The 115343-nt window shown below is 39.8% G+C and carries 104 protein-coding genes, 7 tRNA genes and 1 other RNA gene (1 of these 112 cut by a window edge); 40 read left to right on the top strand and 72 right to left on the bottom strand.

The window, feature by feature from the left end:
- Window positions 1-468: 468 nt before the first annotated feature.
- From IX83_RS06075 to IX83_RS06085, 3 genes are read right to left on the bottom strand one after another with little or no spacing between them, the layout of a single operon-like run.
- Window positions 469-1572, bottom strand: coding sequence for a TRAP transporter substrate-binding protein (locus IX83_RS06075; protein WP_038501690.1), 1104 nt, complete (start codon window positions 1570-1572; stop codon window positions 469-471).
- Between the two features lie 11 nt (window positions 1573-1583).
- Entirely contained in the window at window positions 1584-2687 is a 1104-nt protein-coding gene (locus IX83_RS06080) for a TRAP transporter substrate-binding protein (protein WP_038500317.1), read from the bottom strand.
- 54 nt (window positions 2688-2741) lie between these two features.
- Complete coding sequence (locus IX83_RS06085) at window positions 2742-4076, bottom strand: metallopeptidase TldD-related protein (RefSeq protein ID WP_051919411.1); 1335 nt, start codon at window positions 4074-4076, stop codon at window positions 2742-2744.
- Window positions 4077-4124: 48 nt separating this feature from the next.
- On the opposite strand from IX83_RS06085, the gene yjgA reads away from it, so the two are divergent.
- From yjgA to IX83_RS06105, 4 genes are read left to right on the top strand one after another with little or no spacing between them, the layout of a single operon-like run.
- Window positions 4125-4637 carry a ribosome biogenesis factor YjgA gene (gene yjgA, locus IX83_RS06090; protein ID WP_038500319.1) on the top strand — a complete coding sequence of 171 codons (513 nt, stop codon included), beginning with the start codon at window positions 4125-4127 and terminating at the stop codon, window positions 4635-4637.
- Between the two features lie 9 nt (window positions 4638-4646).
- Window positions 4647-5309 (top strand): alpha/beta hydrolase, encoded by a 663-nt coding sequence (locus IX83_RS06095; protein ID WP_038500322.1) that lies wholly within the window; start codon window positions 4647-4649, stop codon window positions 5307-5309.
- 9 nt (window positions 5310-5318) lie between these two features.
- Window positions 5319-6722, top strand: a complete 1404-nt coding sequence (gene gltX, locus IX83_RS06100) for a glutamate--tRNA ligase (protein ID WP_038500325.1) — start codon at window positions 5319-5321, stop codon at window positions 6720-6722.
- A 41-nt stretch (window positions 6723-6763) separates the two neighbouring features.
- Window positions 6764-7684 carry a histone gene (locus tag IX83_RS06105; RefSeq protein ID WP_174407399.1) on the top strand — a complete coding sequence of 307 codons (921 nt, stop codon included), beginning with the start codon at window positions 6764-6766 and terminating at the stop codon, window positions 7682-7684.
- Window positions 7685-7979: 295 nt separating this feature from the next.
- On the opposite strand, the gene IX83_RS06110 is transcribed toward IX83_RS06105, so the two are convergent.
- Entirely contained in the window at window positions 7980-9287 is a 1308-nt protein-coding gene (locus IX83_RS06110) for an MFS transporter (protein WP_038500328.1), read from the bottom strand.
- Window positions 9288-9583: 296 nt separating this feature from the next.
- Here IX83_RS06110 and IX83_RS06115 point away from each other — a divergent pair, with 296 nt between their 5' ends.
- Entirely contained in the window at window positions 9584-10144 is a 561-nt protein-coding gene (locus IX83_RS06115) for a hypothetical protein (RefSeq protein ID WP_038500330.1), read from the top strand.
- Between the two features lie 329 nt (window positions 10145-10473).
- Here IX83_RS06115 and fumC read toward each other — a convergent pair whose 3' ends face one another.
- Window positions 10474-11862 (bottom strand): class II fumarate hydratase, encoded by a 1389-nt coding sequence (fumC, locus tag IX83_RS06120; RefSeq protein WP_038500333.1) that lies wholly within the window; start codon window positions 11860-11862, stop codon window positions 10474-10476.
- 156 nt (window positions 11863-12018) lie between these two features.
- Between fumC and IX83_RS06125 the strand changes: the two genes are divergently transcribed.
- The 3 genes from IX83_RS06125 to IX83_RS06135 all read left to right on the top strand — a co-directional run bounded on the left by IX83_RS06125 (window position 12019) and on the right by IX83_RS06135 (window position 13955).
- Window positions 12019-12092 (top strand) — tRNA-Cys (locus IX83_RS06125).
- A gap of 256 nt (window positions 12093-12348) precedes the next feature.
- Window positions 12349-12891, top strand: a complete 543-nt coding sequence (locus IX83_RS06130; protein WP_038500336.1) for an NUDIX hydrolase — start codon at window positions 12349-12351, stop codon at window positions 12889-12891.
- Window positions 12892-12893: 2 nt separating this feature from the next.
- Complete coding sequence (locus IX83_RS06135; RefSeq protein WP_038500339.1) at window positions 12894-13955, top strand: quinone-dependent dihydroorotate dehydrogenase; 1062 nt, start codon at window positions 12894-12896, stop codon at window positions 13953-13955.
- Window positions 13956-14306: 351 nt separating this feature from the next.
- Here IX83_RS06135 and IX83_RS06140 read toward each other — a convergent pair whose 3' ends face one another.
- The 5 genes from IX83_RS06140 to IX83_RS06160 form a co-directional block, all read right to left on the bottom strand.
- Window positions 14307-15122: a peptidylprolyl isomerase gene (locus IX83_RS06140; RefSeq protein WP_158074712.1), complete on the bottom strand. Its 816-nt coding sequence runs from the start codon at window positions 15120-15122 to the stop codon at window positions 14307-14309.
- A gap of 27 nt (window positions 15123-15149) precedes the next feature.
- Window positions 15150-16016 carry a peptidylprolyl isomerase gene (locus tag IX83_RS06145; protein ID WP_038500345.1) on the bottom strand — a complete coding sequence of 289 codons (867 nt, stop codon included), beginning with the start codon at window positions 16014-16016 and terminating at the stop codon, window positions 15150-15152.
- Between the two features lie 12 nt (window positions 16017-16028).
- Entirely contained in the window at window positions 16029-16865 is an 837-nt protein-coding gene (locus IX83_RS06150) for a peptidylprolyl isomerase (protein ID WP_051919417.1), read from the bottom strand.
- Between the two features lie 23 nt (window positions 16866-16888).
- The gene (locus IX83_RS06155) at window positions 16889-17155 is read right to left on the bottom strand and encodes a BolA family protein (protein WP_038500348.1); all 267 of its coding nucleotides are present in this window, start codon (window positions 17153-17155) and stop codon (window positions 16889-16891) included.
- A gap of 91 nt (window positions 17156-17246) precedes the next feature.
- The gene (locus IX83_RS06160; protein WP_077315857.1) at window positions 17247-17633 is read right to left on the bottom strand and encodes a thioredoxin family protein; all 387 of its coding nucleotides are present in this window, start codon (window positions 17631-17633) and stop codon (window positions 17247-17249) included.
- A gap of 54 nt (window positions 17634-17687) precedes the next feature.
- On the opposite strand from IX83_RS06160, the gene IX83_RS06165 reads away from it, so the two are divergent.
- Entirely contained in the window at window positions 17688-18485 is a 798-nt protein-coding gene (locus IX83_RS06165) for a competence/damage-inducible protein A (protein ID WP_038500351.1), read from the top strand.
- Between the two features lie 333 nt (window positions 18486-18818).
- On the opposite strand, the gene ligA is transcribed toward IX83_RS06165, so the two are convergent.
- Genes ligA through smc form a run of 3 tightly spaced genes read right to left on the bottom strand, consistent with a single transcriptional unit; the run spans window position 18819 to window position 25464 of the window.
- Complete coding sequence (ligA, locus tag IX83_RS06170) at window positions 18819-20900, bottom strand: NAD-dependent DNA ligase LigA (RefSeq protein WP_038500354.1); 2082 nt, start codon at window positions 20898-20900, stop codon at window positions 18819-18821.
- Entirely contained in the window at window positions 20897-21925 is a 1029-nt protein-coding gene (locus IX83_RS06175; RefSeq protein WP_038500357.1) for a cell division protein ZipA C-terminal FtsZ-binding domain-containing protein, read from the bottom strand. Before IX83_RS06175 ends, ligA begins: the two co-directional genes overlap by 4 nt.
- A 2-nt stretch (window positions 21926-21927) precedes the next feature.
- Window positions 21928-25464 carry a chromosome segregation protein SMC gene (gene smc / locus IX83_RS06180; protein WP_038500359.1) on the bottom strand — a complete coding sequence of 1179 codons (3537 nt, stop codon included), beginning with the start codon at window positions 25462-25464 and terminating at the stop codon, window positions 21928-21930.
- Window positions 25465-25534: 70 nt separating this feature from the next.
- Here smc and lplT point away from each other — a divergent pair, with 70 nt between their 5' ends.
- Genes lplT through miaA form a run of 6 tightly spaced genes read left to right on the top strand, consistent with a single transcriptional unit; the run spans window position 25535 to window position 32350 of the window.
- Window positions 25535-26851 (top strand): lysophospholipid transporter LplT, encoded by a 1317-nt coding sequence (gene lplT, locus IX83_RS06185; protein ID WP_038500361.1) that lies wholly within the window; start codon window positions 25535-25537, stop codon window positions 26849-26851.
- On the top strand, window positions 26851-27741 hold the full coding sequence (xerD, locus tag IX83_RS06190) for a site-specific tyrosine recombinase XerD (RefSeq protein WP_038500364.1): 891 nt from the start codon (window positions 26851-26853) through the stop codon (window positions 27739-27741). The genes lplT and xerD overlap by 1 nt, the downstream gene beginning before the upstream one ends.
- A 28-nt stretch (window positions 27742-27769) precedes the next feature.
- Window positions 27770-28234: a tRNA (adenosine(37)-N6)-threonylcarbamoyltransferase complex ATPase subunit type 1 TsaE gene (tsaE, locus tag IX83_RS06195; RefSeq protein ID WP_038500369.1), complete on the top strand. Its 465-nt coding sequence runs from the start codon at window positions 27770-27772 to the stop codon at window positions 28232-28234.
- Window positions 28213-29595 (top strand): N-acetylmuramoyl-L-alanine amidase, encoded by a 1383-nt coding sequence (locus tag IX83_RS06200; RefSeq protein WP_077315856.1) that lies wholly within the window; start codon window positions 28213-28215, stop codon window positions 29593-29595. Before tsaE ends, IX83_RS06200 begins: the two co-directional genes overlap by 22 nt.
- Window positions 29596-29597: 2 nt before the next feature.
- Window positions 29598-31409 carry a DNA mismatch repair endonuclease MutL gene (gene mutL, locus IX83_RS06205; RefSeq protein WP_038500372.1) on the top strand — a complete coding sequence of 604 codons (1812 nt, stop codon included), beginning with the start codon at window positions 29598-29600 and terminating at the stop codon, window positions 31407-31409.
- A gap of 2 nt (window positions 31410-31411) precedes the next feature.
- Window positions 31412-32350 (top strand): tRNA (adenosine(37)-N6)-dimethylallyltransferase MiaA, encoded by a 939-nt coding sequence (gene miaA, locus IX83_RS06210; protein WP_038500375.1) that lies wholly within the window; start codon window positions 31412-31414, stop codon window positions 32348-32350.
- Window positions 32351-32677: 327 nt separating this feature from the next.
- On the opposite strand, the gene folK is transcribed toward miaA, so the two are convergent.
- From folK to IX83_RS06280, 14 genes are all read right to left on the bottom strand, one after another.
- Window positions 32678-33151: a 2-amino-4-hydroxy-6-hydroxymethyldihydropteridine diphosphokinase gene (gene folK, locus IX83_RS06215; protein WP_038500377.1), complete on the bottom strand. Its 474-nt coding sequence runs from the start codon at window positions 33149-33151 to the stop codon at window positions 32678-32680.
- Window positions 33152-33207: 56 nt separating this feature from the next.
- Window positions 33208-34557, bottom strand: coding sequence for a polynucleotide adenylyltransferase PcnB (gene pcnB, locus IX83_RS06220; RefSeq protein ID WP_051919422.1), 1350 nt, complete (start codon window positions 34555-34557; stop codon window positions 33208-33210).
- Between the two features lie 13 nt (window positions 34558-34570).
- On the bottom strand, window positions 34571-35251 hold the full coding sequence (locus tag IX83_RS06225; protein WP_038500380.1) for an HAD family hydrolase: 681 nt from the start codon (window positions 35249-35251) through the stop codon (window positions 34571-34573).
- A complete protein-coding gene (locus tag IX83_RS06230; protein WP_038500383.1) occupies window positions 35241-35915 on the bottom strand; it encodes an HdaA/DnaA family protein in 675 nt (224 codons plus the stop codon). The genes IX83_RS06225 and IX83_RS06230 overlap by 11 nt, the downstream gene beginning before the upstream one ends.
- Window positions 35912-36976, bottom strand: a complete 1065-nt coding sequence (locus IX83_RS06235; RefSeq protein WP_051919424.1) for an AI-2E family transporter — start codon at window positions 36974-36976, stop codon at window positions 35912-35914. Before IX83_RS06235 ends, IX83_RS06230 begins: the two co-directional genes overlap by 4 nt.
- A 352-nt stretch (window positions 36977-37328) precedes the next feature.
- Entirely contained in the window at window positions 37329-38081 is a 753-nt protein-coding gene (locus IX83_RS06240; RefSeq protein WP_038500391.1) for a M48 family metallopeptidase, read from the bottom strand.
- A complete protein-coding gene (locus IX83_RS06245; RefSeq protein ID WP_236620602.1) occupies window positions 38074-38805 on the bottom strand; it encodes a lysophospholipid acyltransferase family protein in 732 nt (243 codons plus the stop codon). Before IX83_RS06245 ends, IX83_RS06240 begins: the two co-directional genes overlap by 8 nt.
- Before the next feature lie 2 nt (window positions 38806-38807).
- On the bottom strand, window positions 38808-39350 hold the full coding sequence (gene gmhB / locus IX83_RS06250) for a D-glycero-beta-D-manno-heptose 1,7-bisphosphate 7-phosphatase (protein ID WP_038500394.1): 543 nt from the start codon (window positions 39348-39350) through the stop codon (window positions 38808-38810).
- Complete coding sequence (gene glyS / locus IX83_RS06255) at window positions 39347-41449, bottom strand: glycine--tRNA ligase subunit beta (protein ID WP_038500397.1); 2103 nt, start codon at window positions 41447-41449, stop codon at window positions 39347-39349. Before glyS ends, gmhB begins: the two co-directional genes overlap by 4 nt.
- A gap of 11 nt (window positions 41450-41460) precedes the next feature.
- Window positions 41461-42348 (bottom strand): glycine--tRNA ligase subunit alpha, encoded by an 888-nt coding sequence (gene glyQ / locus IX83_RS06260; protein WP_038501705.1) that lies wholly within the window; start codon window positions 42346-42348, stop codon window positions 41461-41463.
- Window positions 42349-42491: 143 nt separating this feature from the next.
- On the bottom strand, window positions 42492-43958 hold the full coding sequence (locus tag IX83_RS06265) for a YdgA family protein (RefSeq protein ID WP_038500400.1): 1467 nt from the start codon (window positions 43956-43958) through the stop codon (window positions 42492-42494).
- Window positions 43955-44728 (bottom strand): 16S rRNA (adenine(1518)-N(6)/adenine(1519)-N(6))-dimethyltransferase RsmA, encoded by a 774-nt coding sequence (rsmA, locus tag IX83_RS06270; RefSeq protein ID WP_038500403.1) that lies wholly within the window; start codon window positions 44726-44728, stop codon window positions 43955-43957. The genes IX83_RS06265 and rsmA overlap by 4 nt, the downstream gene beginning before the upstream one ends.
- Before the next feature lies 1 nt (window position 44729).
- A complete protein-coding gene (locus IX83_RS06275; RefSeq protein ID WP_038500405.1) occupies window positions 44730-46097 on the bottom strand; it encodes a peptidylprolyl isomerase in 1368 nt (455 codons plus the stop codon).
- Window positions 46094-48484: an LPS-assembly protein LptD gene (locus tag IX83_RS06280; protein ID WP_038500408.1), complete on the bottom strand. Its 2391-nt coding sequence runs from the start codon at window positions 48482-48484 to the stop codon at window positions 46094-46096. The genes IX83_RS06275 and IX83_RS06280 overlap by 4 nt, the downstream gene beginning before the upstream one ends.
- Window positions 48485-48589: 105 nt before the next feature.
- Here IX83_RS06280 and IX83_RS06285 point away from each other — a divergent pair, with 105 nt between their 5' ends.
- The 4 genes from IX83_RS06285 to IX83_RS06300 are packed head-to-tail and all read left to right on the top strand — an operon-like array spanning window position 48590 to window position 52507.
- A complete protein-coding gene (locus IX83_RS06285) occupies window positions 48590-49621 on the top strand; it encodes an aminoglycoside phosphotransferase family protein (protein WP_038500411.1) in 1032 nt (343 codons plus the stop codon).
- 6 nt (window positions 49622-49627) lie between these two features.
- The gene (murU, locus tag IX83_RS06290) at window positions 49628-50368 is read left to right on the top strand and encodes an N-acetylmuramate alpha-1-phosphate uridylyltransferase MurU (protein WP_051919427.1); all 741 of its coding nucleotides are present in this window, start codon (window positions 49628-49630) and stop codon (window positions 50366-50368) included.
- Window positions 50365-51456, top strand: a complete 1092-nt coding sequence (locus IX83_RS06295) for a hypothetical protein (RefSeq protein WP_038500414.1) — start codon at window positions 50365-50367, stop codon at window positions 51454-51456. The genes murU and IX83_RS06295 overlap by 4 nt, the downstream gene beginning before the upstream one ends.
- Entirely contained in the window at window positions 51416-52507 is a 1092-nt protein-coding gene (locus tag IX83_RS06300) for a cytochrome d ubiquinol oxidase subunit II (RefSeq protein WP_077315855.1), read from the top strand. Before IX83_RS06295 ends, IX83_RS06300 begins: the two co-directional genes overlap by 41 nt.
- 5 nt (window positions 52508-52512) lie before the next feature.
- On the opposite strand, the gene IX83_RS06305 is transcribed toward IX83_RS06300, so the two are convergent.
- The 7 genes from IX83_RS06305 to ppk2 all read right to left on the bottom strand — a co-directional run bounded on the left by IX83_RS06305 (window position 52513) and on the right by ppk2 (window position 59269).
- A complete protein-coding gene (locus IX83_RS06305; RefSeq protein ID WP_158332742.1) occupies window positions 52513-53871 on the bottom strand; it encodes an ATP-binding protein in 1359 nt (452 codons plus the stop codon).
- 99 nt (window positions 53872-53970) lie between these two features.
- Window positions 53971-54693, bottom strand: coding sequence for a response regulator (locus IX83_RS06310; RefSeq protein WP_038500423.1), 723 nt, complete (start codon window positions 54691-54693; stop codon window positions 53971-53973).
- A gap of 9 nt (window positions 54694-54702) precedes the next feature.
- On the bottom strand, window positions 54703-55353 hold the full coding sequence (locus tag IX83_RS08625; protein ID WP_051919429.1) for a hypothetical protein: 651 nt from the start codon (window positions 55351-55353) through the stop codon (window positions 54703-54705).
- 86 nt (window positions 55354-55439) lie between these two features.
- Window positions 55440-55709, bottom strand: a complete 270-nt coding sequence (locus tag IX83_RS06320) for a copper-binding protein (protein ID WP_038500425.1) — start codon at window positions 55707-55709, stop codon at window positions 55440-55442.
- A gap of 4 nt (window positions 55710-55713) precedes the next feature.
- Window positions 55714-56223 (bottom strand): tetratricopeptide repeat protein, encoded by a 510-nt coding sequence (locus tag IX83_RS06325; RefSeq protein ID WP_051919431.1) that lies wholly within the window; start codon window positions 56221-56223, stop codon window positions 55714-55716.
- A 91-nt stretch (window positions 56224-56314) separates the two neighbouring features.
- Complete coding sequence (gene gorA / locus IX83_RS06330; protein ID WP_038500428.1) at window positions 56315-57706, bottom strand: glutathione-disulfide reductase; 1392 nt, start codon at window positions 57704-57706, stop codon at window positions 56315-56317.
- Between the two features lie 315 nt (window positions 57707-58021).
- Window positions 58022-59269 carry a polyphosphate kinase 2 gene (gene ppk2 / locus IX83_RS06335; RefSeq protein ID WP_038500431.1) on the bottom strand — a complete coding sequence of 416 codons (1248 nt, stop codon included), beginning with the start codon at window positions 59267-59269 and terminating at the stop codon, window positions 58022-58024.
- An 87-nt stretch (window positions 59270-59356) separates the two neighbouring features.
- Between ppk2 and thiD the strand changes: the two genes are divergently transcribed.
- Window positions 59357-60199 (top strand): bifunctional hydroxymethylpyrimidine kinase/phosphomethylpyrimidine kinase, encoded by an 843-nt coding sequence (thiD, locus tag IX83_RS06340; protein WP_038500434.1) that lies wholly within the window; start codon window positions 59357-59359, stop codon window positions 60197-60199.
- A gap of 72 nt (window positions 60200-60271) precedes the next feature.
- Complete coding sequence (locus IX83_RS06345) at window positions 60272-60940, top strand: protein-L-isoaspartate O-methyltransferase family protein (RefSeq protein ID WP_236620603.1); 669 nt, start codon at window positions 60272-60274, stop codon at window positions 60938-60940.
- A 355-nt stretch (window positions 60941-61295) separates the two neighbouring features.
- On the opposite strand, the gene IX83_RS06350 is transcribed toward IX83_RS06345, so the two are convergent.
- The 8 genes from IX83_RS06350 to IX83_RS06385 all read right to left on the bottom strand — a co-directional run bounded on the left by IX83_RS06350 (window position 61296) and on the right by IX83_RS06385 (window position 72644).
- The gene (locus IX83_RS06350; protein ID WP_038500439.1) at window positions 61296-62819 is read right to left on the bottom strand and encodes an acetyl-CoA hydrolase/transferase family protein; all 1524 of its coding nucleotides are present in this window, start codon (window positions 62817-62819) and stop codon (window positions 61296-61298) included.
- Window positions 62820-63112: 293 nt separating this feature from the next.
- On the bottom strand, window positions 63113-63736 hold the full coding sequence (locus tag IX83_RS06355; RefSeq protein WP_038500444.1) for an L-threonylcarbamoyladenylate synthase: 624 nt from the start codon (window positions 63734-63736) through the stop codon (window positions 63113-63115).
- Between the two features lies 1 nt (window position 63737).
- Window positions 63738-64010 (bottom strand): class I ribonucleotide reductase maintenance protein YfaE, encoded by a 273-nt coding sequence (gene yfaE / locus IX83_RS06360; protein WP_038500448.1) that lies wholly within the window; start codon window positions 64008-64010, stop codon window positions 63738-63740.
- 2 nt (window positions 64011-64012) lie between these two features.
- Window positions 64013-65146, bottom strand: a complete 1134-nt coding sequence (gene nrdB / locus IX83_RS06365; protein WP_038500450.1) for a class Ia ribonucleoside-diphosphate reductase subunit beta — start codon at window positions 65144-65146, stop codon at window positions 64013-64015.
- 211 nt (window positions 65147-65357) lie between these two features.
- On the bottom strand, window positions 65358-67643 hold the full coding sequence (gene nrdA / locus IX83_RS06370) for a class 1a ribonucleoside-diphosphate reductase subunit alpha (RefSeq protein WP_038500452.1): 2286 nt from the start codon (window positions 67641-67643) through the stop codon (window positions 65358-65360).
- 438 nt (window positions 67644-68081) lie between these two features.
- A complete protein-coding gene (locus tag IX83_RS06375; protein ID WP_038500454.1) occupies window positions 68082-69179 on the bottom strand; it encodes a porin in 1098 nt (365 codons plus the stop codon).
- 881 nt (window positions 69180-70060) lie between these two features.
- The gene (locus tag IX83_RS06380; RefSeq protein ID WP_038500458.1) at window positions 70061-71194 is read right to left on the bottom strand and encodes a porin; all 1134 of its coding nucleotides are present in this window, start codon (window positions 71192-71194) and stop codon (window positions 70061-70063) included.
- A gap of 487 nt (window positions 71195-71681) precedes the next feature.
- Window positions 71682-72644 carry a porin gene (locus IX83_RS06385; protein ID WP_038500461.1) on the bottom strand — a complete coding sequence of 321 codons (963 nt, stop codon included), beginning with the start codon at window positions 72642-72644 and terminating at the stop codon, window positions 71682-71684.
- A 110-nt stretch (window positions 72645-72754) separates the two neighbouring features.
- On the opposite strand from IX83_RS06385, the gene IX83_RS06390 reads away from it, so the two are divergent.
- Window positions 72755-72831 (top strand) — tRNA-Arg (locus IX83_RS06390).
- 343 nt (window positions 72832-73174) lie between these two features.
- Here IX83_RS06390 and rnpB read toward each other — a convergent pair.
- An RNA gene (gene rnpB / locus IX83_RS08735) (RNase P RNA component class A) lies at window positions 73175-73553 on the bottom strand.
- A 64-nt stretch (window positions 73554-73617) separates the two neighbouring features.
- On the opposite strand from rnpB, the gene IX83_RS06395 reads away from it, so the two are divergent.
- Window positions 73618-75420: an ATP-binding cassette domain-containing protein gene (locus IX83_RS06395; RefSeq protein ID WP_038500464.1), complete on the top strand. Its 1803-nt coding sequence runs from the start codon at window positions 73618-73620 to the stop codon at window positions 75418-75420.
- 201 nt (window positions 75421-75621) lie between these two features.
- On the opposite strand, the gene IX83_RS06400 is transcribed toward IX83_RS06395, so the two are convergent.
- The 5 genes from IX83_RS06400 to IX83_RS06420 form a co-directional block, all read right to left on the bottom strand.
- Window positions 75622-76377, bottom strand: coding sequence for a cell division protein ZapD (locus tag IX83_RS06400; RefSeq protein ID WP_038500468.1), 756 nt, complete (start codon window positions 76375-76377; stop codon window positions 75622-75624).
- A gap of 2 nt (window positions 76378-76379) precedes the next feature.
- Window positions 76380-77009 (bottom strand): dephospho-CoA kinase, encoded by a 630-nt coding sequence (gene coaE, locus IX83_RS06405; protein WP_038500471.1) that lies wholly within the window; start codon window positions 77007-77009, stop codon window positions 76380-76382.
- Between the two features lie 362 nt (window positions 77010-77371).
- Window positions 77372-78049: a Bax inhibitor-1 family protein gene (locus tag IX83_RS06410; RefSeq protein WP_038500474.1), complete on the bottom strand. Its 678-nt coding sequence runs from the start codon at window positions 78047-78049 to the stop codon at window positions 77372-77374.
- A gap of 337 nt (window positions 78050-78386) precedes the next feature.
- Window positions 78387-78842, bottom strand: coding sequence for a DNA polymerase III subunit chi (locus IX83_RS08630; protein WP_051919434.1), 456 nt, complete (start codon window positions 78840-78842; stop codon window positions 78387-78389).
- Between the two features lies 1 nt (window position 78843).
- Complete coding sequence (locus IX83_RS06420; protein WP_038500477.1) at window positions 78844-80346, bottom strand: leucyl aminopeptidase; 1503 nt, start codon at window positions 80344-80346, stop codon at window positions 78844-78846.
- Between the two features lie 50 nt (window positions 80347-80396).
- On the opposite strand from IX83_RS06420, the gene lptF reads away from it, so the two are divergent.
- On the top strand, window positions 80397-81512 hold the full coding sequence (gene lptF / locus IX83_RS06425; RefSeq protein WP_038500480.1) for an LPS export ABC transporter permease LptF: 1116 nt from the start codon (window positions 80397-80399) through the stop codon (window positions 81510-81512).
- Between the two features lie 364 nt (window positions 81513-81876).
- Here lptF and IX83_RS08635 read toward each other — a convergent pair whose 3' ends face one another.
- On the bottom strand, window positions 81877-82695 hold the full coding sequence (locus tag IX83_RS08635; protein WP_051919437.1) for a C40 family peptidase: 819 nt from the start codon (window positions 82693-82695) through the stop codon (window positions 81877-81879).
- 727 nt (window positions 82696-83422) lie between these two features.
- Window positions 83423-83725, bottom strand: a complete 303-nt coding sequence (locus IX83_RS06440; protein WP_038500486.1) for a DUF2325 domain-containing protein — start codon at window positions 83723-83725, stop codon at window positions 83423-83425.
- Between the two features lie 211 nt (window positions 83726-83936).
- On the opposite strand from IX83_RS06440, the gene IX83_RS06445 reads away from it, so the two are divergent.
- Window positions 83937-85364, top strand: coding sequence for a DUF4139 domain-containing protein (locus IX83_RS06445; RefSeq protein WP_158074692.1), 1428 nt, complete (start codon window positions 83937-83939; stop codon window positions 85362-85364).
- A gap of 4 nt (window positions 85365-85368) precedes the next feature.
- On the top strand, window positions 85369-87309 hold the full coding sequence (locus IX83_RS06450) for an LTA synthase family protein (protein WP_038500491.1): 1941 nt from the start codon (window positions 85369-85371) through the stop codon (window positions 87307-87309).
- Between the two features lie 134 nt (window positions 87310-87443).
- Here the strand turns inward: IX83_RS06450 and IX83_RS06455 are convergent, their stop codons facing one another.
- The 7 genes from IX83_RS06455 to miaB all read right to left on the bottom strand — a co-directional run bounded on the left by IX83_RS06455 (window position 87444) and on the right by miaB (window position 94144).
- Window positions 87444-87917, bottom strand: coding sequence for a hemerythrin domain-containing protein (locus IX83_RS06455; protein ID WP_038500494.1), 474 nt, complete (start codon window positions 87915-87917; stop codon window positions 87444-87446).
- Between the two features lie 91 nt (window positions 87918-88008).
- Window positions 88009-88947: a protein translocase subunit SecF gene (gene secF / locus IX83_RS06460; protein WP_038500497.1), complete on the bottom strand. Its 939-nt coding sequence runs from the start codon at window positions 88945-88947 to the stop codon at window positions 88009-88011.
- Window positions 88948-88961: 14 nt separating this feature from the next.
- A complete protein-coding gene (gene secD, locus IX83_RS06465; RefSeq protein ID WP_038500500.1) occupies window positions 88962-90839 on the bottom strand; it encodes a protein translocase subunit SecD in 1878 nt (625 codons plus the stop codon).
- A 27-nt stretch (window positions 90840-90866) separates the two neighbouring features.
- Window positions 90867-91220 carry a preprotein translocase subunit YajC gene (gene yajC, locus IX83_RS06470; protein ID WP_038500503.1) on the bottom strand — a complete coding sequence of 118 codons (354 nt, stop codon included), beginning with the start codon at window positions 91218-91220 and terminating at the stop codon, window positions 90867-90869.
- A gap of 71 nt (window positions 91221-91291) precedes the next feature.
- Complete coding sequence (ybeY, locus tag IX83_RS06475; protein WP_051919440.1) at window positions 91292-91780, bottom strand: rRNA maturation RNase YbeY; 489 nt, start codon at window positions 91778-91780, stop codon at window positions 91292-91294.
- The gene (locus IX83_RS06480) at window positions 91770-92753 is read right to left on the bottom strand and encodes a PhoH family protein (RefSeq protein ID WP_038500507.1); all 984 of its coding nucleotides are present in this window, start codon (window positions 92751-92753) and stop codon (window positions 91770-91772) included. Before IX83_RS06480 ends, ybeY begins: the two co-directional genes overlap by 11 nt.
- Window positions 92750-94144, bottom strand: a complete 1395-nt coding sequence (gene miaB / locus IX83_RS06485; RefSeq protein WP_038501720.1) for a tRNA (N6-isopentenyl adenosine(37)-C2)-methylthiotransferase MiaB — start codon at window positions 94142-94144, stop codon at window positions 92750-92752. The genes IX83_RS06480 and miaB overlap by 4 nt, the downstream gene beginning before the upstream one ends.
- Window positions 94145-94346: 202 nt before the next feature.
- On the opposite strand from miaB, the gene IX83_RS06490 reads away from it, so the two are divergent.
- The 3 genes from IX83_RS06490 to IX83_RS06500 all read left to right on the top strand — a co-directional run bounded on the left by IX83_RS06490 (window position 94347) and on the right by IX83_RS06500 (window position 97186).
- The gene (locus tag IX83_RS06490) at window positions 94347-95207 is read left to right on the top strand and encodes an HlyC/CorC family transporter (RefSeq protein ID WP_077315843.1); all 861 of its coding nucleotides are present in this window, start codon (window positions 94347-94349) and stop codon (window positions 95205-95207) included.
- 37 nt (window positions 95208-95244) lie between these two features.
- A complete protein-coding gene (lnt, locus tag IX83_RS06495) occupies window positions 95245-96816 on the top strand; it encodes an apolipoprotein N-acyltransferase (RefSeq protein ID WP_051919442.1) in 1572 nt (523 codons plus the stop codon).
- Between the two features lie 97 nt (window positions 96817-96913).
- Window positions 96914-97186 carry an addiction module antidote protein gene (locus tag IX83_RS06500; RefSeq protein WP_038500510.1) on the top strand — a complete coding sequence of 91 codons (273 nt, stop codon included), beginning with the start codon at window positions 96914-96916 and terminating at the stop codon, window positions 97184-97186.
- 240 nt (window positions 97187-97426) lie between these two features.
- Here IX83_RS06500 and IX83_RS06505 read toward each other — a convergent pair.
- The 4 genes from IX83_RS06505 to IX83_RS08640 form a co-directional block, all read right to left on the bottom strand.
- Window positions 97427-97503: transfer RNA gene (locus tag IX83_RS06505), tRNA-Asp, on the bottom strand.
- An 11-nt stretch (window positions 97504-97514) separates the two neighbouring features.
- Window positions 97515-97590 (bottom strand) — tRNA-Glu (locus IX83_RS06510).
- Window positions 97591-97611: 21 nt separating this feature from the next.
- Window positions 97612-97687, bottom strand: a tRNA-Ala gene (locus IX83_RS06515).
- Window positions 97688-98377: 690 nt separating this feature from the next.
- Window positions 98378-99004, bottom strand: coding sequence for a ricin-type beta-trefoil lectin domain protein (locus tag IX83_RS08640; protein ID WP_051919445.1), 627 nt, complete (start codon window positions 99002-99004; stop codon window positions 98378-98380).
- Window positions 99005-99129: 125 nt separating this feature from the next.
- Here IX83_RS08640 and IX83_RS06525 point away from each other — a divergent pair, with 125 nt between their 5' ends.
- From IX83_RS06525 to IX83_RS06535, 3 genes are read left to right on the top strand one after another with little or no spacing between them, the layout of a single operon-like run.
- Complete coding sequence (locus IX83_RS06525; RefSeq protein WP_038500515.1) at window positions 99130-99837, top strand: fumarylacetoacetate hydrolase family protein; 708 nt, start codon at window positions 99130-99132, stop codon at window positions 99835-99837.
- A gap of 7 nt (window positions 99838-99844) precedes the next feature.
- The gene (locus tag IX83_RS06530; protein WP_038500518.1) at window positions 99845-100966 is read left to right on the top strand and encodes a succinylglutamate desuccinylase/aspartoacylase family protein; all 1122 of its coding nucleotides are present in this window, start codon (window positions 99845-99847) and stop codon (window positions 100964-100966) included.
- Window positions 100967-100980: 14 nt separating this feature from the next.
- Complete coding sequence (locus IX83_RS06535; protein WP_038500522.1) at window positions 100981-101523, top strand: NUDIX hydrolase; 543 nt, start codon at window positions 100981-100983, stop codon at window positions 101521-101523.
- Window positions 101524-101552: 29 nt separating this feature from the next.
- Here the strand turns inward: IX83_RS06535 and IX83_RS06540 are convergent, their stop codons facing one another.
- From IX83_RS06540 to gloB, 8 genes are all read right to left on the bottom strand, one after another.
- Complete coding sequence (locus IX83_RS06540; protein ID WP_038500524.1) at window positions 101553-102005, bottom strand: universal stress protein; 453 nt, start codon at window positions 102003-102005, stop codon at window positions 101553-101555.
- A 19-nt stretch (window positions 102006-102024) separates the two neighbouring features.
- Complete coding sequence (locus IX83_RS06545) at window positions 102025-102375, bottom strand: TIGR01244 family sulfur transferase (RefSeq protein ID WP_038500528.1); 351 nt, start codon at window positions 102373-102375, stop codon at window positions 102025-102027.
- A 151-nt stretch (window positions 102376-102526) separates the two neighbouring features.
- The gene (locus tag IX83_RS06550) at window positions 102527-103393 is read right to left on the bottom strand and encodes a hypothetical protein (protein ID WP_038500531.1); all 867 of its coding nucleotides are present in this window, start codon (window positions 103391-103393) and stop codon (window positions 102527-102529) included.
- Between the two features lie 461 nt (window positions 103394-103854).
- Window positions 103855-104832 carry a biotin synthase BioB gene (gene bioB / locus IX83_RS06555; protein WP_051919451.1) on the bottom strand — a complete coding sequence of 326 codons (978 nt, stop codon included), beginning with the start codon at window positions 104830-104832 and terminating at the stop codon, window positions 103855-103857.
- Between the two features lie 371 nt (window positions 104833-105203).
- Window positions 105204-105878 (bottom strand): DNA polymerase III subunit epsilon, encoded by a 675-nt coding sequence (gene dnaQ, locus IX83_RS06560; RefSeq protein ID WP_038500533.1) that lies wholly within the window; start codon window positions 105876-105878, stop codon window positions 105204-105206.
- 62 nt (window positions 105879-105940) lie between these two features.
- Window positions 105941-106735 carry an enoyl-ACP reductase FabI gene (gene fabI, locus IX83_RS06565; protein ID WP_038500536.1) on the bottom strand — a complete coding sequence of 265 codons (795 nt, stop codon included), beginning with the start codon at window positions 106733-106735 and terminating at the stop codon, window positions 105941-105943.
- 23 nt (window positions 106736-106758) lie between these two features.
- Complete coding sequence (locus IX83_RS06570) at window positions 106759-108210, bottom strand: transglycosylase SLT domain-containing protein (protein ID WP_038501730.1); 1452 nt, start codon at window positions 108208-108210, stop codon at window positions 106759-106761.
- 11 nt (window positions 108211-108221) lie between these two features.
- Complete coding sequence (gloB, locus tag IX83_RS06575; RefSeq protein WP_038500539.1) at window positions 108222-108995, bottom strand: hydroxyacylglutathione hydrolase; 774 nt, start codon at window positions 108993-108995, stop codon at window positions 108222-108224.
- Between the two features lie 12 nt (window positions 108996-109007).
- Here gloB and IX83_RS06580 point away from each other — a divergent pair, with 12 nt between their 5' ends.
- The 3 genes from IX83_RS06580 (at window position 109008) to IX83_RS06590 (ending at window position 110901) form a co-directional block, all read left to right on the top strand.
- A complete protein-coding gene (locus IX83_RS06580; protein WP_038500542.1) occupies window positions 109008-109619 on the top strand; it encodes a class I SAM-dependent methyltransferase in 612 nt (203 codons plus the stop codon).
- A gap of 37 nt (window positions 109620-109656) precedes the next feature.
- Window positions 109657-110103, top strand: a complete 447-nt coding sequence (gene rnhA, locus IX83_RS06585) for a ribonuclease HI (RefSeq protein ID WP_038500545.1) — start codon at window positions 109657-109659, stop codon at window positions 110101-110103.
- 72 nt (window positions 110104-110175) lie between these two features.
- On the top strand, window positions 110176-110901 hold the full coding sequence (locus tag IX83_RS06590; protein WP_077315844.1) for a gamma-glutamyl-gamma-aminobutyrate hydrolase family protein: 726 nt from the start codon (window positions 110176-110178) through the stop codon (window positions 110899-110901).
- A gap of 56 nt (window positions 110902-110957) precedes the next feature.
- Here IX83_RS06590 and fur read toward each other — a convergent pair whose 3' ends face one another.
- Window positions 110958-111392, bottom strand: a complete 435-nt coding sequence (gene fur, locus IX83_RS06595; RefSeq protein ID WP_038500548.1) for a ferric iron uptake transcriptional regulator — start codon at window positions 111390-111392, stop codon at window positions 110958-110960.
- 150 nt (window positions 111393-111542) lie between these two features.
- Between fur and IX83_RS06600 the strand changes: the two genes are divergently transcribed.
- Together IX83_RS06600 and dapB are read left to right on the top strand one after the other, a co-directional pair.
- Window positions 111543-111920 (top strand): outer membrane protein assembly factor BamE, encoded by a 378-nt coding sequence (locus IX83_RS06600; protein WP_077315845.1) that lies wholly within the window; start codon window positions 111543-111545, stop codon window positions 111918-111920.
- A complete protein-coding gene (dapB, locus tag IX83_RS06605) occupies window positions 111920-112726 on the top strand; it encodes a 4-hydroxy-tetrahydrodipicolinate reductase (protein WP_038500561.1) in 807 nt (268 codons plus the stop codon). Before IX83_RS06600 ends, dapB begins: the two co-directional genes overlap by 1 nt.
- A 193-nt stretch (window positions 112727-112919) precedes the next feature.
- On the opposite strand, the gene murB is transcribed toward dapB, so the two are convergent.
- Window positions 112920-113933: a UDP-N-acetylmuramate dehydrogenase gene (murB, locus tag IX83_RS06610; protein ID WP_038500564.1), complete on the bottom strand. Its 1014-nt coding sequence runs from the start codon at window positions 113931-113933 to the stop codon at window positions 112920-112922.
- 38 nt (window positions 113934-113971) lie between these two features.
- On the opposite strand from murB, the gene IX83_RS06615 reads away from it, so the two are divergent.
- Window positions 113972-114047: transfer RNA gene (locus tag IX83_RS06615), tRNA-Gly, on the top strand.
- 8 nt (window positions 114048-114055) lie between these two features.
- Window positions 114056-114131 (top strand) — tRNA-Gly (locus IX83_RS06620).
- 176 nt (window positions 114132-114307) lie between these two features.
- Here IX83_RS06620 and IX83_RS06625 read toward each other — a convergent pair.
- A complete protein-coding gene (locus IX83_RS06625) occupies window positions 114308-114913 on the bottom strand; it encodes an LbetaH domain-containing protein (protein WP_038500567.1) in 606 nt (201 codons plus the stop codon).
- 275 nt (window positions 114914-115188) lie between these two features.
- Between IX83_RS06625 and neuC the strand changes: the two genes are divergently transcribed.
- Window positions 115189-115343, top strand: partial view of a UDP-N-acetylglucosamine 2-epimerase gene (neuC, locus tag IX83_RS06630; protein WP_038500570.1) — the start only. The gene runs 958 nt beyond the window's last position; the window shows 155 of its 1113 coding nt (coding positions 1-155); the start codon lies at window positions 115189-115191; the stop codon falls past the right edge of the window.

The following is a 115343-nucleotide window of genomic DNA, read 5'->3' on the forward strand; positions in this document are numbered from 1 at the left end:
ATGAAAAAGCTGATGTGACGACATCAGCTTTTTTTATGCACGCTTATTTACGCGTCTGACTGATCTTCTGTATAAGATTATTTACGCGTCTGGCGGATCTTCTGCATAAGATTATTTCCGCGTTTGACGGATCTTCTGCATAAGATTATTTCCGCGTTTGACGGATCTTCTGTGCCAAATATCGCGTCCCTGTTGCCACAGGGTATTAAAAAGAGGTCTGCCGACCTCTTTTTAATCGTACGTGGTTTGGCTTCGCTGAACCACTTACACGCTTATTTACGCGTTTAATGGATCTTCTGTATAAGATTATTTCCGCGTCTGACGAATCTTCTGAGCCAAATATCGCGTCCCTGTTGCCACAGGGTATTAAAAAAGAGGTCTGCCGACCTCTTTTTAATCGTACGTGGTTTGGCTTCGCTGAACCACTTACACGCTTATTTACGCGTCTGACTGATCTTCTGTATAAGATTATTTACGCGTTTGGCGAATCTTCTGTGCTAGGTAACGCGTGTAAGTGGTTTCTATAATATTAAACCAGCTGATTAGGCTATCGCGATATGAGAAATAGTCATCCGCAATTTTCTTAAACATTGGATCGGCATTGGAATATTTCTCTACAATTTTCTGAGAAGCATCATATGCAGCATCCATAATTTCTGTTGAGAAATCTCTTAACACGGCTCCCTGAGCGAGTAAGCGACGCATCGCATCGGGGTTTTTGCCATCGTAAGCAGCGATAGAATTCATTGCAGAACGCCAACACGCATCTTGTAAGATGGTTTGGTAGCTTTCTGGTAATTGATGAAATGCCTCTAAATTAAAGTATGCAGAGAATTGTCCTGAACCTTCCCAGAAACCTGGATAATAGTAGTATTTGGCAACTTTATAGAAACCTTGTTTTTCATCATCATAAGGTCCAATCCATTCCACCGCATCTAAAGTGCCTTTTTCCAAAGACGGATAAATATCACCACCTGGAATTTGTTGAGGCACCACACCTAATGCAGACAACATTTCCCCTGTGAAGCCAGCCGTTCGCATTTTCAAGCCGTGTAAATCAGCAACTGTTTTGACTTCTTTGCGGAACCAGCCACCCATTTGGGCTCCAGTATTACCAATCGGTCTAGACAAAATATTCGCTTGAGCAAACAACTCATCCAATAGCTTTTGTCCATTACCCTCAATCATCCAAGAAAAGGCTTGACGTGTATTTAAACCAAACGGCAAAGCTGTATCAAAACAATAAGCTGGATTTTTGCCAAAATAATAATAACTAGCTGTCGCACCAGCTTGTACCACTCCTTTTGAAACCGCATCAAAGACCTGAAACGCAGGCACAATTTCGCCTGGTGGATAAACATCAATTTGGAATTGACCGTTTGTAGCTTGACGCACGTACTCAGCCATATTCGTGGAAGCGGCGTAAAGAATCGGAAGTGATTTGGGGAAACTAGAAGTTAATCGCCAACGCACACTAGGCTGCGTGTTGGCAACTACTGGTGCTGCGACGACCGCCGTGCCACCTGCTATTGCGGTCAATCCAGCTTTCTTCAAAAACGAACGACGTTTCATATTTTGCACCATTATTTTTTCTGATTACGAATCGCATTAGATAAGAATGCAGTATAGGTATTTTCAATCACATTGAACCATGGAATAATCTCGTCACGGAATCCAAAATAACTATCTGCAATTTTTTTGAACATCGGATCTTTAGCTGAATATTCTTCATACAGTTTCACTGACACATCAAACGCAGTTTGCATAATCTCTTCAGGGAAACGTTTCAAAATCGCACCATTAGCAATCAATCTTCTTAATGCAGCTGGGTTTTTCGCATCATAAGTAGCTAAAGCTTTCGCGTTTGCATGAGCACACGCATCTTCGATGATTTGTTTATAGTGATTAGGCAATTTCTCATACTCATTCTTATTAAAGTATGCGTTATAAACAGCCGAACCCTCCCAGAAACCTGGATAATAGTAGTATTTGGCAACCTTGTAGAAACCTTGTTTTTCATCGTCATAAGGACCTACATATTCCACCGCATCAAGCGTTCCTTTTTCCAATGACGGATAAATATCACCACCTGGAATTTGTTGAGGCACTACCCCCAATCTTGACAGAACTTCTCCAGTGAAACCAGCGGTACGCATTTTTAAACCTTTCAAATCATCTAAGGTTTTAATCTCTTTGCGATACCAACCTCCCATTTGGGCACCTGTGTTACCAACAGGTCTAGCCACGATATTCGCTTGTCCAAATAATTCATCTAATAAGGCTTGACCACCACCTAACAATAACCAAGAAGTTGTCTGACGTGCATTCATACCAAAAGGCACAATGGTCTGGAAACAATACGATGGATTTTTGCCATAGTAATAGTAACCTGCACTTGAACCCGCTTGAATCGTTCCATTTGAGACAGCATCAAATACTTGGAAAGCAGGAATAATCTCTCCAGCTGGATAAACATCGATTTGGAATTGGCCATTCGTCGCTTGGCGAACATACTCTGCCATATCCACCGCACCATTGAACAAAATTTCCAAACTGCGTGGCCAACTTGATGCTAAACGCCATTTAATACTGGGATTACTCGAAGCAACCGCTGGTGCCCCTACCACTGCAGCACCCCCTGCTAAAGCCCCTAATCCTGCTGTTTTCAAAAACGAACGACGTTTCATAACATACTCCTTGATAATTTTGATAAATCTATACCATCATACATTAAATTTCAACTATACGCCTGCAATCATCATATTTTCTATTAGGATTGACCCTGAACTGCGACTGCCGACTCTCACTTCATCCGTTCCCATCGCGACAATATTCATCATCATTTCTTTGATATTTCCAGCAATCGTAATTTCTTGAACAGGGAATTGAATCTCGCCATGTTCCACCCAAAAACCAGATGCTCCTCTAGAATAATCGCCAGTTACAGGATTAAAGCCTTGTCCCATCAAAGATGTCACGATTAAGCCTTTATTCATTTTTTTCACTAAACCATCAAAATCATTTTGAGATCGATCGGAACGAATAAACAGATTATGACTGCCTCCCGCGTGTCCTGTTGTTTGCATGCCTAATTTTCGAGCCGAATATGAACTCAAAAAATAATTTTGAAGTACGCCATTTTTAATCACTTGTCTTGCTTGAGTGGCCACTCCCTCATCATCAAATGCCGTACTAGAGAAACCGCCTTTGATAAAAGGATCTTCAAAAATTTGAATGTGTTCAGGCAATACTTGAGTGTGCAAAGAATCCAATAAAAAACTGGTTTTTCGATATTGAGCCGAACCCGTGAACGCCCCGAGAAAACTCGACCACAAACTCATGGCCACACGATTTTCAAATAACACAGGATAGTGACCCGTTGCGATTCTTTTGGCACCCAACAAGCTCATTGACTTATCTGCAGCTGTTTTGCCCACAAGTTCAGGGGACGATAAATTTTCTGGATAACGTTCCGAACTATACCAAGAACCACTTTGCTTCTCATCACCGCGACTGGCCATAAATGAAGCACTGAGACTAACAGATGAAGTGGGGAATCCCGCCATAAATCCTAATGAATTTGCCAACATAAAATAAGAAGACATGGCATGAAATTCAGCGCCCATGGAATGCAGATTTTTATCTGATGCCAAGCCACTAGACTCTGTTAATTTCACCATCTCAATCGTCTCATCAATACTTTTTGACCAAGGACGACATAACGCTAAATCTGGAAATTCCGTGGCCAATAAATCTTTTTCAGGCAAGCCAGAAAACGGATCATCAGCTGTGTATTTAGCAATATCGTAAGCTGCTTGAATCGTATTGATCAACGCTTCTTTACTAAAGTCACTGGTACTAGCATTACCCACACTTTTGCCCAAAGACAGTGAAATAGAGATAGAACGATTTTGATGATGTTCAATGTTCTCAAGCTCACTGTTTAAAACGCTTACCGTAATACCATTACCGCCACTCAATAAAGCGGAAGTTTCGTTTGCGCCTATTTTTTTTGAATGTTCCAAAATAAAATTCAATAAATCCGTTGCTTCTTCCAACTCTTTTTTGTAATACATGGCATTCCTTGTTTTATAATATAAACGTCTATTTTAATCACAAAACACATGACAGAATATACTCAAGTATCTACACAAGAAGATGAACGCCCCAGCAAGTCCCAAATTAAGCGGGAGTTGCACGCTATTTTAGATCTTGGAAAAGAACTCGTCGATTTGCCTGAGGGAAAACTAAAGCAGTTACCTCTTTCAGAAAAAACGTTAGAAAATATTTTTCTTGCCCAAAAAATTTCAGCTCATGGTGGCAAAAAAAGACAGATTCATTATGTCGGAAAGTTGCTTCGCACCGAGGATATCGATAGCATCCAACGTTTATTAGAAACATGGAAAAACGGCAGTAAAGAAGAAACAGCTCACATGCACCGTTTGGAGATGCTTAGAGATCGACTGATCGCGAGCGATGCAGAACTAACCACGTTTTTAAGCAACTATCCACAAGCTGATATCCAAAAATTACGAGCCACGATTCGTGCCGCACGTAAAGAACAAACCCAAGAAAATGCTCCCAAGAAACACTACAGAGCTTTGTTTCAGGAGTTAAAACTAATTATTAATGAGTAAGGTAATTTCATGTTAGACGTGATTGAGAAAATTCAAAATCCCCAAAAAACGGTGACTCACAGTATTATTTGGTGTCATGGACTTGGGGCCGATGCACATGATTTTTTGCCTATTGTTCCAGATTTAAAATTATCAGAACAAAATAACATTCGTTTTATTTTTCCCAATGCCCCTGTGAGACCGATTACGATTTTTGGTGGTCAATCTACCACGGCTTGGTATGATATTTTATCGCCCGAACGAATCAATGCCCAAGAAGACGAAGCAGGCTTAATCGCTTCCCAAAAAGAAATTGAAACCCTGATTGAACAAGAAATCCAGCGAGGCATCCCCTCAGAAAAAATTTTCTTAGCAGGGTTTTCACAAGGGTGTGCCATCAGTTTACTAACACTCACCAGAACTAAATACAAACTTGCAGGCATTATCGGTTTATCTGGTTATTTGCCATTACTAAATAGCACGCCAAAAGAAAGCGTTAATCTTGATACGCCTATTTTTATGGCACATGGTACCTTAGATCCAGTTGTTAATATTGAACTAGCTGATATCAGCTATCAGCATTTACAGTCTCTAGGTTACACAGTTTCATGGCATGCCTATCCCATGGTTCATTCGGTTTGTTTAGAAGAAATTGAAGATATTGGTAACTTTATCAACCAATATGCAAAATAAGGAAAAAAAATGTCACAAGAAATTCGCACTCGTTTTGCTCCCTCACCTACTGGTTATCTGCATTTAGGCGGTGCCAGAACAGCTTTATTCAGTTGGGCCTACGCTCGCCATTTTGGTGGAAAATTTGTACTACGTATCGAAGATACCGATTTAGAACGTTCTACGCCAGAGGCTGTTAAAGCCATTCTTGAGGGTATGAAATGGTTGGATCTAAAAGAAGATGAAGGTCCGTTTTACCAAATGCAACGCTATGAACGTCACAAAGAAGTTATTGCCCAGCTTCTTAAAGAAGGTAAAGCTTACTATTGTTACAGCACGCCTGAAGAAGTTGAAGCCATGCGTGAAAAGGCACGTGCTGCTGGTAAAAAACCTAAATATGACGGTACATGGAGACCAGAGGAAGGTAAAGTGTTACCTCCTATTCCACCAGGACGCAAGCCCGTTGTGCGTTTTAAAAATCCACTCACTGGTGCCGTCACTTGGGATGACATGCTAAAAGGTACCATCAGCATTGATAATAGTGAATTAGATGATTTAATTATTGCTCGACCTGATGGCACACCGACCTACAATTTTTGCGTCGTAGTGGATGATTGGGATATGGGCATCACTCATGTTATTCGTGGTGATGATCATGTTAACAACACACCTCGTCAGATCAATATTCTTCAAGCCATTGGGGCACCTATTCCTATTTATGGACATCTTCCCATGATTAATGGTCCTGATGGCAAGAAAATGTCAAAACGTCATGGTGCCGTCAGCATCATGGCTTATGAAGAAGCAGGCTACTTGCCAGAAGCGATGATTAATTATCTTGCACGTTTAGGTTGGAGTCATGGCGATGATGAAATCTTTTCTCGCGAAGAATTAGTATCATGGTTCGATGGCAACAACCTTAGCAAATCACCTGCTCAATGGGATGTCAAAAAATTAAATTGGGTCAATGCACATTACATGCGTAGTATGGATCCTGAAAAATTACTTGACTTAGTTATGCCGAGACTAAAACGTAAATGCAACATTATCTCTGGTATTGACTTATTAGCTGTATTACAATTATTCATTGATAGAGCTGAAACTTTGGAACAATTAGCCGATCAAATGTCGTTGTTAGTCAGTGAGTTCAACGGTGTCGATGCTGAATTATCGGCCCAATATTTAACCGATGAAAGTTTAAATATTCTTCGCGATTTTAAAAATCAGATTGAAACCTTGACGACATGGACACAAGAAAACATCCATGAGATCATGATGAATACGTTACAAAAACACGATATTAAAATGCCTAAATTAGGAATTCCTCTTCGTGTTGCGACGGTCAATCAGAAGCAAACACCTGCTATTGATGCCGTGTTAGCCATATTAGGCAAAGATGTAGTGATTTCTCGCTTAGCTGCAGTGTGCGACTAAGTATGATTATTTTTTTATCAAACTATCTGTAAGGAGATATTATGGCAACCAATGATAAAAAAAAGACAGCTACAAAAACCACTGTAGCTAAGAAAGCAGCTACCGCTAAGAAGGAAACTGCTACTAAGAAAGTTGAAACAACTGCGGCTAAGAAAACAACCGCTAAGAAAGCAACTGCTAAAGCGACTGTAGCGAAAAAAGCTACGACTGCTAAGAAAGCTCCAGCTAAAGCCACTACAGCGAAAAAAGCTACAACGGCTAAGAAAGCAACTGCTAAGGCGACTACTGCGAAAAAAGCTACAACCGCTAAGAAAGCACCTGCTAAAGCCACTACAGCGAAAAAAGCTACAACCGCTAAGAAAGTAACTGCTAAGGCGACTACTGCGAAAAAAGCTACAACTGCTAAGAAAGCAACTGCTAAAGCGACTACAGCGAAAAAAGCTACAACCGCTAAGAAAGCACCTGCTAAAGCGACTACAGCGAAAAAAGCTACAACCGCTAAGAAAGCACCTGCTAAAGCGACTACAGCGAAAAAAGCTACAACTGCTAAGAAAACAACTGCTAAAGCAACTACAGCGAAAAAAGCTACAACCGCTAAGAAAGCAACTGCTAAGGCGACTACAGCGAAGAAAACAACTGCTGCTAAGAAAGCTCCTGCTAAAGCGACTACTGCGAAAAAAGCTACAACCGCTAAGAAAGCTCCTGCTAAAGCGACTACAGCGAAGAAAGCTACAACCGCTAAGAAAGCTCCTGCTAAAGCGACTACTGCGAAAAAAGCCACAGCTGCTAAGAAAGCTCCTGCTAAAGCGACTACAGCGAAAAAAGCTACAACCGCTAAGAAAGCTCCTGCTAAAGCGACTACTGCGAAGAAAACAACAGCTAAAAAAGCTGCTGAACCTAAAGCAACGGCTACCGCTTCTAATACAACACCTGCAAAAAAAAAGCGCCTAGCAAGCCAGTAGGAAAAGGTCAAACCAAAAAGATATTAGAACCTATTCAAAACCCCTGGCCTTTTCCAGTCGCTAATAAGAATCTTAAATAATATCTTTCTCAAGCCTCTTAAACAAGAGGCTTATTTTTTTATTTCGACTTTCTATTCATTCTTGTATAGCTAAATCCTCTAGAACTAGGGATTAAGAGCATTTTGGACGGTATCTTACATTCTCAAACAGTCGTTAAAATGATGATCTGGTCCACATTTTTTTTCACCCCATCTTTTTATAAAAAAGACAGTGTACTGATAAATAGTGTCTCTGCTTATTCTAAGGTTTTGCCTTTTGTCTCTTCGCCCATCCACCCCACTATCCATACTAATAGTATCATCACGACTGCAAACATGACAAAAATATAATCCAAATAAACATCCACCATCATGGCCACCACTAAAGGAGCCAAAATACCCCCTATCCGTCCTATTGCACCTGCCCAGCCACTTCCCAATGCCCGAATGTCTGTGGGATACAACTCTGGTGTATAGGTATATAACACGCCCCACGCACCCAAATTAAAAAATGACATCAAACTGCCCCATGCCAAGATTTCTTCATTACTGGCACTTTGACCAAAGAAATAAGCACAGATGGCGGCACCTAAAACAAAAGTCGCTAATGTTATTTTTCTACCCCATTTTTCCACGCATAATGCAGCGGTAAAATAACCTGGCAATTGAGCTAGAATCATCATTAACACATACTCAAAACTTTTGACAATATCAAAACCTTTTTCAACCAACAAGGTCGGCAACCAAGTAAAAATGCCATAGTATGAAAACACGATGCCAAACCAAATCATCCATAACATAGCTGTTTTCTTTCGATAAGCCCCTGTCCATAAGGTTTTCCAGCTGACCGAATCTGCACTCGATGTCGTATGAGTCTGAGTATGTTCTAAGACAGCCACCTCTATACCCAATTCTTTTTCAATCTTAGATAAGTATTCACGGGCCTGTTCCCACTTTCCTTTTCTCACCAAAAACAATAATGATTCTGGCAAATATCGATACACCACCCACACATATAACACTGGCAAAGCACCTATTAAGAAAGCCATATGCCAGCCAAACAAAGGAATAAACCAGTATGAAATCAGTGCGGCCAACAACCAACCTAATGCCCAAAAACTTTCCAGCAACACAATAAAACGACCTCGTACACGTGCAGGTACATATTCACTGACTAATGTTACTGCCACTGGAAGTTGAGCTCCTAAGCCAATTCCCACGCCTACTCGACAAATAATTAAGATAAAAAAATTAGGGGCCACCGCACATAACCCTGTCATCACACTGTAAATCACTAGCGTCCATGCAAAGACTGTTTTGCGACCATATAAATCCGCTAACTTACCGCCGTAAACAGCACCCAAAGCCATACCGACAAAACCTGCACTAATAATCCATCCCAACTCATTTGAACTTAACATCCATTCTTTGCCAATACTCGATAACACGAAAGAAATTAATCCCGTATCCATCGCATCAAATAACCAACCTAAACCCACCAATCCTAGCAAACGATAATGGAACTTGCCAACAGGCAATGATTGGAGCCTTTGTTCAATAGTCACTCATCCATCCTTTATTCAAACATTAATACAAAATGCAACTATTCTATCAACAAAATCAATTTAATCAAGGCGATTTATGGATTATTTCAAAACAATTATCATCAACCCGATGCCTCATTTTCAAACCTCGACATCATTTATCTGAGCGATTTCAACAACGCGTCTGGAAACAAGCATTCATCCCGATGATCGTTAAGATAGATCTATCATCGCAACATATTGAATAACTGATTTAATCGCAAATCGCTTATAATAATCACCCTAAAATCACCCTTATTATTTTTAACAGTGTGGCTATGTCTTTACGTAAACTCATTTTGATATTAGCGGTTTTTGATGTATCTGTTTTGGTGCTTGCTCACCGCCATCTTAACCTTTTGTCTTTTGAACAAAACACATTATTACTCTTATTCATTACAACGATTATTGTTTTCTTAGATCTTCCCAAACGCTTTTATATTCGACATCTTTATTTATTAACGCTATTAAGTTTTGCAGTTTTAATCCCCATCGTCTATCTAGACACGCCAAATTACATGGATCGCATCTCTCTCGATTATCAATACATACTCATTTTCTTTTGGGGATTTATCATTTTTCTTCCTGCAAAATTTCATTACGGTATCTTTCATTTATTCAAATACGATCACTTTAGAATTGCACTAATAATGATACTTTTTGAACTCGGTTTTTCATTATATTTCATAGAAGTATTGGGCTATAGCGAGGATGAAGAAAAAGCATTTCGTTCTCAATATGCTTGGCATTGGCTATGGCTGCTCATTTTCGTCACCAATTATTATGCCATCAAACATCGCCGATATATTATTCAAAAAACTGAAATACCCACAATTTAAATTCTATCACCTCGTCTAAGCATCACTTATCGATAATATAGGCGTATCAAACAACACCATTCGATACGCAGAATGATTAGGACTCAACGAGGATTGGATACGCTTAACCTCGCAACATCTCGTTTTTTCCTAGTGTTTCAAGATCCTTAAATTTTATTTATCGAAAATCATTCAAGCTATCTCAAGCATCACTTATCGATAATATAGGCGTATCAAACAACACCATTCGATACGCAGAATAACTTTGATTCAGCAAAAATTAGATACGTTTAAATCACAATAAAAAAGCCTCCTAAAGCTAGGAGGCTGAATAATGAAGTCGTACCTAATTACTTAGGTGCCACCATTTCTGCGGGTTGAACGTATTGATCAAACTCTTCTGCTGTCAATAGGCCCAACTCTACTGCCGTTTCTTTCAAAGATTTATTATTCTTATAAGCTGTTTTTGCAACTTTAGCGGCATTTTCATAACCGATATGACGGTTCAATGCCGTTACCAACATCAATGAATGATGTAAGAAATAATCAATCTTCTCACGAACTGGCTCAATACCTACTGCACAATGCTCATTAAAGCTATTGCAAGCATCGCCTAATAAACGAATGGACTGTAACAGATTATAAGCAATCACAGGCATATAGACGTTCAATTCAAAATTACCAGAAGCACCAGCCATACCAATCGTCACATCATTACCAAATACTTGGCAGCACACCATAGTCAATGCTTCACATTGTGTCGGATTAACTTTACCTGGCATGATAGAAGAACCTGGCTCATTTTCTGGAATCGTAATTTCTCCAAAACCGCAACGAGGACCACTCGCCAACCAACGAATATCATTAGCAATCTTATTCAAGCTGGCTGCCAATGTTTTCAGTGCACCCGAAGCATAAACTGCCGCATCACGCCCTGCCAACGCTTCAAATTTATTCGGTGCCGTAACAAAAGGCAAGCCTGTTAACTGACTTAGTTCAGCAGCAGCTTTTACCGCATATTCAGGGTGACTATTCAAACCTGTACCCACAGCGGTACCACCTAGTGGCAATTCATATAAGTTTTTCAAAGCATCTTGAAGACGATCTAAACCATGATCCAACTGACTTACATAACCAGAGAACTCTTGTCCTAAAGTTAATGGTGTCGCATCTTGTAAGTGCGTACGACCAATTTTAACAATGTCTTTAAAGGCTTGAGCTTTGGCATCTAAGGTATCACGTAATGCTTTCACCGCAGGAATTAATAAACTATTAATCTGACGAGCGGCTGCCACATGAATCGATGTTGGGAATGAATCGTTAGTCGATTGTGCATGATTCACATGATCATTAGGATGAACTGGTTGGTAAGCACCACGGCCAGTACCTGCCAATTCATTCGCACGGTTAGCCAATACTTCATTCATATTCATATTAGACTGAGTACCAGAACCCGTTTGCCATACCACAAGCGGGAATTGATCGTCTAATTTACCCGCCAATACATCATCAGCGGCTTGAATAATTAGTTTGGCTTGTTCATCTTTAATACGACCTAAAGACGTATTTGTTTTCGCAGCAGCTTTCTTAACCAAAGCCATCGCTTCAATCAATGCGTGTGGCATACGTTCGCCACCAATTTTAAAGTTTTGATAACTACGCTGTGTTTGTGCTCCCCAATAGGCCTTCTCATCAACTTGGATTTCACCCATCGTATCGTGTTCTGTACGTGTACTCATTGTATTCACTCTCAAAAAATAGAAAAAATCTTTTCGATTATAGTCTAAAAGATTTGAAACTTCATAAATTCTCGATAGAATCCGTAGAAGCACTGATTCCAGTGCTTCATTCTTGACAAAGGACCAAAAACTATGGCATAATGGTCGTCTTTATTTGGCGCAGTAGCAAAGCGGTTATGCAGCGGATTGCAAATCCGTCTAGAGCGGTTCGACTCCGCTCTGCGCCTCCAAAATTTTTTAACGCTCAGCTTTTTATGTTATACTTAAATGAGTGTTAAAACTTGCTAAAAGTTGCTCTGCAAGTCAGAAATTAAACATATATGATTCTCCTTTAGTTAAATGAAAGACCCATGAGATTTTTTCTCATGGGTACTTTTTCTTTCACACCACCCCCTCACCTGAAAACAGCTGCCTGCCTCGAGAACTTGACGAGAATATCAAACATTACGCTACAATAAACAGAACGTAATACTATCGGTGACCCAAATGCTACTATACCATCCCGCTACACAAAGAAAATTTTGTACTGAATGTGGTCATCCGCTTGAATCATTCATACCGCCTTTGGAAAATAGAGTAAGAGATGTTTGTCAACATTGTGGAGCCATTCATTACAGCAATCCATTAACCGTTGTTGGCACGATCCCAATTTGGGAAAATAAAATTCTATTATGCAAACGAGCCATTGAACCACGACAAGGATTTTGGACCTTGCCTGCAGGATTTATGGAAAATGATGAAAGCACTCAAGAGGGGGCGATCCGTGAAACCATTGAAGAAGCGGGAGCAAACATCCTTTCAACCCAACTTTTTAATGTGATTAGCTGTGTCAGTAGCAACCAAATTCATTTTTTCTATCTAGCACCGTTACGTGATAATCACCTCAATCCAGGCGTTGAAACACTTGAAGCCCAATTTTTCTCCATAGACAATATTCCATGGAATCAGTTATCATTTAACACCGTTATCACCGCATTAAAGCATTACGTCAACGATAACCATCACAACGTTTATCACGATATTATTTAATTATGAGTCTCTTTAATTTATACACTGCTATTCGACCTTTAATTTTTTCATTAAACCCAGAAACCGCTCACCATCTAGCTTTGGGCTCAGCCAACTTATTAGCGAACTGTACTTATTTTAAAAATTGTATTCGACAAAATTGTCCCGACACCCCTATTTCACTCATGGGACTCACGATTAAAAATCCTATTGGTTTGGCTGCAGGGCTAGATAAAAATGGCGAATACATTAATGCACTGGCTCTTTTAGGGTTTGGGTTTATCGAGGTCGGCACGGTGACTCCTAAACCTCAAGATGGTAAGCCACAACCTCGTTTATTCAGAATTCCCCAAGCTCATGCCTTAATCAATCGTATGGGATTTAATAATCAAGGTTTAGAAAAATTTATACAGAACGTCAAGCAATCTTCTTTTCAAAAAGACGGCGGTATCTTAGGGCTGAACATAGGCAAAAATGCTAGCACCCCTATTGAACAAGCCATCGATGATTATCTCATTGGATTAGAGGGCGTTTACCCTTATGCCGACTATATTACCATTAATATTTCATCACCTAACACCGCCAATTTACGCAGTTTGCAAACGGGGCACGAACTTGTTTCCTTATTAACCGCCCTAACTCAAAAGCGTGAAGAACTATGCGATAAACTAGGTTATTACAAACCTATTGTTGTGAAAATTGCACCTGATTTAGATAATGAAGCGATTAAATCTATCGCCGAACTTTTACAGATTCATCACATTGACGGCGTGATTGCCACCAACACAACATTGGACAAAAGCCGTGTAGCCCAATTTACACATGGTCACGAAGACGGCGGTTTATCTGGCCAACCTGTTTTTGAAAAATCAAATGAAGTGATTCGTTCGCTCAGAGAAACACTTGGCAAAGACTACCCTATCATTGGTGTAGGCGGTATTATGAACGCTCAGCAAGCCGTTGCTAAGCTACAAGCAGGGGCGAATGCCATTCAACTTTACACAGGGCTTATTTATCAAGGTCCTACTTTAATCAAAGAGTGTGCATTAGCCATTCAAAAATACCTTGCTCAACAAACCAACTAGTATTTTTTAAAGGCCTTGTGAATACGGCTTACACCAAGCTTTTCATAAGGCCCTTTTATTACACTCAGTCAAGCACCCCAAACAAAAATGGCCCAACACGCGATTCTTCACACCACTAACTAACACCCATCTCATCACCCATCTCATCACACATCTCACCACACGTCTCGCCATCACTAACTAACACCACCCATCTCACCACACGTCCCGCCATCACTAATCAACACCCTCACACTCATCATATCTACCTTTGTTCCCTTTTAGTTAGATTTTTCGCGTATCTTAAAGCAAAAAAAACGACACTGATTGTGTATCTCAGTGTCGTCTCATTTTTAATGTATGGCGTGATGATTATTTGCCCAATGCCTCATTTACTTTGATGTTAGCTTCCTTACGCAAGCTATCAATGTAAGCATTTAGCTTATCACGCGTTAATGTCGTGCGAATTTCACCTTGAAGCTGTTCATATGATGGCATTGGGAATGGACGAATATTATCCACTTGGATCACATGATAACCAGATGGTGTTTCAACTGGCGTAGCAATCAATTCACCTTTTTTAGCTGCAGTCACTACTTTCGCCACATTTGGTGCAAAGTCAGTCGGTACATGCCAACCGATATTACCGCCATTATTCTGATTAGCCGTATCTAACGATTTCTTCGCTGCTTTATCAAAGTTAGTACGTTTACGTTTTAAATCTTTAATTAATTGATTCGCTTCTTTCTCAGTTTTTAACAATACATGACGAACAGAATACTGTTTTACATCTTTGTATTGTTGTGCTAGCTGATCGTATGCCTTTTTCACTTCTTCATCTGTAACAGGATTTTTCGTGATGTAATCATTCAAAACCGCTCTCATCAAGATTTGGGTTTGGGCATTTTCTAGCTGAGTAGCCACATCAGGGCGTGTCGCTAAATTCTCTTTCTTAGCCAAACTTAGTAAGAGTTGCTGAGAAATTAAATCATTTAATACCGCTGACTGAGTAGCCGCGTCGTTTTTCGCACCTGCCTTGATGTTATCATCTAAAGCTTTTTGGAACTGAGCAACGGTAATATTTACCTTATCTACCGTTACAATCGTATCAGTGGGTTTAATATCAGCAGCTTGAGCTGTAGCGATAACGGCTAGTAACCCCATTGAACATAATATTTTTTTCATCATAACCATCCTTGCTGTGTTATCAAAACATTACTTTCTTTCTAATGCTTTTTGTCGCTCTTCATAAACGGGGAAGCTGATTTTTTGGGCCTGACGAAGACTTGATAAATAAGCATCCCATTTTTTCGCTAAAATTTTCGCTGTTAAGCTAGGTTTTGCCTGATTAAAATCCAAAATAGAAACAGGACGAATACCGTCTATACGGACAACGTGCCAACCTAAATCTGTTTTAATCGGATGTAGAATTAATTCTCCTGCTTTTGCTTTTTCGATTGCTTCTCGAATAACAGGAATATACTGGTCAGCAGGTCGCCATGTTACCAAGCCACCATCAGCCGCAGCACTTCTATCCAAAGAACTTAACGCTTCTTTTTCAAACGTTGTACGTTTACGTCTTAGTAAATTAATCGCTTTCTTGGCACTTGCTTCATCTGCATAAACAATATTACGAAGCTGATATTCATTCATTTTTTTCAAAATAGCAACTTCATTATTGTACTCATTTCTTAATTCACTATCAGTCGGTGTATTACGCTGCACCCAATCATTGTAAAAAATAGTGATTAAGACGTTTTGTTTTGCCTGTTCTTGTGCTTGAGCAATCGCTTCACGATTAGAAGAGATTTTATCTAAGCCTTGTTTTAATGCAGCTTGGTACAAAACATCATTATTAACGAAGCCATTCACTAAAGAATACTCTAGTTCTGGCGAATAAGTCGCACCTCTTGAGACGACGTTTTGGATCATCGTTCTCAAATCTGCCACAGACAAAACATTTTTACCGTTTATCGTAACAATAGAATCACTCGGCTTAGGTTCTGGAATTTGTACAGAATCAGCAGCAGTGGCTACTGGAGCCACCGCCGCTATCATTAGTCCCAATAATAGCTTTTTCATCGTTCTTCCAAATTATTTTTTCGGCTGAGTGACATCAACTTTTGCTTTTTGACGCAACTCTTCTAAATACTCTCTCATCTTCTGTTGAACCAATACTTGTTCAATTCTAGATTTCACGCTGTCTAAAGCTGGTACTTGGAAATCACGCACACCTTCAACTTCAACCACATGATAACCAAACTGAGTTTTCACTGGTTTAGGATTGATTTTACCTACTGGCGAATTTTTCACAGCTTCAGCAAATTCAGGAACAAACGTGCCATCAGGATTATTCCAACCTAATTCACCACCTGTTTTTGCGGTACCTTGATCGATACTTTGTTTCGCTGCATTAGCAAAAGTAATACGTTTTTTCTGTAAATCAGCGATTAATTTTTTCGCAGTCGCTTCATCTTTTACCAAAATGTGGCGAACTTGGTACTCTTTCTGGCCTTTAGTCGGTGTTACTATTTCTTTTTCGTAGAACGCTTTAATTTCAGCTTCTGTCGGTTTAATTTGAGACGCATATTCCTGTGTCCATGCATTTGCTACTGCAGCATGAATTAATGATGGATACATAGGATTTTGGTCAAACTTCGCCGCCATCGCAGCTTGGTAAAATAATTCTGTGTCAACAATCTGATTCACCAACTCTTCTGAAATCGCATCAGCTCTAGCAGGTGCACCACCTGAAGCATTTTCTAATACTTCTCTGTAAGCACCAACAGTGATAGCTGGTTTACCGTTTACCGTGATATATGGTTCGTTATCTTTCAGACCTTTAAGAACATCGGGATTAAACTCTGGCGTTGCTGCGTGAGCAGTGCTAAGAATAAGACCTGATAAAACAACTGTTAATATCTTTTTCATATCTATGATTACCTTTTTAAAAATTATATTGGTTTCGCACTAATCGATAAAGCATGTATCGGATAAGGAATAAGATCTTCTAAAAGACGATAGACAGTTCTTTGTCGCTCTAATACCGTCATGTTATTTAGCTTTTTAGAAGCGACAATCACTCGATAATGACCTGCTCCATTCTTCGCTCCAGCGTGCCCTCTGTGTAAATGAGAATCGTCAATGATTTCTAACACTTGAGGTTCCAATGGCTGTAAACGTTCTTGGATGAGTTTTATTCGGGTTTCGCTCTCTATCATCAAAAATTATTCCTAATACTTTAAATGCTTATTTTAACATATTCAGACACAATAGACAGACGAAAGTTCAACCAATATTACACAAATTGCTTCAACTTTGTAACAATTTCACCAGATCAGCGGGCCCCTCTTTGGGGTGGGTAACAGGTAATGTGGTGCTTTGAATTAAACGAGATAGCTGGGAAATCATGGGGAGCATCGTACCAAAAAAAGCATTTTTGCCTTGATGTTGAAGCAAAATAGTGGGGAAGTTTTCTATCTCTTCATCGCCTAAAATCTCATCGCCAAACACCTCTATGTCTATCCAAGCAAAAATCACGTCTTTGAATTCTTGACTCAATGCAGAAAAATCTTCTTCGTATTTGGCACAAGTACGACACCAAGCCGCACAAAAACACACCACGACCAACTTATCTTCATGAGCTTTAATATCGTCAACAAAAGACTGAAAACTTTTTTCTGAATCGATGATATACATCTTGTCTCCCAAAGTTTTACAATGTACATAACCAGACACTATATTATATGAGATATGAATACGAATCAAAAAATCGGTCTATACATTATTGGTGATGAAATTTTAAACGGACATCGCCAAGATAAACATTTAAGCAAAGTCATTGAAATTCTTGCACAACACCAACTCAAATTATCATGGGCCTACTATTTGCCAGATGATATGGAAACTTTGGTATCGCACTTTAAACGCAGTTTTGCAAGTCAAGACATCGTTTTTTCATGTGGCGGTATCGGTTCTACGCCCGACGACAAAACTCGACAAGCAGCGGCACAGGCTTTGAATCTTCCACTGGAGGGACATCCAGAAGCCATCCAGCTTATCACTGAACGTATTGAATACATGGCAAAACAAGGAAAAGCCAGTCCCAACCTTGATGCCCAAGACAATTACCATCGTTTACAAATGGGATATTTTCCAAAAGGATCTGACATTATTCCCAATGCATTTAATCGCATTCCAGGCTTTTATATTCGTCATCACAGCTTTGTACCTGGTTTTCCTGAAATGGCTTGGGATATGATCCAATGGACTTTAACGCATCGTTACCCTCACCTTGCCCGTTCTACCAGCTGCACTTTCCGTTTGGATTGCTATGAAATTCCTGAATCAAATCTCACCACCATGTTAATGGATATTGAACAGAAATGGCCTAGTATCCGCACTTCAAGCTTACCCAGCGAAGTCAAAAAAGATCAACCCTATCATACAGAATTAAGCGTCACGGGACCTCAAGATGTTGCACTGGAAGCCTTTACCTTTATGAAAGACACACTTGAGAAAATGGGTGCTCGATTCATTGTGTTGACCTAAGCACATCAAAGTCGCACAAAAGTTATTTTTTATCATGAATACTCATGCACGTTAATTATCTCGATGATCAACATATTCCTGCGAATCACGCAGCCGCATGATATAAGGTTCAATGAGTATTCATGCACGTTTACCACGTTATGAACAGATGATGAATCAAACATCTCAACCCAACTTCATATTAACCAACACACTCACACAAGCGTAAAACCTGCACGATCGTACATGCTGTTTATTCAGCGTCTGGTTGAAAATCACCCACCATCTTAACCCAACTTCATATTGATCAACACACTCACACAAGCGTAAAACCTACACGATCGTACATAGCGTTTATTCAGCGTTTGGTTGGATCATGGATAATAGGTCTGCTTCTGAGATGATTTTCACGCCCAATTTCTCTGCTTTTTCCAGTTTGGATCCTGCTTTTTCTCCCGCTAACAAATAGTCTGTTTTGGAAGATACCGCACTCATCACTTGCCCACCATGTTCACGAATCAAGTCTGCCGCTTCATCCCTTGAATAGCTTGGTAATGTGCCTGTTATCACAAAACTTAATTGTTCTAATTTTAACGATCCCGAATCAGCCGTCACTTGGTTTTCTTGGGGATTGAGACCTGCTTTTATCAGCTGTTGAATAACCGCTTGATTATGAGCTTCTGCAAAAAAATGAACAATAGAAGTCGCAACCACTTGGCCAATATCATTGACTTTTAGCAAATCCTCAATCGTCGCCGCCATCAGCTTTTCTAAGCTACCAAACGTACGAGCCAAGTCTCTTGCTGTGCTTTCGCCCACATGACGAATACCCAAAGCAAATATCAAGTTTTCTAACTTAACATGCTTGCTTTTTTCAATCGCATTCATCAAATTATCAATACTTTTTTGTCCAAAATGATCCAAGCGAGCTAAATCCAATTTACTTAGATAAAAAATATCCGCCAGATTTTTGATTAAGCCTTTATCGACCATCTGAATCACGACTTTTTCGCCCAAACCATCAATATCCAGTGCTTTTCGAGATACCGCATGAATGATACTTTGCTTTCTTTGAGCAGGGCAAAATAAACCGCCTGTGCATCGCCAAACCGCCTCACCTGGCAAACGTTCAATAGCAGACTGACATTCTGGACACACACTAACCATCACAAAAGGTCGTGTTTCCAACGTTTCTCTCCAAACCGTCAATGGACGCACCACTTCTGGAATCACATCCCCTGCACGACGCACCACTACTTTATCGCCGATACGAATATCTTTACGTCTAATTTCATCTTCATTATGCAAAGTGGCATTCGTGACCGTCACCCCGCCTACATTCACAGGTTCTAATCGTGCAACTGGCGTTAAAGCCCCTGTACGCCCTACTTGAATATCAATATCTAATAAAGTGGTACTCACTTCTTGAGCGGGAAATTTATGAGCAATCGCAAATCTAGGGGATTTAGAAATAAAACCTAAACGCTGTTGATACTCGATTTTATTGACTTTATACACTACCCCATCAATATCAAAAGGAAGTTCATCTCGAATGCGTTCAATATGTTCAAAAAACGCCGTTAAGGTGTCCACCCCTTTGCCCGTTTTTCTTTCTTGAGCAACAGGCAAGCCCATTTCATGAAACCACTCAATCATAGCCGATTGGGTAAGTGGCAAAGGATCATCAAACCCTTGAATCTCACCCCATCCGTATGTATAAAAGCTCAATGAACGTTTAGCGGTAATTTTAGAATCTAATTGTCTTAAACTTCCCGCCGCCGCATTTCTCGGATTAGCAAATGGTTTTTGCCCCATGGCTAATTGTTTAGCATTGAGTTTTTGGAACTCGGCATGACTCATTAACACTTCGCCTCTAACCTCTAATACACGAGGAAAACGAGTCGCTTTCAATCGCAACGGAATACTTCTTATGGTTCGAATGTTTGCGGTAACATCTTCACCCACCTGTCCATCGCCACGAGTACTGGCCTGTACCAATACACCATTTTCATATCGCAAATTAACGGCCAAACCATCAAACTTCAATGAGCAGTCATATTCAACTTCTTCATGCAAAGGCAAATACCCTTCTTCCTGCAATCCTTCTACGACACGTCGATTAAACGATACGACATCGGCATACTCAAAGGCATTTGACAAAGACAACATCGGTACACGATGCGAAACAGATGAAAAGGCTGATAATGGCGTACCACCTACTCTTTGTGTTGGTGAGTCGATGGTTAATAAATCTGGATATTGGCGTTCTAATGCTTGCAATTCACGCATGACTTGATCATAATCAGCATCCGTGACAATGGGATCATCATAAACATAATAAGCTTCATCATAACGATGAATCAACGCTTTTAACTCTTTTACACGTTCCTCTGGTGTTGGCGAAACATGTTCATCAAATAGATTTAAATTTTTCATAGTTTATTGGAAAAAACTCTTAATGTACGTGGACTACCTGGGGCAAAACCTGCTTTCTCAAGCACAAGGTAATGTTGACGAAGCTGTTCATCAATATCCCCCACATTATCACTATTTACCAAACAACCATTATCATCTTGAATACTCGCATTCAACTTTGTAGATAAGGTTTGTGCCACACCTAACATTCGATCAAACGCATATTCATCAGGCGTACATCTTGGCACATCTAACTGAAGTCTTAATAAAGAAATCTCATCCTCTTCACTTACAGGTCCGTAACGTAAGTAAAACCGTGTTTTTCCCGCTTGATTTTGCCATTCCATACCATAGCGACTTTCCACAAAACCGTTATTTAAAACGATCTGCACCACATCACTTTTTGGTTTAGGCGTAAACATCAAATTTAACGTCACTACCGCATCTAACGAAGCACACACTTCATCTAATTTATGAGACTGTTCAATACATTTGGCTTTCACGGGGAACTCGATTTTTCCATCACCGAGCTGTGCGATCACATCGGCAATACGACATACATGAGACCATTCAATTTCTGTAAAAGGCCCCTCGCGATTGACCATCGTCATAGCAATCTGTACAGATTTATAAATTTCATTATCTTTAATTAAATGAACCTGCGAAACCGTTGATTCATCAAGCTGTTCATTTTCTTGATACCCAAAATAGCGGGCAGGTTTACTACCGAAATGCGTTTTGGCAACCGCACGAATATCCGACCCTTTCACAGGTTTTTCAAAATTAATATCGATAATGAGCTCGGTAAACTCATCGATATCTGAATTATCATCTAACTGGCCATCTTCGCCATTTGTTTCGTGAATCAGCCTGTCTTGAGCTTGTTCTTCCACTAATTCCTTAATAATCAAATTATGTTCTAATTTTGTTTTCTGACGTTCTTGCGTTTTTTTGCTGCGATAAAATTGCCACCAATTAATCATAAAAATAAGCAATATAAAGACAGCTCCTAATAAAGCCAAGGCTATATACAATTCTATTTCCATATTTACGCCTCATTTGCCAGTTGAATCGCCGCCTCAATATCCACCGCTACAATACGCGAAACACCTTGTTCTTGCATGGTGACCCCCACTAATTGTTTTGCCATTTGCATCGCAATTTTATTGTGTGAAATAAATAAAAACTGGGTGTGGTCACTCATACTGGATACCAAATTCGCATATCGTTCAGTATTCGCATCATCTAAAGGAGCATCCACTTCGTCAAGTAAACAGAATGGAGCTGGATTTAGCTTAAATAAAGAGAACACCAAGGCAATAGCTGTTAAAGCTTTCTCACCACCAGATAATAAGTAAATCGTACTGTTTCGTTTTCCAGGTGGTTGGGCCATGATCTGAACCCCTGAATTTAGAATCTCATCACCTGTCATGATTAATTTAGCTTGACCACCCCCAAATAATTTAGGGAACATCTCCGCTAAGTTACCATTTACCTCGTCAAAGGTTGATTGTAGTAACTGTCTTGTCTCACGATCGATTTCACGAATCGCATTTTCTAAGGTTTGAATCGATTTTGTTAAATCGTCATTTTGGGCAGTTAAGTAATTTTGACGTTCTTGAGCCGCTTGCAATTCCTCTAAAGCCGCTAAATTCACGGCTCCCAACGCTTCAATTTGGCGTGAGATTTGTTGAACTTCTTGTTGTAACCAAGTGACTTTCTTCCAACTATCAGGCAATTCCGATAATTTTGCTCTGAGTGCAGCCCGATCAATTTCTTTTGCATCGATTTGTTCTGCAAACTGTGCCACCGATAATTCCGCTGCTTGCACTTTTAATTGGATCTCTGTAATCGATTCTCTTAACGGCTCCAATTGTTGTTCCAAACGCATTCTTTGTTCTTCTTTTTCTTTTAATGCTTGCTCTTTTTCTTGTACGGATAATCGTAATGTTTCTAAAGCCTGCTCTCTAATCGCTCGTTCTTCCATGGCTTGTTGTAAACCAACTTCTGAGGCTTGTTCATCAAAAACAAACAAATCCCCCTCAATTCCTTCCATTTCATTTTGAGCTTTGCTGACTTCATATTCAGCCGTCTGTTTATTGCGTCCCAATTCTTGAATACGAGCATGAACGGCACGCAAATTAAATTCCATTTCACGCACTCGTTGTTCTTGAATATATTGGCGTTGACGATAATCATCTGCTTCTTTTTGAGCCTGTTCCAAAGCGATCAAGGCTTCTTCATGTTTTTCAGACTGTTCGGCAACCATCAAATCAAGTTCTTCAAACCTTATTTCGGATGATTCAATTTGGGCTTTTAACTCCTGTTCTTGATGGTGATTATCTTCTAAATCCTGCTTCAATCGAGAAACTTGTTCATCTGCCTGTTCAATACGTTGTTTAAGAGTGGTTAATTCCAACTCCAATTTATGTTCATGTTGGTTAATATCCGCCAAACGATGGCGACTTGGCCCTAATGCCTGCACCACTGACTGATAAGATTGTTCCGCTTGAGCTTGTTTTGATAAGGCCGTATCAGCCAATAACTGCGTTGCCTTTACATCTCTTTGCAAGTTTTCAATCTCTAACTGTCTGGCCAACATGCCCGACTGTTCTGAATCAGGAGCATAAAAACTAATGTTATAGCGACTTAATAAATGTCCAGCAGGCAAGACCAGCAAGGCTTCATCTGGTAAAGACGCACGTAATGCCATCGCCTTTGACATATCTTCAACAACGTAAATGTTCGCGAGCCATTTTTTCAATAAAGACTGTAACGCCTGATCCTGCGTACTCACATACTTAATCAAAGGATCCAATGACAAGACACTTCCTGAAACCGTTGCATCAACGTTCATCTGGCTGGTTTCATAAAAACTTAATCGTGCTGGCGGTGCATCTTTTTCAAATGCTTTCGCCATATCAAGCTGTCTTAATTCCAACCCATTCATTCGTTCACGTAGCACCGATTCTAAAGCCGTTGCCCAAGTGGACTGAACCTGCAGTTTTTGCCATAAGCGAGTAAAACCTGATAACTCATGTTTCTTTAACCACTGTTCTAACGCCCCTTGATTTTGTACATCTTCTTGTAATTTCATCAAAGCAGTCAAACGTGCTTCTCGTTTCGTGACTTGAGCTTGTTGTTGCTGGGCTTCTTGTTGAGCTTGTTGGCGTGCCGATTCAGCTTCTGGCAAAGCATATTCAAGTTCTTGAACTTTTGCTAAAGCTTCTTCTTTCTGTTGCCTTAACTGTGATAATGCTCCCTCTAGCCTTGCCAGTTCTGTTAAATCAGGAGCACCGATTTCTGCCAACTGTGCTTCAATCCGTTGATTTCTAACTTCCAGTGCTTGTAAATGTCGATTTAAATCACTTTGTTTTTGTCCTAACAAAGCCAGTTCTTGTTCACTTTTTGCTAAGGACTCTCTTAAAGATTCTCTATTTTTCTCAAGTTCACGGCGTTTTGCATCAAAATCAGGCAACCCTGTTTTCATCTCTTCAAGATTCGCCTTTTCCGCCTCCAATTCTTCTTGAGTTTGAAGCACCTCTTCATCCAACTTAGCCGTTTGTTCAATCGCATAGTTTAGCTGTTCTTGCCAATCCTGCATTTGTTGTTGCAACTGTTGTTTTCTTTGTTGAAGTCGTTGTCTAGAATCCACCACATGTTTTATTTGGGCCTCAATCGTTGCCACTTCTGTATTCGCTTGGTATAAACGAGTCTGGGCCTCATGTAAACTTTCTCTCCAGCCATAAGAAGCTTGACGACTTTCTTCTAAAGTATGTTCAAACGCACGTAAATCGGCAATTGATTTTTCTAAATCATTACGACGTTCAGCCAGTTCAATACGACTTTTTTCTAAATCATGCTGAGCGTTTTCTTCTTTTAAAAACCAAAGGGCTTGTTGTTTTTCTTCTCCCTCGTTTTGTAATGAACGATATTTTTGGGCTACTGTAGCTTGTTTTTCTAACTTTTCAAGTTGCGTTTCCAACTCAGCCATAATATCGCCCACACGCAGTAGTTTGTCACGTGTGTCTGCCAAACGATTTTCCGTTTCGCGACGACGTTCCTTATAACGAGAAACGCCTGCCGCTTCTTCAAGATAAATTCTTAACTCTTCAGGTTTTGCTTCGATCAAACGGTTAATCATGCCTTGCCCGATAATGGCATAACCTTTTGCTCCCAAGCCTGTTCCAAGAAAGATATCATTAATATCTCTACGTCTAACCTGCTGATTATTAATATAATAACTACTATTCCCTTCTTTTGTTAAGACGCGACGAACCGCTATTTCGGCATAGGTACTCCACTGCCCAGCTGCTCGGCCCTCACTATTGTCAAATACTAGTTCAACGGAAGCACGTGCAGCAGGCTTTCGATTACCACTACCATTAAAAATCACATCTTGCATAGACTCGCCACGCAATTCAGATGCTTTTGTTTCGCCCAACACCCAACGTACGGCATCAATAATATTCGACTTACCACAGCCATTTGGGCCTACAACACCGACCAACTGACTCGGCACTGGAATCGTGGTAGGGTCAACAAAGGATTTAAAACCAGATAATTTTATTTGTGTTAATCGCACTGTCTTATATCTAAAAAAAATGTAAAATAAAAAGATTGTCCTTATTATAAAACTTAGTGAGTGTTTTGTTTTGAAAAAAGGTTTCTACGCTGTCATGTTGGCACAAGCATTATCGTCGTTAGCTGATAATGCTTTATTTATTGCCGCTATCTCTTTAATCAACAATGATTTACACGGTCCAGAGTGGATGCAAGGTGCCATGAAATGGTTCTTTGCCTTTGCATATGTTATTCTTGCGGCTTTTGTGGGGGCCATTGCCGACTCATTCCCTAAAGGCAAGGTAATGTTTGCCACCAATACACTAAAATTTTTCGGCTGCATCATGATGTTTGCTTATTTACTCATTCCTAGCGAGAGTAATACCTTACAAGCCTATCTGGTATGTTTGTGTTATGGTATCGTCGGCATTGGGGCGGCAGCCTATTCACCTGCCAAATATGGCATTGTCACTGAGATGTTACCACCTGAAGATTTGGTAAAGGGTAATAGTTGGATTGAAGGGCTAACCGTATTATCGATTATCTTAGGTTTTGTAACAGGTGGCGTACTCATTGAACCCAAAACAGCAGAAATCATTCGTTCCATTCCTTTTGTTTCACATTTAGTCACCACACCAGGCGAGTGTGCGGTTTTTGTGATTGCATTCATTTATGTAGCAGCGGCGTTGTGTAACCTCATGATTCCCAATACTCACTATGTATATCCTAAACAATCACGCAACCCGATTACACTTACTAAGAAGTTCTCAAAATTCGTGGTAGCACTATGGAAAGATCCAGTCGGTCAGCTAAGTTTGGCCGTTACCACCCTATTCTGGGGGGCGGGTGCTTGCTTACAACTTATTGTGATCAAATGGGGAAGTGATTACCTAAACTACAGCACATCTGACTCTTCTTATCTCATGGGTATCTCGGCCATTGGTATTGCGATAGGTGCGGTGTTAGCCAGTCTAGTTCCTCTTAAAAAAGGCTTTATGGTGATGCCATGCGGTGTTTTAATGGGATTAATTACCCCGCTTATGATTCATATCACCCCTGACCACGCTTGGGAAGTCTATGCCCTTTTATTAAGTGTGGGGATTTTATCAGGATTCTTTGTGGTACCCATGAACGCATTACTTCAGCATCGTGGCCATGTCTTATTATCTGCGGGTCATTCTATCGCTGTCCAAAACTTTAATGAACAGCTTAATATTCTTCTGATGGTAGGTATCTACACATGGATGTTGCATGCCGAACTATCGATCTCGACCATTATTTACGCGTTTTCAAGTTGTGTCGCTTTGATTATGTTGCTATGTATGATTTGGTATTGGCACAATAAACGCAAATATCCTGTTGCATTTAATGAGATTGGCGATACGGCCCATGGGAAAGCCCAAATCTGATGAAAAATACATTTGAGTTATTTATCGATCATCTATGGTTGGAGGAAGGTTTATCCGATAACACCCTCCAATCCTATCGACGCGACCTCAAAATGTATGCCCAATGGTTAAACAATCAGAAACCACCTTTGGACCCCAATCACGTAAATAAAGCACATTTACACGCTTACGTACAAAGTTGCTTTGAACAGTGTAAAACCAGCACTTTAAATCGCCGTATCTCGACCCTTAAACGTTATTACACTTGGGCATTACGCGAGAAGCTCATATCCAACGATCCCTGCATCGACTTATCTTCTGCGAAACCCGCTGCTCGTTTTCCGAAAACCTTATCAGAACAACAGGTAGAATCTTTAATACAAGCACCTGATACAGCAACCAGCTTTGGATTAAGAGATAGAGCGATGCTGGAAGTATTGTATGCAACGGGATTGCGGGTATCGGAACTGGTATCTTTAAAATTATTCCAGCTTAATTTACATGATGGCGTGATTCGTGTCATCATGGGCAAAGGTGGCAAAGATCGTCTAGTACCATTAGGTCAAGAAGCCATCTACTGGTTAACACAGTATTTACAAGACAGTCGGCCTGTTTTATTGAATCAACAAGTTAATGATGATTTATTTATTGGTTCTCGAAATCATGCGATGACGCGACAGGGGTTTTGGCATATCATCAAAAAATACGCTGTCATGGCGGGGATTCACGCCCCTATCTCACCTCATGTATTAAGACATGCTTTTGCCACACATTTACTGAATCACGGTGCCGATTTAAGAGTGGTTCAAATGTTATTAGGTCATTCGAGTATTTCAACGACTCAGATCTATACCCATATTGCTCGTGAACGACTAAAAAGCTTACATCAACAACATCATCCACGAGCATAACATTCATCTTAGACAGTGAGCATACCGCATGAAAGTGATATTAGAAAATGAATTAGCCAGCCAACAGTTTGCGACAAAACTCGCTCGTGTTCTCTTACCTGACTTACCTAATACGCATGCCGTCATTTTTTTAAAAGGTGATTTAGGTGCGGGAAAAACTTTTTTTACACGTGCTTTTTTACAGGCTTGTGGTATAAAAGGTCGGATCAAAAGTCCAACATATGCTTTATCTGAGCCTTATTACATCGATGATCTAACCTTATCTCACTTTGACTTTTATCGTTTCGATTCAGAAGATGAGTGGTTAGAAGCAGGTTTTCAAGACGATATCGCTGCCTCTAATCTATCATTAATCGAATGGCCAGAAAAAGCAGGTCATCGCTTACCCAAACCTGATTTAGAAATACACTTTGAATATTTAAACCAAGGGCGTTTGCTCACTTTATCCACCCAAACTCAACAAGGAGCAACATGGCTCAAAGCGATGATTTAGGTTTTTCAGAACCCAACAAAACAAGACGATTATTTTGTCAACAAATCTTTTTTGGTGCATTAAGCCTCACCGCACAGACAGGTTTTGCCAAAACACAGAAAAAAACCTTTATTGATGTGCGTATTTGGCCCGCTTCTGAATACACTCGATTAACGCTAGAATTAAATGAAAAACTGAATGCAAAAGTTTTACTCCTGAGTCACCCCAATCGTTTAGTTATCGATTTACCTAACACTAAAATTGATGCAACGTTAAACTCAATCGTCTCTAAACTCAAACCCAACGACCCTTATATCAAAGGGGTAAGAGTCGGACAATACAATCCCACCACAGTCAGATTGGTACTCGATCTAAAACAAGAAATCGTATTACCACAAGTCATTTATACAGAACCGAATGCAAAATATAAATACCGTACGATTATCGATCTGTATCCAATCAATGCCGTTGACCCGATTGCTGATTTTGCCGAACAATTAGCTGCTTTTGATAGTCCAAATACGATCGAAGATCATGATTACATCGCCGATCTTATCGCAGAAAGTGCTAAAGATATAAAGCCCGATTCCAATGTTCCTATGGTAAAAGGACAGTACGCACCTAAACCAATCGTCCAATCTAAAACGGCTACGTCTGCTTCCAAAAGCACCTCTAAAACCTCGACATTGACGATTGCTATCGATCCAGGACATGGTGGCGAAGACCCAGGTGCGATTGGAAAACGTGGTACAAAAGAAAAAGACATCGTGCTGAATATCGCACAATACCTGCGTCAGCTCATGAATAAAGAAAAAAATTTACGTCCCTATTTAACACGAGAAAAAGACTATTTTGTACCCTTACATATTCGTGTCCAAAAAGCTCAACGCGTGAAAGCAGACTTATTTATTTCCATTCATGCGGATGCCTTTATCAACCGAACCGCTAGAGGAACTTCTGTATTCACCCTATCGACTAAAGGAGCGTCTAGCACATCAGCAAGATGGTTAGCAAAAAAAGAAAATGGTGCTGATGTTATTGGGGGAATTAGTGTGGGTAATGTGGATAAAAGCACCAAAGCGAACTTATTAGATCTGGCTACCTCTTTGCAAGTAGCCGATTCAAAAGTACTTGGAAAAAAAGTATTGTCTTCATTAGGTAAATTAAATGGTATTCAAAGTCGCCGTGTAGAACAAGCTAATTTCGCGGTTCTTAAATCCCCCCAAACGCCATCAATACTCGTTGAAACAGCTTTCTTATCCAATCCAAAAGAAGAGTTATTTTTAAGAAATACCAAAAATCAAAAACTCATTGCATCGGCGATATTAAAAGGTATTAAAGATTATCTAGCGACCAATCCTGCTATTATGAAAAGAGGTTAATCATGACAGCCATCAAAGCATTACCCGATAAACTTATTAGTCAAATCGCCGCAGGAGAAGTGATTGAACGTCCCGCCTCCATTCTAAAAGAATTATTAGAAAATTCGATTGATGCAGGGGCAACACATATTGAAATACGTCTTGATGGAGGCGGTATTCGTCGCATACTCGTTAAGGATAATGGTTCAGGCATTCCCAAGAACGAGCTTCATCTTGCCCTTCAACGGCATGCGACCAGTAAAATTAGCAGTCTCGAAGAACTGGAAAAAGTAAGTTCAATGGGATTTCGAGGTGAAGCACTTGCTTCTATTCATGCAGTTGCTAACATGACCTTAATATCCAAAACAGCCACTGATGAACACGGTTGGCAAATACACGATGCACAGATCTTGCCCGCTGCTCACCAAACAGGCACCTCCATTGATGTCAAACAATTATTTGATTGCATTCCAGCCAGAAGAAAGTTTTTAAAATCGGAACAAACTGAATTTGGACATTGTGTAGCGACCCTCGAACGCATTGCTTTGGCCTACCCTCACATTAGCTTTTCTTTGTTTCATAACGATAAAATTTATCGTCAATGGATGGCCGCTGATATCACCAAACGAATTGAGGATGTACTCGGCAAAGCCTTTATCGATGCGTGCGTATCGTTTTCACAAACACACCCTAAAATTTCTTTAGAGGGAATGATTACGTTACCTGCCGCCGCTAAAAGTCGAAGTGACAAACAGTTTCTTTACATTAATGGTCGATATGTTAAAGATAGAACCATCAGCCATGCCATTAAAACAGCGTATGCAGATGTATTACATGGCGATAGACAACCTTCTTATGTGTTGTATCTAACTATTGACCCCACTCAGGTAGATGTGAATGTTCATCCTGCTAAGCATGAAGTCAGATTCAGAGATACGGGTATTGTTCATCAATTCGTGGCAAAAGCTTTAACGCAGGTTTTAGCACAGAAAAAAGAAAGTATTCATGCTCCTCATATCGCAACAGTGGCACAGGATACAGCTTCTCACCGCGAACACAGCACCATGCGTCTGCAATCATCTGTCGCTCAAACCAACTATCCATCTACTACCCAGACAGAATATAAGCCAATGTCTTCAAACAACTTAGATTTCAAAGAACTTTGGCAAAAGGCTTATGCACCGATAACACCGTCCTCGCCTCCTCCCTCTCACCCTGCCAATCATGAACAGCAGACTTTTCAAGAGGATGGATTTTCATTGGGAATGGCCATTGGACAGTTACATGGCATTTATATTCTTGCCCAAAATAAAGAGGGTTTAATTGTGGTGGATATGCACGCAGCCCACGAAAGAATCAATTATGAACGTCTGAAAAAACAAAGTGAACAACAAGCGTTTGCTGTACAACATTTATTAGTTCCTATCGCGATTGATTGTAGTGAGAAAGACGTTGCCTTAATTGATAGTTATCAAGAAACCTTGAATAAGCTGGGACTTGATTTAAGTGTGACAGGACCTAAATCAATTGCCGTTCGTGCTGTACCAAGCGTGTTAGCTGATGGCGACATCGTTTCCATGGTCAAAGATGTTTTACAAGATCTGGAACACTATGAACACAGTTCTTTGATCACCGAAAAAAGAAATGAACTACTTGCTACGATGGCTTGCCACGGTTCTTTCCGAGCTAACCATCATATTTCTTTAAATGAAATGAATGCCATACTTCGTCAGATGGAAGAAACAGAACGTGCTGATCAATGTAATCACGGCCGTCCTACTTGGTTCTCATTAAGCATGAAAGAACTGGACAAATTATTTATGCGAGGACAATAATTATGTCTTCGATTATTTGCATTACTGGGCCCACGGCTGCTGGCAAAAGTGCCAGTGTTTTAGCACTCAAAGACTATTATCCCATTGAGATTATCAATGTAGATTCTGCAACCATTTATCGTCAAATGGATATTGGGACGGCCAAACCCAGTCAAGATGAGCAAAGACAATGTCCCCAACATTTGCTGGATATTAAAGATCCAAGTGAAAGTTATAGTGTCGCAGCATTCGTACAAGACTGTGAGACATTAATCACTGAAATCCAGAACCGTGGCCATATTCCCATCTTAGTGGGTGGGACAATGATGTATTACAAAGCACTCAAAGATGGTATTGATGATTTACCTGAAGCCAATCAAGCGATCAGAAAAACCATTACCGATACAGCCTTAGAGCAAGGATGGGCCTATGTTCATAAACAGCTTGAATCCTTGGATCCGATTACTGCTGCACGTTTATCTCCTAATGATAGCCAAAGAATCCAACGAGCAATAGAAGTCTGTCTGTTGACGGGTAAACCCATGTCTTCTTTATTAGGAAAAGAAAAAAAATCAACGCATCAATATCAACTTATCAGTCTAGAACCTAGTGATAGAGGCCTTCTTCATCAACGCATTGAAAAACGATTTGATCAAATGCTTGAAATGGGCTTTTTAGATGAAGTACAAGCATTATGGCAAAGAGGAGATTTAAATGCCGATCTCCCCTCGATCCGTTGCGTGGGTTATCGACAAATATGGGGTTATCTCAATCAAGAGTATTCACTTGAATATGCTCGAGAATTAGGAATTATCGCCACTCGACATTTAGCAAAAAGACAAATGACTTGGTTACGTTCTTATAAAGATCGACATATTATCGATTGTTTATCGCCAGATGTGGTGTCATCCGTTGTTCAGCAAGTTCATCACCTTTTAAATTCGGATAACAAAGAATTTTAGACACTAGATATACCGCTGTCATACAGGTTTTCAGACATACAGGTATATGGTAATGGGTGGTTATTTAGATTAATGTTCTTGAATAATCATTGCTCTAAGCACTATTAGTTTGGTGAGATTTAACCTTAGATATACCGCTATCATGCATGTTTTCAGACATACAGGTATATTCGTGATGGGTGCTTATTTAGACCAATGTTCTTGAATAATCATTGCTCTAAGCACTATTAGTTTGGTGAGATTTAACCTTAGGTATGCCCGCTGTCATGCAGGTTTTCAGACATACAGGTATATAGTGGACGTGTTTGAGATGTCTTTTCGGTTAACTCACGATTCTGAAAGACGAAAAATGCTTTGTTCTGAAACCGCCGATAACATTTCATCACTGACTTCTTGAGTAGCGATTTCTTTTAGTGGCACTAATACAAACGCTCGTTCATACATTCGGGGATGCGGGATGGTTAATATCGCATCCTGAGACTGATAGCCCTCATACAATAAAACATCCAGATCCAATGTTCGAGGTGCATTTTTATACGGTCGTTCGCGTCCAAAATCCAATTCAATTTTTTGTAATGTCTGTAATAAATCCATTGGACTTAGCGTAGTATATATTTCAACCACCGCATTAATATAATCATCACCCTTTGAATCGATTGGAGCAGTTTGATAAAAACTTGATATTTTATTCACCACAATACCCGGTGTTTGACTCATCACATGAATGGCTTGATGTAATGTTTGCTCAGGATTACCTAAATTTGCCCCTAAAGCGATATACGATTTTTTTCTGTCTTTCATTTTAGTCACTCACACTCAACTTCCAATCACCTAAAACGCAGGTTTCAAGCGGTTTTCTAGGCATTCGTTAAATTATCTTGTTTTTGTTCTGAACGTTTTTTGGGTTTTCTTTTTCGTTTACGTTTTTTATTCGCTTGTTGACGATTAATAATGATGGCATTTTGAACCATTTCTGCTACCACAGCACGAGGGCTATTGGCCAAGGTATGCCACCATTGGGCAATCTTCGCATCGATCTCATGATTCATCGCTCTAATTTCCATAAAATCAACAGCGGCTCTAAATCGATGCGATTCAGAAATCGTCCATATTTGTTTTTGGGAACGAACGTTTTCCATTCTGATTTGCAAGATCCACATCTCGCGTATCTCAGCCGTTTGTCGTCTTTGTAGAGGAACTTTCAGATATTGCAAAATGTCGGTTACTGCAGATTCAATGGCTACCATCGCAGGCATATGATGGTTTAAATTTTCTTGGTAACGTTTATAAACCAAAGGCCATAACAAACTTCCAAATAGAAAGCTAGGACTGACTGTTTTACCAAGTTTTAGACGTTCGTCCGTCCTTTGTAATATCATCTCTACCAAATTTTTGGCATGTTCAATTTTCAACACCTCTTCCAAGAAAGGAAATAAGGCTTTTTGCAAATTAAGTTTACGTAATAAAGCAATACAGCGAGTAGCACTTCCACAAACCAAGACCTTGATACTTTCATCGTACAAACGAGAAACTGGAATCTCGTCTAGCAGACTCGTCATTTTAGAAATAGGATCTAAGGTTTTCGGGGCAATTTTAAAATCCAGTTTACTGGCAAATCTGGCGACTCTTAACATTCGCACAGGATCTTCACGATAACGTTTTTCAGCATCTCCAATCATTCTAATAGTTTTGGATTTAATATCATCAAAACCATCGTGATAGTCAATGATTTGTTCGTTAATCGGGTCGTAATACAAGGCATTGATGGTTAAATCGCGACGTGCCGCATCCTCTTCTATCGTACCAAATACATTATCGTTTAGAATTCTGCCTTGAGCATTGGTCGCGCCATCATCGGGTTTCGCTCTAAATGTCGTCGTCTCAATAATCTCTTTGGAAAACACCACGTGAGCCAATTTAAAACGACGACCCACGATATACACTCTTTTAAAAAGTTGTTTAATCTTATTCGGTGTCGCATCCGTTGCTACATCAAAATCTTTCGGCACACGACCTAAAATCAAATCCCTTACTGCACCACCTACAATGTACGCTTGATAACCGTTCTTTTGTAAAACACGACACACCTCGATCGCATTTTTAGACACCGCATCTTTATCAATTTGATATTTGCCTTTAGGGTAACAAACTGCTTTCTCAGGCAAAAAACATCTTAATGCTTTCTTCAATATCTTTTTTGGAATCATGATGTTCTATACTTTATTCTTTTTCAAATAAATCCAAAATATGCCAATGACGTTCTTGTGCGACTTTCCTTAACTGATCATCAGGATTGGTACAAACAGGATAAGTCACCTGCTCCAACAAGAAAATATCATTGATAGAATCACTATAAAACCAACTTTCTTCAAAGTCCTCTATTTTCTTATTCATGGATGCTAGCCATTCATGCACGCGTACGATTTTACCTTCTCGATAACTAGGCGTACCCACTGCTTTTCCAGTATAACGTCCATTAATAATTTCAGGATCGGTACCAATAATATGTTGAAATCCAAACGCTCGAGCGATGGGCGAAATCACAAAAGTATTCGTCGCACTGACTAAACAACATAAATCACCCAGTTCTAAATGTCGATTTACTAGGTCTAAAGCGGGCTGGGTAATCTTGGGGCGAATCACTTCAGCCATATATTGTTCGTGAAACTCTGCTAAACGTGCTAAACGATGATCCTTTAAAACACTTAACATCACCGCAATAGAATCTTCAACCTTTAAAACACCCGCTTTATAGCGTCTAAACATTTCATCGGCAGCTTCCCTTAATGCTTTGGGATCAGACACACATCCTTTATGAATCAAAAATTCTATCCACTCATGATCGGAATCTATCGGTAATAAAGTGTGGTCCAGATCAAATAAAGCTAATCTACGCATCATCTTTATGCTCCAAAAACTCTTTTATTAAAGGAATTGATAACTGTCTATGTTTCGATAAGGTGTAATTATCTAATGCGGCCAACAAATCCATCATACTACTGGCATTGCTAGCATAATTCTTAAACAACCAAAGCACGGTTTGGGGTGAGCATGACATCCCTTTATTAGACGCACGCTCGATAAATAAGTTCATTAAATCATGTTCACTCAAATGCTCTAATTTCCATATTTGATCCCACGACAATCGATTACGCAAATCTTCTCGTAAATGACTCAGACCAAAAGGAGAATGATCGCCCGTCATCAGCAAACAAAAAGCATTAGATTGTATTTGACTTTCTCGCCATTCATTGATCAAATAAAACAGATGTTCTTGACTTTCGCGATCCAAGCTTTGGATATTGTCAATACCCACCAAATGAGGGTGTTCGCCTTGAAAATTCGGTACTTGCTCTTTCTGTGCATCGATATATCGACCATCAAATGAATGAATAATCGCTTTAAGTAAATGTGTTTTACCTGATCCTTTTTCACCCCAGATATAAACCATTTGACCCAATTTCAACTGCTGAATCTGGTAGATGAGATCAACATTTTTGCCCACCACAAAATTATCAAAGCTAGGTTCAATATTGGACTGAATATCTAAAATGCCTTGAATCATTGCTCATCCGTATAAAAAGTACTACTGCGGTAAGAGGCATAAACTCTTCTTACTAAAACCGACGCAGTGGCACACAATGGTAAGGCTAACAAGACACCGAAAAAACCAAATAACTTACCAAAAATAAACACTGAAAAAATAATAAATAACGGGTGCAGACCAATACGATTACCCATGATATTTGGCGTTAACACCATACCCTCTAGCACCTGTCCGACACCGTAAATAATCGCGACTGCCAGTAATCCATAATAGTCACCGAACTGAAGCAATGCCGTTAAAATCGCTAACGTTAAACCAATCCCAATCCCCACATAAGGAATAAAGACCAGCATACCTGTCAAAATACCAATCGGTATCGCACTATCAAATCCTGCAATCGTCAAACCAATACTGTAATAAAAAGCCAAAATCACCATGACGAGTAACTGCCCACGCAAATAGCTAGATAGCAAGCTATCAATATCACTTAATAGACTTTGGGCAGAATTTAAAAAACGTCTGGGGATCAAATCTCTTGTTCTTGCAATAAATCCCTGCCAATCTAAAAGAAGGTAAATAGCGACAATTGGCGATAATAAAATAGTAATCACAACGGTAATCACCACCGTACTGCTATCCAATACATATTCAAACACCGAGTTAGTCATATTATTCGTTCCCATCACGGCATCTTGTACAAAGGAACGAATCGCAGATAATTCAATGCTCGCATCAACCCCCATAAAGGATCCAACCTGTGCAGCAAAATTCGTATTATATAGTTGGACCCAATAAGGAATTCGCGTGATCACCAACAATAACTCTCTTCGCAAGAGAGGGAATACCACGAGGATAATGCCCAGTATGATCAAAATGAGCAATAACACCGAAAACCCCACGGCCACAGGACGGGGAATTTTCATCATGACCAAATACTGCACCACTGGAGCTAATACATAAGCGATAGCCACCCCTAACATAAAAGGTGCCAAAACGGGAGACAGAATGTAAAACAAAAAGGCACATACCATGCCCACTGCCACCCAAATAATTGTTTGGTTACGTTTTGATTTGTCCAATGTTATTCTCACTGAAAATAAAACTTTCTTATTTTACCTTTTTTACCGCTTTAAACATATAAATTCATCATTTCCGCTACAGATTGACAGGCTTTCAACCCTCAATAATTTCACTGTAATCGGCTATTTCTTTACTACCTCCCTCTTACTGTTCACAAAGTTTTCTTAGCCTGTTATTCAACCGCCCTAAAAACAAGCACGTTTTATTTCAGTTAAATAGCTTAGAGAAAAAGACAGAAACGTTTCACAACGATTTAGGTTAAAGAATATTAGCACGCACGCTAGATAGACAAAAAAATCACTTAGGAACGACACCAAAAACGCATCATGACGAACGACTATTAAGCGTCCATCACATCTCCAAAATCGACAGCTTTTTTAAGGTCTCATGTGCTTTCTCGTAGTTTGGCATTAAGGTTTTGACACGTTTCCAAAAAGCAGGACTATGATTCATTTCTTGTAAATGTGCAACTTCATGGGCCACGACATATTGAATCAAAAATACATCATAAAAAATCAACTGCCAATGCAATCGGATCACCCCGCGACTACTACAAGATCCCCATCGACTCTTGGCTTGCGTTAAAACAAACTTAGTAAAATAAATATCATGTTGACGACAAAAATCATGTAAAAAAGCATTTAAAAAAGAAGCCGCCATGCCTTTATACCATTGTTCACACAAGTATCCAATTTCTTTAGAAGATGCGTGAACAGGGGCTTTAATACGTAATGTATCCCCCTCTTGAGGAGAAAATTTATCAAGTTTTGTTTGACCATTGGCATCCACATATTCATAAGGCCAAGCAAAATCGGGGCTTACATGAAGTCGCAACTGTTTTCCAAGATAAGGAATATTCGCTTGATCTTGCCAAACCAACTTCATCAAAGGTGAAGCACGTTGTGAGAATTCGTAAAACTGTGTGGCGATCCAATCTGATTTTTGTTTGATAAATTGTTCGATATATTCTCGTGACAGGGACAATGGTGCTTTCACGATTAATTGTCCCTGATGGATATGTAATGCTAAGGTCTTTCGACGAGAACGAATTAAATGATACGCAAAAATGCCATGTCGCGTTTGAACTTGATATGACTTATTCATATAATTCTGGATTAAGAACCTTTTGTTCCTGTTCTATCCAATCTTCGACTTCTTTCATAATCTCTTGATGATTTCTGCCTGCCGTTTGAATAACTGGGCCAAAAGAAATCGTAATCGTGCCAGGTTTAAGAATGACCGCTTTTTTCTTCCAGCACAAACCTGCATTCAACGCAACGGGTAGAATATTCGCACCACTGGCTAAGGCCATTCTTGCCGCACCTTGTTGATAACGACCTTTTTCGCCAGGAGCGACACGCGTTCCCTCAGGAAAAATAACGGGATCACGATGTTCTTTAACACGCTCAGCACCGATTTCAACCAGCTGACGAATCGCTTCTGTGGGTTTTGAACGATCGATAGGAATATGTTTTAGACGCGAAAACGCCCAACCAAAAATAGGAATTTGGTTCAATACTTTTTTATGAACATAACAAACTGGATTGGGCATAAACCAAGGAAAAAACAAGGTTTCATACATAGATTGATGTTTACTACATACAATAACCGGTTCATCAGGAATATGCTCCCTACCTTTGATGACATAGTTAATGCCCACGATCCATTTGGCTCCCCAAATCATCATTCTGGGCCATACCACCATAAAGCGATAGCGTCTTTTAAAGCCAATGGGAATTAAACATGATAATAGGCATAAAATACCGTAAATGACCATGCTCAACAGGCCAAAAATCGCATATAAAATAGAACGAATATAAATCAACACCCTTACGCCTCATTTGCCAATAATGTTTTTGCAATACTTGCCAAGTCGTCAAATACTTTCGTTTCCTTAGGTAAATCGGGATCATTCATCGTTTTAAGCCCATTTCCTGTTTTCACCAAATAAGGAACAAATCCCCCCGCAACCGCAGCCTGTAAATCCCTCAAAGAGTCTCCCACCATAGGAACATTTGAGGGATCGATCTCATATCGTTTAATAATATCTAACAGCATGCCAGGAAGCGGTTTTCGACACGCACAATGATCTTCAGGAACATGGGGACAAAAGAAAATACTATCTACCTTACCACCTAATGGAGTCAGTAGTTGATTCATTTTTTCATTCATCGCCAGAAAATCTTCTAAGCCATAATAACCTCTACCAATGCCCGATTGGTTAGTGGCAATACTGATTTTCCAATCATGACGAGACAGTGCAGCAATGGCTTCTAAGCTACCTAGCAAAGGCTCCCATTCATCCACTGTTTTCACATAATCTAGACGATCAACATTAATCACACCATCTCTATCCAAAACGATTAATTTCATTTTGCTAACCTAGAAATATCGGCTACTAAATTCATCAACTGATGTAATGATTGCAATAAAGACAAACGATTGAGTCTGACTTTCTCATCATCAGCCATCACCATTACCTTATCAAAGAATTCATCCACCGCAGCCTTGCTATTGGCCAATGTCTTCAACGCTGTTTCATAATCTTGCTTGTTCACCGCGTCTTGAGCTATCGGTGTTAACTTCACTACCCATTCAAACAAATTCTTTTCAGCCTCTTGTTCAAATAAGTGAGGGTCAACGGTTGGTAATGTATCCTCAACCTTTTTGAGCAAATTCGTCATGCGTTTATTCGCCGCAATCAAACTCTCTGCTTCTGGCAATTTAACAAACGTTGCAATGGCCTTAACCCTAGATTCCACTTCCAAAATCGGTGGGTTCACCGTTAAGACAGCATCCACATCTAGTCGATCGTAGCTTTGATTTAACTGGTTTCTGTAACGTTCTAAAATAAAGGCATTTACGTCATCGACCACTGATTCCAATAACGATTGAGTAAACGTATCGCGTGCGATCTGTAGCATCTTTCTCAAGTCCACACGGTCTTTTAAGAAAGACAATTTTTCAATCACGCTAATCAAGCCTAATGCAGCTCTTCTTAAACCAAATGGATCTCTTTCACCTGTCGGTGCTAAGCCAATTCCCCAGATACCGATTAAGGTTTCCAAACGTTCAGCCATAAATAAAATAGCAGATGTTAAATCATTAGGTTCGACTTCCACATCATAACGTACCGCGTATTGTTGAGCTAAGGCTTTCACAACAGATTCAGATTCTCCATCATATTTGGCGTAATAAGCACCTATCACGCCTTGCAACTCTGGAAATTCGCCCACCATATTAGACGTTAAATCTGATTTAGACAGTAAGGCGGCACGTTTGGCCAAAGATTCATCCGCACCGAACAACTTAGCCAATCCTAGCGATATCGCTTCTAAACGCTGAACACGTTCAAACTGTGTTCCTAATTGGTTATGATAGACAATGGACTTTAATGAATCCAAACGATCGATTAACTTAATCTTACGATCGGTAGTAAAGAAAAACTCTGCATCGGCTAAACGAGGACGTACCACACGTTCATTACCCTCGATAATATGATGCGGATCAGAAATCGGCATATTACTGACGATTAAAAACTGATGACTTAATGCGCCATCTTGTTTAAACAAAGGAAAATATTTCTGATTCAAACGCATCGTTAAAATCAAGCATTCAGCAGGCACTTGCAAAAATCTTTCATCAAATTTGCCTACATAAACTGCTGGATACTCCACCAAAGCCGTCACTTCATCCAATAAAGCTTGAACCTCAGGACCCTCACCAATCGTTAAATTCAAACGTTTTGCTTGTTCATTTAGTTGCTTGAGAATCATCGCCTGACGCTCATCAAAAGAGGCGATAACATAAGTTCGTTCTAAAGCATTCGCATAATCATTCGCATGATCCAGACTAATCGGTTCTTGAGATAGGAAACGATGACCGTGTACGGTTCGGCTAGATTGGATACCTAACAAAGTTAAAGGCAACACGGCCAAACCATATAAAGCCACCACACCATGAACAGGGCGTACAAACTTAACACTTGTTTTACCATCGGCTAACTGGTAACGCATCACTTTCGGAATCGGTAACTTAGCAATCGCTTGTTCAACAACCTCTTGCAATACGTTTTCTAGTTTTGCTCCCGTTGCGATGCCTGCTGCCATCAAATAATCTTGTTTTCCATCGGATTCAACGATCAAATCTTTCACGTTCAAATGCGATAAATTTTTTGCGGCTAATTTTTTCAATAAGGCTTCACTTGCCGTACCATCAGCATTTAAGCCCACTTTAGCAGGCATTAATTTTTCTTTAAACGGCTTATCTTCTGCTTGGGCCATCACGGATGTAAGGCTAACTGCCAAACGTCTAGGCGTTGCGTACTCTGTCACTTTAGAAGAGCTTGATAACAATCCTAAACCAGTCAAACTTTCTTTTATTTGTGTTGCAAAAGATGTGCCTAATTTTTTCAATGCTTTGGGAGGCAACTCTTCTGTAAACAACTCTACTAATAATGTTTCTTCTTTCATTACCTACTCCATTAGTCTTTTAACATGGGGAACCCAAGTGCTTCTCTCGACTCATAATAGCATTGGGCAACAGCACGCGATAATTGGCGGATTCGCCCAATATAGGCCGCACGTTCCGTCACACTAATCGCACCACGAGCATCTAATAAGTTAAAGGTATGAGCGGCTTTTAATACCAATTCATAAGCAGGCAAAGCCAAAGGAACTTCCATCATCTTTTTCGCTTCTTGTTCATAATCTGCAAAATGTTGGAACAACACCTCTGTATTCGCGTATTCAAAATTATAGGTAGATTGTTCTACTTCATTTTGGTGATAAACATCACGATAATAAATTTTTTCACCATTTGGTCTTACCGTCCAAACAATATCATAGACACTTTCGACATTCTGTAAGTACATCGCCAAACGTTCTAAACCATAGGTAATCTCGCCAGTGGTAATGGAACAATCCAAACCACCCACTTGCTGGAAATAAGTAAATTGGGTCACTTCCATACCGTTTAACCACACTTCCCAACCTAGCCCCCAAGCACCCAAAGTCGGGTTCTCCCAGTCATCTTCCACAAAGCGAATATCATGTTCTTGCGGATTGATACCAATAGCCTGCAAGGATCCAATATACAAATCGATAATGTTTTCTGGTGCTGGTTTTAATACCACTTGGAACTGATAATAATGTTGCAAACGGTTCGGATTTTCGCCATAACGCCCGTCTTTAGGTCGTCTAGAAGGCTGTACATACGCTACATGCCAAGGCTCAGGTCCAATCGCACGTAAAAAAGTAGCGGTATGAGAAGTACCCGCTCCCACTTCCATATCATAAGGTTGTAATAAGGCACAACCTTGTTCACTCCAATAATTCTGTAGTTTTAAAATCAATTGTTGGAAAGTAAGCATCGTCATCCTATTTATGCTATTTAAATCAAAGTATCCATTTTATACGAGATAGATTTCAAAAGGATACTCACGCAAAGCCATATGAAAAAAACCGATCTCAACCCAACAAGCCAAGATCGGTATCTTTTCAATCAAAAAATGTATTAATGAGTATCGTGTCCTGATAACTCATCTGGAGAGTCAGGAAAATCGCCACGTTCAGGCAAATCATCAGATTCTGGGATATAGTCGCCACGTTCAGATGAATTGTCTAGAACAGGACCTGGGGCCCCACCCATCATCGCACCAACTGCTTGGTTTAATTCAGGGTAAGTATATTCTTTACCATTAGTGAACTTGATTTTCTGACTATCGCCTGATACATCAATCTTCAAATTCAATGGTTCATTCTCATCCTGAGGTTCTACCACGCCGAATGAACTTAACAATCCTGCATACACTGGTAATGTAAATTTAACCTCTGCAAAATCATTCTGATGAAGGGCTTTGTCAATGTTTTCAGCCACTGAAATCCATGATCTCAAATCCACATCCCCTTTCACAGAGAAGCTATCTACCGTATCCTCTATATCAGCACGAGGATTATCATTGTATTTGAAACTCGCGTGACCGCTTAGATTCGTTTTAAATCCATCCGCCGATTCCAATTCAAGCTTCTTAAATTCCATTTGCATAGGTTGGTCTGGCTGGATATAAGCGAAAATCTTGTCACCCTCATCTAGCACGGGTACATTTTTGGAGTCATATTGAGCATAAAGTTTTTTGCCGATATTCACGCCATTAATATTCAAATCATCAATTAATGCATCCCCTGATACCGTCGCTCTACCCAATAACTCACCTTGTCCCGTTACTGGTTTTATATCCATTTTCTGTGAGAAGTTCCATTCTTTGGCTTTCAAAGAGAATTGAAACATTTTGGAATCAACATTCACATCTTTAAATGTCATCTGGTACTTTAATGATTGAAGAATCGTGTTAACCACCTCTTTCTCATTATCCAAGTTCTTAGGCAAATACAAATCATTCAAACCAAAATGCGAAGCACCAATAGAAAGTAGCGTACCTGTCGTATTATCAACGAATTTTGTACCGTCCATCACATAAGAAAGATGATGCACTTTTTCTTTATCAAACGTCAGGTCTAAATTACCTTTATCGATATTTACCTGATACTTACCATCCACACTCATGCGGATATTTTTTGCAAAACCTTTTAGATCAGTTACCCCTGAATAATAGGTCCAAAATTCACTATTCTGTTCATCAACTGAAAGTTGAACAGATGAATCTCTAGAAGCCTCTTCTTTAAACTCACCATAAGCCACAACAGGCACCAACCCTGTTTTGTGGAGTTTTAAATAAGGATAAGGGCCTGGATAGACATTAAAAGCACTTTTGCTACCATCCTGAACATTCGATAATTCTACTACCTTCTTAAAGAAACCGTTTTCACTTACACGTAGGCTAAAAGGAAATCCCTTTTCCTTAAACAGTTCATCTAAGTGAGTGACTTGTTCATTAATCTTCTGTCCATTTACATAGATTAACCCCGTGTTGACCGCCAAAGCCAACACCACCACACCTGTTCCGTATTTTAAAAGTTTCATTTACTTTCCCTATCAAAACAATAATCAGATAATTTAATAAAATCCGTCACTGACAACTCTTCCGGACGAGCCGTTTCCGAAATACCTACTACATCCCAATCGATCTGATACGCTTGTAAACTACGTCTTAACATCTTGCGTTTTTGGCTAAACGCTTCTAATACCATTCGCGAAAATGTTTCATAAGATCGAGCTTGGGGTCTATCATTAGGTAATGGAATCATCCGAACGATTGATGACATCACCTTAGGAGGAGGATTAAACGCCTCGGGTGGCACATCAAACAAAGAAAACATCTTATACCGTTCCTGTAGCATCACAGACAAACGTCCATATGCACTCGAACCAGGCTGAGCCACCATTCTATCTATCACTTCTTTCTGTAGCATAAAATGCTGGTCAACGACCAAATGAGCCACATTCATTAAATGAAATAACAAAGGCGTTGAAATATTATACGGTAAATTTCCAACAATTCTTAATGGATGCCCGCATAAAGAAAAATCAAATTCTAAGGCATCGATTTCATGCACAGTTAATTTTTCTGGAGGATACGTATTTCTAAGTCGTTTAGCCAAATCTCTGTCAATTTCTACTACTTGTAAATGATTTAAGCGATGAAGCAAAGGAGCGGTCAAAGCGGAAAGACCTGGACCAATTTCCACCATACGATCAGTAGAAAGGGGGGCAATCACCCCCACAATTTCATCGATTACGCTTTGGTCAGATAAGAAATGTTGGCCAAAGCGTTTTCTTGCCTGATGAGCCATTTTATTTACTCAACTTGTTGTCAATATAAGCACCGGCACGAATCTGTGCATAAAAGTTTTCCAATGCCGCTTGAGCTCTTTCCTCGTAAATATTGTTACGTGCGAGGTTACGACGGACAATATTCGTAATATCTTGAGCATCTTTTGCATTGACTTTAACAATGTACAAAGCATTATTGGCAATAAAAGGCTTGCTATAAGTGCCTATCGCTGTTTCATGTAACGCTTTTAACATCACAGGCGAGGTATCCGTTTCCGTCAACCAACCCACATCACCCCCTAAAGGTGCTGAATTATCATCCGAGTATTTTCTAGCGACGGTATTAAAATCAGCACCTGATTGCAATTCCTTATAAGCCTCTTGAATCTTAGCTTTCGCTAAATCTGGTGTGAGTACAGGCGTTGCCACCACGCGAATAAGCTGCGTTTCAAAGCGTTGCATCATAATGGGTTTACCTGATTTCAGCTGTTTAGCCAGTTCAGATTCTTGCGTACTAATCGATTGTTTTCTGTGTTTCACCACCCCACGTCTTTCAACAACACGTAGAATATGAATACCATTAGGAGCTTCAATCGGTCTTGATACACCACCGTCAGGGACGTTCTGAGTAGCATCAATAAAAAGCTGAGGCCAATCTTCTAACAATCTCAACCCTAGGTCTCCACCCGCTGAGGCATTCTGAGCAGCCGAGTATCGAAGTGCCAATGAGGCAAAATCTACGCCTTGAGATAAACTTTTGTAGATTTGTTGAATCGTATCACTGATTTTTTTAATCTGTTCAGGGCTAGGATGCTCTGGTAACGGTAAAAAAATCTGTTGCAAATGAATCGCCTTTGGCACAAAATAAGGCTGTGTCACATCTATTGGTTTAATCTGATGATCAAGTAATCCCAAAGGATGTTCTTTTAAGAATCCATCAACATCTACTTCATCGACCACAACTTCATTTTGGACGATCGCTTGGCGTAACATCTGCATACGAAGTTCTGTTCTGAAATTCTCAATATAATCATCCCATCTTAGCCCTTCTCTTTGGACCGCCACTCTTAACTGATCCAAATTCATATTGTTACGCATAGCCGTATCGGTCAACGCGGCAGATAACTGTTGAGGGGTAACTTCGATACCGTATTGGTCAGCACGCTGCGTCAATAACTGTTCATTAATCAAAGCGTTTAACACATCTTCTTTTTGTCGTAGGTTCGAATGATTAATACGCAAAGTTGCTAAACGTTGGTTTAACTGTGTTTCGGTAATAATTTGGCTGTTAACAACGGCGACCACGCGATCGATAGGCGTCGCCGAAAAAGCCATTGTCGGCAATAAAGCAGACACTAATAAAATTTTTTTAATATGAGAACGCATCATTCATACCTTTCATACTTTGAGTTAAGTTCATTTTCTGGATTAACCGCTTCGTATCCTGGAATACTCTTACGTAAAACCTCAACAGGATTAGTACCTAATGAACCTAACCCTTGAAGTTCTAATTGCAGGTAAATCGCAGAGTTTTGGGCATTTTTCCCTACCGCATAACGCTGCAACACAATTCTACCTGCCCAACAACAATTACCCTTATATTCTATCCCTAGAATAGACTGTGATAATCGTTTTTCACGAATCGCATAATCCAAACGTCCGACTGCATAAAGATTTTTAGTAAATGGCCACTGAAACGCCATCCCCACGGTTTCTTTACCTGTCGAATCAGAATAATTAGGATTAGGCATATAACTTAATGGATCGCGTTTATAACGATAACTGAGTGAAAATGATGTTAATCGTTTAGGCATCCATCGAATACTCGCCATTGTAGCAATATTTTGGTATTGTTTTGAGCTGACCTGACCGCCCAGTTCAAGATCTAATGTATTGGTCAACGCAACCTCAGCATTCACCAACATATCAGAACGTCCATAATTATCAGGGTCTTCTCCTGGCAACCACACACGTTTTTCATTCAAATAATAACGCTGTGCTAATTGTAGTGCCAATCGCTGTTTGCCCGAATCTTCATCGTACCAGCGAGAACTCAAGCCCACGGTGACGATATTACCTGTGTTAATGCGATCCCATCCTGTATAGCGATTAGGCTTAAACACAGATCCCATACTAAACTCAGATAAACTGGTATCGTACACGGGAATATCCGATTGATCGCGATAAGGAATACTCACCAAATAAACCCTTGGTTCTAATGTTTGGATACTAGGCTGACCAAATAAACTGGTTTTTCTTCTAAAAATCATCCCACTGTCCAAACTAAAGATGGGTAATACACGATTAACGGTGGCACGATTTCGACCTGATTGGCTAGAAATCGGGTAATTCACATTCGGGTAAACTTGTCGCCATGTATTAAGGTACTGCTGATACCAATTCGTTTCATAACGTGTCGCATGTAACCCCACTTCTGGAATGATGTACCAGCCTGCCTTTCTAATCGGATAAGACACGCGAGTATAACTCATGTAGCGAGTGCCGTCTGGAGCACGGTGTCCGCCTGTGTATTGGGTCCATGGTAGCTTATCGCCAAAATATTTTGGAAACTCAAACCGCGTGATGCTATTTTCTGTGGATACATCAAATCCATACCAGTCATAACGTTTACCTTTTAGGGTAAATTCAGGCAAGCGTTCATATTGTCCATAAACCGTATCAGATGTCTGATCTTGCAACACTTGGTATTTTTGGAGGGTAAGCTTTGCTGTCCAATAATTTCCATCATCGGCATTCAAAGAGATGGAACGATTTAAGTAGATCGTATCGCCTAAATCAATGACACCTCGTCTGAAATCACGGTAGTAATCATCATCCGACACGGCGTTCCAATCCACATCCATGCTAATTTTGAAGTCATCGATCTGGCCTAATCGTTGGTGATGACGATAATTCCAAGACCAGCGAGATTGGTGCAACTGCGTATCGCGAGGCATATAACTCCATCCAATCTGACCATTTCCCGTCGTCGTCAAATAACGTGCTTCGGTTTCCAATAAGGCACCGTGTTTCGTTAAGATTCTCGGCGTTAAAGTTAGATCATAGTTCGGTGCCAAATTAATAAAATAAGGCACGCTCAAATCCAAACCACTACGTGACGTAATGCTGATCATGGGGGCTAGAAAACCCGTTGTTTTTTCTTTTCTTAATACATAAGACAAATAAGGGAACCAAAACACGGGGGTTCCTTTGATGTAAAGTGTGGCATCTCGAGCTTGAACACTATTTTTGGCATCATTTACTTTCAACACTTTAGAACGTACCTGCCACACCTGATCTTCGCATGGGCAGGCTGAATACACGGCATCATCAAAGACGATGATGTTATTGTCTTTTAGAACAGCGGATTTTGCATAACCTACGCCATTATTTAGCAAGTGATATTTGATATTCGTAATCTGACCTGATTCTTCATCAAAATGATAGTCAGCCGTATCGCCTGTGATCAATGTTCCGTCTTTTAAGACACGGATATTCCCAACCAAGGTGGCCGTATTTTTATTCTGGTCATATACGATTTTATCGCCTTTTAGAATAATATCGGCACGTCTGACCTGAGCGTTTTGGCCCAATGTCAACGTATTATCGGCATAGAACACATCTCGGCTTTTTGTATAGCTCGCCAACTGATTATCTTTAGGAGACTGTTCTGATAATAAATTGATACTCTCAAGTGGCTCACTGGCCATCGCATATAAGCTACAAAATGGTAATCCAATAGCCAAAGAAATAAGACGAATATATATTTTATCCATGTAAATATCGTAAAATCAAAGAATACAGCCTTAAAAAAATTTAAAATTAAGGCGATAAAGTTTTATTTTACCTCATAACCGTAAATTCGCATAAAGTCTGTTGCTATGAGTCAAGAACAAAGATTTTTAGATTTAACCCATTGGATCCAAAAACTAGGCTATTGTGCCGATAGTATATCACCCGCTTCGTCTGACGCTAGTTTTAGACGCTATTATCGGATTGAAGATGAAAAAAATCATCGCTCCCTAATTGTGATGGATGCACCCAGTCAACACGAAAAAATCGAGCCTTTTATCGATATCACACATCGTCTAGAAAAAACTGGCGTGAATGTCCCTAAAATCATCGCTCAAGACCTTGAACAAGGTTTTTTATTGTTAACCGATTTAGGGATCCCTACTTACTACGATGTCGTGACTAATGGAGCAGATGATCGTCTTATCCAAACGATTTATCGACAGGCTGTTGAAGCGATGGCAGAGATGCAAAAAGCCGACACAAAAGGACTCCCCGTTTATGATAAAACGCATCTTATGCAAGAACTCGATTTGTTTAACGAGTGGTATTTAGATAAATATTGTCAAATCACACTGAGTCCTAAAGAGAAAGAAGCTTTGTTCTATGCTTTTGACTATTTGACGAATTATAACGATAAAGAACCCAAGGTATTTATACATAGAGACTTCCATTCTCCTAATCTTATTTTCTGTGAAGACGAGGACCGCTATGGCCCTAACCCTGGCATTATCGACTATCAAGACGGTGCATTAGGGCCTGTTAGCTATGATCTTGCCTCTACTGTGATGGATGCGAGAACCACTTGGGATGAGGAATGCCAAATCGATTGGGCGATTCGTTATTGGAAAAAAGCCGAGTATATTGGTTTGCCAGTTCCTGATAATTTTGCTGACTTTCACCAAAATTACGAATACATGTCTTTACAACGAAACCTAAGAATTTTAGGCGTTTTTGCACGACTTTCTTTAAGAGATCAAAAACACCAATATCTTAACCATATGCCTCGTGTGATCAAATATGTTCGTCAAGTCGGCTCACGTTATCATCCATTTAAGCCAATTGTTAACATTCTTGATCGTATTGAGAACATCAAACAAGAAGTGAAATACACGTTTTAAACGCCTATGAAAGCGATGATTCTTGCTGCCGGTAGAGGCGAACGAATGAAACCTCTTACGGACAGCTGTCCTAAACCATTACTGAACGTCCATGATAAACCGCTTATTGTTTGGCATATCGAACGATTAAAGGCTCATGGCATTCAAGATATTGTGATTAACACAGCTTGGTTAGGGGAGCAAATTACCCATGCCTTGGGAAAGGGAGAACAATGGGGAGTGACGATTGAATACAGTCATGAACACTATCCAGGTTTAGAAACAGCAGGCGGCATTGCCCAAGCACTTCCTTTATTAGGTCAAGAACCTTTTTTAGTGATAAATGGCGATATATGGACGGATTGGCCTATTCAAGAGGCATTTAAAATGCGTGATGATTTAAAACGTCATGAATGCTTAGCCTCGCTCATCTTCGTTAACAATCCTGCCCATCACCCTTCAGGCGATTATGGGATACAAGACCATCGACTCTGTTCTAAGACACCTGAAAATGCATATACATTCAGTGGTATCGGTGTTTATCAACCCGAGTTCTTCAAAAAAATTGCCCATTACCAACCCATGATTCCTTATAAATTAAAACCATTATTTGACCAAGCACTCGCTAATCATCAAGTGATGGCTCATTTGTACCAAGGATTATGGTTTGATATTGGGACTCCTGAACGTTTGGCAACACTTGATCATCTACTTCGTTCATCCCATCTATCTATCGACCCGTCTCATCATTGCATCGATCCATCATGAACACACTTCAATTTCTTGCTCATTTAGGCGTTATCTTTAGCATCGGTTTTATGGCGAGTTTTCTCAGTATTAGCTTGTTATTACTCGTTTTCCTATGCACGTTAAAATTTACCCGTTTCATCCAAGAAAAGCCTTATATTGCAAGTTATCAGATATGGAATCGCTGTTTAAGCATTTCTTTACTCATGACCACTGCTATGGCGGTTCCAGTAGTGCTTCAAATCAGTTCGGTTTGGCCAAATATTTGGAGTTATATGCCTTCACAAGTAAGCGTATTACTTTGTTTATCAACCTGCATTATTATCTTTTGTCAGCTAGGATTGATGCGTTCTTCCTTATACGAAAAATACAATCTCCAACATCAACTTTTAAAATATCAATCCTTAGGGGCCACTATCTTATTTTTTATTCTCGTTTACTTTACACTACTTTCCACCTACTGGATTATTCACCCTCAAGAAGCTGATTTTTCCCAGTCGTTCAATATCCATATATTTTTCAGTTGCATTTTATTAGCGATATTAGGGGCGTTACCATTGGGACTGTTGATGTTAACGACCGTTACTTGGCGTTCATCCTTTTTTCCATTACACGAGGGTAATCGCTTGGTTCAAAAAAACGCATTAATTTTTGCTTGGATTGGTTGGTGTACCTTTGCTTTATTATCGTTACTTTTGCATTACAACGTCCCAAATTACTGGCAATGGGGCTATCAAAACCACCCTTTTTTCACCCTGCTTTTTATATTAGGGCTTTTATATACGATTGCCATTATTATTTGGCTCACGTTACATTGGCCAAAGTACAAAGACAATCAATCTCCTGTCTTAAACCAACTACTTCCCTACACGTCATTAGTGGGACTTATTATTTCGCTAACGTTTTATGCGGTAGCGATTGACTATGCCTTATCCAACCAACTTAATGTATTACTATTGTACGAGGGCGATAATGTCTTCATTTTAAGTTTGGGACTGGTTATTTGGTTTAGTATTTATGCACTGCTTACCTTTGCCTTTGGACGCATGATGTATAGCAGTGCTAAAAATGGCATTGAACTATTACATTCATCTCATCATCATGAATAATATTCTGCAACACTTATCCGCTTCACTCGATTTGTCCATTAGCGACCCTGCGTTCTGGCTTCCTTTGGCATGCTATGGCATTTTATTTTTAACGATTTTGACGAGCATGATTTTAGAGGGGTTCGACATTGCACTTGGTTTTTTAGCCCCATTTATTGGACAAAAACGCGTCATGAAAATGCTCAGTCGTTGGAGAGAGATCAATCAGTTTTGGTTATTGTTCACCATTATCTTTTTTATCTGTGCCTTTCCAAAAGCTTGGTCTTACCTAGCAAGCATGATTTTCTATCCACTTATTTTAGTGGCGATTGGATCCATTACCCGCACGTTAGGATATGAATTTTGGCTAAGAAGTGTGGACTCTAAAAAGCTTTATAGCACCTTATTTAGCATCGGTTCGATATGTACGATTTTTGCCTACGGTTGGTTATTAGGGCTTTTTGTAGTGAATTTCCAAGATGACTTTAACGACCAACTCATCGCATTTTTAATTGCTTTATTAAGTTTCGCTATATACGGTTTGCTAGGAATTTGTTGGATACTTTTGAAATCAAACCGACATATTCTGCAACTACAAGCCATTATTTGGGCAAAACGATTATCTCGAATTTCCGCGATATTTGTCATCCTAACTTTAACAACATTAGTGTTTGCGAATACGGGGATTTTAAACAAATGGATCGCTTATGCTCGTTTAAAAAATTTCGTTATTTACTGGTTTATCATTCTTTTTATCTTCGTCTTGTTTGAGGTGAGTATCCGAAAATGTGAAGAGAAAATCCGTCAGCACATCACGCAGCACATTCTTTATAAAACCCCATTTTTTATCTTACAGCTACTGACTGTCGTGACCCTACCAGGTATCGCTTACTGTTATTTTCCATTCTTTGTCTATGGTGAATTAAGCATTTGGGAAAGTATCAATTCCATTCAATCACTAAAAACACTCTTTACCTTAGCAATTTGCACCTTTCCCGTTATTGCGATTTTTATTATTTATATGTATTACGATATGTTTATTCAATCAGATCAAAAGACTGAAAAATCGTAAATTTCCTATACAAAACAATCAGTTAATCGGTCAAAGAATTTTTTATGGGGGGGGGGGATTTGTAATTTAAATGTTTCGGCAAAAGGCAGTGTTATACTCACCATCAAAGCACCAGAATCCGTACTGCCTAACTCTAAGCTACCTTGATGTGATTCAATAATTAATTTTGCTAACGTTAAGCCCAAACCTGAACTTCCTGTTAATGTCCGTGCAGAATCTAATCTAGAGAATGCACGCAAAGCCTCTTCCCTTCTTTCTTCTGGAATACCTTGACCATGATCTGAAAACACGATAGACCAAGAAGATTGCTCTGGCAAGGATGTCAATTTAATTTCCACAGGAGGTAGGGCATACTTAATCGAATTAGAGATCAAATTATCAATCACACGACTTATCGCCAGAATATCGACATAAGCCAGTGCCTCATCGATATCACTGTCAAACTTAACTTCAATACCCACATTATTCCAGTGATCCTGACGTTCTAAGATCAACTCAACCAAATTTTGTTTTTCAAAATGATAATTTGAAATATCCGATCCCTGAACATAATTAATAAACTGTTCAATGATCGCTTTCATCTCTGAAATATCATTCTTCATACCATTTCGAATAAACTCATCTTCGCACATTTCCACTCTTAGCAACATTCTTGCCAAGGGACTTTTTAAATCATGCGGTAAGCCTGATAACATGGTTCTTTTGACATTTTCAGATTCATTTAACGCTTTGACCATGCGATTAAAACTCATCCCCAAGTCATAAATTTCAGCAGGTCCATTCGGATCAACTTTTGCTAATTTACCCTCAGCAAAGGCTTCCGAAGCGATTTTTAACTGAAGAAGTGGACGTGAAATTCGTACCGCATACCATAATGAGAAGATTAAAAAGAATAAGGTACTAATGGCCCATACCAGCACAATCGATTGTAAATTAGGAGGTCTGATATTACCAACGGGAATAGAAATCCAACTTTTTACTGGCTGATTTTCATCGACGATAAGTGGCACAAAAATACGAGGAACACGTTTATTCAACAAGCCAATTGTGTGAGCAGGCAAATGTAGTGCATCTTCGATAATAAAAGCGATCTTAATAAAATTATCTGGATCTTCTTTGTTTAAACCATAATCCAGTTCATCGTCAAAATTTCTTAACTGTCCATCAACCAAATAAAAAGGCAAGGCTTCATCATCTGATGAACGCGTATAGACATACCACTGCTGCCCTGTCAACTCCCGAATCGAACTATCACGCTCTTCTTCAGGCACAGACAAAGCAACTTTACGAATAACATTAATACTCGTGACCAAATAACTGTTAACAACGTTATCAATATAGCGATTTTTAATGTATCCAGTCATGAAAATCGTCATTAACTGAACTAAAAAAATCATCCCCAACATCAAAAACACTAGCTGGACACGAAGAGAAAACGGCGGCAATGATCGGATTTTCATTAATTATTCAAATTCTTCAGGATCAGGCGTGAAACAGTAGCCCTCACCCCAAACAGTTCTGATCCATCGAGGTTTTTTAGGATCATCCTCAATAACTCTTCTTAAACGCAACACAGTAATATCAATGGCGCGATTGTTTCGCTCCTCCCCATCATCATGGCAATAATCTAATAATTCTTCACGACTTAATGCACGTCCAGAATGATTGATCAACGCTTCTAAAATCGACAATTCTCCAGATGTCAAACGAATAATTTTGTCATCTCTTTTTAGAGTCCGAGTAGAATAACTATACGTAAACGGACCAAAATCTAATGTATCTAAACTTTTTAATGTTTTGTGCGTGACAATGTGTCGTCTCAATAAACTTTCGATACGAGCCACCAATTCTCTTGGATCAAAGGGTTTACCTAAATAATCATCCGCCCCCATTTCCAAACCATGAATACGGTCATTAATCGTATCTTTTGCAGTCAACATAATCACGGGAATATTTATACCCGCTTCTCTTAATTTTATGCAAGCATCCAAGCCATCACCACTTGGTAACATGCGATCTAAGATCAACACATCTGGTGAATATTTCTCAATCTTAGCTTCTAGGCCATTCGCATCGACCGCAATCAAAGTATCATAGCCTTGTCTATTTAAGTATTCTGATAATAATTGACGCAAGGTGTTGTCATCATCTACCAACAGCAGTTTGATATGTTTCTTTTCGCTCATTGCCACACCTCAATTTACTGGAAAGTTACGCCTACCCAAAGATCGACCTGTTTTCGTATCTTTAAGTCTAATAGTGATACTCTTTGCTTGGAGTTTATTTGGCAAATCAATCTCCCCCTCACTTCGTGTAATCGAACTGACTAGCACGCTTCTGGATTCTGGCTTGGCATAACCAGCTTTGCCATTTTCATAAACACCGCTAATATCAAACTCTAACGTCACATCGACACTTTCATTCGTTTTCATATTACCCAAAAAATACAAGGTATAGTTTAACTTTCCTGGTATAGACGTGACTTTCGCTGTTCGCAAACTTAATTCCGAAATCTGAGTACCCGATGCCAATGCTTCTCTTAACAACGTCACTTCATCTTGAAGCTGTGAGACGCGGTCCTGAATCGCTTTTAGGCTTTTGTTCTGTGACTCGGTTTCATTCGTCACGATACCCAAACGATTTTTTAACTGCGCAATCTCTGATTCTTGTTGCATCGATAAGGTTTCAAAATGACGTTTCTCATCATTTGCCTTTTTGACATCATCAATAAATGCTTGCGATTCCTCCACCGTGAATCGTTTAGGGCCATAATTCGTTTGTAGAAACCAAAAGCCTCCTGCCCCCACAACAATACCTGTCAGCAACACCACGACCCAACGAGGCATCCGTTTACGTCTCTTGGAATAACTGCTGCTGTATATTGCACCATTGAATGAGTTTTTACTTCTAAAAAACGCCATACGTGTTCCGCTTATTTGTTAATTTGAGTAATGTAGTACTCGTTATTTTTCACTTCTACCGTAAAGTTTACCTCGTCACCTGCAGCCACCTTTGAGGCCAAAGAGGGGGTAATATGATAAGCAAAACTACCTGCGGGGATATTCAAACTCGTAATGGCAGATTGTTTGATAATAATCTTTCCATTATCCACACGGCGTACCTGACCACTACCTGTTGCAGTCGCCGCCATCACTGATGTACTCAATACTAAGGCACTCAATGTTAATAAAAATTTTTTCATGTTCTTACCTCTTTACTTTCGGCGTTTCAAGTGTACATTTGTTCAAAGCATACTCATCACAAGCATTTGAAATGTCGTGATTACAAGCCTTTGCTAAATATTTGCATGATCTGACCCCGTCTTTAAAGACACCAAAATCACCATTTTTATATAACAAACCTAAGGTGTAATTTGCCTGAGGAAAATCTTGTTTAGCCGCATCAGACAATAATTCCAAAGCTCTGACACTACTTTGTGGCACTGTATTACCAAACAAATACATCATGCCAAGATTCCACTGAGCTCGTGCATCACCTGATTTTGCTGCAGCTGAAAATAACTTGGCAGCGGCTTGTGCGTCTTGAGAGCGGATATGCCCACTCATATAAGCCAATGCCAAATCTGTCTGACATTCGGTCACTCCTTGGTTCGCACAATCCACTAAATGGGTTAGATGCGTGTCTGCTTTTGTCATCGTCATACTCACAAAACCTACTAAAACTACCGCACTTAACTTCTTAATGAATGTTGTCATGTAATAACCTAAAACGTATTATCCTACCTATTATAAAGTATTATCAAACTTTTCCAAAAAATCATGAACACTTATACCATAATCATGCCATTTACGCACTAGGTGTTCGCATCGTCACTAATTCTTCGGCCGCACTAGGATGAATGCCAATCGTTGCATCAAAATCAGCTTTCGTTAAGCCTGCTTTCATGGCCACTGCAAATCCTTGAGCTATTTCAGCGGCACCTTCACAAACGATATGTAAGCCAATTACTTTTTGATCCGCAGAATTCACCATTAATTTCATCAAAGCACGAGTATTGGCCCCACTCAATGTATGTTTTAACGGTCTAAAATCGCTTTTGAAAATTTGAACATCGCCATACCGTTGTCTTGCCTGTTCTTCCGTCAATCCAATCGTAGCAATTTCTGGATGCGTGAATACCGCCGTTGGCACATTCATCATGTCCAAAATTAAATTTGATTTTCGACCAAAATGATTATCCACCCAAACCATAGCTTGAGCCAATGCAACGGGCGTTAATTGGATGCCTCCGATGACATCACCTATCGCATCAATCCCCTCAATAGACGTGGCGAAATATTCATTTACTTGAATCTCACCTTTTGGACCTATCTCCCCACCTAACTCTTTAAAGCCCAAGCCCTCTAAATTAGGTTCTCGACCAATCGCATATAAGACCTGATCAACCTCAATAATATCGCCTGTGCTGAGTAACACTTGTTTTTGGCCATCATCAAGCAAATTCACGCGTTCTACTTCTGTGCCTGTACGCACATCAACACCTGCATTCATCATCTCTTTGGTAATGAATTGACGAACGTCTTGATCAAAGCCTCTTAACAACTGATCACCACGATAAGTCTGAATCACTTTTGCCCCTAATCCTTGAAAAATGCTTGCAAACTCACTGGCGATGTAACCACCACCTACAATTAAGAGTTTTTTAGGAAATTCTGGTAAATCAAAAATCTCATTAGACGTTAATACATATTCTTTTCCTGGGATATCAGGCTGTACAGGACGGCCACCTGTCGCGATCAAAATACGATCCGTGTTTAATATTTTTTTCTCATTTTCTGTTTCGACCACCACTGTATTGGGGCCGTCTATCCTGCCTTTGCCATGAATGATATCCACTCCAGCTTTTTCTAACAACCCTTGATAGACGGTGTTCAAACGTGTTATCTCTTTGGTTTTCTGTGCTTTCAACACGTCCCAATTTAATGTAGGGTTAAATTCTTTTTTTCTGTCAGCCTCTTCCCAAGACCAACCAAACCCGCGAGATTCCTGAAAATCATGGGCATAATGAGCGGCATAACTGTACAGTTTTTTAGGAATACAACCTACGTTTACACAAGTCCCTCCTAAAGCCGAGCATTCCACTACTGCCACGTTTTTACCTAATTGAGCTGCCATACGAGCTGCTCTCACACCGCCACTACCTGCACCTAAGACCACCACATCATATCTATTATTCATGTTCTTTCCTATTGATATATTCATTTTCAAAGCAAGAGATTGGCTACATTTTACGATATTTTTGTGTCAATCAAAAATCATCTCAATGCCTATCCATCAACACATCAATCGTTCAACAACCGCCCAATATCAGCGTTTCAAAGTGATGAGATAAATGCTACTGTTTATGAGAGGGAATGAATCGGCGGCGATGCGATCCTTTTCCAATGGTCAGGTGCGGGAGGCAAACACCGCTTTTTATGAGAGATTAAAAAAATAAAAACCCTTTTGGTAAGATCCATCTTTACACAAAAGGGTTTTACACCGTAACGATAATTACGCTTTTACGTTATTTTTTAGTAATTTCTTTTCGCTTTCCTCAAAAACAACGCTAGAACGGCCCACAATCAGCGGATCGATCTTGCCAATTTTTTCTGGATTTTTGTTCGCGTAATCGAACTTATGCAATACATAACGCATCGCATTTAAACGTGCACGCTTCTTACAATCAGACTTAACCACTGTCCATGGTGCATCGCTAGTATCTGTGTGATAGAACATCGCTTCCTTAGCTTTCGTGTAATCATCCCATTTATTCAAAGAAGCCGTATCAACGGGCGATAATTTCCACTGTTTCAAAGGATGTGTCTTACGTTTTTGGAAACGACGGCGCTGTTCTTCACGTCCTACAGAGAACCAGAATTTAATCAATGTAATGCCACTAGAAACCAGATTACGCTCGAATTCAGGGGCTTGACGCATAAATTCTAAATACTCATTTTCAGTACAGAAGCCCATCACACGTTCGACACCTGCACGGTTATACCAAGAGCGGTCAAACAACACAATTTCACCTTTTGTGGGAAGGTGCTGGACATAACGTTGGAAGTACCATTGGCCTTTTTCAACTTCAGTTGGTTTGTTCAAAGCAACGACACGTGCATAACGTGGATTTAAGTGCTCTTGGAAACGTTTAATCGTACCGCCCTTACCTGCCGCATCACGTCCTTCAAAAATAATCACCAAGCGTTTACCTGTATCCTGAACCCACGCCTGTAGTTTCAATAACTCAACTTGTAGATTATATTTTTCAAATTCATAATTACGACGAGACATCAAGTTTTTATAAGGATATACGCCTTCTTCTTGCCAGTTCTCTACTAATTCATTATCCGAATCAACCTTAGTTTTGCGTTTTGCTAACTTTTCTTCTTTTAGTAGTTTATAAATGGCACGACGATCATCGTTCGATAAATCAGCAACCAATGTACGCAACGTCTCTTCACGTAGTTTAGGCTGCTGCTCACGAATAATATTAATGATGGCACTAGCTTCAGCATTAATGTGTTTATCAATACTATTTTCAATCTCTAACGCACGTGTTTCCTTGTTATTACGACCTGTGCGAGTATCTCCTTGGGAGACTAATCTAGGAGCAGAAGTTCGTTTAGAAGCAGTCGTTTTCGCTGTGCTACGAACTGGTTTTTGCGTTTTTACTGTGGCTCTCGTTTTTCTGACTGTGCTGGCTGCAACAGTTTTCGTTTTCCCCGCTGTACTTTGTGCTGTAGAGGATTTTCTAGGCATAAAATTCTCCATTTAGTATAATTAAACCTTAACCTTAATATTATCTCACTTATTACTGGTAAATTCAAAAAAAACAAGGGAATAAAAATGAATTCTTCAACTATAAAAAATGTCCTCAGTATCGCTGGCCTAGATCCCTCAGGAGGGGCTGGAATACTAGCTGACGTTAAAACTATAAGTGCATTGGGTAGCTACGCTTGTGCGGTGATTACAGCATTAACCGCCCAAAACACCCAAGCCGTCACAGCAGTCGAAAATGTTTCTCCTCGTTTTGTTGCTCAAGAAATTGATACCTTGTTTGCGGATGTCACGATCCATGCGACTAAAATTGGGATGTTAAGTGAGATTCCTTTAATTGAAACCGTGGCTGATAGACTCATTCACTGGAAAGCCGAAAAAATTGTTTTGGACCCCGTCATGGTGGCAAAAAGTGGCGATCATCTATTAGCAAGAAATGCAATTGGGGCTTTAAAAGAGATGCTTCTTCCCCAAAGCTTAATCATCACGCCGAATTTACCTGAAGCAGCGGTACTGTTAAATATCAGCGTTGCAGAAAATCGCAAAGAAATGTGGCGTACGGCGGAACAGTTACACCGCTTATTAAACGACAGTCGCCCCTCATGGGTATTATTAAAAGGGGGACACGCCGTGGGCAATGAAATGGTTGATATGCTTTACAACGGTGATAAGCTTTACGAATACGAAACACAACGTATTAACACGAAGAACACGCATGGCACGGGATGTACCTATTCGTCTGCTATCGCCACGCTACTGGCCCAAGAATACGATGTTCCTGATGCAGTCGAACATGCTCATCGATGGTTACACCAAGCCATTATCGAAGCAGATAAACTATCTGTTGGTCACGGACATGGTTCCACCCATCACTTTCATGCATGGTGGCAGACAGGGCGAAAAAATATTTAAAATTTGATACGAATTAAGCAGAAAGGCTGTGGCTTTGAGTAAAATAAAGCGAATATTTTTTAGGTGATGGTTATGATGGATATTGAAAAAGCACGTTTTAACATGGTAGAACAACAAATTCGCCCTTGGGAAGTGGTGGATAAACGCGTGATTGAAGCATTGTTTAATGTAAAACGTGAACAGTTTGTACCCAAGCAGTATATTAATTCTGCATTTACTGATATGAAAATTCCACTCAAGATCGAGGGCATCAAGTATTCCTGTGCAACGATGTTAGAACCTAAGATCGAAGCCAGACTGGCTCAAGAATTAACATTAAAAGAATCTGATTCTGTCCTTGAAATCGGCACAGGTTCTGGATATCAGGCAGCACTACTATCAAAATTATGCGGTAATGTCGTATCAGTTGAAATCGATCAAAGTCTTGTTGATTTTGCCAAAGCGAATTTAAAACAAGCGAATATTTCAAACGTCGTCGTGGAACATGGCGATGGTCACAAAGGTTGGACAAGCTCTATTTTTGATGCCATTTTAGTAACAGGTTCCATGCCCGATATTCCTGACTCGCTAAAATACCAATTAGCCGAAGGAGGCCGTTTAGTGGCCATTATCGGCGAAGCACCTGCGATGTCCGTGGTTCGCATTACGCGTGTGGGTGCCGCTGAGTTTAAAGAAGAATCTCTATTTGAGACCTATGTACCTAAACTTAAAGGCATTAGCACCACAAAATTCCATTTCTAATTCATCTCCTTATTTTTCTCCTCCAAAACCTCATCAATGCATTCATTCATGAGGTTTTTTTTCGTTCAAAATTTATCGTATCTCAACCATCACAACTGATGTATCCTATTCCAGTTGTGTTTTTGTATCTTATCCCTGTTACGTTCTTGCTTTTGTATCCACTGTTTTCTTCATGCACTTTCCCCCTTTTAATAGAGGCCATTATCTATTCCTATTACAAACAAAGTCGTTCTTTACGATACAGGCATGAATCCTATTCTTTGTGACACGAACATAAACTTTATTCTTTACGATACAAACTAAAAAACCCCGCTATAAAAACGGGGTTCGGTTCTCTCTCTACCTTATTTAAACTTTATTTCAGCCTCATATCACCTGTTTCTACAAAACGTTGGTGCCATGACAAGGCTTCATTCAATAAATGCGGTGTATGCAGCCCACCACCCGATTTCTCGGCACGATCAAAGTAATCTTTCAACATATCACGATAATCAGGATGTGAGCAGTTATTAATGATTAAGCGTGCACGATCACGAGGGCATTTACCACGTAAATCTGCCATACCCTGTTCCGTTACGACAAACATTACATCGTGTTCTGTGTGATCATGATGTGAAACCATTGGAACAATACATGAAATCGCACCGTCTTTAGCCACCGATGGACTCACAAAGAATGAGAAGAACGCATTACGTGTAAAATCACCTGAACCGCCAATACCGTTCATCATTCGCGTTCCCATCACGTGAGTAGAGTTCACATTACCATAGATATCTGCTTCAATCATCGCATTCATGCCAATCACGCCTAAACGACGAATTAACTCAGGGTGGTTCGTGGTCTCTTGTGGACGCAAAATAATCTTGTGACGAAGTTCATCGATATGGTCATAGAAACGTTGTAACGCATCAGGACTGAATGATAAGGCCGTTGCGGAAGCAGAAGTCATCTTACCGCTGATAATCAAGTCCAACATACCATCTTGCAGTACTTCGGTATAACCCAATAAATTTTCAAATGGACTATCCTGTAACCCCATCAATACGGCATTTGCCACATTACCGACACCTGATTGAAGTGGTAATAGATTTTTAGGCAAACGACCAGCTTTTACTTCATGAGCTAAGAAATCAATAATCTGTTCAGCAATACGTTTAGAATTAGCGTCTGGATCAGCAAATTTACTGTTTCTATCGCCAGAATTCGTCATGACAATACCCACAATCTTATTTAGATCACACTCTAAATAAGGGCTACCAATACGTTCATTCGCACGTGTCATCGGAAGTGGCACACGATTAGGAGGCGAGCCAATATCAAAGAAAATATCATGCATGCCCTCTAGTTTTTCGTGCTGTGCCAAGTTCACCTCAAGAATCACTTTCTTCGCTGCTTTCAACCATTCATTATTCGTACCAATCGCTAATGAAGGGATCAATTTGCCATCTTCTGTAATCCCCGTCACCTCTAGAATCGCCAAATCCATCTCACCATAAAAACCAAAACGGACCTGTTGTTCTAAGTGCGAAAGATGCATATCCGCATAGTTCGTGTGACCAGCATTAATGCTATTTCTCATCGCAGGATCTGATTGGAATGGCGAACGAAAACTCACACAGTCTGCAGCCGCTAACACGCCATCACATTCTGGAGCAGTAGAAGCACCTGTTAACATGCTAATTTTAAATGCTTGCCCATTTGCATGGAATTTCTTTGCCCTTTCAGCAATCGCTGTTGGCAATGCTTTAGGATAACCTGCCCCCGTAAAGCCACTTATTCCAACCACCATACCGTTTTGAACAAACTCCGCTGCTTGTTCAGCGGTCATCACTTTATTACGCAACTCGCTGTGTTTAATACGTTGTGCAACTGCTTCCATAATTATCCTCCTACTGAATCATCAGTATCGTTATTTTTTTCAACCAATAATTTCTTTTGAAATTGAACTAAGTTTCATTTAATATAGCGTAAAGCCATCGCACTTAGCAAGCATTTTCTTGCACAAAATAATAGGGATTTACCCTAGTTGCGTTCATTTATTTTTAACATTATCTTTTAATATTAACCATCATTGATAACGATCAGACCGTGACTCGATACATTCAAGCATGAGGTTATATCAATGACGAGCATTCAAGCACCCTGTAAAGATCAGCTCCTTAACAATATTCCTTACAAACCAATCTGACTCGGATCACCACTTCCCCACCGCAAAATTTCATAAGGATCCGTGGTTAAGTCGATGACAGTAGTAGCCAGTCGGGCATGAATATCCGTATCGATAATGGCGGCGATCGAACCTTTATAGTAGGATTGGATCTCATCCACTTCATTTAGTGGTTCGGTTTCGCCCTCAGGAATTAAAGTCGTCGATAACAAAGGAGAACCCACCGCTTCAATTAGGCCTAAAATCACTGGATTGTTAGGTACGCGAATACCAATCGTTTTGCGAGAACGATGAGATACACGTTTGGGAATATCTTTGGTCGCCTCTAGAATAAATGTCCATGGCCCTGGACAAGCTAATTTCAGTAAACGATATTGGCGATTATCTACTTTAGCAAAAGTCGAAATTTCAGATAGATCACGACAAAGCAACGTCAAATGATGGCGGTCGTCCAAGCCTCTTAAACGTCGTAACTGTGTTGCCGCCTCTTTATCATCTAAATGTGCCAATAGGGCATAACTTGAATCAGTAGGACAAGCAACCACCTTACCATCATGCAAATATCGAGCCACTTGCGATAAAACTCTGGTATGGGGATTATTTGAATGTACCTGAAAAACTTCTGCCATCTTACTTCCCTGCCTCATACTCATCTTCGCCCAAATCCAACAGCAACTTATCTTTGGCTTGACAGCAGCAAGGTAACACCTCACCTGTACCAATATAAGCAATCGGATCACGCAAATAAACGACTTCACCACTGATTACTTTGGTGCGACATGAACCACAAAACCCTTCTCGGCATTGAAATTCAATATCATATCCCACACGTTCTAGCGTCTCTAGTAGCGTTTCACCGTCAATAACATCAATACTATGTAAACGTGTTTGTACCAGAGCCATGTTTATAGCTCAAAATCACTTAAATCGTCACTATTGACTTCCGAATCAATCTGACCCACTAAGTATGAGCTAATTTCAACTTCTTGAGGTGCCACCTGAACATTATCAGAAGACAACCATGCATTAATCCAAGGAATAGGATTTTGTAAAGCCTGTGGGAAAGCGGGTTTTAGCCCTACCGCCTGCATACGAAGATTCGTGATATATTCAACATATTGGCAAAGAATATCTTTATTTAAACCAATCATCGAACCTTGATGGAACAAGTATTCAGCCCATTCTTTTTCTTGTTCAGCGGCTTCCTTAAATAAATCAAAACAATCCTGCTCAAGTTCTTTGGCGACCTCTGCCATCTCGGGATCGTCTTCACCGTTACGCATAATATTTAAAATATGCTGTGTACCAGTCAAATGCAAGGCTTCGTCACGTGCGATAAGTTTGATAATCTTGGCATTGCCCTCCATCAACTCACGTTCAGCAAAGGCAAACGAACAGGCAAAACTCACATAAAAACGAATCGCTTCAAGCACATTGACCGCCATAATACACAAGTACAGACGACGTTTTAACTCACGTAAAGATACCTCGACTTTTTCGCCATCAATTTCATGCGTGCCGACACCATAACGTTGGTATAAAAGACTCAGCTCGATAAGACTGTCATAATACTGAGCAATCCCTGTCGCACGTTTCAAAATAAATTTATTTACCACAATATCATCAAACACAATCGACGGATCATTCACGATATTGCGAATAATATGGGTGTAAGAACGAGAATGGATCGTTTCAGAAAAAGACCACGTCTCAATCCAAGTTTCCAATTCTGGAATCGATACCAAAGGCAAAAAGGCCACGTTTGGGCTGCGTCCTTGAATAGAGTCCAATAAGGTTTGGTACTTGAGATTAGAAATAAAAATATGTTTTTCGTGTTCAGGCAAACCTTGATAATCAATACGATCTTGAGACACATCCACTTCTTCTGGTCGCCAGAAAAAAGAAAGCTGTTTTTCAATAAGACGTTCAAAAATCTCATGTTTTTGCTGATCATATCGTGCCACATTCACGGGCTGACCAAAAAACATCGGTTCTGTTAATGGATTATTTGGAGTCTGACAAAAAATACTATATTTCATTTCACTTCTACTTAAATTTTACAAGTCCCACCGACACCGTCAGCTTAAAACTTAAATCTTACAAATCCCACCGACACCGTCAGCTTAAAACCTAAATCTTACAAGTCCCACCGACACCGTCAGCTTAAAACTTAAATCTTACCAGTCCCACCGACAACATCAGCTTAAAACCTAAATCTTACAAGTCCCACCGACACCGTCAGCTGAAAACTTAAATCTTACAAGCACCGCCTGCACAATCATCTTCTGCTTCAGGTTTAATCATATCAGTTTGGGTATCATTTGCCCCATCACGAGTATTTTGGTAGTACAACGTTTTTACACCCAACTTATACGCTAACAATAAGTCTTTCAATAATTCTTTCATCGGTACTTTGCCAGTCGGATAACGTGCTGGATCGTAATTCGTATTCGCAGAAATCGACTGATCGACAAACTTCTGCATAATACCGACCAGCTCCAAATACCCCTTGTTAGATGGCATATCCCACAACAACTCATACTTATCTTTCAATAGCTCATAGTCTGGTACGACTTGTTTCAAAATACCATCCTTAGAGGCTTTCACACTCACTAAACCACGAGGAGGCTCAATACCATTTGTTGCATTAGAAATCTGACTAGAGGTTTCAGATGGCATCAAAGCAGTCAAGGTAGAATTACGTAAGCCATGTGTTTGGATCTCGACTCGCAACGTTTCCCAATCCAAATGCAACGGTTCTTGGCAGATATTATCCACGTCTTTCTTGTAGTTATCGATCGGCAAAATACCTTGAGCGTAACGTGTTTCGTGGAATGCTTTACATGGACCAAATTCTTTTGATAAATTCATCGATGCTTTCAATAAATAATACTGAATCGCTTCAAATGTACGATGAGTTAACGCATTACCGCTACCATCCGAGTATTTATACCCATGCTTAGCCAAATAATAAGCAAAGTTAATCACACCAATACCTAAAGAACGACGTTTCTCAGTGGCAATGCGAGCCGCTTTGATCGGATAATCTTGGTAGTCTAATAAAGCATCCAATGCACGTACCATCAAATCCGCCAACTCTTCCATCTCAGATAAATCCTGAATCGAACCCAAGTTAAACGCCGATAAGGTGCACAAAGCAATCTCACCTTTTTCGTCATTAATATCGTCTAAAGGTTTCGTTGGCAAAGCAATTTCTAAACACAAGTTACTTTGGCGAATAGGAGCAAATTCAGGGTTAAACGGACTGTGCGTATTGCAATGATCAACGTTTTGAATATAAATACGTCCCGTACTTGAACGTTCCTGCATCATCAAAGAAAACAATTCTACCGCTCTTACCGTGCGTTTTTGGATCGAATCATCTTGTTCATACTGTTTGTACAATGTTTCAAAACGATTTTGGTCCTCAAAGAACGCATCATATAAACCTGGTACATCAGAGGGAGAGAATAAGGTAATGTTCTCGTCTTTAATCAAACGTTGGTAAAGCAAACGATTAATCTGCACACCGTAATCCAAATGACGAACACGGTTTTCTTCCACGCCACGGTTATTCTTCAATACCAGCAAAGATTCTACTTCCAAGTGCCACAAAGGATAGAACAAAGTAGCTGCCCCACCTCTAACCCCGCCTTGGGAGCAACATTTCACCGCTGCTTGGAATAGTTTATAAAAAGGAATACATCCTGTATGACGGGCTTCACCCCCGCGAATCGCACTACCTACCGCACGGATACGACCCGCATTCACGCCAATTCCCGCACGCTGTGAAACATAACGTACAATCGATGAAGTGGTGGCATTTATCGAATTTAAACTATCATCACACTCAATCAACACACAAGAACTAAACTGACGAGTCGGTGTTCTCACCCCCGCCATAATCGGGGTCGGTAATGAAATCTTAAACGTTGAAATGGCATCATAAAAGCCTTTCACATAGTGCATACGCTTATCTTTCGGATAACGCGAGAATAAGCACAAAGCCACTAAAATATATAAAAACTGTGGGCTTTCGTAAATATCGCCATTTACTCGGTTTTGGACCAAATACTTACCCTCTAACTGCTTCACCGCTGCGTAAGAGAAGTTCATGTCACGATCATGAACGATATAACTATCGGCCTCATCTAATTCTTCACGCGTGTAATCTTGCAAAATGTGAGCATCATACTTACCCAAACCCACCATACGCTCAACATGGTCAACAAGTTTAGGCGGTTCATACTGACCAAATGCAATCTTTCTCAAATGAAAAATCGCTAAACGAGCCGCCAAATACTGATAATCTGGTGAATCTGTGGAAATCAAATCAGCCGCTGCTTTAATCAAGGTTTCGTGAATATCATCTGTACGAATACCGTTATAGAACTGAATATGAGACTTTAATTCTACCTGTGAAACTGAAACATTCTGCAGGCCATCTGCTGCCCACGTCACCACTCGATGTATCTTATCTAAATTCAGCGGTTCTTGCCGTCCATCACGTTTCGTTACCAGTAAATTTTGATTCATTTTTTGCCTTAAATTCAAACTATTACAGAGATTTCAACCAAACATTCAGCTACGTTTTTTAGATTTTTTCAGGATCCGTATGCTGTTTAAATAAGTTTTCATTTTACCTTAAACGCCCTCAAAAATCTTTCAAAAATTTAATTCCGAGAATATCCCGAATCGATCAAAAAATGATAAAAATTGAAATCAGTGAATCAAATTTATTTAAATTCCATTTATTTGAATCCTATTTGCACCAACCCACTTTATTCAATACCACCAAAAAAGTTATGACTATTTGTGGCTCATTTTTAACATTTTTTCCTATCGCCCATCCTGTTTTTACCTATCCTCTCAAGCCCTTTTGCTCCCATACAACCCATTGATATAAAAAACAAAAACCAGCCCTTAAAAACAAGGACTGGTCAACCTATGGATACATCAATAATACTCAGATCATTAGAAACGGTGTCTTAAACCAATATTTCCTTCAAGACCTTTGTATTTTCTAGTTGCATTACCACCTACATACTCTTTACCCACTGCATAGTAAGCTCCTGCATAGGCCGTTGTACGCTTAGATAAAGCTTCTGTGTACGCTAACTTCAAGTTCCAACCTTTCAACTTACCGTTACCTGCTGATTGCTTCTCTGTACCATGCTCAAACGCAAACATCAGTTTTCCGCTGTCTGATACTGGAGCACTCAAGCCCAAAGACCAAGCAAAGAGTTTGTCGAATGCTGCTCTATTCTTTTTCATGGTATCATCAGTTCCTGCATAGAACGCATTTCCTAATAAACCATTCACACCACCAGCCAATTTACCACCCGCCACACGTGTGTACAGTGCAACTGGACCAAAGTCATAATTCACAGCACCAATGGCTGCGAAGTGATTCGTTTTAGCCGTATTGTCTTTTGTGTAAATCAAACCTGCTGCGACTTTTAAAGCATCCAATTTAAAATCTACAGCAGCTTGAACATGGTCTTTGTGAGTGCTTTTCGTGCCTTCTGTCTTATGCGTACCGCTCCAAGACAACTGTAATGTTGCCCCACCTAAATCAGGGGATTTATATCGAACATTAGAATCTTGACGCGTACCCGTTGCATTACCAAACAGACCTGTACCTCTGTGATAGAACGTATCGCCAAAACCCTCATCAAATGTCGTATGACCCACAGCCCCGTGCTGACGGCCGGCATAAATTGCCCCCAGATCCGCGTCCACAATACCTACTGTCGCTTTACGACCAAATAGACGTGTTCCTTGACCTGATTTGCCGTCAGCTAAGGTAAAGCCCCCCTCCAAATCAAATGCTACCTTAGTGCCGTTACCTAAATCCTCAACACCTTTAAAACCAAAACGATTACCTGACATATGTCCATCGGTCACGCCGAATTCTTTTGTTTTTACTTTTGCACCAGTTGATAGTGTTTTAAGGCTATATTCTTTAAAGCCTAATCCACCATCTAACAAACCATACACGGTAACCGAATCTGCCGATGCAACACCTGCCAAACTCGTTGCCACTGCAACCGCAATAAGCGTTTTCTTCATTTCTGTCTCCTCAATGACATTCATCAAAAATTATCTTTAGGTACCACTCCCAAAGAACATGTTATATAGTTAAACAAATTTTATATGAAATGAAAACACCTCAAGAATACAGCGTTTATCTAGCATCCGTTTGATAACATTAAATTTTCTGAATAAAAATAATTCTCAATATTAGTAAAAACCCTAATAAAAAATTCAATTAATCTGTAGAGAAATTGCTACAAATACTGATTTTGTCAATAATTTTTATAAAAATTATTAGCGACTAAGAACTGCAGATACAGGGATGTATAAAAGCTCATTAACAGTGTTCAACACCACTAAAAACAAGCGATAAAGAAGTCAAGCGATTCAAACAGGTAAGTTAAAAATATAAATGACAAGTTATTCTCAAGAAATCAACATGTCACAAAAGTGAACAATGAGCGGATTGATAACAAAACAGCTTGATTGTGCGATATGCATGTGAAGTAAAAACGTATTCTGAGATAGGTAAATGAGTCAGCAGAGAACTTAACAGATTGAGCAATGATCGGGTTGATGCTTAGACAGCTTGATTGAGGGATATGCAGGGGAAGTAAAGTCATATTCTGAGACAGCTAAATGAGTCAGTAGAGAACTTAACAATGATTAATAAACGAGTTGATGGTTAGGCAGCTTGATTGTGCGATATGCAAGGGAAGAAATCAAACATCGCAGAATAGATAAATGGTGACTATAGGCAGATAGAGAAGATGGGAGATAGATAAACGAGCTGAGAGATGAATGAGCCAATAAAACCCGAAACAAAACACAAGGTAGCAAAAAAGAAGAAATAAAAAAGCCACCTCTTTCGAGATGGCTTGGGTTCGTATCAAACATGGACTAAGCCATGTGGATGATTAGAACTTGTGGTTCAAACCGATAGATACAGTACCTAGTTTAGGAGTATGACCTAAACCATTTTGTTTAGCATAACCGTAACCACCGTAAACGTAAGCAGTTGTACGTTTAGACAAGCTTTCAGCATAGCCTACACGGAACAAGTTGTAACGAACTGCGTCGTCATTACCATTATACTTACCAGTTGTGTACTGCCAGCCAGCTAACACAGTACCAGATTCAGATACTGGAAGAGCTACACCTAAAGCATAGTTGTAAGATTTAAATTCTGAAGCACCTAACACATCACCAAACAAGAAGCCACCAGAAACAACTTTTCCTAACACAACTTTTAAGTCAGCTTTTTCAACTTTCTGACGTTCAAAACGTGCAAACACTTTCAATACTTCGAAGTCATACTCTAGACCCAAAGAGTATTGTTTGTTTACAGCACGATCAGAACCATCGTTAGTACGTTGATAGATGTAACCAGCACTTAAACCTAAACCGTCAACATCAAATGTTGCGATAGCAGCTAATTTATCAGCTTTAGTTTTATCCACATCACCAGCTGCATCAGTTACTTTCTTGTGATCACCAGACCAAGACAAACCTAGTTTCAAACCAGCTAAGTCTGGAGAGATGTAACGTACGACGCTGTTAGAACGACCTTGTAATGCACCGAATGCAGAGTAGTCGTCACCGAAGTTACCACCGAATACATCACCTTTCGCTAATTCATCAACTACATCGTTCTGACGACCAGCTGTCAAAGTACCGAAGCCTTCACCAGAAAGACCGATGATCGCTTTACGAGCAAACAAAGGACCATTTTTTGTAAGGTCTTCACCGCTAGCACTTGCACCAGTTGCTAGGTTAAAACCACCTTCTAATTGGAAGATAGCGTTTAGACCGTTACCCAAGTCTTCCTGACCTTTCAAACCGAAACGGCTAGCTGCAGCACCGTCTTGTGATACAGCAAAAGATTTAACTTTAGCACCTTTGCCAGCATAGCTATTATCAGCCTTCAAACCTTTAGAATAGGTATAAGCTAAACCGCCGTCAACGATACCATATAGAGTCACTGAAGACTCTGCTTGAGCTACGCCAGCTAAGCCAGCTACTACTGCTGCAGCAATCAATGTTTTTTTCATTTGTACAAATCTCCATAGATTAGTTAAAAAGAGCGTGAAACACCATGCTTCACTACTCTGAAGATACTTCACTATCGAAGTTAGTTATCATTAAACACCAAAATTCATTCCATGCCTATAGTTTCGGATGTTTTTTTAATAAGAAATGCTTTTTTTGTTGTTCAACTACAACAAAACACCCTTATTTTTACCTTTTTAACCACTTCTCTCCCTTCAAATATATTTAACAACAAGAAGTTAAATAAATATATTCATCTACTTTTATATCTTAGCATGTGGCGAGGATGACTTTTGTCCATTCTAACAACAACCCAAACCATATCATTTAGGTCATCATAAAAAACACCCTATATAGATCACAAAGACTCTCTTATTGGCTAGCTTAGACTGACAAATCCAGTGTCTTGTCCCAGCCGAAAAGAAAACCTGCACACAGAGTGCTACTTGAGAGCGTACTTACACCCTCAGTTCTCATCAAATCACAGAACTAAAATCGATACTTCATCCCCACACCCAATCCCGTTGAGTGACGGTGAGGGGTATTCATTCGTCGATAATCCCCATCTACATAGACACTGATATGTTTAGATAATGACTGTTGATACGATACTTGATATTGTTGAATACGATATTGTGTTTTTAAGGTATCAGCATAGGCAAATTTCAGCGATTGACGTTCATCTAAACGCCATTCTAAACCGACTAACCAAGTTTTACCTGATTGCCAATCGTCCACCGCATCCAATAATGAAGTGCGAGGCGTTCTTCCTTTACTATAAAGGGCAGTCAGTTTTACCACATCAAAATCATACCCCAAACCCAAATACCAAGCATGCATAAAACCGCTTAAATCCTCTTGGTAAGCCAAAGACGCCAACCACCCACTTTGCTCATAATGAATACCAATACTGCGTGAACCGCGTGTTGTTACCCCATTTTCTTTTTCACGTCCTGACCAAGACCAAGCCATTTGAAAGCCATTCACATCAGGTGTCATGTATTTAAATGTTGCATCTGAAGCATAAGCAACACTCGGATCCAGCGTCTCACCTAGCGATAAACGTGTTTGATAAAAGGGATCAAAAGAAGCAAATAAATCATCTAACACTGTGTATTGACGACCTACCGACATACTTCCCCAAGCATAATTTTTCAGGCCCAACACAGCTTTACGCTCAAACAAAGCCCCTTTTGACCGCCCTGATGTCACATCAAACGGCATTTGCAAATCAAAAAAAGCCGTTAATCCTTTGGCCAAGTCTTCCTCACCTTTAAGACCCAAGTAGCTATTTGTAGAGAACATAGATGCAGAACGTTGACCACTTCCCCAACGAGTCGCATAACCCGTATCCAATACCCCATACACATTAACCGAGTCTTGTGCCTGTACAGGAATAGAGACAAGCACCAAACATCCCGTCAATACTGAAAAAACCTTGCTAACCGCCATTTATCAAACCTTTATCTTTCATCAATAAGCCTAATATTTTACATGAAAGACCTATTTAAGATTGTCAAAGCTTTTAAAATTCGTTAGAATAGCATCTTATTCAAAAATTCGTCCCCATAGCTCAACTGGATAGAGCACTCGCCTTCTAAGCGAGGGGTTGTGAGTTCGAGTCTCGCTGGGGGCGCCACTGACTATCTATACCTAATTGTTTTTAATAAATATTTTTAAAATCAAAAAGGCCCACCCTTTATTTTAGTCGTATTCTCGTTTTTATATCTATAAAAATAATACCTTAACCACCCACTTCCGTTTACCAAACATTCTTCACACATCAAAAACAGCAAATCTATCCGCGACAATCCACGATGGATCAGGAGTATCAACAAATACAGATATTCTCATCCCACTACCCTTGCTTGGGATAAATCATCACTCGATGAGGGTATAAATGAGGGTTACTCTACTACCGTGCTTGGGGAAAAGATGCGTCGTTAAGTGATTGACCGTTGAATAAAACCTTTGAAGTCAAGGTGTGGAGAAAGTCTATACGCCGGATTCTGTAAGCCCTAAGGCTGGCAATCATTCATCTAGGCTTATTATTACTAACAAGCTCAGAGCCATCTACCCGCATAGATAGAGCGGACCACTCTTGCCAAAGGCTCTATGCCTACTTGATGTTGCTCCAGATAGAGGTTACCGCGTTTCACCCTAATATAACGCCCAGGTAGTTATTCGCCATACGGAGTCGCCGTATGGGAGCCAGTATATACCAGCCCTTATATCAGTCTCGTCTCTGTGGCCCTATTCCTAAGTCATTTTCATGACCTGACGGCTGTTAGCCGCTATCCCGTCCTTTGGAGTCCGGACGTTCCTCGAAATTTAACATCTCGCGATTGCCCAACTTCCTCCACATCTTCATTGTACACCGCTAATCTATTAAAATATACTTTATAGTTTGCTTTTTCAATTTATTATGTCCACACTCATTACTTTAAATAATGTTTCATTAGCCTTTGGCCACCATCCCCTCTTAGATCACGCCAATCTTTCCATCTCTAGCATGGAACGAATCGGATTAATTGGCCGAAATGGTGCAGGCAAATCCTCCCTACTCAAGATTCTTGACAAAAGAATTCAAGTAGATGATGGCGAAGTCATTTTTAGTGCAGGGTTACACACCTTGACCGTTGAACAAGAACCCGTACTGCCTGAAAACCAAACTATTTATGAAGTATTGAGTGAGGGAATGCAAGAACAAGAAGATTGGTCAAAAGGGGCTCGAGCGAAAACCCTTATTGATCAGCTTCGTCTTGATGAAAACGCTTTGATTTCGGGATTATCTGGCGGCACCAAAAAACGAATTGCATTAGCCAAAGCCTTTATCAACCAACCTGAATTATTACTATTAGACGAACCAACCAATCACCTAGATTTAGAGGGAATTCTTTGGTTAGAACAGATGATACAAACCTTTTCTGGGGCGGTAATGGTCATTACTCACGATCGTCGATTCTTAGATGCCATCACTGATCGCATTATCGAATTAGATAGAGGTACACTACATAGTTTTCCTGGTAACTATACCCAGTGGCAAGAACGCAAAATGGCTTGGTTAGAAGCCGAAGCACAACAAAACGCGAAGTTTGATAAATTTCTTGCCCAAGAAGAAGTATGGATTCGAAAAGGCATTGAAGCGCGTCGTACGCGTAATGAGGGGCGTGTGCGACGATTAGAAGCGTTACGTTTAGAACGTTCCCAAAGACGCGAACGTATCGGCAATGTCAGCTTTATGATCGACAGTGGTGAACGTAGCGGAAAATTAGTAGCCGAATTACAACACATTTTTAAATCTTATGGGTCAAAAACCATTATTCAGGATTACAGCACCACGATTATGCGAGGAGATCGTATTGGGATCATCGGCCCTAATGGCGTAGGCAAAACCACGTTAATCCATATCATTTTAGGCAAGATCCCACCCGACCAAGGCAAAATCAGGTTAGGCACGAATTTAAATATTGCTTACTTTGATCAAATGCGCGATCAATTAGACGAACATGCCACACTTTGCGAGGTAATTAATCCTGGAAGCGAATGGGTGGAGATTGGGAATGAACGCAAACATATCATGAGTTATTTAGGAGATTTTTTATTCTCTCCTGCTCGTGCGAATTCCCCTGTTTCCAGCTTATCGGGTGGTGAAAGAGCTAGATTACTGATGGCAAGACTATTTGCTCGCCCCGCTAATGTCCTCGTGATGGACGAACCCACGAACGATCTGGATATTGAGACATTAGAGTTATTAGAAACGCTTATTCAAGAATATCAAGGTACCGTTATTATCGTCAGCCACGATAGAACATTCCTTGAAAACGTGGTTACTCAGTCTATTGTGTACCAAGGACAAGGCGTTTGGAAAGATTTTGTCGGCGTGGATTGGGATAATGTCATGGCGCATTTAAGCGAACCGACCTCCTCGCCAACACCTGCTAAACCTCAGACTTCTACCACTCACGATAGAATCTCCCGCCCTAAAACCAAAAAATTAGGTCAATACGAAGAAAAGGAATTAGCTCAAATTCCTGAGAAAATCACTGAATTAGAAAACCAACAAATGGCTTTAAGTGAAGAATTATCGAATCCTGAACTTTATGAAACCCCAGAAGGAATGGAAACCGTCACTCGCATTCAACACCAAATCGCTGAGATTGAACACAACATTCTAAAACTCATGCAACGATGGGAAGTGCTAGAAGCTCGCCAACAAGCGGATTAATAAAGATCAGAGGGACACTTATCAGCAATCTTTTTATAAATGACATAAGGTCATTTGGAATGGAAACCGTCACTCGCATTCAACACCAAATCACTGAGATTGAACACAACATTTTAAAACTCATGCAACGATGGGAAGTGCTAGAAGCTCGCCAACAAGCGGATTAACAAAGATCAGAGGGACACTTATAGGCAATCTGTTTTATAAATGACATAAGGCCATTTGGAATGGTATTTTTTGTCGTGCAAAATCACTTTCCAAACGTTCATCTAGGCATTTAAAAGAAACAGACATCATATGTCTATTGGCGGTCAACTCAGGATAAATTCTCAATGAGCCAGAAATCTGGATCCTTGCTAATTGGTAAGATTTACCTTTTAAAACCTCACAATAAGTGCCATCTGCTTTAGATACCATCTCAACCATTGGTGCGGAATTTCTCAAATTTTCTAATAATAATTTGATGGCATTATATAGCGGTAATAAAGGAACAATCCATGTATTGAGCATATCCATGCGTTCTTGAACTGGTGTGGTTTGCCAAAGATAATAAACAGGCACTTCAGCGGGTGTTGCAAATCCAAAACTTGAGAATCGATTACGCACTTGAATCAGCCATTTATTATCTCGAACCGACTGCCCTAATCGTTCACATTCTGTTAATTTATCTGCAACAGTTTGTAATCGATGAATCGCCTTATCAATCGCGGTATCATTGACCCCCTCACATCCTCGATACGCCTCGATACTTTGTTTTTGTTTATCTATTTCTTGCATTAAACCAGAACGTATCTCTGCTCGTTCACACGCATCAACCAGTTCAAACAGAACTTTAATGGCGACTTGTTGCATTAAAGGGTCTTGTTGTTTTGAAAGTTCCAAAAGTCGTTCAAATAACGCTTCTAATCGAATTAATGAACGTACACGCTCTATCAAAGAAAATTCAAATAATACCAAAATTATCCCTCTTTTTTAGATGATTCATGCAACCAACGTTCATGCAAGGCATTCACTTGTTCTTCAAGTTGCAAAAGGGTTACTTCCTGATCATTATGAATTACCGCATCCGCATACTCAAGTCTTTTTGTCCTTGGTGCCTGTAAAGCAATAATTTTCATGACCTGATCACGGCTGTAATGACTTCTTGCCATCACTCTGTTTATCTGAGTTTCCGGATCACAATCAACCACACAGATATGATCAAAAAAATCTTTGTACCGATCTATGGATTCAATCAGTAAAGGAATATCAAACACCACATATGCCGTATCAGCATGTTCATAGCATTCTTGCATCTCTTTACGAATCATCGGATGCAATATCTGTTCCAGTCGCCATTTCTGAGTATTATCTGAAAGAATCAATCCTCTCATATAATCTCGATTCATGCCCGTTTCAACAACAGATTTTTCTCCAAACGTCGCTTTAATTTGTGCCAATGCTCGACCATTTTTCCCCGTTAGCTCACGTGAAATCCGATCCGCATCAATGATCAATATTCCTTTTTTTTGCAAACTATCAGCCACTGTGGATTTTCCTGATCCAATACCACCTGTTAAACCGATTTTTAGCAAAGGTTTACGCACCATAGTCGCTTCCTTGAATCATTCTATTGTAAAACAAAATAAACCCTTGTTACGTGGAATATACGGATAAATAAAAAAAGCCGTTGATTAAATCGATTCTAAACAGCTTTTGGGGTTCATCATCTCGAGAAACATCTCCTGCGTCTAGGTTCATCATCTCAAGAATCAAGAAACATCTCTCGCCCTCAACCTCTCATCATTTTTGAACTCTTTATTTGAACGTGCTTGAGGTATCCAGCCACTTTTGAAAGGCTTATTTAAATAAATGGAATGTTGAATTTTCTTTTTAGACAAACAAAAAATCTGAACTCCTTTTCAATGATAAACACCATCAAATAAGGAGTTCAGACTTTGAAGTATATTAATTAACGACGATTTAAAGCAGATAAAATATTTAACAATGCAAGGAAAATATTTATCAAATCTAGGTAAATAGACAATGTTGCCATGACGTAGTTTGTCTCACCACCACGAATCACTCTTTGCATATCAATCAAAAGAAATGCAGAGAATACCAACAATGCTATCGCAGAAATCGCTAAACTCAAGGCACTCATGTGCAAGAACATATTCGCAATCGCCATTACAATCAGTAACACCACACCGATCGTTAAAAACGATGTCCATGATGAAAGATCTTTCTTAGTAACCGTAGCGATCAAAGACATCACTATAAAAATGGCAAACGTACCTGACGAGGCCAACAAAATAATCTCACCGCCATTTGGAAGTGTCTGCACCGATGCTAACGCACCCGATAACATCACCCCCTCAATAAACGTGAACAGCAATAAAAATACCACGCCTAACGCATTATCTTTATTCGCATTGATCAAATAAAAAAGACCAAACATTGAAGCAAAAAAGACGATGACAAACATAATGCCCGTCATGTAGTAATACAACTGAAAATGAATGGCTACTGCTGCTCCCACAACCGTTGGAAGAAGCGACAAAGCAAGCATCCATAATGTATTACGTAATACCTTGTTCATCGATCCCGCAGACACCGTCGGCGAGTAATTAGGTTCAAATGCAGACATATTGACCTCCTTATAAAAAAATATTATTCAGCACATCAAAAAAAGTTTATGCCAAAAAACTAAACCCACTCCAACACATTCATCGCAAGTTCACACCTGCTTTGTTTCGCGTTGGAATCTAAACCAACACATTCATCGCAAGTTCTCACCTGCTTTGTCTCGCGTTGAAATCTAAACCAACACATTCATCACAAGTTCACACCCGCTTTGTCTCGCGTTGGAATCTAAACCAACACATTCATCACAAGTTTACACCCGCTTTGTTTCGCGTTGGAATCTAAACCAACACATTCATCACAAGTTCACACCTGTTTTGTCTCGCGTTGGAAATTAACCATTAATTACCCGCTGCCAGTTCATCATATTTCATGGATTTCATCTGGTGTTGGGCTTGTTTATAGTTTCGCCATCGATTTCTTGCATTCTCTATGTCTTGTTCCACAGTTGAGACAATCTCCATGACTTTTGAAAATTTCTCAAAACAAGGTGGTATTTCATTCGATAGATTCAACAACCAATCCTCTGGTCGAATATCTATATTTTCAAACTGATGACACAGTAATAATTTAGCATGTTTTTTCACGTTTGGTGCGGGTTCTGGCTCATTGACATCAATCAAAGGTAAAAATAAATCTCCCTCCATATTCCACAAAATACGTTGGAGTTTATCTTCACGAGCTTTGCCAGGACAATAAACAATGACCCTTTCTCCCTCACTAACACGTTTTGCGATCGTTTTACTCGCTTGAACAAAACGATCGGGAACGCCAAACAAAAAATACACTCGAGACATACTATTCAGATTTCAACTGATTTTCCAAGAACTGCACTAATAAAGGCACTGGACGACCTGTCGCACCTTTTTGGGATCCTTTTGTCCAAGCCGTACCCGCAATATCCAAATGAGCCCATGTATAATCCGTTGCAAACTTAGATAGGAAACAAGCTGCCGTAATGGAACCGCCTGCTGGACCGCCAATGTTCTGAAGATCTGCAAAATTACTTTTCAGTAATTCGTGATAGCTTTCTTCCAAAGGCATATGCCAAGCTCGATCACTTGTTGCTTTACCTGCCGCTAACAATTCCTGAGCCAAGGCATCGTCATTCGCATACAAACCGCTTAATTCATTACCCAAGGCAATCACGCAAGCCCCCGTTAAAGTCGCCACATCGATAACTAACTTGGGTTTAAACTGTTTAGCATAAGTTAATGCATCACACAAAATCAAACGTCCTTCCGCATCAGTATTCAATACTTCAATCGTCAAGCCAGACATACTGGTCACCACATCACCCGGTTTCGTTGCACGACCACTTGGCATATTTTCTGTGGCAGGCACCAATACCACCAGATCAATAGGAAGTTTCATTTCTGCTACCGCTTTAATCGTGCCTAATACAGAAGCTGCACCACCCATATCAAACTTCATCTCATCCATTCCCAAACCAGGTTTCAACGAGATACCGCCCGAATCAAATGTCACCCCTTTGCCCACCAAGACGTAAGGATGTTTTAGCTTATTCGCTTTAGCCCCACTTTTACCAAAATACTTCAACACGAGAAAACGTGGTTCTTGTTCACTACCTGCTGCAACCGACAAAAACGCCCCCATGTTCAAGGCTTCGATTTGTTTACGTTTTAGCACCTCAACTTTAATGGATTTATATGTTTTACCCAAAGCTAATGCCTGTTGGGCCAAATAACTCGGCGTTGCATAATTACCTGGTAGATTGGCTAATTGTTTTGCAAAATTCTGTCCTAACGCCACCGCTTGTCCCATCTGAGCGGCTTGTTGCACGGTTTCAGCCTCATCTCTAGGAACCATAAACGTTACCTGAGACAAAGTGGGTGCTGATGGTTTATGTGCTTTACTAAAGCTTGTATCATAACGATAATTACCCAACTCTAAATAACGAGCAGCTAATTTTGCTCGTTCCGCCATGCTGACTCCCTCAATGCTTTCCTGAATAATCGTATCAGCAATCTTTTCCAAAGAAGCAGCATTCGCATAACGGCTCACACTTTCATATGCTTTCTGCAATGAATTAATGTTGTAATTTGCCTGATCGCCCAATCCTACCAAAACCACACGTTTTGCTTTAATACCAGAGAGATTTCTCAATACCAATGTTTCGCCAATATTTGCCTTAAACTCCCCTTTCAAGGCTATAATATGCTCACCAATCGCTTCAATTCCTTGGGCATTGGTATTCAAAGCATCTTTATACACGCCAACGAATAAAGCATGAGTGTTAAATTCTAAAGGTTTTGTACTAAGTTTTGTGTTGAATTGCATGATGTTTATCCTTTTATAAACCGATTTTATTGTATCAATTTAGAACCATTATGTCCTTATTTAAACGTTCTGTCTCAAATGAAATTATCAGTCATACGAGCATGGTATTTTGTACGTTAACCATTATTTGGATTAGTGTACTGTTAGTACGTTTACTAGGTCAAGCAACACAAGGGGCAATTGGTGCAGATTTAGTATTTGCCTTATCCTCATTGGCCGTCATTGCGGCGGTTCCCACCCTATTGACTTTATCTTTATTTCTAGGCGTGATCATGACCATTTCTCGCAATTATCGCGATCACGAAATGATGGTGTGGTTTTCCAGTGGTGTCTCCACGATTGATTTTATTAAACCCACATTAAGAGTCACGCTACCTCTTTTTATTTTGATTACCCTACTAACGCTTTTTGCTACCCCTTGGTCTCAACAACAAATCAGTGAGTACCGTGTTCGTTTCCAAAATCGTTCTGAAATTTCTAAAGTCGCTTTGGGACAGTTTATTGAAGTAAGCGGGGGAGACAAAGTCGTGTTCATCGAACCCCCCAAAAATAGTACAGATGATATGGGACAGGTATTTGCTCGCATTCATTCACCTGGTTGGTACTCTATCATTCTATCCAAAAATGCTCGTATTTTGACTAATGATGCAGGCGAAAGATTGGTCCAATTAGGTGAGGGTACCCGTTATGATACGCAAGCTGATACCGCCGAATTTAGGACGATTGCGTTTGATCAATACACGATTCGTGTTTCTAATCCAGACGCGGCAGAACAGCAAAATCAAGTCAATAACGTTATTCAAAACCAAATTAAAGCACGCCCTAGTCTGCTACTTTTTAACGATCATCATGCTCGTTCGGATGCCGAACTTTTTTATCGTCTTAGCATCCCTATCGCCGCCATTATTCTATCGTTTTTAGCGATTCCATTAGGAGCGGTTAATCCCAGAATAGGTAAATCTGGGGCATTGATCATTGCTGGCTTACTCGCTTTGATTTACATGAATGTGATTAACTTGGCTCGCAGTTGGATTTCCTCTGGTAGTCTAAGTTACGTGCTTGCTTTGGTCTTAGTGCATGGTGCCATCGCACTGTGTACCATTTATTTTTTCTGGTTAAGAATCCGTGTCAAAGCACCCAAACCACCTGTTAACATCGAAGCTTGATGATCTGAATTTTCCTCTGGTCATCTGTGAGGTTGATCGATGTTGTCCTTTGTTAGCTTCATTACACGGTTGTTTTGATCTTCGTGCATGGTGCCATCACGCTGTGTACTATTTATTTTTTCTGGAGAATCGGACCGTTCGTTAGCATCCTTATACCCTCTCTCTTTATATGGCACATCGTCATATTGACGGCTTGTATCTAGGCGCGAAACATCCTTATATCCTCTCTCTTTATATGGCAAATCGTCATAACAAGGATGGGAGCAGATAAGAGATGAATTATGATCGCTTATAAAAGAAATAAGCATAAAAAAAACCGTTTACATCAAGCATAAACGGTTTCCTAGTGAGATTAGATGAAAGTTTAGCGAGCAGCTAACTCTTTTGTGATACGTCTTGCACCATTGTAATGCTTAATCCAATACGAAGAATTTAAGCTTTCAATGCTGACATTTCTACCTGTACGAGGTGCGTGAATGAACTGGTTATCGCCAAGGTAAATACCCACATGCGAATTACGGTGTCCACGTGTATTAAAGAATACCAAATCGCCAGGTTGTAGGTCTTCACGAGAAACTTTCTCTCCAATCGTTGCCATCACTCTTGCTGTTCTTGGAAGTTTCACACCTAAAGACTTATTCACTGTGTAATAAATCAAACCACTGCAATCAAACCCACCTGCAGGACTGGTACCACCAAAACGATAACGGATACCTAAATGGTCCAATGCAGCATAAGCTAGAGTCTGTCCTAATTCTGACTCTCTCTGACGCTCTGATTCAGCTGTTAAATCAAGCTTTTTAGCCATGGCAAAATCTTTTAGCGGATCTGGCTCAGTCAAAGTCGCTGGTACAGGCATATTCATCGTTAGTTTCAACGGTTCAATATGCTTCATTTTCTCGTCAATCGACTCTTTTTTCGATGCGACATCATTCATGACCACGACTTTTTTCTTCGTAGTCGATTTCTTCGATACACTTGCCGTCTTGTGCTTAGATACCTTAGTCGTAACAGAATGCTTCGATACTTTCAACGCTTTCGTTTTCTTAGATGATGCTTTCTTCGTTACTGTTTTTTTCGTGGCGGGTGCAGACGTAGTAGCAGGTGCTGCATAAGCATTTACCGCTGTCACCATAGCAAATACAGAAGCAAATAGCATTCTGCTCAATAATGTTTTTTTCATCTTTCTTCTTAACATAATTCTCGTACAACTCGTCAACAATCTTCATTTCAGCGTTTATTTTATACAGCTTTGTTCACAAAAACAAGGAAAAATAAGTCCTTAACACCAATAATATTTCAGCATTTGAAATATTTTCCTAAGCAAAATGCCTGAATCTGGGCCATTTCATTCCAAAACACGCATACAACCCACTGATAAAAAAGACATTTCTAGACTCTGTTTTTCTTACCTGAAAGTATTGCCTTTTATTATTCTCTTTCAAACGATGAAATTACCGCCTCCTAACTCACTCCCATCGCGGACCATGCATGAATAAACAAGGTGCCACCGTTCCACCTCCGTTCATCCTCCTGTGACACACCATCAACAGCTCCTGACTCACTCCCATCGCAGACCATGCATGAATAAACAAGTGCCACAGCTCCACCTCCGTTCATCCTCCTGTGACACGCCATCACCAGCTCCAGACTCACTCTCTATCTCAGACCACGCACGAATAAACAAGATGCCACCGTTCCACCTCCGTTCATCCTCACGTGGCACGCCATCACTTGCTCTTGACTCACTCCCATCGCAAACCATGCACGAATAAACAAGGTGTCACCGCTCCACCTCCGTTCATCCTCCTGTGACACGCCATCACCAGCTCCAGACTCACTCCCCGTCTCTGGCCATCACCCACATCTCTTACGCTTCTGTCTTTGAGCACCAGACTTCTTTTACTTCATCAAGCAAATCCATTCTGAGTCAAAGCTTGGTGAACACTGCTGACCGATCGTTTACAAACCAATACAGGAACCCCTGCTTTCTGAGCAGCATTTCTAAACGATTTCATCACGTTATGCCCTAAAAAGTCCGTCAGCAAAATCACTAAGTGCGTACCACTAGGCAAATTCAGTGTTTTTTTCTGATGAGCTGGGTCACGACCACTAATATGCTGGCGTATGGCAATCTGATGACTTTTCAGCAAATCAGGAATATTCCCTAACCTATCCGCTCCTACCACCAATGCGTTTTTTGCATCATTCATTTTTCAACTCCCAATCAATGTGTGAATATTTACATTATAATGAGAATCATTATCATTTGCAATACCAAAAAATTATTTTTGATTTTATTTTTTAACCTTTAAAACACAAAGACTTATATAATAGGCAATCAATTTAACTTTTACCGTCTATCCTATGAAAAAGTTTTTCCCCCTTAGTCTTACATTATCACTATTCATCTCAACTCAAACGATGGCAAAAGACGTGTTCATCGACAATCATCATGCTCAAATCACGATCTTTTCTCAAAATGCTCAGATCAATCTCGAAAAAAGCATCAGTTTGGAGAAAGGTGTTCACACCATTCGATTAACCAATATCCCCAGTACTATCAAACCCACCAATCTTTACATCCAACCCATCGATGGGGTAAAAATCCTAAAAAAAGAAGTACTCGAACAAAACAAGGATGGGGAATTAGATAAAGAAATTAAAGCGGTGAATCAACGCATTAAAAATTTAGATAATCAACGTGCATTAATTTTGACATCCCCTATTGATCAAAAAGATTTCACCAACATTTTTAAGGATCGCCAAAAACTGTTAAATGAGATTGAAGACTCATTAGAAAAAGAGTATGAAACGTATAATGAACTGCAAAAACGCCTGCTTGCTAAACAAATTCTAATCACGTTGCAAACGGATAAGGCATTAAACGAACGTCATTTTTTGTTTTCATACATCGATGATAAAATTTCTTGGCAACCGCATTATTTAGCCTCTTTTTCCCAAGATCATTTGAACTTTTATTCATACGCTTTGATCAATAATGAAAGCATCGATTATCCAGATGCGTCGATCAACTTTTCTACCGCTACATTAGCGAGTTATATTCCCCAAAACTATCGTTGGGAACTACGCGAAGCAAACAATAACAACCTCATTCAAGCTACTCGCATGGTAAAGATGGCAAAATTCAGTGCGGACTCTTCTGATAATGCTCCTGAATCACATGCATACGAGGTCAAAACCAAGGAAACATGGGTATCATCTGATATTCAGATCGATGGGCCACAAAGCATTAACACGGGTTTGACACAATTATTATTGAAAGACGACATCAATACTCAAGCCAAGATTTCGTATCAAGCATGGCCGATGCAAAACCAAAATGTATTTCTCATTGCCCGCAAACCCCTTGAACAGCCTATTTATGCGGGGATGTTAGATACGTATATCAATCACCAATACCTATCTTCCTCTTATATTGAAAACACAGCAAAAGGCGGTGAACTGAGTATTTTATTAGGTATTGATAATCGCATTTCACTCAAAACGCAGAAAAACGTACAAACCAAGAAAACAGGTAAACAATACACCGTTACTTATGAATACCGATACCAATTACAGAACACGTTGTCTAAAGAAGTAAACTTAACCTTAAACTTGGTGTTACCTATTTCTTCGGATGAACGAATTAAAGTCACGCCCATTATCCCCAAAAACATTAAGTTGGGACACGTTGAACAAAAAGAATCGGCTGATACATCAGAAGTCAACTGGATAAATGAGTATCAAGAAACGGTGACATTGCCTGCTGGATCCCAAAAGGAAGTGATACAAAAATTTACAGTTACCTATCCTGATAACATGACGGTGTCTGGATTACGAGGTTATTAATCCCATGATAAAAAAATCAAAATCTGTTTTATTCCCCATTTTTGTTTTTATTTTGATAAACCTAATCGTTTTGACCGCATTCAGACTAGGTTTATCTATTTGGCAAGCCGAACGCGTCAATCAAGTGCAAGGCTGGACAAACCTCATTATTCAAGGGTGGCGAATCGACATCGTATCAATGTGCTATCTATATGGTGTTCCTGCCTTATTAAGCGTATTGTTGTTTTATCCAAACCGTCTTATTGGTAAAGTCTGGCGCTACATCTTGTCTCTTTGGTTAACGATTAGCAGTGTTTTTATCCTTTTCATGGAAGTCAGCACACCTGCTTTTATCGAAACCTATGATTTTAGACCTAATCGTCTATTTGTCGAGTATCTTTTGTACCCCAAAGAAGTCTTTACTATGCTTACTCACGGACACTTAACCGCTGTTATATTAAGCAGCCTTTCTTTGCTGTTGAGTATTTATGTGTATTGGAAAATCGCGAAATGGGCTTGTAAAGAGGTACATCCCATCTCATGGAAATGGCAACCTATTGTCAGTGTGCTGATTATTGTCATTGCTTTTTTAGGGGCCAGATCCAGTCTAGGACACCGAGGCATCAATCCCGCCATGGTCGCCTTTTCACCTGATCCATTAGTCAATTCTTTGGTACTTAATTCTGGTTATTCCGTGTTATATGCTGTTCAACAGCTCAAAGATGAAGAACATTCATCTACCCAATACGGAAAAATGTCTGCCCAAGAAATGTTCCAGATATTGAAAAAACACAATTATCGTTCCAATGAAGATTATATCGATCCTAACTTACCGACATTGAGCGTCAATCCTGCTAGCTATCAGGGCAAACCTAGAAACATTGTGATACTTCTACAAGAAAGTCTAGGGGCCCAGTTTATCGGTGCCTTAGGAGGTTTACCTTTATCCCCTAACTTTGATGAACTGTCTCAACAAGGTTGGTTATTTGAAAATATTTATGCAACGGGAACGCGATCTGTTCGTGGGATTGAAGCGGTCATGACAGGTTTTACGCCAACACCCGCTCGTGCAGTGGTAAAACTAGAAAAGAGCCAACGCAATTTTTTTACCATCGCCGAGTTACTTAAAAATCAAGGTTATCAAACAACCTTTATTTATGGTGGCGAGAAACACTTTGATAATATGGCCAGTTTCTTTTATGGCAATGGATTTCAAACCGTCATTGATGAAAACGACTACCCCAACCCTAAGTTTAAAGCCACTTGGGGCGTAAGCGATGAAGATTTATTTGACAAAGCTCATGATTACTTTACGGAGCAAGCTGCAAAAAACCAACCTTTTTTTGCCTTAGTGTTTAGTTCAAGTAACCATGACCCATTTGAGTTTCCTGATGGAAAAATCGAGCTTTACGAACAACCTAAACAAACCCGTCGCAACGCGGCGAAATATGCTGATTATGCCATAGGACATTTTTTCAAATTAGCCAAATCATCGAATTATTGGGATAACACCATCTTTATTATTATTGCGGATCATGATTCTCGAGTGGCTGGTGAAACGCTTGTTCCTATCAAGCATTTTCATATTCCCGCTTTGATTCTTGGCAAGGATGTTCCTGTCAAACGCGATCCACGATTAGTCAGTCAAATTGATATACCCCCTACTTTACTATCTCTAGCGGGTATTAACGCGACTTATCCTATGATTGGTTTTGATCTTACCAAAGACGTGGATCCTAACCGTGCCATTATGCAGTACGACCAAACACAAGCATTCATGTCTGGAAAGGATGTGGTGATCATGAAACCCAAAGTCCCTGCCCAAGGTTTTGTGTATGATAAAAGTCGTGAAACCCTTACTCCGACTAGCTTATCATCCGATCTGCAAAACGAAGCACTTGCTTATGCTTTATTTGGTAGCTATATGTACAAAAACCAACTTTATCGACTCCCTGAACAAAAGTAATCAGACTTTTTGAAGTGAGTATGAATTTTATACGAGACGAAAAAAGGCCCATCGATGCATGATGGGCTTTTTTATGATAACCGCTTAAACACTCGCTCTACGAGCATATCGGCGATTGTTGTGCGATGTTCTTTTTAATGCTTATTTAACGTACGTTCAAATAAAACATTATTCTCTAAATCAATATGTTGTTTTAAATCTTGTGAGAATGTTGCTAACAACTGATATAAATTTTTCAACTCAGTACAGGACGAGTCCGAAACGGTAAAATGATGCGTCAGTTCGTCTAATTGGGTCAGTGCTGATTCATGATCAGCATGTTCATGTTTCATCACCGTAATGGGCATACTAGCTCTGGCCCCTGCACCCGCTAAAATCATAGGAAATAGCACTTGCTCTTCTTTCATCATATGATTTAATAAATCCATATGAATGTGCTGTAATAAAGGAATCAAGCCGTTTGGTAATTTATCCACCACAGCATCAGACTGTGCTAACGCCATGATCTCATCTAACTGTTGACGATGGACATCATGAAAACGACTCAAAATATGCTCAATCGTTGCTTGATCACTTTCAGTTACCCATTTTTGATTATCTTGATTCATATATTACCTCTATCATATATTTTTAATAAAAAAGCGACCCAATACACGAGTCGCTTGATCTCATCAATGAAGGAAAAAAACCATGCGACGATTACATCGCCTCGGCCGTTTGATCATCTTTTGGTTTTGGCTTTTTAATTAAATCTTCACGTTTAACGCCAAACCACATTGCTAAGGCAGCAGCTACAAACACAGATGAATAGATACCAAACCAAATACCAATGGTTAACGCTAATGCGAAATTATGTAATGTCGGACCACCGAAAAATAACATCGATAACACCATCATCTGCGTAGAAGCGTGTGTAATCACTGTACGAGAAATGGTTTGCGTAATCGAAGAATCGATGGTGTCTTTTACAGACATTTTTCTTTGTTTGCGGAAATTCTCACGGATACGGTCCATGATCACCACTGATTCGTTCACAGAGTAACCCAGTACCGCTAATACACCTGCCAAAACAGATAAAGAAAATTCCCACTGAAAAAATGCAAAGAACCCAAGAATAATGACCACGTCGTGCAAGTTAGCAATTACGCCAGCTACCGCGAACTTCCATTCAAATCGAATCGCCAAGTAAAGAATAATGCCAATCGCCACAAAAGCAAACGCTTTCAGACCATTGATCAACAACTCATTCCCAAACTGAGGACCCACAAACTCCACACGCGTCATCTGGACAGAGGGATCTACTGTTTTTAGAGCCTCCAATACTCTGTCACCCTGTTCAGCGGTTGTTTCTGTCTTAGGCACAGGCAAACGGATCATCACGTCTTTTGAGGTACCAAAGTTTTGTACTTGATAATCGCTGTATCCTAACTTGCCAATTTCAGCACGAATTTTTTCTAGATCAGCTGTTTGTGCGTATTGCACTTCCATGACCGTTCCACCCGTAAACTCAATAGACAAATGAAAACCACGAGTGGCAATAAAAAACACCGCTAATATGAATGTGATCACGCTAATGATATTCAACACCAAAGCGTGCTTCATAAACGGAATGGTTTTACGAATACGGAATAATTCCATAATATTTTACCTACCTATTTCTTTTCTGCATCAGGGTTCCAAACCGTACCAATAGACAAATTCTTCAATTTTCTACGGCTACCATACCATAAATTTACTAATGCTCTAACACCGACGACAGCTGAGAACATAGAAGTTAAAATACCCAAGACATGCACTACCGCAAAGCCTCGAATAGGGCCAGTACCAAAAGCAAGTAACGCAACCCCCACGATCAATGATGTTAAGTTAGAATCCAAGATGGTTCCCCAAGCACGGTCAAAACCGATATTAATAGCTTGTTGAGGACTCAAACCTGCTCTTAATTCTTCACGAATCCTTTCATTAATTAACACGTTCGCATCAATGGCCATCCCTAGTGTTAAAGCAATGGCCGCGATACCTGGAAGCGTTAATGTTGCTTGCAATAAAGATAACGCAGCTAACAATAATAGGACGTTTAAGGCCAAGCCAACCGATGAAAATACACCAAACAAATGGTAGTAAATCAACATAAAGATCACGATAGCAATAAAGCCGTACAAGGTAGAATCAAAGCCTTTTTTGATGTTCTCTGCACCTAATTGAGGACCGATTGTTCTTTCTTCAATAATATGCATCGGTGCGGCCAACGAACCTGCTCGTAACAATAAGGCCGTATCAGCCGCTTGTTGGGCCGTCATACTACCAGAGATCTCAACCTGACCATTAGGAATTTCGCTTCTAATCACGGGTGCTGTTACGACCTGTCCTACGCCGTTTTCAAACAAGATAATCGCCAAACGTTTATTAATATTATCGCGTGTGACATCTCTGAAAATACGTGCCCCTTTGGAATCTAAAGTAAGATTTACCGTTGGTTCTCCAGTTTGAGCATTGCGACCTGATTGTGCATTTTCTAGGTTTTCACCTGTTAACAACACTTGACGACGAACCAACACCGTTGTGCCATTCGTATCTTTAAAGGCTTGTAAACCAAAAGGCACGGTGCCATTCAATAAAGCCGAACGAGCCGTCACGGAATCATCGACCAAACGAAGTTCTAATGTGGCCGTACGTCCAAGAATATCTTTTGCTTTAGCAACATCCTGAATACCTGGCAATTCCACGACAATTCGGTCAGATCCTTGTTGTTGGATAATAGGTTCAGCGACCCCCAATTCGTTAATTCTATTGTGTAATGTCTGAATATTTTGTTTTAACGCATTTTCACGAATATGCTGACTTTGCGAAGGGGTCATTTCCGCCGTCAATAAAGCTCTACCATCTGCATCAGAGGGCATGAAAGTCAACTCTGTCGCTCTGTTTCGCAACACAGCTAATGCCTTATCACGATCAGAAGCATTTGAGAAACTTAACACTAATGATGAACCGTTTTTGGAAATATTATTCACGGGAATTTTTTGGTTATTGAGCGTTGTTCTTAACTCAATCAACAAAGAATTGTACGCCGCATCCAAAGCACCTTGCATATCCACTTGCAATAAGAAATGCACCCCGCCACGAAGGTCCAAACCGAGATACATAGGATGGGCCCCCAAGCTTGTTAACCAATCAGGCGTGGCTGTTAATAAATTCAAAGCGACCGTATAGTCTGGTGTTTCTGAATTAGCATTTAAAGTGCTTTGAAGCAAATCTCTGGCACGTATTTGCGTATCCGTATCTGAAAAACGCACATGTATCGTACCCACGTTGTTATTACTTTGATAATAAATACCCAAAGGTTCAATATGGTTATTCGCCAAAATCGTTTCAATTTGTTTCTGGGTATTTAAATCGACTTTCTTAGTAATGTTCGCACTCGACACCTGAACGGCTGGCGAATCACCAAAGAAGTTGGGGACTGTATAAATAATGCCAATCACTAGCACTACCAATACTAGTATATATTTCCATAAAGGATAACGGTTCATCAGTTACCTATCTCGTTATTTAAAAAATTATAAAAGATCTTTAATCGTACCTTTTGCTAATACGGCACTCACAGAGGCTTTCTGTACCAAAATTTCTGCAGGTTTGTCTGAATCAAGATTTGAAACAGCCAACACAAGATAATCGCCCTCAATTTTAGTGATACGACCAATCAAACCTGCCGCAGCGATGACTTCATCACCTTTTGACAAATTAGAAATCAACTCACGTAATTCTTTTTGACGTTTCATTTGAGGACGAATCATCAAAAACCACATCAACACAAAAATCACAATTAAAGGCAAATAGCCTAAAAGTCCTGCTTCTGCCCCCGCTGGCGGTGTCGTTGCATCAGCTAAAACCAAAGATAATACGTCTTGCATACTTTTCTCCAAATAATCGTTTTATATCAGATGATGATTGTACATAATCGGGAAATATTTTACCCAAAAATCTACTCGTAAGGATTAGGATATCCCATACTGTTTAAAATCTCAACCTCAAGAGACTCCATTTCTTGGGCCTGTTCCTCGTCTAGATGATCAAAGCCCAAAGCGTGCAATAAGCCATGCAATAACAAATGTACGGTATGTTGTTCAAACGTTTTATGTTGTTCTTTGGCTTCTTTTCTCAAAACAGGCATACATAGAATCATGTCTGTTTGAATCACTTGATGCTCATCTTTTCCATATTCAAAGGTCAGAATATTCGTTGCATAATTTTTTTGGCGATAAGACTGGTTGTACGCCTGTCCCTCTTTCTCATCCACCAAACACAAGCCAATACGAATACCTTGGCAATCCAAATCCAATATCTGATGTATTTGCTTCCATAATTGACCAAAATAAGCCCTTAGCTTTTGACGCGAAAACGCTTGGTCACTTGATGAATTCACTACCTTTAACTGTAAAAAAGGCTTGTCATATTCACGATTATTTTTCATAAGCATCAATAATTCTTGCTACCAAAGGATGGCGAACCACATCACGGCTGGTAAATTTTGTTACGGCAATACCTTGGACATTATGCAAAATACTCACCGCATGCGACAGGCCGCTTTGTTGGCCTTTTTGCAAATCCACCTGAGAGGGGTCACCAGTAATGACAGCCTTACTTCCAAAACCAATACGCGTTAAAAACATTTTCATCTGTTCTGGAGTAGTGTTTTGGGCCTCATCTAATATCACAAACGCACTATTTAAGGTGCGTCCACGCATATAGGCGAGCGGTGCCAATTCAATCGTTTGTTTTTCCAATAAACGTTGCACCTTATCAAATCCCATTAAATCATACAAAGCGTCATATAAAGGACGTAAGTAAGGATCTACTTTTTGGGCCAAATCACCTGGCAAAAAACCCAATCGTTCACCCGCTTCTACCGCAGGACGAGCCAATACAATTCTTTGCACGTTATCTCGTTCTAATGCATCGATCGCACAAGCAACTGCCAACCAAGTTTTTCCTGTACCAGCAGGTCCCACACCAAAGGTAATATCGTGTTTTAGGATTTTTTGGATGTATTCTCTTTGACCCTCAGTACGTGGACGTAAATCATGACGACGTGTACGCAACGAAAACGCATCATTGACTTCCACACTTTCCACTCGGTTCAAAGATGGCTCGGCTTTATGCGTTTTCCCTTCTTTTTGGGTCAAAGAAGCTTTCATCTCCACCAATCCGAGCTGAATATCGTTCAAACTTAACTCTTGATGTAAGGAGCGACGATGAAACACCTCTACACAATGACGGGCTTGTTGGGCATGTTCTCCCCTTATCACCAGACGAGAACCACTTCGCCCAATCTTGACATTCCATGCCTGTGCAATCTGACGCAGATTGTCATCCATAGGACCGCAAAAATTGGCAAGCTGGATATTATCACCCTGCAAATTGATTTCAAGCACGTTATCTTTCATGCCAATACCTTCTCAGTTAAGGCAACTTCACCTCGTAAAGAGTTAGTATAAACTTGGGTAATTTTCACTGGAATAATCTGTCCAATCATTCTGCTATCGCCTTTGAAATTCACGATACGATTATTTTCTGTGCGACCTGTCAATTCGTTCATATCACGTCTGGACGGGCCTTCCACCAATACACCTTGGATCGTTCCCAACATCTTTTGGCTAATAGCTTGTGCTTGTTCGTTAATCAAGGCTTGTAAGCGTTGCAGACGTTTTAGTTTTACGTCATAAGGCGTATGATCCTCTAAATCCGCTGCAGGCGTACCGGGACGACGCGAATAAATAAACGAGAACGATACATCAAAATTCACATCACGAATCAATTTCATCGTTTGTTCAAAGTCTTCATCTGTTTCACCAGGGAAGCCCACGATAAAATCTGATGAAATCGTCATCTCTGGACGAGCTGCATACAATTTTCTTACAATCGATTTAAATTCAAGACTCGTATAACCTCGTTTCATCGCTGCCAATACACGGTCGCTACCAGCCTGAACAGGCAGATGCAAGAAAGGAACGAGCTTTGGCAACTTACCATGAGCCTCAATCAATCTACTCGTCATTTCTCTAGGATGAGACGTTGTATAACGAATACGCTCAATACCTGGAATCTCATGCACAAACTCTAACAAAGTCGCAAAGTCGGCCATATCGCCACCCTCAGTAATAGGGGCTTTCCAAGCATTGACGTTTTGGCCCAATAAATTAACTTCTTTGACTCCCTGATCTGCCAAATCAGCGATCTCAACCAGAATATCTTCCAAAGGGCGAGAAATCTCTTCACCACGTGTATAAGGCACCACGCAGTATGAGCAATATTTACTGCACCCCTCCATAATCGAAACAAAGGCAGATGGCCCATTCACACTAGGAGCAGGCATCGCATCAAATTTTTCGATTTCGGGAAAACTAATATCTACCTGTGATTGCCCACTTTCTTTTTTGCGAGCTATCAATTCAGGCAAACGATGTAACGTCTGAGGTCCAAACACCACATCCACATATGGAGCACGTTTGATAATCGCTTCACCCTCTTGTGAAGCCACACAACCACCCACGCCAATAATCAAATCAGGCTTATCAAGTTTTAATAAATTCGCACGCCCTAAATCTGAAAACACTTTTTCTTGGGCTTTTTCACGAATAGAACAGGTGTTAAATATAATAATGTCCGCTTCTTCTGCTACTTGAGTCAATTCCAAATCATCTGATGCTTTCATCACATCGGCCATTTTCTCTGAATCGTACTCATTCATCTGACAACCAAATGTTTTGATAAATAACTTTTTCTTGCCGTCAGAAACTTGGGACGCTGAGCCTAAATTTCCGGCACGATTTATCATCGGTGTAGATTTCGCAGATAAAGTAGTTTGGGGAGTTTTCCCATGATGGGGTCTTTTTAAAGTCGTTTCTTGCATGATTCCTACCGTTACGGGTTTTTGTCCCGCGGGTCATTAAAATTATTAATAAAAACTTTTATTTTAACGCACTTATTACTATTTTTCATGTATCCTTATATATTCCATTAACTCAGACTTCTTAAAGATGTCATCAGATTCAACCGAACCGAATAAATCTAACTTTTTTAAAAGTTTTCCGAGTATTTTTAAAGGCAAACATATAGAAAACATTCAGGATCTCATGAATGCCTTATCAAAAGCCCATGAAGATGGCATTATTGCAGATGATGCTTATCATATGATGGCAGGTTCTATTTCTTTTGCCAAAACCACTGTTAGCGATATTATGACACCGCGTTCTCAGATGTGTATGATTGATGTAAATAAACCACTTGCTGAGTCCTTGCACTACATTATCGAAACAGGCCATTCAAGATTTCCCGTTTATGATAAAGAAAGAGATAATATCATTGGGTTATTATTGGTAAAAGATTTATTACCTTATATTTTGAACCCCCAAATTAATCTCAAAGAGTTGATTCGTCCTGCTTATTTTGTGCCTGAGTCCAAACATTTAAATCAATTACTGACAGAATTTCGCACAAAAAGAAATCATATCGCCATTGCTGTAGATGAATACGGCGGATTTACGGGTTTATTAACTTTAGAAGATGTATTGGAACAAATCGTCGGTGATATTGAAGATGAAACGGACGAAGAGGAAGAAGAAACCATCTTCCAAGAATCTGAAAATACCTGGCGTGTAGTAGGTTCTACCAAAATCGAAGATATTAATGAAACACTCGGTACAGATTTTTCTTTGGAAGAAAATATCACATTAGGTGGCTGGATTATTGATAAACTGGATCATATTCCTATTCGAGGCGAAACTTATACAGAACAAGGATATAAGTTTAGAGTGTTAAAAAGTGATGGTAAAAAAGTGTTATGGCTACACATTACCAAGCTACCTCTTGAAAACGAGGACCCATCGCCTAAGGAATAATCGCATCACCCTGATTTTACGAATTGATAGAAACTGAATGTTTGCTTATTTTATTTTACTGATTGCTGGTGCAATCAATGCGTTTTGTTACTCCAACGATCCCATATCTGGTTCACTTAATGCACCACTTCAAATCCTGACATTAAGTGTTCTAGCCGTGTGCACTTTGCTTGCCAAAAACAAAAAAATGGCATTAACTTACGGTCTTACCTTTGGTTTCATCAGCTTTGTTGCGGGCATTTATTGGATTTATATCAGTGTCCATTCTTACGGCAATTTAAACATCTTTCTATCGACATTAACCCTATTTCTTTTTGCATTTTATTTGGCGATCTATTACGGATTGGCTTGTTTACTCATTCGCTGGCTCAACAAAGAACCCACTTTATGGAGCATTTTTAACTTTGCCGCCGTGTGGACGATCTTTGAATGGCTTAGAGGTACTCTATTTACTGGGTTTCCGTGGAACAATATTGCCTATGCTCACGTTGAGAGTATCCTATCTGGATGGGCACCGTTACTAGGTAGCTATGGTGTGACGTTTGTGGCGGCTTTTATCTCGGCTTGTGTGGCCATTTGTTTTATCGCGTTTCTTGCTCGACACATACCTAATATCATTCTTTCTTTATTATTGATTTTGGGCATAGCAATCGGTTCCACTTTTTTATGTCAAACATCTTGGGTAACACCTCGTCAAGACAGCATCACCGTCCGATTAATTCAACCCAATTCCAGCATCGAAAACAAATTCTCGCCTTTGACACAAATGCAAGAGTTAATTGAAACGTTAAATCTTGCTTCGCGATACAGTGCCGTCAATAAAGCACAGGTCATTATTTTCCCAGAAACCACTATCCCTATTTTCCAACACAACGTTCCCGCCATTTTTTGGCGACAAATGATAGATATAGCTGATTACGCCAACACAACATTATTAATTGGGGCCCCTATCCTTACTCAACATCAGTCCGCTCATGAGTATGCCAATGGGATTATCTTAATTGACAAAAACACTTCTATTGACGATATTTACCAATTACACATTCCTCACTATAACAAGCGTCATTTAGTGCCATTTGGGGAATACATACCTACTGGATTTAGATGGTTTACGGATATATTACAAATTCCGCTTGGAGATTTTACTGCGGGTGCCATCCAACAAAAACCTTTTAATATCCAAGGAACATTAATCGGGGCCAATATTTGTTATGAAAATTTATTTGGTCATGAATTAATCGAAGACATCAAATCAGGAGCTACCGTTCTGGTCAACATCAGTAACCTTGCTTGGTTTGGCGATAGCACGGCTTTGGGACAACACCTAAACATTTCTAGAATGCGTAGTTTGGAATTAGGCAGACCCATGTTATTGGCTACCAATACAGGGCGAACTGCTTACATCGATCCCAAAGGAAAAGTTATCGCAGCATTACCCACTGCCACCAAATATACTTTAGAAGTCAACGTGACTCCTTACACGGGAGAAACTCCTTTCATTCACTGGGGAGATCATCTCATTATCACTCTTTCCAGCCTAATCACCCTTTTCTTTATTGCATTGAACCTCATCTGCTGGCATCGTCGTGTAAAGGCGGAAGTTCGGTGAAGTGACGTATTTTTTTCTTGCAGGTAGTAATAAAACTACGCAAGACAAAGATATTAAACAAGCGTTAAAAATTTGGAGAACGCTAAAGGATTGACAAATGACAACACTACATGTTTACGATTCATCGGTGTATTTAACTGACCCAGAAGTCGCCTCAGCCTATCTCTCAAATATGCTTAAAGAGGGTTCTGCACAAGAGTTTATGTATGCTTTAGGTCAAATAGCTAAAGCGTATGGTATTGCAAAATTGGCACAAGAGACTGGCCTTAAACGCGAAAGCTTATATAAGACACTTTCAGGTGCCACTAAACCGAGATTTGAGACAATTTTGAGTATTACGCGTGCGTTAAATATGCCATTAAAGATTTAAAAAGCTACTCAGATGCTTGCATAATCTCGTCCATTTTGGCAATGGATTCATGTTACTTGCGATTTTCAATTTTTTAAAGTTTTTTTGTGACAGCGAAGCTTCGATAAAACGCAGTTTTGTTAAAGTGCAATTTCGTTAAAGCGTGGAATACAGCCAATCAAGGTTTGAGGAGAAAATAAAAAACCCTGTATTCTCAATCACTTATCTTCTATTGAAAATTACAGGGTATTGTATGTAAGGTGGCGGAGCGGACGGGGCTCGAACCCGCGACCCCCGGCGTGACAGGCCGGTATTCTAACCAACTGAACTACCGCTCCGCAGCGATAACTGGCGTCCCCTAGGGGATTCGAACCCCTGTACCCACCGTGAAAGGGTGGTGTCCTAGGCCTCTAGACGAAGGGGACAGAAATCTGTCCTAGCTTTTTTGGTGGAGATAAGCGGGATCGAACCGCTGACCTCTTGCATGCCATGCAAGCGCTCTCCCAGCTGAGCTATACCCCCACTGGATACAAGCTCTAAAAGCTAACTAGCCGATTTACTGTTTGTTGGTCAAAATCAGTAAAGATGTCATTATGACGAATTTCGGATCGCTTTGCAAGCACTTTTTACTTTTATGTTGTTTTTTATTTGTGTTTGTAGTTTTTTGTATACATTTTTATTTGTCGTTGACATTACCGACAAGTAAACCCTTAACCTTTTCAACACAAAATTATTAATATTTATTAATAACCTAGCCTTATATCACCTATTCAAACATCAAAAAAATATACGATGAATTATTTTTTTGCTTAATTTAAAAAATTTTGCTTGTAAATTCTTTCCTACCTTATCTTGAAACTCCCCCGCTCCCCTGTCTTGCAACACCCCAACCATTCTACGGCCTAATCAATACAATTTGCGAAACATAGTTTTTCTGAGCTTTAAGCCACAACCCTAGTACGCCAAACACAAGCTCTTGTTATGACGTAGGCTTTTAGCCCTTAACCCCCCCCCAGTACTTCAACCACCCCGAGACGTTTATTAATCTCCCACCTGAACCACCTTCAAGTCATTGGTACGCTGACTGAGAGGTTCAAGCTCTTGTCAAGCACGTTACTTAAAACTCCCCCTTCAACCACTCATAACACTGACTGACAATTGTTTCTCTGCCCTCCCACAGAAACCCTAATAACCTCAATAACACAAACACCGTCAATAAAACCGTTGCGTGTAAGAATTAGTACAAGTTCGCATACTCACTTTTCTTGCACGCGTATCTAAACATTTACCATTTAAAACACTACGGATTTGCCGCCCATCTTTGTACCATTGTTGATTTTTCCGCCCTGTACAAGCATACATTATCACCACAGCACTTTCAGCAGGATTCTCCCCTGCAATATCCAAGCATTGACCGCCTTGTCTTATCGTCCCATCTGAATAAAACTGAAAACGTTGATTTTCCCCATCATGACAAATAAAAGTAATCACATCCTTTTGATTTTCTGCACTCACGTCAAGACAGTTATTATCTTGTTTTAAAGTCCTTGTATTAAGCAAAATTGTTTTGTGCCTCTGAATACCTGTATGACGATGGCGATTTTGTTTATTTGTCTTTTTAAGCACACGTTTCTGAACCTCTTGATGTATCGTTATTTCCGTTTCAACACGTGTTTTAACTGTGGTTTCAACGTGTTTTTGATTCGTTTCTTGCATCACACGATGTTCTGTTTGTATCGCATCATATTGTGTTATTTGATTCACCCTATGTGCATCATTTATCTGGCAGGCTGTCATCAAGATAGACAGGCTTAAAATCATTGCTTTTTGCGGAACCATCACATTATTTCCTTGAATACACCTTATTTACTTTAACCATTCTCTTTGCACAAAAATATCAAAATACCTGCAGTTTATAATGGCATTGAATACAATATTAACAAAGATTTATTATGGAGCATATCATGTCAAATTTTGTTTTTCCCCCTAAAGAAACAGTCGGCTTGCCCATTCACCGCGATTCTACTTTATTTCCAGTCAGACGCGTGTATTGTGTTGGACAAAATTATGCTGATCATGCCAGAGAAATGGGCTCAGATCCTAATCGTAGCGAACCATTCTTTTTTTGCAAACAAGCGGATAAGCAAGGAATTGCTTTTGCACGAGGTAACGACACACTCACCCTCCCATTCCCTACGGCTACAGAATTACTTTCCTACGAATTAGAAATTGCGATTGCCATTGGTCAGCAAGGTAAGAACATCACACCTGATCAGGCAGAAAAAATGATTTTTGGTTATGCGATTTGCTTTGACATGACAAGAAGAGATCTTCAAAAAGGGTTCAAAGAAAGAAAACAGCCTTGGGAGATGGCCAAAGCATTTGATCAAGCACTACCGATTTCTGCGGTTTACCAAAAATCTGATTTACCTAATATTCACGAAACGCAAATTAAATGCTTAAAAAATGGTGAAGTCGTTCAGCTAGGTAATTCCAATATGATGATTTGGAGTATTGAGGAAATCATTAGCAAATTATCGCAGTATGTTGAGTTATATCCAGGCGATTTGATTTTGACTGGAACCCCTGCAGGCGTTGGCCCTGTGTGCAAACACGATATTTTGGAAGCGGTTGTAGATGGGTTCGAACCGTTCAAAGTAAATTATATTTAATCGATATATGCTGACACAACATTTCAAACTTTCTCACACGACTCCCGGCATGGATCTGAATGTAACGAGTTTTCAGTTCGGTCCTGCCGGCACGCGAAAAGTCTATATTCAAGCCAGTCTTCATGCGGATGAAATACCTGGTTCTTTAGTGATTTTTTTCCTCAAAAAACACTTAAAAAAACTAGAAGCTGAACAGAAATTACATTGCCAAGTGGTATTAGTGCCTTATTGCAACCCCATCGGTATGTCGCAACAAATCTTACAAAAAAGTATCGGTCGGCATTCTTTTGAATCAGGGCAAAACTTCAATCGTTTAGGCAAGTTCTACTTTTTAGACCATTTGATCAAAAAAATTTCTGCCGCTGATTTATCTCCAACCGACGCATCGTCCAATACCGCTTGGATACGTCGTATGATAAAAGAAATTTTGGATCAGCATATTCCAGAAAGTAGTATCGATGAGCTTCACCACCATCTTTTATCACTTTCTTATGATGCGGATATCGTCTTAGATTTACATTGCGATGAACAGTCGATTATGCATTTGTACACCTTACCTCAGCTTTGGCAAAAAGGAAGCAAATTAGCACGTTTCATCAATAGTCAATGTCATTTATTATCTCAAGACAGTGGTAGTCATTCCTTTGATGAAATATTATCTATACCTTGGTTAAAGCTACAAGAAGCCTTTCCAAAAGCCGCTATCACTCTGGCTTGTTTTAGTGCCACGATTGAGCTTAGAGGGCAACAAGATTTATGTCTGGAAACCGCTGAAAATGACGCTTTGGCCATTCTTAGCTTTTTACACGAGGAAAATTTTATTCATTTAGACAACCCTAAAACACCGTCCAATCACATTCCTGAGCCACATCCTCTTTCGGGATTAAGTTATGTAAAAGCTCCTCAATCAGGTATTTTTGTTCCTACTAAAAAAGCAGGCGATTGGGTCGATGAACACACCATCATCGGACATATTGTCGATCCACTCAATGACACGATTACACCGATACATAGCCCCATTCAAGGGATTATTTTTAGTGTTGCATTAAAACCAATGGCCAAACTTCATCAAGTTATTTTTAGCATTTCGGGTGCCAAAGACATCGGACATACTGGACTTACCTTGTAAAACACGAGACACATATGACACAACATCTTATTGAGAAAAAATTAAGTAGCGATATTCAATTCACTGGAAATATCATTGAAGTTTCGTTGGATCATATCCAATTACCCAACGGTAAAACCGCCACCAGAGAGGTTGTCAGACACTGTCCTGCCGTTTGTGTTCTAGCTGTTACCGATGATGAAAAAGTCATTTTGGTTCGACAATTTCGTTATCCTTGCAACGAAGTGCTTTTAGAAGTACCCGCAGGGAAAATGGATTTAGATGGTGAATCTGCATTAGACTGTGCTTTCAGAGAACTGGCAGAGGAAACCCCTTATACCGCCACATCAATGACCTTACGTCACACTTTCTACACGGCACCAGGCTTTTGTGACGAACTCATGTATCTTTATGAAGCCAAAGGCGTGAAGAAAAATAGTGCTTTAACACCTGACGAAGATGAGTTTGTGGAAACCGTGTTACTTAGCAAAGAGGAAACATTACAGGCCATGAGATCTGGTCAAATCAAGGATGCGAAAACGTTAATCGCTTTGCAGTTTTGGTTGTTGGGGATATAAAAAAGCTCCGATAAAACGGAGCTTCTTTTTTATGATTTACGATAAACCAGAATACTGGTTTCTGCTAAACCTAACACTTTCGCTGTGACACTACCTAATAAAAGTTTACTAATGCCACTACGTCCGTGACTAGCAATATGAATCAAATCACAGTTTTCTTGTTTAGCGACTTCAACCAAACATTCAGCCACACTGCTATTTGAGCTAATCACTTTTTTAGAAGCCACGCCTTGTTCTTTGGCATAGGCTTCAATATCAGCAAAAAACGACTGAGCTTCTTTTTTAGCCGAACTCTCATAATCTTCATTACTAAAAGCATATGCAGCAGAAATTCCGTCAAATCCTACCAAGCTAGAAAATGGCTGAGTTACATTTAGAAGCACGACTTCTGCCCCAAGATACTTAGCAAAATCAATACCTGCTTTAGCGGCATCATGAGAAATATCAGAACCATCGATAGGTAATAAAATACGCTTGTACATAAAATCCCCCTTATGTGTACTAACGGTTTATTGCTGCCTGATATAAAAGAGTGCTTCTAGCTCCTGAGAAACAATATGCTAATATCGGACCTTCTAGTTGTTCCAACCAATCAGCCAAAGCTTGAATCTTATCCGGTGTTATCATACCCTTTTCAACTGGCAAATACACTGCATTCATGCCTAATGATTTCGCCTTTGCAATGATATCTGCCGATAATGGCTGAGCATCACCACCTTCTTTATCAGGTCTATTAATAATGATACTATTAAAACCTAATTTTGCAAGTGTTTCTAACTGCTCTACATAAATTTGTCCTGAAACAGCATAATTTTCCGAAATAAACTGATAATGTACTTTCTCTTGATCCATATTTTTTCCTTTTTTAATCAAATAAACACTCAGCAAAGGGGATTAATTTATCAAGCAAATTGACATCACATCATTACAATGCGTATCAATCTTTCAACTCACCCAAACAAGCTCAGAACGACCCCTATTATCACTTAAATTAAGTTGGCATTTAAGCAAACTGAAACAACATCACTACGGCAAGTATTGACAAAGCAATTCCTAATAAATTAATGCGATTTAATGTCTCTTTAAACCCATACATTCCCACCAAACTTCCTACCGCAATCACACCAATATTCATGATGGTAAACACAATAGTAGGATTGTTTTTGTATGCTTGATGAGCATAAATATAAAACAAAATATTAAAGAAATTAAAAAGCCCCAATACCAGACCTAAAGCCAAACTTTTAATATCCCATCTTACCTTTTGCATCAAAAGATACCCCCACAGAACGATACCTCCTAAAACAAAGCTAATAAACAAGCCAGACAATAAGTCTCCACCCAACTTACTACTTTCTTTTAATAAAATATCAATCGTGGCGTAGCCAATCCAAACCAAGAACAAATAATACGCTTGTGAGTCAAAAAATCGGCTTTTTGAGGCTATCTCTTTTTCAGATCCTTTGTAAAGCAAGCATAGTAAGGCACTCAACCCCACCATCACACTAATAATTTTCAAGGTACTGACGGCCTCATTAAATATCCAAAATGAAGCGATTAAGGTTAGAAACAGCGACAAACGTTGAGCAACATCCGAACGTGCAATCCCCACACAACTAACTGCTTTACTCATGACGATGAATACACTCGGCAACAAAAGTCCCAACAAAATATACAACCACCATGGTAGCTGAGTCAGCGTCTCACTTTGTAAAAGACGTTCTGGTTTCAATAAAAACCATGATAATAAAGTTGCAATGACATAATTAATCAAAATAGATTGTCGAATATCACCACCTGTGATGCGAGAATACTTCAAAATCACTGACACCACAACACTACACATCACCGCCAAAATAAGATAAATCATGACTTACCTTTTCCTTGTTTGACACATTATATTTATTAATTTCGATTAAAAAGCATATTGTACAAGGCAATAAAACACTTAATAGACTTATTCATGATTGCATGCAAAATCTAATTAACACTCAGATAAAACTCACACCCCAACCTCTTATACTTTTACACCATCGAGACAGACACCACTCCAATCATCACCCAAAACCCGCCTAAACACTGGCTTTCAGATAATGCTCGACAAAATCTTTCACACACAAACCTTTTATACTTTTACACCATCGAAACAGACACTATTCTAACCATCATCCAAAACCACCGTAAACACTGGCTTTCAGACAATGTTCGACAAAAACTTTCACACACAACCCCCCCCAAATACTTACAAAAACCAAACAGATCTTATTTAACGATTCTGCCCAAAGCCGATGAATAGTGCGTTTCAACAAGATCTGTATATTTATTTGTGATCTACTTTTGTAATGCGTATAAACCTAGTTTGTCCATTAATTTTTTATCAGCTTGTTCTTGTGGATTGGCACTGGTTAATAATTTTTCGCCGTAAAAAATAGAATTCGCTCCTGCAAAGAAACACAATGCCTGCGTGCTTTCAGACATTTTTTCTCGTCCTGCCGATAGTCTCACCATTGTTTTTGGCATCGTTATGCGTGCTACAGCAATCGTACGGATAAATTCAAACTCATCCAAATCTTCCGCATCAGCCAATGGCGTTCCTTCCACACGAATCAACTGATTAATCGGCACTGATTCAGGATAAGGGTCCATATTGGCAAGCTGTGCCACTAGACCCGCACGTTCTCTTCGTGACTCGCCCATCCCCACAATACCACCACAACAGATATTAATACCATTTTTGCGGACTCTTTCTAATGTATCCAAGCGATCTTGATATGTCCTAGTCGTGATAATATTGCCGTAAAATTCAGGCGAGGTATCCAAATTATGGTTGTAGTAATCCAAGCCCGCTTCTTTTAAACGCTCCGCCTGCCCCTCTTTCAACATCCCCAAGGTCACACAAGTTTCCATACCCAATGCTTTAACGGCTTTAATCATTTCGATCACTTCATCCAAATGATGATCTTTAGGACATCGCCAAGCAGCCCCCATACAGAAACGCCCTGCTCCATTTGCTTTGGCTTCTTTTGCAGCCTGAACCACTTTTTCAATTTCCATTAATTTCTCTTTCTCCACCCCTGTCTGATAGCGACTGGACTGCGGACAATAAGAACAGTCTTCAGGGCAACCACCTGTTTTAATGGACAACAACGTAGATAATTGAATGGCGTTTGGATCATGATGTTGTCGATGAACTTCGTGAGCTTGATGCAATAAATCCATCAAAGGCAAATTGTATAACTCAACGATTTGGTTCACCGTCCATCTTTCTGTTAATTTCGGACCATGACGTGAAATACTATATGTTTGCATAAGTGATTCCTTTCTTTAGAAAATCACATCATAGGGAAGATTATGGACAAAAACAAGTGTAGGAAAGAAATTAAAATAAAAGCAATTTAACCGATTTTAACGAAAGATGCGATCATATAAATAAAAAAAGAAAATATCTTTGACAAGCCACCCCCTCCTTACCGCCTCACCAACCAAAAAGACCTATTCAAGCACACACCGTCTCCTCACTCGCCAGCATTCTACGGCACTCGATCTTCTCAATCACTCTCACCCTCTCGCACGTATCACGACCATCCTACAATCATCCACGCACAGCCATACTGGGCCACAATCGCTTCAATACGATGTCACCCATTGATTGATAAAAACTTAGCTAAAAGAATGATTGATTACTTTTTCCACCAATCCATTTTGGCGTTCATGGCTTCTAGATATTGCAAATGTTCTTGTGTCTCAGCTTCGCTAGCTTTTTTTACGTTTAGATGCCATTGTTTTCGGTGAGTTTCTTGTTCTTTTTCCGATGTTGTGTAAGACATATCCAAAGAGAACTGTCCTTTGGTCATGGCCAGCCATACTTCTGCCAATAATTCAGCATCCAGTAAGGCACCATGCAGTACACGGTGTTGATTCGATACGCCTAAACGCTCACAAAGATTATCAAGAGAGTTACGTTTACCTGGATATTTTTCTCTTGCTAACGCCAAGGAATCGGTGATTTTTCCTGCAATTTCCTCAATTTTAGGCTTATTCAATCTGGCAAGTTCTGCATTCAAAAATCCGACATCAAAAGACGCATTGTGAATAATTAATTCGGCCCCTTTTAGATAGTCGATAATTTCATCTACTTTTTCTTCAAACTTGGGTTTGTCAGATAAGAATTCTTTTGTGATACCGTGAACTTTTAAGGCATCGGGATTACTCTCACGATCCACATTAAAATACATATGTAGATTATGCCCCGTCAACTCTCTATCTTGCATTTCGACGCAACCAAGCTCGATCAAACGATCACCCTCTTTATGTTCAAAGCCTGTTGTCTCTGTATCTAAAAATATCCGACGCATAAACCGACACCTTATTCATTCAATAAGGCCTAGCAAAGACTAAGCCTTATGCCGAGATTTTATTAATCTCTGTACTCTTCCATACCTGGCACCACAGACACAAAACCAGAGTCCACATAAATCGTTTGTCCTGTAATACCTGAAGCAAGATCTGATAATAAAAATGCAGCTGCGTTACCCACTTGCTCAATGGTAACATTACGACGCAACGGTGCATTTTTTTCAACATAATTAAAGATGGCTGAGAAGTCTTTGATCCCGCTTGCTGCCAACGTTTTAATCGGGCCTGCTGAAATCGCATTCGCTCTCATACCTTTTGGACCAATTGTTGCAGCGATATAACGCATTGAAGCTTCCAATGATGCTTTTGCCAAGCCCATGGTATTGTAATGAGGGATGACTTTCTCAGCCCCTAAATAACTCAATGTCAAAGCAGATCCTTTGCGTGGCTCTAACAATGGCAAAGCCGCTTTAGTTAACGCCCCAAAACTATATGCCGATATATCATGAGCGACACGGAAATTTTCACGTGATAAACCATCAAAGAAAGTACCTGCAATCGCTTCTCTTGGTGCAAAACCGATAGAATGAACTAAACCATCCATACTATCCCAATGTTTAGAAAGTTCTTGAATACAAGATTCAATCTGTTCATCAGATGCCACATCACAAGGAATGACAATCTGACTACCAAACGTTTCAGCAAATTCTCTGACTCGTTCTTCAAATCTTTCCCCTACATAGGTAAAAGCCAATTCTGCACCTTGCTCATGACAAGCTTTGGCAATTCCATAGGCAATGGATCGATTAGAAATCACACCAGTAATCAATATACGTTTATTTTGTAAAAAACCCATAGTTTCCTATTCCTTATTAAAAATCATCGTGTAGGGACAAGTATCTGTTGACCATGTCGTATCGCAACACCACGCAATTTATTTAAGTTTTGTAGATTAGATACTGTCGTATTATAACGTTTTGCAATCGAAAATAATGTATCTCCTCTTGCAACCACATACTTTGCTGTCTTAGACTGTGACTTTGAGGCAACAGTTTTTTTCTTTGATTTTGTGGGTTTATTTGCCTTTTGTCTCGCTACTGCCGTTTTTACTGATGTTTTCTTCTTAGACGAAACCTTAACAGAAGATTTTGCAAAAGACGGTTGGCTAACGACCTGCACATCTCTTAACATATCCTCAGTTATTTTCAAGCCTTTTGCACCTTTAGTAGGCACCAACAATTCACGCCCTGCCGATGCCACTTTTTGTCTTGCACTGATTCCATTTAATGCTTTTAATTGTCTCAATCCAATCCCATGTCTTTTGGCAATCGCATCATAAGATTCCTTTTTCTTTGGGGTATATAACTGCCATTTGGCCCAATTTCCTTTATAGTTATCAAGATTAGTTTGGTAAATCCCCACTTTATCAATTGGCAATAAAAAAGTATCGCTATGGCTGGTCAATAAAACGGGCGCGTCAAACGCTGGATTTAATTCTTTAAACTCTTCCTCATCCATTTCCGCCAATTGGGCCGCTACCGTCACATCCATATCACGTTCTTGCGTAACTTGCGTGAAATAAGGCTTATCAGGGATATTGGGCAACTGAATATGGTATCTTTTAGCGTTCAAAATAATATGTTTCAATGCCAATAATTTTGGTACATAATTTCTCGTTTCAGCGGGAATATTTAAATCTTCATATCCCGTAGGCAAGCCTTTATCTTTATTTAAAGCGATTGCTCGTTTTACCGACCCCTGTCCCCAGTTATAAGAGGCCAAAGCAAGATGCCAATCCTTATCCTGAAACTCATATAAATACTCAAGATAGTTCAACGCCGCCGTGGTGGATTCTATTGGATCACGTCTTTTATCCAACAACCATTTTTGTTTTAAATTGTAATCACGCCCTGTACTAGGAATAAACTGCCACAGCCCTACCGCTTTTGCTTTCGAGCGTGCTCTCACATTATATGCACTCTCCACAAACGGCAATAACGCCAATTCTGTTGGCATATTTCGACGTTCTACTTCAATCGTGACATAATGTAAAAACTTGGCCGAACGATTCAGCATTCGATGCATTAACTCAGGACGTTCTGTGTAATACTTCACCCAATGTTTAATCAACGCATCTTCATTCAAAGAATCGATTCCAAAGCCATCGATGATACGTTCCCAAACATTGTTATAAATCTTATCGACTTTCTGGCTGTTCAATGTCCCATGCGGTCTAACCAAACCATCCTGATAAGCCGATTTTTTCATGCTTGTACAAGCAGTCAACAAACATACCGACCCAATCACCAACCATCTAACTATTTTTCTCATCGCTAACGTCATTATCCTTTATTTTTCCATTCTCTTAGATAAGCAAATAGCGTTACCACATCACTGACTTGGACATCTGCATAGGCCTGAATAGCTTGTTGTACCGTCGTATCCGTTAATCTTAAAAAAGGATTAATCAATCGTTCCAAAGCAATCGTAGTCGGTAACGTCGCCTCACCTTTTTTAATCAACATAGTGGCTTCTTTTTCCCACATTTGCAAGGCTCGATTATTAGGTTCTACTTTTTTTGCCCATGCGATATTAGATAAGGTGTACTCATGTGCCGCACACACTCTGGTATTGCCAGGTAAATTCGATAACTTATCTAAACTTTCCACCATTTGTTCTGGGGTACCTTCAAACAATCGTCCACAGCCCGCAGAAAACAATGTATCACCACAAAACAGATAAGGTGCGTCATTATGACATTCCACAAAATAAGCAATATGCCCTAATGTATGTCCTGGAACGTCCATTATTTTAATGACAACATTATCCATACTTAACACATCACCCTCTTTTAAAGGATGCGTCACATATTCTTGAGCTTCAATACTAGGGCCGTAAACTGGCACCGAATACTCATCTAACAAAGCTTTTACGCCACCAACATGATCCTCATGATGATGGGTAATCAAAATACCTTTTAATTCCAGCTGATTTTTCTTTAAGAAATCAATCACTGGCTTAGCTTGTCCAGGGTCCACCACATATACATAACAGTTATTGTGTAGAATCCAGATATAATTATCTTTTAGGGCATTTAAATACACCACACTTAACATTCTATTTTCCTAATGATGAAACAATGGGCAAACAGCCACTTTGGCCAATATATATTAAGTATTGAACAAAAAAAAATTCTTGAGTTTATCTCTAACAAGCACCATATAAAAGCCATTCAATTTGGGATGAACGGCTTAAACTTTTTGGAAAATGACTTGATAGACACTACTGTAATTGTATCAGAGGAAACCGATGCTTGTTCAAAAAACAGGCTTTTTATGCCCAGCTTCACTCATTTACCCCTCGAAGATAACAGCGTTGACTTGGTATTATTACCCCACACCCTTAATTTTTACCCACAAGCTCAAAAAATATTACACGAAGCGATACGAATTCTTAAAAAACAAGGTACCCTCATCCTAACCGCCTTTAATCCCGATAGCCTAGCTTTGAGCAAACGATTTTATCGCCACCATCCCATCGAATCGTTCATTCACATACGCGATCTTTATCACACTAGCTATTCATCTGGCATTTCATGGCAATTTGGAGATTTTCTTTCCTATATTCCATATACTCAAAACCCCTATTGGATAAAAAAATTAAATTTTTTAGAAAAAGCTGGAAATCGCTGGTGGCCCACACAAAGCAATATCTTTATTCTTTGTGGAAAAAAAGAATAAAATATACCTCTTAACCAACTTATGAATCACCCATAATATGACAACAGTAGAAATGTGGACAGATGGTGCTTGCAAAGGAAATCCCGGCCCTGGCGGTTGGGGTGTTTTGCTTAAAAGTGGCACGCACTGCAAGGAACTTTGCGGTGGTGAATCAAACACCACTAACAATCGAATGGAATTACAAGCCGTTATTGAAGGACTAAACGCTTTAAAACGTCCTTGTTCAGTCACCATTTACACCGATTCACAATACGTCAAAAATGGCATTACGTCTTGGCTACAAAACTGGAAAAACAACAATTGGAAAACCAGTACCAAAAAAGCCGTTAAAAACCAGGATCTATGGGAAGCATTAGACCAATCCTGCCAACGACATAAGATTCAATGGGTATGGGTAAAAGGACACGCCGATAACGAGGGTAATATCATTGCCGATAGATTAGCTAATGAGGGAACGCCCTCTTTGGAAACCGCTCCCTCTTAATCAATCTTTACACATTTTTTTGCGAAATATTAATCAGCTTATAGTAAAATAACGGATTATTTTTTTTGCGTCATGATGAACAGGCGACCTATTATTGGCATCACCATGTATGCCCCTAACCAAGAGACTAAGATTGGTTTTACGACCAGTGAAGCTTACATTGAAGCTGTGCACCGCAGTGGAGGTATCTCCATGCTTATGCCTCCTATTTGTGAAAGTTATGTCCCTGATTGGTTAGATATTGTAGATGGTGTCATTATGACAGGGGGCGGTGATATTAATCCTTGTCTTTATGAACAAAATACCTCTTCGCCTTGCTATTCATATGGCATTAATGATTGTCGAGATAAAGTAGAATTCCGACTTGCTAAAGAAATCTTGAAACAAAATAAACCTTGTTTGTGCATTTGTCGTGGCATGCAGGTTATGAATGTGGTGTGTGGTGGCACCTTATATCAAGATGTCAGCCGTGAATATAAAAATGTGTTAAATCATTTAGATACCCAAACCAACTCTAACACCTATCACAAAGTAAGTCTTGACCCTAACTCTCAAATCATGAAAATTATGGGGCCCAATCCCACAACTGTGTCTTATCATCATCAAGCAGTTAAAAATTTAGGCAAAGGGTTAAAAGCCGTTGCATGGGCAGATGATGGACTTATCGAAGCAATCGAACATAGTGAGCACCCTAATTTAATTGCGGTACAGTGGCATCCCGAACGATCTGCCGCCACGGATCCTCAACAACAAAAACTATTTGATTATTTAATCTCACTTTGTCAGCATCAAGCATAAAAAAAGTCGAGTGCTTTTAAACACACGACTTTTATCATTATCCAAGTCTAATTCGTTTATTTAGAACCTTGACACTTGGGACAAATACCGTACAACACTAAGTCATGATCCGCTAACTTAAAGCCCTTTTCTTCAGCGATTCGGCGTTGGATATCTTCAATACCTGGATCATTAAATTCAACCACCACACCACAACTTGAGCAAACCATATGATCATGATGATCACCGCTATTTAGCTCATACACGGATTTACCATTATCAAACTGACTACGAGATAAGATACCAGCTGTCTCAAACTGAGCCAATACACGATACACGGTTGCCAAGCCAATCTCAGAGTTTTCGCCTACCAACATACGATAAACATCTTCTGCACTTAAATGACGTTGGTTTGTTTTGCGAAAAATATCAAGAATTTTAAGGCGAGGAAACGTCGCTTTCAGGCCCACACTTCTTAAATCGACTTCTTCTGGTAACGCGTTATCAGACATCAGTTTTATCCCATAATATAAAATCCCGCTCATTTTAACACAAAGCACAAGAGATATGTTTAAATGTATCTTTTGAAATTCATGACCGATTCCGTTTAACAGATAGGTTACAATCTCTCATACGATAACAAAAGATTATTTGGACAAAATATGAAGATGAAACGCACACTCTTATTATCTTTAAGTGCTCTATTACTCAGTGCTTGTTCCAGCCAAAGTGGCAACTGGGGTTTTCCTTACATTCCCAGCATTCAACAAGGTAATTGGATTACTGAAAATCAGTTAAATCAGTTACGCAAAGGTATGACTAAAGAACAAGTCGAATACCTAATGGGTTCGCCTTTGGTGGTGGATGTTTTTAATGCCAACAACTGGAGTTACTCATACTATTACAAACGTCCGTTCCATCAACCCATCATCAGAAATCTAACGATTAAGTTCCAAAACAATCGCGTTATCCAGTGGGAAAGCGACAAGTTACCTGACTTTCAGCCTTACCCAAATGGTGCAGGCATTGAGGTGAAATAATGCGTATTGCCATTTCAGGATCAAGTGGTCGTATGGGCAAAATGTTAATCAAAGCGGTTAACGAACATCCCGATTTAACACTTACCGTTGCATTAGACTCTCCTCAATCGCCCTTAATGGGTCAAGATGCGGGTGCATTATTAGGCATCGAAACTGGCGTACAGATTAGCCATGACCCAAGCTTGCTAAAAAACGCTGATTGTCTCATTGATTTCACTCGCCCCGAAGCGACACTGAACTATTTAGAACATTGTCTTAAATACCAAACCAAGATGGTTATTGGCACGACAGGATTAACTTCTGAACAACGCCAAACACTAGAAAAGGCCAGCCACCAACTAGCCATCGTGTTTTCGCCAAACATGAGCATTGGTGTCAACAGCACTTTTTTACTTCTTGAAAAAGCCGCTCAGTTGCTGAATGACGAATACGATATAGAAATTTTTGAAGCCCATCACAAACATAAAGTCGATGCACCATCAGGCACGGCTTTAGAAATGGGCAAAGTCGTCGCTCAAGCTAGAGGGGTCGATCTGAACGAGGTAGCGGATTGGGCCAGACATGGACATACAGGCCCTCGAGAAAAAGGACATATCGGTTTTTCTGTTGTGCGTGGCGGTGATATTGTAGGCGATCATCGTGTTATGTTCTGTGGACCTGGCGAAATCATCGAGATTGCCCATCGTTCTAATAGCCGTGATGCTTATGCTAGTGGTAGTTTACTTGCCGCGTGTTTCCTTAAATCCCAATCATCAGGTTTATTCAATATGCTTGATGTTATTAAGGCTCATACGTCCAAACACTAAAAAGTGATTGAGAATAGTCTTCTTTGTACCTCATGAAGACTATTCTATTTTCTTGCGTTTAATGCGACTTTTGCCTCACTATCCTTTATCCACCAACACTACCGTCATGCCACTTCTAATCGTGAAAAACCGTCTAATCATCCCCTATTCACGAATATAGCGAAAGGTTAATTTAACACGACTAGATAACGATTTACTCATACCAGAAGCTTGGTTCCACTTCTATTGTGAGTCCAAATTTTTCTGCCACGCTATGTTGAATCATTTCCGCCAATTTTTTGACATCAGAAAAACAAGCCCCACCCTTATTAATCAATACCAAAGCCTGTTTATCATGCACGCCTACACGCCCATTGGAAAAGCCTTTCCATCCTGCTTGTTCAATCAACCATGCGGTAGGCAAACGATATGAGCCATCTTCTTGTATAAACACAGGAACATGCTGATATGTTTCAAGTAAGGCCTGATACGTTTTTGGCTGAATCGTACAGTTTTTAAAGAACGACCCTACATTTCCTACTTTTTGAGGATCAGGTAATTTTTCCCGACGAATGCGACAAACCGCCTCAAAAATCGCTTTGGGGTGTGCGGATAAACCCACCGCCTCTTTTAAAACAGGGTACGATAAATTAGGTTCATCCTGCTTAGGAAGTTTAAACACAACGCTGGTAATACACCACCAAGGCTCTTCTTTAAATAAAGAATGGCGATAGGAAAAGCGACAATCTTGGGCAGATAATTCATAAAATTGTTGAGTTTTTCGATTCCACGCTTTGACTTTATATACAAATCTAGCCAACTCTGAGCCATATGCACCAATATTTTGAACGGGTGCCGCACCAACGGTTCCAGGAATCAAAGCTAAGTTTTCCAAACCAAAACAAGCCTGTTCCATGGTCAACGAGACAAAATCATGCCACCCAACCCCTGCACCCACCTCGAAGTAATAGTACTGTCCATCATCGGGTAATCTATCTATTCCCATTATTCGCATACGATATACTGGCGTTTGAATAACATCATTTAAAATAACATTACTACCCCCACCTAAAATATAGATATTTTCAGCAGGATAAGCAGGCAATTCACGAACCGCCTCAATCGTCTTTATTTCATGATAATTCAATGCCTTAGCATGAATACCAAAAGTGTTGGCGTGGTACAAATCAAACATTTTCATCGAAAAACAAGTGCAAAGTATTGACATTATAAACCAAGTCGGTTTATATTTATGGTTTATGTTTTGCGGGAATAGCTCAGTTGGTAGAGCGCAACCTTGCCAAGGTTGAGGTCGCGAGTTCGAGACTCGTTTCCCGCTCCAGAATTCTTGCGGGAATAGCTCAGTTGGTAGAGCGCAACCTTGCCAAGGTTGAGGTCGCGAGTTCGAGACTCGTTTCCCGCTCCAGTTTACTAAACCTTCTCATGTAGAAGGTTTTTTTATTTTTCACACTTATTTCTTTTAATCTCATCCATCCCGTTTTTTAGCCCATTGTGACGGCTCCTCATCGACAGCCATCATCCCAAAAGACACCTTACTCATCATCGCATGCTTAAAAAAACTATCGCACCTCTTACACCCTATTAATAACAACATGAACAATAGCCCGTCATACCATAAGATCCCTCTCCCTCAACTTCTCCGTCATCTGGAACATCTTCCATCACAAAAGCCCCCGATCCAATCGAAGCATAATTTCCCACTTTACGTTTTGCCATGACTAATGAACCCTTGCCCATCCAACACATATCACCCACCGTCACCTGTTGAGCCAGTCCAGAATGTGCTCCGAGATACACGCCATTACCCACTACACAATCTTGTTCTATCACTACCGATGCATTCACCACACTACACACGCCGATTTGACAACGTTCTTGGATTTGCACACTGATACCAATCACGCATGCTTCGCCTATTTTTGCATCTTGGGCAATATAGCTAGTTGGATGGATAAGTGGGTGCAATGGTGCATTTAACGCTTTTAGTTCTCGATAAAAACTCAAGTTTAATCTCGCATCTTGACTACCCAAGACGACCTGATCGTATTGTGATAATTTGATAATCAAATCAGCCAAGCCATTTTCTGGATAAGTATCGATTTGAGCATAGCCATTCAAACGAGCAATCTGCTCCAACTCATTGACGAATGCACTATCTCCAACAATGGCACAACGTTCTTTTTTCATCAGCAACCTTTACAACTTTCTTAGAAATTTTGACAGTTTATTGTATCAGCAATACCGCATTAAAAAACATCAAGTACTAACAAGGTTTTCCAAGAGTGTTTAAATCAAAGTCTCTTTTCATGAGTATCAAAATTTCATGCTCCCCGATCGATTGTGATTGCCTTTTGATCCCCTATACTTTTTGACAACAAAAAGCCCTATTTTCATATCTGAAACGGTATTTGCTTATTAAAAATAAGATAAAATAATTCAGTTAATCATCGCTCGTTGAATGAATGAAAAAAATTTTATGTATTACGGGTACCAGAGCTGACTTTGGCAAACTCAAACCACTTTTATCTTTTCTTGAGAGTCATTTTGAATTACACGTTGTTGTGACAGGTATGCACATGCTGTCACGCTATGGTAGCACTTTTCTCGAAGTCCAGAG

Origin of the sequence: Basilea psittacipulmonis DSM 24701 (assembly GCF_000743945.1) — a bacterium.
GTDB lineage: Bacteria > Pseudomonadota > Gammaproteobacteria > Burkholderiales > Burkholderiaceae_B > Basilea > Basilea psittacipulmonis.

Excerpts from the sequence above, each read along its gene's own strand:
- IX83_RS06075 (WP_038501690.1), bottom strand. The coding sequence starts at position 1,572 with ATGAAACGTCGTTCGTTTTTGAAGAAAGCTGGATTGACCGCAATAGCA.
- IX83_RS06080 (WP_038500317.1), bottom strand. The coding sequence starts at position 2,687 with ATGAAACGTCGTTCGTTTTTGAAAACAGCAGGATTAGGGGCTTTAGCA.
- IX83_RS06085 (WP_051919411.1), bottom strand. The coding sequence starts at position 4,076 with ATGTATTACAAAAAAGAGTTGGAAGAAGCAACGGATTTATTGAATTTT.
- yjgA (WP_038500319.1), top strand. The coding sequence starts at position 4,125 with ATGACAGAATATACTCAAGTATCTACACAAGAAGATGAACGCCCCAGC.
- IX83_RS06095 (WP_038500322.1), top strand. The coding sequence starts at position 4,647 with ATGTTAGACGTGATTGAGAAAATTCAAAATCCCCAAAAAACGGTGACT.
- gltX (WP_038500325.1), top strand. The coding sequence starts at position 5,319 with ATGTCACAAGAAATTCGCACTCGTTTTGCTCCCTCACCTACTGGTTAT.
- IX83_RS06105 (WP_174407399.1), top strand. The coding sequence starts at position 6,764 with ATGGCAACCAATGATAAAAAAAAGACAGCTACAAAAACCACTGTAGCT.
- IX83_RS06115 (WP_038500330.1), top strand. The coding sequence starts at position 9,584 with ATGTCTTTACGTAAACTCATTTTGATATTAGCGGTTTTTGATGTATCT.
- fumC (WP_038500333.1), bottom strand. The coding sequence starts at position 11,862 with ATGAGTACACGTACAGAACACGATACGATGGGTGAAATCCAAGTTGAT.
- IX83_RS06130 (WP_038500336.1), top strand. The coding sequence starts at position 12,349 with ATGCTACTATACCATCCCGCTACACAAAGAAAATTTTGTACTGAATGT.
- IX83_RS06135 (WP_038500339.1), top strand. The coding sequence starts at position 12,894 with ATGAGTCTCTTTAATTTATACACTGCTATTCGACCTTTAATTTTTTCA.
- IX83_RS06140 (WP_158074712.1), bottom strand. The coding sequence starts at position 15,122 with ATGATGAAAAAAATATTATGTTCAATGGGGTTACTAGCCGTTATCGCT.
- IX83_RS06145 (WP_038500345.1), bottom strand. The coding sequence starts at position 16,016 with ATGAAAAAGCTATTATTGGGACTAATGATAGCGGCGGTGGCTCCAGTA.
- IX83_RS06150 (WP_051919417.1), bottom strand. The coding sequence starts at position 16,865 with ATGAAAAAGATATTAACAGTTGTTTTATCAGGTCTTATTCTTAGCACT.
- IX83_RS06155 (WP_038500348.1), bottom strand. The coding sequence starts at position 17,155 with ATGATAGAGAGCGAAACCCGAATAAAACTCATCCAAGAACGTTTACAG.
- IX83_RS06160 (WP_077315857.1), bottom strand. The coding sequence starts at position 17,633 with ATGTATATCATCGATTCAGAAAAAAGTTTTCAGTCTTTTGTTGACGAT.
- IX83_RS06165 (WP_038500351.1), top strand. The coding sequence starts at position 17,688 with ATGAATACGAATCAAAAAATCGGTCTATACATTATTGGTGATGAAATT.
- ligA (WP_038500354.1), bottom strand. The coding sequence starts at position 20,900 with ATGAAAAATTTAAATCTATTTGATGAACATGTTTCGCCAACACCAGAG.
- IX83_RS06175 (WP_038500357.1), bottom strand. The coding sequence starts at position 21,925 with ATGGAAATAGAATTGTATATAGCCTTGGCTTTATTAGGAGCTGTCTTT.
- xerD (WP_038500364.1), top strand. The coding sequence starts at position 26,851 with ATGAAAAATACATTTGAGTTATTTATCGATCATCTATGGTTGGAGGAA.
- tsaE (WP_038500369.1), top strand. The coding sequence starts at position 27,770 with ATGAAAGTGATATTAGAAAATGAATTAGCCAGCCAACAGTTTGCGACA.
- IX83_RS06200 (WP_077315856.1), top strand. The coding sequence starts at position 28,213 with ATGGCTCAAAGCGATGATTTAGGTTTTTCAGAACCCAACAAAACAAGA.
- mutL (WP_038500372.1), top strand. The coding sequence starts at position 29,598 with ATGACAGCCATCAAAGCATTACCCGATAAACTTATTAGTCAAATCGCC.
- miaA (WP_038500375.1), top strand. The coding sequence starts at position 31,412 with ATGTCTTCGATTATTTGCATTACTGGGCCCACGGCTGCTGGCAAAAGT.
- folK (WP_038500377.1), bottom strand. The coding sequence starts at position 33,151 with ATGAAAGACAGAAAAAAATCGTATATCGCTTTAGGGGCAAATTTAGGT.
- pcnB (WP_051919422.1), bottom strand. The coding sequence starts at position 34,557 with ATGATTCCAAAAAAGATATTGAAGAAAGCATTAAGATGTTTTTTGCCT.
- IX83_RS06225 (WP_038500380.1), bottom strand. The coding sequence starts at position 35,251 with ATGATGCGTAGATTAGCTTTATTTGATCTGGACCACACTTTATTACCG.
- IX83_RS06230 (WP_038500383.1), bottom strand. The coding sequence starts at position 35,915 with ATGATTCAAGGCATTTTAGATATTCAGTCCAATATTGAACCTAGCTTT.
- IX83_RS06240 (WP_038500391.1), bottom strand. The coding sequence starts at position 38,081 with ATGAATAAGTCATATCAAGTTCAAACGCGACATGGCATTTTTGCGTAT.
- gmhB (WP_038500394.1), bottom strand. The coding sequence starts at position 39,350 with ATGAAATTAATCGTTTTGGATAGAGATGGTGTGATTAATGTTGATCGT.
- glyS (WP_038500397.1), bottom strand. The coding sequence starts at position 41,449 with ATGAAAGAAGAAACATTATTAGTAGAGTTGTTTACAGAAGAGTTGCCT.
- glyQ (WP_038501705.1), bottom strand. The coding sequence starts at position 42,348 with ATGCTTACTTTCCAACAATTGATTTTAAAACTACAGAATTATTGGAGT.
- IX83_RS06265 (WP_038500400.1), bottom strand. The coding sequence starts at position 43,958 with ATGAAACTTTTAAAATACGGAACAGGTGTGGTGGTGTTGGCTTTGGCG.
- rsmA (WP_038500403.1), bottom strand. The coding sequence starts at position 44,728 with ATGGCTCATCAGGCAAGAAAACGCTTTGGCCAACATTTCTTATCTGAC.
- IX83_RS06275 (WP_038500405.1), bottom strand. The coding sequence starts at position 46,097 with ATGATGCGTTCTCATATTAAAAAAATTTTATTAGTGTCTGCTTTATTG.
- IX83_RS06280 (WP_038500408.1), bottom strand. The coding sequence starts at position 48,484 with ATGGATAAAATATATATTCGTCTTATTTCTTTGGCTATTGGATTACCA.
- IX83_RS06285 (WP_038500411.1), top strand. The coding sequence starts at position 48,590 with ATGAGTCAAGAACAAAGATTTTTAGATTTAACCCATTGGATCCAAAAA.
- murU (WP_051919427.1), top strand. The coding sequence starts at position 49,628 with ATGAAAGCGATGATTCTTGCTGCCGGTAGAGGCGAACGAATGAAACCT.
- IX83_RS06295 (WP_038500414.1), top strand. The coding sequence starts at position 50,365 with ATGAACACACTTCAATTTCTTGCTCATTTAGGCGTTATCTTTAGCATC.
- IX83_RS06300 (WP_077315855.1), top strand. The coding sequence starts at position 51,416 with ATGGCATTGAACTATTACATTCATCTCATCATCATGAATAATATTCTG.
- IX83_RS06305 (WP_158332742.1), bottom strand. The coding sequence starts at position 53,871 with ATGACTGGATACATTAAAAATCGCTATATTGATAACGTTGTTAACAGT.
- IX83_RS06310 (WP_038500423.1), bottom strand. The coding sequence starts at position 54,693 with ATGAGCGAAAAGAAACATATCAAACTGCTGTTGGTAGATGATGACAAC.
- IX83_RS08625 (WP_051919429.1), bottom strand. The coding sequence starts at position 55,353 with ATGCCTCGTTGGGTCGTGGTGTTGCTGACAGGTATTGTTGTGGGGGCA.
- IX83_RS06320 (WP_038500425.1), bottom strand. The coding sequence starts at position 55,709 with ATGAAAAAATTTTTATTAACATTGAGTGCCTTAGTATTGAGTACATCA.
- IX83_RS06325 (WP_051919431.1), bottom strand. The coding sequence starts at position 56,223 with ATGACAACATTCATTAAGAAGTTAAGTGCGGTAGTTTTAGTAGGTTTT.
- gorA (WP_038500428.1), bottom strand. The coding sequence starts at position 57,706 with ATGAATAATAGATATGATGTGGTGGTCTTAGGTGCAGGTAGTGGCGGT.
- ppk2 (WP_038500431.1), bottom strand. The coding sequence starts at position 59,269 with ATGCCTAGAAAATCCTCTACAGCACAAAGTACAGCGGGGAAAACGAAA.
- thiD (WP_038500434.1), top strand. The coding sequence starts at position 59,357 with ATGAATTCTTCAACTATAAAAAATGTCCTCAGTATCGCTGGCCTAGAT.
- IX83_RS06345 (WP_236620603.1), top strand. The coding sequence starts at position 60,272 with ATGATGGATATTGAAAAAGCACGTTTTAACATGGTAGAACAACAAATT.
- IX83_RS06350 (WP_038500439.1), bottom strand. The coding sequence starts at position 62,819 with ATGGAAGCAGTTGCACAACGTATTAAACACAGCGAGTTGCGTAATAAA.
- IX83_RS06355 (WP_038500444.1), bottom strand. The coding sequence starts at position 63,736 with ATGGCAGAAGTTTTTCAGGTACATTCAAATAATCCCCATACCAGAGTT.
- yfaE (WP_038500448.1), bottom strand. The coding sequence starts at position 64,010 with ATGGCTCTGGTACAAACACGTTTACATAGTATTGATGTTATTGACGGT.
- nrdB (WP_038500450.1), bottom strand. The coding sequence starts at position 65,146 with ATGAAATATAGTATTTTTTGTCAGACTCCAAATAATCCATTAACAGAA.
- nrdA (WP_038500452.1), bottom strand. The coding sequence starts at position 67,643 with ATGAATCAAAATTTACTGGTAACGAAACGTGATGGACGGCAAGAACCG.
- IX83_RS06375 (WP_038500454.1), bottom strand. The coding sequence starts at position 69,179 with ATGAAGAAAACGCTTATTGCGGTTGCAGTGGCAACGAGTTTGGCAGGT.
- IX83_RS06380 (WP_038500458.1), bottom strand. The coding sequence starts at position 71,194 with ATGAAAAAAACATTGATTGCTGCAGCAGTAGTAGCTGGCTTAGCTGGC.
- IX83_RS06385 (WP_038500461.1), bottom strand. The coding sequence starts at position 72,644 with ATGGCGGTTAGCAAGGTTTTTTCAGTATTGACGGGATGTTTGGTGCTT.
- IX83_RS06395 (WP_038500464.1), top strand. The coding sequence starts at position 73,618 with ATGTCCACACTCATTACTTTAAATAATGTTTCATTAGCCTTTGGCCAC.
- coaE (WP_038500471.1), bottom strand. The coding sequence starts at position 77,009 with ATGGTGCGTAAACCTTTGCTAAAAATCGGTTTAACAGGTGGTATTGGA.
- IX83_RS06410 (WP_038500474.1), bottom strand. The coding sequence starts at position 78,049 with ATGTCTGCATTTGAACCTAATTACTCGCCGACGGTGTCTGCGGGATCG.
- IX83_RS08630 (WP_051919434.1), bottom strand. The coding sequence starts at position 78,842 with ATGTCTCGAGTGTATTTTTTGTTTGGCGTTCCCGATCGTTTTGTTCAA.
- IX83_RS06420 (WP_038500477.1), bottom strand. The coding sequence starts at position 80,346 with ATGCAATTCAACACAAAACTTAGTACAAAACCTTTAGAATTTAACACT.
- lptF (WP_038500480.1), top strand. The coding sequence starts at position 80,397 with ATGTCCTTATTTAAACGTTCTGTCTCAAATGAAATTATCAGTCATACG.
- IX83_RS08635 (WP_051919437.1), bottom strand. The coding sequence starts at position 82,695 with ATGAAAAAAACATTATTGAGCAGAATGCTATTTGCTTCTGTATTTGCT.
- IX83_RS06440 (WP_038500486.1), bottom strand. The coding sequence starts at position 83,725 with ATGAATGATGCAAAAAACGCATTGGTGGTAGGAGCGGATAGGTTAGGG.
- IX83_RS06445 (WP_158074692.1), top strand. The coding sequence starts at position 83,937 with ATGGCAAAAGACGTGTTCATCGACAATCATCATGCTCAAATCACGATC.
- IX83_RS06450 (WP_038500491.1), top strand. The coding sequence starts at position 85,369 with ATGATAAAAAAATCAAAATCTGTTTTATTCCCCATTTTTGTTTTTATT.
- IX83_RS06455 (WP_038500494.1), bottom strand. The coding sequence starts at position 87,917 with ATGAATCAAGATAATCAAAAATGGGTAACTGAAAGTGATCAAGCAACG.
- secF (WP_038500497.1), bottom strand. The coding sequence starts at position 88,947 with ATGGAATTATTCCGTATTCGTAAAACCATTCCGTTTATGAAGCACGCT.
- secD (WP_038500500.1), bottom strand. The coding sequence starts at position 90,839 with ATGAACCGTTATCCTTTATGGAAATATATACTAGTATTGGTAGTGCTA.
- yajC (WP_038500503.1), bottom strand. The coding sequence starts at position 91,220 with ATGCAAGACGTATTATCTTTGGTTTTAGCTGATGCAACGACACCGCCA.
- ybeY (WP_051919440.1), bottom strand. The coding sequence starts at position 91,780 with ATGAAAAATAATCGTGAATATGACAAGCCTTTTTTACAGTTAAAGGTA.
- IX83_RS06480 (WP_038500507.1), bottom strand. The coding sequence starts at position 92,753 with ATGAAAGATAACGTGCTTGAAATCAATTTGCAGGGTGATAATATCCAG.
- miaB (WP_038501720.1), bottom strand. The coding sequence starts at position 94,144 with ATGATAAATCGTGCCGGAAATTTAGGCTCAGCGTCCCAAGTTTCTGAC.
- IX83_RS06490 (WP_077315843.1), top strand. The coding sequence starts at position 94,347 with ATGTCATCAGATTCAACCGAACCGAATAAATCTAACTTTTTTAAAAGT.
- lnt (WP_051919442.1), top strand. The coding sequence starts at position 95,245 with ATGTTTGCTTATTTTATTTTACTGATTGCTGGTGCAATCAATGCGTTT.
- IX83_RS06500 (WP_038500510.1), top strand. The coding sequence starts at position 96,914 with ATGACAACACTACATGTTTACGATTCATCGGTGTATTTAACTGACCCA.
- IX83_RS08640 (WP_051919445.1), bottom strand. The coding sequence starts at position 99,004 with ATGGTTCCGCAAAAAGCAATGATTTTAAGCCTGTCTATCTTGATGACA.
- IX83_RS06525 (WP_038500515.1), top strand. The coding sequence starts at position 99,130 with ATGTCAAATTTTGTTTTTCCCCCTAAAGAAACAGTCGGCTTGCCCATT.
- IX83_RS06530 (WP_038500518.1), top strand. The coding sequence starts at position 99,845 with ATGCTGACACAACATTTCAAACTTTCTCACACGACTCCCGGCATGGAT.
- IX83_RS06535 (WP_038500522.1), top strand. The coding sequence starts at position 100,981 with ATGACACAACATCTTATTGAGAAAAAATTAAGTAGCGATATTCAATTC.
- IX83_RS06540 (WP_038500524.1), bottom strand. The coding sequence starts at position 102,005 with ATGTACAAGCGTATTTTATTACCTATCGATGGTTCTGATATTTCTCAT.
- IX83_RS06545 (WP_038500528.1), bottom strand. The coding sequence starts at position 102,375 with ATGGATCAAGAGAAAGTACATTATCAGTTTATTTCGGAAAATTATGCT.
- IX83_RS06550 (WP_038500531.1), bottom strand. The coding sequence starts at position 103,393 with ATGATTTATCTTATTTTGGCGGTGATGTGTAGTGTTGTGGTGTCAGTG.
- bioB (WP_051919451.1), bottom strand. The coding sequence starts at position 104,832 with ATGCAAACATATAGTATTTCACGTCATGGTCCGAAATTAACAGAAAGA.
- dnaQ (WP_038500533.1), bottom strand. The coding sequence starts at position 105,878 with ATGCGTCGGATATTTTTAGATACAGAGACAACAGGCTTTGAACATAAA.
- fabI (WP_038500536.1), bottom strand. The coding sequence starts at position 106,735 with ATGGGTTTTTTACAAAATAAACGTATATTGATTACTGGTGTGATTTCT.
- IX83_RS06570 (WP_038501730.1), bottom strand. The coding sequence starts at position 108,210 with ATGAGAAAAATAGTTAGATGGTTGGTGATTGGGTCGGTATGTTTGTTG.
- gloB (WP_038500539.1), bottom strand. The coding sequence starts at position 108,995 with ATGTTAAGTGTGGTGTATTTAAATGCCCTAAAAGATAATTATATCTGG.
- IX83_RS06580 (WP_038500542.1), top strand. The coding sequence starts at position 109,008 with ATGATGAAACAATGGGCAAACAGCCACTTTGGCCAATATATATTAAGT.
- rnhA (WP_038500545.1), top strand. The coding sequence starts at position 109,657 with ATGACAACAGTAGAAATGTGGACAGATGGTGCTTGCAAAGGAAATCCC.
- IX83_RS06590 (WP_077315844.1), top strand. The coding sequence starts at position 110,176 with ATGATGAACAGGCGACCTATTATTGGCATCACCATGTATGCCCCTAAC.
- fur (WP_038500548.1), bottom strand. The coding sequence starts at position 111,392 with ATGTCTGATAACGCGTTACCAGAAGAAGTCGATTTAAGAAGTGTGGGC.
- IX83_RS06600 (WP_077315845.1), top strand. The coding sequence starts at position 111,543 with ATGAAGATGAAACGCACACTCTTATTATCTTTAAGTGCTCTATTACTC.
- dapB (WP_038500561.1), top strand. The coding sequence starts at position 111,920 with ATGCGTATTGCCATTTCAGGATCAAGTGGTCGTATGGGCAAAATGTTA.
- murB (WP_038500564.1), bottom strand. The coding sequence starts at position 113,933 with ATGTCAATACTTTGCACTTGTTTTTCGATGAAAATGTTTGATTTGTAC.
- IX83_RS06625 (WP_038500567.1), bottom strand. The coding sequence starts at position 114,913 with ATGAAAAAAGAACGTTGTGCCATTGTTGGAGATAGTGCATTCGTCAAT.